This window comes from Mycobacterium sp. DBP42, assembly GCF_005924235.1.
GTDB lineage: Bacteria > Actinomycetota > Actinomycetes > Mycobacteriales > Mycobacteriaceae > Mycobacterium > Mycobacterium syngnathidarum.
This window is the reverse complement of the sequence record NZ_VCMY01000007.1, coordinates 1-110,236: the sequence shown is the minus strand read 5'-3', so window position 1 is coordinate 110,236 and position 110,236 is coordinate 1. Positions and strand designations below refer to the sequence as shown.

General features: G+C 66.3%; 122 protein-coding genes, 5 tRNA genes and 1 pseudogene (1 of these 128 cut by a window edge). 73 read left to right on the top strand and 55 right to left on the bottom strand.

The features are described 5' to 3' along the window. Positions 1 to 528, top strand: the end of a protein-coding gene (locus tag E0T84_RS10500; protein ID WP_083283953.1) for a cell wall metabolism sensor histidine kinase WalK. The gene continues 906 nt to the left of window position 1, outside the view; the window shows 528 of its 1,434 coding nt (coding positions 907-1,434); the start codon falls outside the window, past its left edge; its stop codon occupies positions 526 to 528. On the opposite strand, the gene E0T84_RS10495 is transcribed toward E0T84_RS10500, so the two are convergent. The 10 genes from E0T84_RS10495 to E0T84_RS10450 all read right to left on the bottom strand — a co-directional run bounded on the left by E0T84_RS10495 (position 497) and on the right by E0T84_RS10450 (position 8,340). Then, on the bottom strand, positions 497 to 904 hold the full coding sequence (locus tag E0T84_RS10495; RefSeq protein ID WP_070185270.1) for an HIT family protein: 408 nt from the start codon (positions 902 to 904) through the stop codon (positions 497 to 499). The genes E0T84_RS10500 and E0T84_RS10495 overlap by 32 nt on opposite strands. Positions 905 to 965: 61 nt before the next feature. Then, entirely contained in the window at positions 966 to 1,829 is an 864-nt protein-coding gene (locus E0T84_RS10490; protein WP_234998177.1) for an SDR family NAD(P)-dependent oxidoreductase, read from the bottom strand. After that, positions 1,819 to 2,247 (bottom strand): nuclear transport factor 2 family protein, encoded by a 429-nt coding sequence (locus E0T84_RS10485; protein ID WP_036447481.1) that lies wholly within the window; start codon positions 2,245 to 2,247, stop codon positions 1,819 to 1,821. The genes E0T84_RS10490 and E0T84_RS10485 overlap by 11 nt, the downstream gene beginning before the upstream one ends. Positions 2,248 to 2,326: 79 nt before the next feature. Further along, positions 2,327 to 3,460 carry an NDMA-dependent alcohol dehydrogenase gene (locus E0T84_RS10480; RefSeq protein ID WP_003879847.1) on the bottom strand — a complete coding sequence of 378 codons (1,134 nt, stop codon included), beginning with the start codon at positions 3,458 to 3,460 and terminating at the stop codon, positions 2,327 to 2,329. Between the two features lie 92 nt (positions 3,461 to 3,552). After that, a complete protein-coding gene (locus E0T84_RS10475) occupies positions 3,553 to 4,092 on the bottom strand; it encodes a nuclear transport factor 2 family protein (RefSeq protein WP_064848664.1) in 540 nt (179 codons plus the stop codon). 2 nt (positions 4,093 to 4,094) lie between these two features. Beyond that, entirely contained in the window at positions 4,095 to 4,301 is a 207-nt protein-coding gene (locus E0T84_RS10470) for a ferredoxin (RefSeq protein ID WP_065457680.1), read from the bottom strand. 4 nt (positions 4,302 to 4,305) lie between these two features. Further along, complete coding sequence (locus tag E0T84_RS10465) at positions 4,306 to 5,706, bottom strand: cytochrome P450 (protein WP_070185269.1); 1,401 nt, start codon at positions 5,704 to 5,706, stop codon at positions 4,306 to 4,308. 7 nt (positions 5,707 to 5,713) lie between these two features. After that, positions 5,714 to 6,523 (bottom strand): SDR family oxidoreductase, encoded by an 810-nt coding sequence (locus E0T84_RS10460; protein WP_070185268.1) that lies wholly within the window; start codon positions 6,521 to 6,523, stop codon positions 5,714 to 5,716. Further along, positions 6,524 to 7,726: a cytochrome P450 gene (locus tag E0T84_RS10455; RefSeq protein ID WP_070185267.1), complete on the bottom strand. Its 1,203-nt coding sequence runs from the start codon at positions 7,724 to 7,726 to the stop codon at positions 6,524 to 6,526. Further along, positions 7,723 to 8,340, bottom strand: a complete 618-nt coding sequence (locus E0T84_RS10450; RefSeq protein ID WP_070185266.1) for a TetR/AcrR family transcriptional regulator — start codon at positions 8,338 to 8,340, stop codon at positions 7,723 to 7,725. Before E0T84_RS10450 ends, E0T84_RS10455 begins: the two co-directional genes overlap by 4 nt. 188 nt (positions 8,341 to 8,528) lie before the next feature. Here E0T84_RS10450 and E0T84_RS10445 point away from each other — a divergent pair, with 188 nt between their 5' ends. From E0T84_RS10445 to E0T84_RS10420, 6 genes are all read left to right on the top strand, one after another. Continuing rightward, entirely contained in the window at positions 8,529 to 9,998 is a 1,470-nt protein-coding gene (locus E0T84_RS10445; protein WP_138744467.1) for an aldehyde dehydrogenase, read from the top strand. A gap of 82 nt (positions 9,999 to 10,080) precedes the next feature. Then, positions 10,081 to 10,833 carry an SDR family oxidoreductase gene (locus tag E0T84_RS10440; RefSeq protein WP_070185297.1) on the top strand — a complete coding sequence of 251 codons (753 nt, stop codon included), beginning with the start codon at positions 10,081 to 10,083 and terminating at the stop codon, positions 10,831 to 10,833. Beyond that, positions 10,830 to 11,675, top strand: coding sequence for an NAD(P)-dependent oxidoreductase (locus E0T84_RS10435; protein WP_070185265.1), 846 nt, complete (start codon positions 10,830 to 10,832; stop codon positions 11,673 to 11,675). Before E0T84_RS10440 ends, E0T84_RS10435 begins: the two co-directional genes overlap by 4 nt. Before the next feature lie 11 nt (positions 11,676 to 11,686). Continuing rightward, positions 11,687 to 12,130 carry a carboxymuconolactone decarboxylase family protein gene (locus E0T84_RS10430; RefSeq protein WP_070185264.1) on the top strand — a complete coding sequence of 148 codons (444 nt, stop codon included), beginning with the start codon at positions 11,687 to 11,689 and terminating at the stop codon, positions 12,128 to 12,130. Then, entirely contained in the window at positions 12,120 to 13,346 is a 1,227-nt protein-coding gene (locus E0T84_RS10425) for a hypothetical protein (protein ID WP_138744413.1), read from the top strand. The genes E0T84_RS10430 and E0T84_RS10425 overlap by 11 nt, the downstream gene beginning before the upstream one ends. A gap of 56 nt (positions 13,347 to 13,402) precedes the next feature. Beyond that, entirely contained in the window at positions 13,403 to 14,083 is a 681-nt protein-coding gene (locus E0T84_RS10420; protein WP_131823413.1) for a DUF5642 family protein, read from the top strand. Positions 14,084 to 14,093: 10 nt separating this feature from the next. Here E0T84_RS10420 and E0T84_RS32260 read toward each other — a convergent pair whose 3' ends face one another. Further along, positions 14,094 to 15,113, bottom strand: coding sequence for an EspA/EspE family type VII secretion system effector (locus E0T84_RS32260; protein ID WP_249383610.1), 1,020 nt, complete (start codon positions 15,111 to 15,113; stop codon positions 14,094 to 14,096). A gap of 35 nt (positions 15,114 to 15,148) precedes the next feature. After that, the gene (locus tag E0T84_RS10410) at positions 15,149 to 15,607 is read right to left on the bottom strand and encodes a hypothetical protein (RefSeq protein ID WP_239252268.1); all 459 of its coding nucleotides are present in this window, start codon (positions 15,605 to 15,607) and stop codon (positions 15,149 to 15,151) included. Positions 15,608 to 15,751: 144 nt separating this feature from the next. On the opposite strand from E0T84_RS10410, the gene E0T84_RS10405 reads away from it, so the two are divergent. After that, entirely contained in the window at positions 15,752 to 16,453 is a 702-nt protein-coding gene (locus E0T84_RS10405; RefSeq protein WP_138744412.1) for a M15 family metallopeptidase, read from the top strand. Between the two features lie 13 nt (positions 16,454 to 16,466). Here E0T84_RS10405 and E0T84_RS10400 read toward each other — a convergent pair whose 3' ends face one another. From E0T84_RS10400 to E0T84_RS10390, 3 genes are read right to left on the bottom strand one after another with little or no spacing between them, the layout of a single operon-like run. Further along, positions 16,467 to 16,958, bottom strand: a complete 492-nt coding sequence (locus E0T84_RS10400; protein ID WP_249383609.1) for a hypothetical protein — start codon at positions 16,956 to 16,958, stop codon at positions 16,467 to 16,469. Next, positions 16,955 to 17,599 carry a TetR/AcrR family transcriptional regulator gene (locus E0T84_RS10395; protein ID WP_138744411.1) on the bottom strand — a complete coding sequence of 215 codons (645 nt, stop codon included), beginning with the start codon at positions 17,597 to 17,599 and terminating at the stop codon, positions 16,955 to 16,957. The genes E0T84_RS10400 and E0T84_RS10395 overlap by 4 nt, the downstream gene beginning before the upstream one ends. A 38-nt stretch (positions 17,600 to 17,637) precedes the next feature. Then, complete coding sequence (locus E0T84_RS10390) at positions 17,638 to 18,864, bottom strand: cytochrome P450 (protein WP_171054980.1); 1,227 nt, start codon at positions 18,862 to 18,864, stop codon at positions 17,638 to 17,640. A 109-nt stretch (positions 18,865 to 18,973) separates the two neighbouring features. Here E0T84_RS10390 and purD point away from each other — a divergent pair, with 109 nt between their 5' ends. Next, the gene (gene purD / locus E0T84_RS10385) at positions 18,974 to 20,251 is read left to right on the top strand and encodes a phosphoribosylamine--glycine ligase (RefSeq protein WP_070946228.1); all 1,278 of its coding nucleotides are present in this window, start codon (positions 18,974 to 18,976) and stop codon (positions 20,249 to 20,251) included. Here the strand turns inward: purD and E0T84_RS10380 are convergent. Continuing rightward, the gene (locus tag E0T84_RS10380; protein WP_138744465.1) at positions 20,248 to 21,081 is read right to left on the bottom strand and encodes an alpha/beta hydrolase family protein; all 834 of its coding nucleotides are present in this window, start codon (positions 21,079 to 21,081) and stop codon (positions 20,248 to 20,250) included. The genes purD and E0T84_RS10380 overlap by 4 nt on opposite strands. A gap of 126 nt (positions 21,082 to 21,207) precedes the next feature. Between E0T84_RS10380 and E0T84_RS10375 the strand changes: the two genes are divergently transcribed. Both E0T84_RS10375 and E0T84_RS10370 read left to right on the top strand, forming a co-directional pair. Continuing rightward, on the top strand, positions 21,208 to 21,846 hold the full coding sequence (locus E0T84_RS10375; protein ID WP_070946229.1) for a TetR/AcrR family transcriptional regulator: 639 nt from the start codon (positions 21,208 to 21,210) through the stop codon (positions 21,844 to 21,846). A gap of 10 nt (positions 21,847 to 21,856) precedes the next feature. Then, positions 21,857 to 23,311 carry an APC family permease gene (locus E0T84_RS10370; protein WP_070946230.1) on the top strand — a complete coding sequence of 485 codons (1,455 nt, stop codon included), beginning with the start codon at positions 21,857 to 21,859 and terminating at the stop codon, positions 23,309 to 23,311. Here the strand turns inward: E0T84_RS10370 and relZ are convergent. Beyond that, on the bottom strand, positions 23,308 to 25,032 hold the full coding sequence (gene relZ, locus E0T84_RS10365) for a bifunctional ribonuclease/(p)ppGpp synthase (protein WP_138744409.1): 1,725 nt from the start codon (positions 25,030 to 25,032) through the stop codon (positions 23,308 to 23,310). The two genes, E0T84_RS10370 and relZ, sit on opposite strands and share 4 nt — an antisense overlap. Positions 25,033 to 25,082: 50 nt before the next feature. On the opposite strand from relZ, the gene purB reads away from it, so the two are divergent. Genes purB through E0T84_RS10350 form a run of 3 tightly spaced genes read left to right on the top strand, consistent with a single transcriptional unit; the run spans position 25,083 to position 28,321 of the window. Beyond that, positions 25,083 to 26,501, top strand: a complete 1,419-nt coding sequence (gene purB, locus E0T84_RS10360; protein WP_138744408.1) for an adenylosuccinate lyase — start codon at positions 25,083 to 25,085, stop codon at positions 26,499 to 26,501. Next, the gene (locus E0T84_RS10355) at positions 26,498 to 27,706 is read left to right on the top strand and encodes a cytochrome P450 (RefSeq protein WP_171054975.1); all 1,209 of its coding nucleotides are present in this window, start codon (positions 26,498 to 26,500) and stop codon (positions 27,704 to 27,706) included. Before purB ends, E0T84_RS10355 begins: the two co-directional genes overlap by 4 nt. 9 nt (positions 27,707 to 27,715) lie before the next feature. Next, positions 27,716 to 28,321 carry a DUF1707 domain-containing protein gene (locus E0T84_RS10350; RefSeq protein ID WP_138744407.1) on the top strand — a complete coding sequence of 202 codons (606 nt, stop codon included), beginning with the start codon at positions 27,716 to 27,718 and terminating at the stop codon, positions 28,319 to 28,321. Here E0T84_RS10350 and E0T84_RS10345 read toward each other — a convergent pair. Together E0T84_RS10345 and E0T84_RS10340 are read right to left on the bottom strand one after the other, a co-directional pair. Next, complete coding sequence (locus E0T84_RS10345; protein WP_138744406.1) at positions 28,272 to 29,165, bottom strand: DUF559 domain-containing protein; 894 nt, start codon at positions 29,163 to 29,165, stop codon at positions 28,272 to 28,274. The genes E0T84_RS10350 and E0T84_RS10345 overlap by 50 nt on opposite strands. A 102-nt stretch (positions 29,166 to 29,267) precedes the next feature. After that, the gene (locus E0T84_RS10340; RefSeq protein ID WP_138744405.1) at positions 29,268 to 29,891 is read right to left on the bottom strand and encodes a hypothetical protein; all 624 of its coding nucleotides are present in this window, start codon (positions 29,889 to 29,891) and stop codon (positions 29,268 to 29,270) included. Between the two features lie 30 nt (positions 29,892 to 29,921). Between E0T84_RS10340 and E0T84_RS10335 the strand changes: the two genes are divergently transcribed. The 6 genes from E0T84_RS10335 (at position 29,922) to E0T84_RS10310 (ending at position 36,584) form a co-directional block, all read left to right on the top strand. Then, positions 29,922 to 30,809 carry a phosphoribosylaminoimidazolesuccinocarboxamide synthase gene (locus E0T84_RS10335; protein WP_138744404.1) on the top strand — a complete coding sequence of 296 codons (888 nt, stop codon included), beginning with the start codon at positions 29,922 to 29,924 and terminating at the stop codon, positions 30,807 to 30,809. Then, positions 30,806 to 32,980, top strand: coding sequence for a S9 family peptidase (locus tag E0T84_RS10330; protein WP_138744403.1), 2,175 nt, complete (start codon positions 30,806 to 30,808; stop codon positions 32,978 to 32,980). The genes E0T84_RS10335 and E0T84_RS10330 overlap by 4 nt, the downstream gene beginning before the upstream one ends. 79 nt (positions 32,981 to 33,059) lie before the next feature. Continuing rightward, positions 33,060 to 33,605: a TetR/AcrR family transcriptional regulator gene (locus E0T84_RS10325; RefSeq protein WP_070947079.1), complete on the top strand. Its 546-nt coding sequence runs from the start codon at positions 33,060 to 33,062 to the stop codon at positions 33,603 to 33,605. A 19-nt stretch (positions 33,606 to 33,624) separates the two neighbouring features. Continuing rightward, entirely contained in the window at positions 33,625 to 34,113 is a 489-nt protein-coding gene (locus E0T84_RS10320; protein WP_138744402.1) for a glutathione peroxidase, read from the top strand. Positions 34,114 to 34,187: 74 nt separating this feature from the next. Next, positions 34,188 to 34,892, top strand: a complete 705-nt coding sequence (locus tag E0T84_RS10315) for a DUF2334 domain-containing protein (protein ID WP_138744401.1) — start codon at positions 34,188 to 34,190, stop codon at positions 34,890 to 34,892. Positions 34,893 to 34,913: 21 nt separating this feature from the next. Next, positions 34,914 to 36,584, top strand: a complete 1,671-nt coding sequence (locus tag E0T84_RS10310) for an FAD-binding dehydrogenase (protein WP_070947068.1) — start codon at positions 34,914 to 34,916, stop codon at positions 36,582 to 36,584. Positions 36,585 to 36,619: 35 nt separating this feature from the next. On the opposite strand, the gene E0T84_RS10305 is transcribed toward E0T84_RS10310, so the two are convergent. Beyond that, positions 36,620 to 37,258, bottom strand: a complete 639-nt coding sequence (locus E0T84_RS10305; protein ID WP_171054974.1) for an MBL fold metallo-hydrolase — start codon at positions 37,256 to 37,258, stop codon at positions 36,620 to 36,622. Between the two features lie 46 nt (positions 37,259 to 37,304). Between E0T84_RS10305 and E0T84_RS10300 the strand changes: the two genes are divergently transcribed. The 6 genes from E0T84_RS10300 to E0T84_RS10275 all read left to right on the top strand — a co-directional run bounded on the left by E0T84_RS10300 (position 37,305) and on the right by E0T84_RS10275 (position 41,398). Beyond that, positions 37,305 to 37,940, top strand: coding sequence for an ATPase (locus tag E0T84_RS10300; protein ID WP_070947078.1), 636 nt, complete (start codon positions 37,305 to 37,307; stop codon positions 37,938 to 37,940). A 10-nt stretch (positions 37,941 to 37,950) separates the two neighbouring features. Then, complete coding sequence (gene purS, locus E0T84_RS10295; protein ID WP_054603966.1) at positions 37,951 to 38,190, top strand: phosphoribosylformylglycinamidine synthase subunit PurS; 240 nt, start codon at positions 37,951 to 37,953, stop codon at positions 38,188 to 38,190. Next, positions 38,187 to 38,861, top strand: coding sequence for a phosphoribosylformylglycinamidine synthase subunit PurQ (gene purQ, locus E0T84_RS10290; protein ID WP_138744400.1), 675 nt, complete (start codon positions 38,187 to 38,189; stop codon positions 38,859 to 38,861). Before purS ends, purQ begins: the two co-directional genes overlap by 4 nt. Before the next feature lie 101 nt (positions 38,862 to 38,962). Further along, entirely contained in the window at positions 38,963 to 39,247 is a 285-nt protein-coding gene (locus E0T84_RS10285) for a hypothetical protein (protein WP_138744399.1), read from the top strand. Between the two features lie 133 nt (positions 39,248 to 39,380). Further along, the gene (locus E0T84_RS10280; RefSeq protein WP_138744398.1) at positions 39,381 to 40,631 is read left to right on the top strand and encodes a hypothetical protein; all 1,251 of its coding nucleotides are present in this window, start codon (positions 39,381 to 39,383) and stop codon (positions 40,629 to 40,631) included. Positions 40,632 to 40,690: 59 nt separating this feature from the next. Continuing rightward, the gene (locus E0T84_RS10275) at positions 40,691 to 41,398 is read left to right on the top strand and encodes a hypothetical protein (protein ID WP_138744397.1); all 708 of its coding nucleotides are present in this window, start codon (positions 40,691 to 40,693) and stop codon (positions 41,396 to 41,398) included. A 115-nt stretch (positions 41,399 to 41,513) separates the two neighbouring features. Here E0T84_RS10275 and E0T84_RS10270 read toward each other — a convergent pair whose 3' ends face one another. Together E0T84_RS10270 and E0T84_RS10265 are read right to left on the bottom strand one after the other, a co-directional pair. Continuing rightward, the gene (locus E0T84_RS10270) at positions 41,514 to 42,311 is read right to left on the bottom strand and encodes a family 1 encapsulin nanocompartment shell protein (RefSeq protein WP_070947065.1); all 798 of its coding nucleotides are present in this window, start codon (positions 42,309 to 42,311) and stop codon (positions 41,514 to 41,516) included. Further along, a complete protein-coding gene (locus tag E0T84_RS10265; RefSeq protein WP_138744396.1) occupies positions 42,308 to 43,336 on the bottom strand; it encodes a Dyp-type peroxidase in 1,029 nt (342 codons plus the stop codon). Before E0T84_RS10265 ends, E0T84_RS10270 begins: the two co-directional genes overlap by 4 nt. Before the next feature lie 50 nt (positions 43,337 to 43,386). Between E0T84_RS10265 and E0T84_RS10260 the strand changes: the two genes are divergently transcribed. The 5 genes from E0T84_RS10260 (at position 43,387) to E0T84_RS10240 (ending at position 49,860) form a co-directional block, all read left to right on the top strand. Then, positions 43,387 to 44,646 carry a M18 family aminopeptidase gene (locus E0T84_RS10260; RefSeq protein ID WP_138744395.1) on the top strand — a complete coding sequence of 420 codons (1,260 nt, stop codon included), beginning with the start codon at positions 43,387 to 43,389 and terminating at the stop codon, positions 44,644 to 44,646. Between the two features lie 15 nt (positions 44,647 to 44,661). Then, positions 44,662 to 45,009: a VOC family protein gene (locus tag E0T84_RS10255; RefSeq protein WP_070947062.1), complete on the top strand. Its 348-nt coding sequence runs from the start codon at positions 44,662 to 44,664 to the stop codon at positions 45,007 to 45,009. A gap of 119 nt (positions 45,010 to 45,128) precedes the next feature. Continuing rightward, complete coding sequence (gene purL, locus E0T84_RS10250; RefSeq protein ID WP_138744394.1) at positions 45,129 to 47,447, top strand: phosphoribosylformylglycinamidine synthase subunit PurL; 2,319 nt, start codon at positions 45,129 to 45,131, stop codon at positions 47,445 to 47,447. Then, complete coding sequence (locus E0T84_RS10245; RefSeq protein WP_070947060.1) at positions 47,444 to 49,171, top strand: alpha/beta-hydrolase family protein; 1,728 nt, start codon at positions 47,444 to 47,446, stop codon at positions 49,169 to 49,171. The genes purL and E0T84_RS10245 overlap by 4 nt, the downstream gene beginning before the upstream one ends. Beyond that, positions 49,171 to 49,860 carry a CPBP family intramembrane glutamic endopeptidase gene (locus E0T84_RS10240; protein WP_075909953.1) on the top strand — a complete coding sequence of 230 codons (690 nt, stop codon included), beginning with the start codon at positions 49,171 to 49,173 and terminating at the stop codon, positions 49,858 to 49,860. The genes E0T84_RS10245 and E0T84_RS10240 overlap by 1 nt, the downstream gene beginning before the upstream one ends. On the opposite strand, the gene E0T84_RS10235 is transcribed toward E0T84_RS10240, so the two are convergent. After that, positions 49,742 to 51,010 (bottom strand): APC family permease, encoded by a 1,269-nt coding sequence (locus E0T84_RS10235; RefSeq protein ID WP_070947077.1) that lies wholly within the window; start codon positions 51,008 to 51,010, stop codon positions 49,742 to 49,744. The two genes, E0T84_RS10240 and E0T84_RS10235, sit on opposite strands and share 119 nt — an antisense overlap. Positions 51,011 to 51,072: 62 nt before the next feature. Then, positions 51,073 to 52,281, bottom strand: a complete 1,209-nt coding sequence (locus E0T84_RS10230) for an MCE family protein (RefSeq protein ID WP_070947058.1) — start codon at positions 52,279 to 52,281, stop codon at positions 51,073 to 51,075. 18 nt (positions 52,282 to 52,299) lie between these two features. Here E0T84_RS10230 and E0T84_RS10225 point away from each other — a divergent pair, with 18 nt between their 5' ends. From E0T84_RS10225 to purM, 4 genes are all read left to right on the top strand, one after another. Beyond that, positions 52,300 to 52,689, top strand: a complete 390-nt coding sequence (locus E0T84_RS10225) for a sterol carrier family protein (protein ID WP_070947057.1) — start codon at positions 52,300 to 52,302, stop codon at positions 52,687 to 52,689. Between the two features lie 175 nt (positions 52,690 to 52,864). Further along, positions 52,865 to 53,386, top strand: coding sequence for a hypothetical protein (locus E0T84_RS10220; protein ID WP_138744393.1), 522 nt, complete (start codon positions 52,865 to 52,867; stop codon positions 53,384 to 53,386). A 187-nt stretch (positions 53,387 to 53,573) separates the two neighbouring features. Further along, entirely contained in the window at positions 53,574 to 55,136 is a 1,563-nt protein-coding gene (purF, locus tag E0T84_RS10215) for an amidophosphoribosyltransferase (protein ID WP_138744392.1), read from the top strand. 61 nt (positions 55,137 to 55,197) lie between these two features. Next, on the top strand, positions 55,198 to 56,289 hold the full coding sequence (gene purM, locus E0T84_RS10210) for a phosphoribosylformylglycinamidine cyclo-ligase (RefSeq protein ID WP_070947054.1): 1,092 nt from the start codon (positions 55,198 to 55,200) through the stop codon (positions 56,287 to 56,289). Between the two features lie 84 nt (positions 56,290 to 56,373). Here purM and E0T84_RS10205 read toward each other — a convergent pair whose 3' ends face one another. Both E0T84_RS10205 and E0T84_RS10200 read right to left on the bottom strand, forming a co-directional pair. Beyond that, positions 56,374 to 56,547 (bottom strand): DUF3073 domain-containing protein, encoded by a 174-nt coding sequence (locus E0T84_RS10205; protein WP_019342977.1) that lies wholly within the window; start codon positions 56,545 to 56,547, stop codon positions 56,374 to 56,376. 265 nt (positions 56,548 to 56,812) lie between these two features. Beyond that, positions 56,813 to 57,907 carry a folate-binding protein YgfZ gene (locus E0T84_RS10200; RefSeq protein WP_138744391.1) on the bottom strand — a complete coding sequence of 365 codons (1,095 nt, stop codon included), beginning with the start codon at positions 57,905 to 57,907 and terminating at the stop codon, positions 56,813 to 56,815. A 66-nt stretch (positions 57,908 to 57,973) separates the two neighbouring features. Between E0T84_RS10200 and E0T84_RS10195 the strand changes: the two genes are divergently transcribed. Then, positions 57,974 to 58,852, top strand: coding sequence for an aminodeoxychorismate lyase (locus E0T84_RS10195; RefSeq protein ID WP_171054973.1), 879 nt, complete (start codon positions 57,974 to 57,976; stop codon positions 58,850 to 58,852). A gap of 838 nt (positions 58,853 to 59,690) precedes the next feature. Here E0T84_RS10195 and E0T84_RS10185 read toward each other — a convergent pair. The 9 genes from E0T84_RS10185 to lmeA form a co-directional block, all read right to left on the bottom strand. Beyond that, the gene (locus tag E0T84_RS10185; protein ID WP_171054972.1) at positions 59,691 to 60,083 is read right to left on the bottom strand and encodes a hypothetical protein; all 393 of its coding nucleotides are present in this window, start codon (positions 60,081 to 60,083) and stop codon (positions 59,691 to 59,693) included. A 77-nt stretch (positions 60,084 to 60,160) separates the two neighbouring features. After that, positions 60,161 to 60,412, bottom strand: a complete 252-nt coding sequence (locus tag E0T84_RS10180) for a hypothetical protein (RefSeq protein ID WP_070947050.1) — start codon at positions 60,410 to 60,412, stop codon at positions 60,161 to 60,163. Then, entirely contained in the window at positions 60,412 to 61,095 is a 684-nt protein-coding gene (locus E0T84_RS10175; RefSeq protein ID WP_070947049.1) for an FABP family protein, read from the bottom strand. Before E0T84_RS10175 ends, E0T84_RS10180 begins: the two co-directional genes overlap by 1 nt. A gap of 225 nt (positions 61,096 to 61,320) precedes the next feature. Then, complete coding sequence (locus E0T84_RS10165; protein WP_029369850.1) at positions 61,321 to 61,623, bottom strand: DUF1416 domain-containing protein; 303 nt, start codon at positions 61,621 to 61,623, stop codon at positions 61,321 to 61,323. A 1-nt stretch (position 61,624) separates the two neighbouring features. Next, positions 61,625 to 62,461 (bottom strand): sulfurtransferase, encoded by an 837-nt coding sequence (locus tag E0T84_RS10160; protein ID WP_138744390.1) that lies wholly within the window; start codon positions 62,459 to 62,461, stop codon positions 61,625 to 61,627. A 47-nt stretch (positions 62,462 to 62,508) separates the two neighbouring features. Beyond that, positions 62,509 to 62,991, bottom strand: a complete 483-nt coding sequence (locus E0T84_RS10155; RefSeq protein ID WP_138744389.1) for a DUF4395 domain-containing protein — start codon at positions 62,989 to 62,991, stop codon at positions 62,509 to 62,511. A 90-nt stretch (positions 62,992 to 63,081) separates the two neighbouring features. Then, positions 63,082 to 63,171, bottom strand: coding sequence for an Ms5788A family Cys-rich leader peptide (locus tag E0T84_RS32690; protein ID WP_350222965.1), 90 nt, complete (start codon positions 63,169 to 63,171; stop codon positions 63,082 to 63,084). Between the two features lie 29 nt (positions 63,172 to 63,200). Further along, a complete protein-coding gene (locus tag E0T84_RS10150) occupies positions 63,201 to 63,623 on the bottom strand; it encodes a thioredoxin family protein (RefSeq protein WP_138744388.1) in 423 nt (140 codons plus the stop codon). After that, on the bottom strand, positions 63,620 to 64,435 hold the full coding sequence (gene lmeA / locus E0T84_RS10145; RefSeq protein ID WP_138744387.1) for a mannan chain length control protein LmeA: 816 nt from the start codon (positions 64,433 to 64,435) through the stop codon (positions 63,620 to 63,622). Before lmeA ends, E0T84_RS10150 begins: the two co-directional genes overlap by 4 nt. A gap of 160 nt (positions 64,436 to 64,595) precedes the next feature. Here lmeA and E0T84_RS10140 point away from each other — a divergent pair, with 160 nt between their 5' ends. The 6 genes from E0T84_RS10140 to pstB all read left to right on the top strand — a co-directional run bounded on the left by E0T84_RS10140 (position 64,596) and on the right by pstB (position 70,333). Continuing rightward, positions 64,596 to 65,393: a response regulator transcription factor gene (locus E0T84_RS10140; RefSeq protein ID WP_171054979.1), complete on the top strand. Its 798-nt coding sequence runs from the start codon at positions 64,596 to 64,598 to the stop codon at positions 65,391 to 65,393. Continuing rightward, a complete protein-coding gene (gene mshD / locus E0T84_RS10135; RefSeq protein WP_138744386.1) occupies positions 65,390 to 66,268 on the top strand; it encodes a mycothiol synthase in 879 nt (292 codons plus the stop codon). The genes E0T84_RS10140 and mshD overlap by 4 nt, the downstream gene beginning before the upstream one ends. 121 nt (positions 66,269 to 66,389) lie before the next feature. Beyond that, complete coding sequence (pstS, locus tag E0T84_RS10130) at positions 66,390 to 67,526, top strand: phosphate ABC transporter substrate-binding protein PstS (protein ID WP_138744385.1); 1,137 nt, start codon at positions 66,390 to 66,392, stop codon at positions 67,524 to 67,526. A gap of 54 nt (positions 67,527 to 67,580) precedes the next feature. Next, complete coding sequence (pstC, locus tag E0T84_RS10125) at positions 67,581 to 68,636, top strand: phosphate ABC transporter permease subunit PstC (protein ID WP_075910169.1); 1,056 nt, start codon at positions 67,581 to 67,583, stop codon at positions 68,634 to 68,636. Beyond that, a complete protein-coding gene (pstA, locus tag E0T84_RS10120; protein ID WP_070946905.1) occupies positions 68,633 to 69,547 on the top strand; it encodes a phosphate ABC transporter permease PstA in 915 nt (304 codons plus the stop codon). The genes pstC and pstA overlap by 4 nt, the downstream gene beginning before the upstream one ends. A 9-nt stretch (positions 69,548 to 69,556) precedes the next feature. Next, positions 69,557 to 70,333 carry a phosphate ABC transporter ATP-binding protein PstB gene (gene pstB / locus E0T84_RS10115; RefSeq protein ID WP_070946906.1) on the top strand — a complete coding sequence of 259 codons (777 nt, stop codon included), beginning with the start codon at positions 69,557 to 69,559 and terminating at the stop codon, positions 70,331 to 70,333. Between the two features lie 16 nt (positions 70,334 to 70,349). On the opposite strand, the gene E0T84_RS10110 is transcribed toward pstB, so the two are convergent. Further along, the gene (locus E0T84_RS10110; RefSeq protein WP_138744384.1) at positions 70,350 to 71,324 is read right to left on the bottom strand and encodes a zinc-binding alcohol dehydrogenase family protein; all 975 of its coding nucleotides are present in this window, start codon (positions 71,322 to 71,324) and stop codon (positions 70,350 to 70,352) included. Positions 71,325 to 71,405: 81 nt separating this feature from the next. On the opposite strand from E0T84_RS10110, the gene E0T84_RS10105 reads away from it, so the two are divergent. Then, positions 71,406 to 71,924, top strand: a complete 519-nt coding sequence (locus E0T84_RS10105) for a MarR family winged helix-turn-helix transcriptional regulator (protein WP_171054971.1) — start codon at positions 71,406 to 71,408, stop codon at positions 71,922 to 71,924. Position 71,925: 1 nt separating this feature from the next. Here the strand turns inward: E0T84_RS10105 and phoU are convergent, their stop codons facing one another. From phoU to E0T84_RS10085, 4 genes are all read right to left on the bottom strand, one after another. Next, positions 71,926 to 72,594 carry a phosphate signaling complex protein PhoU gene (phoU, locus tag E0T84_RS10100; RefSeq protein ID WP_070946908.1) on the bottom strand — a complete coding sequence of 223 codons (669 nt, stop codon included), beginning with the start codon at positions 72,592 to 72,594 and terminating at the stop codon, positions 71,926 to 71,928. An 84-nt stretch (positions 72,595 to 72,678) separates the two neighbouring features. Then, positions 72,679 to 75,063, bottom strand: coding sequence for an LCP family protein (locus E0T84_RS10095; protein ID WP_138744382.1), 2,385 nt, complete (start codon positions 75,061 to 75,063; stop codon positions 72,679 to 72,681). Between the two features lie 236 nt (positions 75,064 to 75,299). Then, complete coding sequence (gene dusB / locus E0T84_RS10090) at positions 75,300 to 76,484, bottom strand: tRNA dihydrouridine synthase DusB (protein ID WP_138744381.1); 1,185 nt, start codon at positions 76,482 to 76,484, stop codon at positions 75,300 to 75,302. Next, positions 76,481 to 77,482, bottom strand: coding sequence for an acyl-ACP desaturase (locus tag E0T84_RS10085; protein ID WP_070946910.1), 1,002 nt, complete (start codon positions 77,480 to 77,482; stop codon positions 76,481 to 76,483). The genes dusB and E0T84_RS10085 overlap by 4 nt, the downstream gene beginning before the upstream one ends. A gap of 191 nt (positions 77,483 to 77,673) precedes the next feature. Here E0T84_RS10085 and E0T84_RS10080 point away from each other — a divergent pair, with 191 nt between their 5' ends. The 3 genes from E0T84_RS10080 (at position 77,674) to E0T84_RS10070 (ending at position 79,283) form a co-directional block, all read left to right on the top strand. Then, a complete protein-coding gene (locus E0T84_RS10080) occupies positions 77,674 to 78,126 on the top strand; it encodes a hypothetical protein (protein WP_171054970.1) in 453 nt (150 codons plus the stop codon). Positions 78,127 to 78,259: 133 nt separating this feature from the next. Beyond that, the gene (locus E0T84_RS10075) at positions 78,260 to 78,688 is read left to right on the top strand and encodes a hypothetical protein (RefSeq protein ID WP_371725803.1); all 429 of its coding nucleotides are present in this window, start codon (positions 78,260 to 78,262) and stop codon (positions 78,686 to 78,688) included. Between the two features lie 154 nt (positions 78,689 to 78,842). Beyond that, on the top strand, positions 78,843 to 79,283 hold the full coding sequence (locus E0T84_RS10070) for a hypothetical protein (protein ID WP_138744378.1): 441 nt from the start codon (positions 78,843 to 78,845) through the stop codon (positions 79,281 to 79,283). 9 nt (positions 79,284 to 79,292) lie between these two features. On the opposite strand, the gene E0T84_RS10065 is transcribed toward E0T84_RS10070, so the two are convergent. Beyond that, positions 79,293 to 79,877, bottom strand: coding sequence for a TetR/AcrR family transcriptional regulator (locus tag E0T84_RS10065; protein ID WP_070946914.1), 585 nt, complete (start codon positions 79,875 to 79,877; stop codon positions 79,293 to 79,295). Between the two features lie 80 nt (positions 79,878 to 79,957). On the opposite strand from E0T84_RS10065, the gene E0T84_RS10060 reads away from it, so the two are divergent. After that, positions 79,958 to 80,965, top strand: a complete 1,008-nt coding sequence (locus E0T84_RS10060) for an oxygenase MpaB family protein (RefSeq protein ID WP_138744377.1) — start codon at positions 79,958 to 79,960, stop codon at positions 80,963 to 80,965. A gap of 30 nt (positions 80,966 to 80,995) precedes the next feature. Here the strand turns inward: E0T84_RS10060 and E0T84_RS10055 are convergent, their stop codons facing one another. Further along, entirely contained in the window at positions 80,996 to 81,298 is a 303-nt protein-coding gene (locus tag E0T84_RS10055; RefSeq protein WP_239253208.1) for a DUF732 domain-containing protein, read from the bottom strand. A gap of 253 nt (positions 81,299 to 81,551) precedes the next feature. On the opposite strand from E0T84_RS10055, the gene E0T84_RS10050 reads away from it, so the two are divergent. Further along, a complete protein-coding gene (locus tag E0T84_RS10050) occupies positions 81,552 to 81,917 on the top strand; it encodes a group 1 truncated hemoglobin (RefSeq protein WP_138744376.1) in 366 nt (121 codons plus the stop codon). 31 nt (positions 81,918 to 81,948) lie between these two features. Here the strand turns inward: E0T84_RS10050 and E0T84_RS10045 are convergent. Further along, a tRNA-Lys gene (locus tag E0T84_RS10045) sits at positions 81,949 to 82,024 on the bottom strand. A gap of 135 nt (positions 82,025 to 82,159) precedes the next feature. Here E0T84_RS10045 and E0T84_RS10040 point away from each other — a divergent pair. The 3 genes from E0T84_RS10040 (at position 82,160) to E0T84_RS10030 (ending at position 82,462) form a co-directional block, all read left to right on the top strand. Then, positions 82,160 to 82,232: transfer RNA gene (locus E0T84_RS10040), tRNA-Glu, on the top strand. Positions 82,233 to 82,267: 35 nt separating this feature from the next. Then, positions 82,268 to 82,344 (top strand) — tRNA-Asp (locus tag E0T84_RS10035). A 41-nt stretch (positions 82,345 to 82,385) separates the two neighbouring features. Beyond that, positions 82,386 to 82,462 (top strand) — tRNA-Phe (locus E0T84_RS10030). Positions 82,463 to 82,502: 40 nt separating this feature from the next. Here E0T84_RS10030 and E0T84_RS10025 read toward each other — a convergent pair. Next, positions 82,503 to 82,868: pseudogene (locus E0T84_RS10025) on the bottom strand (tyrosine-type recombinase/integrase); the annotation flags it as partial. Positions 82,869 to 83,039: 171 nt separating this feature from the next. Between E0T84_RS10025 and E0T84_RS10020 the strand changes: the two are divergent. Beyond that, positions 83,040 to 83,294 (top strand): hypothetical protein, encoded by a 255-nt coding sequence (locus E0T84_RS10020; protein WP_138744374.1) that lies wholly within the window; start codon positions 83,040 to 83,042, stop codon positions 83,292 to 83,294. A gap of 23 nt (positions 83,295 to 83,317) precedes the next feature. Continuing rightward, positions 83,318 to 83,542 (top strand): hypothetical protein, encoded by a 225-nt coding sequence (locus E0T84_RS10015; RefSeq protein ID WP_138744373.1) that lies wholly within the window; start codon positions 83,318 to 83,320, stop codon positions 83,540 to 83,542. On the opposite strand, the gene E0T84_RS10010 is transcribed toward E0T84_RS10015, so the two are convergent. Next, positions 83,531 to 83,794, bottom strand: a complete 264-nt coding sequence (locus tag E0T84_RS10010) for a hypothetical protein (protein ID WP_138744372.1) — start codon at positions 83,792 to 83,794, stop codon at positions 83,531 to 83,533. The genes E0T84_RS10015 and E0T84_RS10010 overlap by 12 nt on opposite strands. A 190-nt stretch (positions 83,795 to 83,984) precedes the next feature. On the opposite strand from E0T84_RS10010, the gene E0T84_RS10005 reads away from it, so the two are divergent. The 5 genes from E0T84_RS10005 (at position 83,985) to E0T84_RS09985 (ending at position 89,052) form a co-directional block, all read left to right on the top strand. Further along, the gene (locus tag E0T84_RS10005; RefSeq protein ID WP_138744371.1) at positions 83,985 to 85,619 is read left to right on the top strand and encodes an integrase; all 1,635 of its coding nucleotides are present in this window, start codon (positions 83,985 to 83,987) and stop codon (positions 85,617 to 85,619) included. A 68-nt stretch (positions 85,620 to 85,687) separates the two neighbouring features. Beyond that, positions 85,688 to 86,338 carry a hypothetical protein gene (locus E0T84_RS10000; RefSeq protein ID WP_138744370.1) on the top strand — a complete coding sequence of 217 codons (651 nt, stop codon included), beginning with the start codon at positions 85,688 to 85,690 and terminating at the stop codon, positions 86,336 to 86,338. A gap of 106 nt (positions 86,339 to 86,444) precedes the next feature. Beyond that, a complete protein-coding gene (locus tag E0T84_RS09995) occupies positions 86,445 to 86,708 on the top strand; it encodes a hypothetical protein (RefSeq protein ID WP_138744369.1) in 264 nt (87 codons plus the stop codon). Beyond that, positions 86,705 to 88,729: an RNase A-like domain-containing protein gene (locus E0T84_RS31805; RefSeq protein ID WP_171054969.1), complete on the top strand. Its 2,025-nt coding sequence runs from the start codon at positions 86,705 to 86,707 to the stop codon at positions 88,727 to 88,729. The genes E0T84_RS09995 and E0T84_RS31805 overlap by 4 nt, the downstream gene beginning before the upstream one ends. After that, positions 88,726 to 89,052 (top strand): contact-dependent growth inhibition system immunity protein, encoded by a 327-nt coding sequence (locus tag E0T84_RS09985; protein ID WP_138744368.1) that lies wholly within the window; start codon positions 88,726 to 88,728, stop codon positions 89,050 to 89,052. Before E0T84_RS31805 ends, E0T84_RS09985 begins: the two co-directional genes overlap by 4 nt. Here the strand turns inward: E0T84_RS09985 and E0T84_RS09980 are convergent. Further along, on the bottom strand, positions 89,049 to 90,257 hold the full coding sequence (locus tag E0T84_RS09980) for a hypothetical protein (RefSeq protein ID WP_249383608.1): 1,209 nt from the start codon (positions 90,255 to 90,257) through the stop codon (positions 89,049 to 89,051). The two genes, E0T84_RS09985 and E0T84_RS09980, sit on opposite strands and share 4 nt — an antisense overlap. 497 nt (positions 90,258 to 90,754) lie before the next feature. On the opposite strand from E0T84_RS09980, the gene E0T84_RS31800 reads away from it, so the two are divergent. Further along, positions 90,755 to 90,822 (top strand) — tRNA-Phe (locus tag E0T84_RS31800). A gap of 387 nt (positions 90,823 to 91,209) precedes the next feature. Here the strand turns inward: E0T84_RS31800 and E0T84_RS09975 are convergent. The 4 genes from E0T84_RS09975 to E0T84_RS09960 form a co-directional block, all read right to left on the bottom strand. After that, positions 91,210 to 91,971: an Ig-like domain-containing protein gene (locus E0T84_RS09975; RefSeq protein WP_249383612.1), complete on the bottom strand. Its 762-nt coding sequence runs from the start codon at positions 91,969 to 91,971 to the stop codon at positions 91,210 to 91,212. Positions 91,972 to 92,070: 99 nt separating this feature from the next. Next, entirely contained in the window at positions 92,071 to 92,253 is a 183-nt protein-coding gene (locus E0T84_RS09970; protein ID WP_249383607.1) for a hypothetical protein, read from the bottom strand. Next, positions 92,250 to 93,116 (bottom strand): DUF692 domain-containing protein, encoded by an 867-nt coding sequence (locus E0T84_RS09965; RefSeq protein ID WP_138744365.1) that lies wholly within the window; start codon positions 93,114 to 93,116, stop codon positions 92,250 to 92,252. The genes E0T84_RS09970 and E0T84_RS09965 overlap by 4 nt, the downstream gene beginning before the upstream one ends. Further along, positions 93,113 to 94,012 carry a TIGR04222 domain-containing membrane protein gene (locus tag E0T84_RS09960; protein WP_138744364.1) on the bottom strand — a complete coding sequence of 300 codons (900 nt, stop codon included), beginning with the start codon at positions 94,010 to 94,012 and terminating at the stop codon, positions 93,113 to 93,115. The genes E0T84_RS09965 and E0T84_RS09960 overlap by 4 nt, the downstream gene beginning before the upstream one ends. Before the next feature lie 269 nt (positions 94,013 to 94,281). Here E0T84_RS09960 and E0T84_RS09955 point away from each other — a divergent pair, with 269 nt between their 5' ends. The 5 genes from E0T84_RS09955 to E0T84_RS09935 all read left to right on the top strand — a co-directional run bounded on the left by E0T84_RS09955 (position 94,282) and on the right by E0T84_RS09935 (position 97,592). Continuing rightward, positions 94,282 to 94,851, top strand: a complete 570-nt coding sequence (locus E0T84_RS09955) for a YdcF family protein (protein ID WP_138744363.1) — start codon at positions 94,282 to 94,284, stop codon at positions 94,849 to 94,851. A gap of 21 nt (positions 94,852 to 94,872) precedes the next feature. Further along, complete coding sequence (locus E0T84_RS09950; protein WP_171054967.1) at positions 94,873 to 95,115, top strand: hypothetical protein; 243 nt, start codon at positions 94,873 to 94,875, stop codon at positions 95,113 to 95,115. 24 nt (positions 95,116 to 95,139) lie between these two features. Continuing rightward, the gene (locus tag E0T84_RS09945) at positions 95,140 to 95,739 is read left to right on the top strand and encodes a TetR/AcrR family transcriptional regulator (protein ID WP_138744362.1); all 600 of its coding nucleotides are present in this window, start codon (positions 95,140 to 95,142) and stop codon (positions 95,737 to 95,739) included. A gap of 84 nt (positions 95,740 to 95,823) precedes the next feature. After that, the gene (locus E0T84_RS09940; RefSeq protein ID WP_138744361.1) at positions 95,824 to 96,747 is read left to right on the top strand and encodes an alpha/beta fold hydrolase; all 924 of its coding nucleotides are present in this window, start codon (positions 95,824 to 95,826) and stop codon (positions 96,745 to 96,747) included. After that, entirely contained in the window at positions 96,744 to 97,592 is an 849-nt protein-coding gene (locus E0T84_RS09935) for an SDR family oxidoreductase (protein WP_138744360.1), read from the top strand. The genes E0T84_RS09940 and E0T84_RS09935 overlap by 4 nt, the downstream gene beginning before the upstream one ends. A gap of 5 nt (positions 97,593 to 97,597) precedes the next feature. On the opposite strand, the gene E0T84_RS09930 is transcribed toward E0T84_RS09935, so the two are convergent. Further along, positions 97,598 to 98,074 (bottom strand): DUF2834 domain-containing protein, encoded by a 477-nt coding sequence (locus E0T84_RS09930; RefSeq protein WP_138744359.1) that lies wholly within the window; start codon positions 98,072 to 98,074, stop codon positions 97,598 to 97,600. A gap of 88 nt (positions 98,075 to 98,162) precedes the next feature. On the opposite strand from E0T84_RS09930, the gene E0T84_RS09925 reads away from it, so the two are divergent. Together E0T84_RS09925 and E0T84_RS09920 are read left to right on the top strand one after the other, a co-directional pair. Then, complete coding sequence (locus E0T84_RS09925; protein ID WP_138744358.1) at positions 98,163 to 98,768, top strand: TetR/AcrR family transcriptional regulator; 606 nt, start codon at positions 98,163 to 98,165, stop codon at positions 98,766 to 98,768. 49 nt (positions 98,769 to 98,817) lie between these two features. Further along, positions 98,818 to 100,374: an NAD(P)/FAD-dependent oxidoreductase gene (locus tag E0T84_RS09920; protein ID WP_138744357.1), complete on the top strand. Its 1,557-nt coding sequence runs from the start codon at positions 98,818 to 98,820 to the stop codon at positions 100,372 to 100,374. Here E0T84_RS09920 and E0T84_RS09915 read toward each other — a convergent pair. After that, complete coding sequence (locus E0T84_RS09915) at positions 100,371 to 100,718, bottom strand: UBP-type zinc finger domain-containing protein (protein ID WP_138744356.1); 348 nt, start codon at positions 100,716 to 100,718, stop codon at positions 100,371 to 100,373. The two genes, E0T84_RS09920 and E0T84_RS09915, sit on opposite strands and share 4 nt — an antisense overlap. A gap of 33 nt (positions 100,719 to 100,751) precedes the next feature. On the opposite strand from E0T84_RS09915, the gene E0T84_RS09910 reads away from it, so the two are divergent. After that, entirely contained in the window at positions 100,752 to 101,192 is a 441-nt protein-coding gene (locus tag E0T84_RS09910) for an SRPBCC family protein (protein ID WP_138744355.1), read from the top strand. Positions 101,193 to 101,210: 18 nt separating this feature from the next. Here the strand turns inward: E0T84_RS09910 and E0T84_RS09905 are convergent, their stop codons facing one another. After that, a complete protein-coding gene (locus E0T84_RS09905) occupies positions 101,211 to 102,878 on the bottom strand; it encodes an alpha-keto acid decarboxylase family protein (RefSeq protein WP_138744354.1) in 1,668 nt (555 codons plus the stop codon). A 17-nt stretch (positions 102,879 to 102,895) separates the two neighbouring features. Between E0T84_RS09905 and E0T84_RS09900 the strand changes: the two genes are divergently transcribed. The 4 genes from E0T84_RS09900 to E0T84_RS09885 all read left to right on the top strand — a co-directional run bounded on the left by E0T84_RS09900 (position 102,896) and on the right by E0T84_RS09885 (position 106,336). After that, a complete protein-coding gene (locus E0T84_RS09900; protein ID WP_138744353.1) occupies positions 102,896 to 103,978 on the top strand; it encodes a CaiB/BaiF CoA-transferase family protein in 1,083 nt (360 codons plus the stop codon). Between the two features lie 58 nt (positions 103,979 to 104,036). Then, positions 104,037 to 104,942 (top strand): universal stress protein, encoded by a 906-nt coding sequence (locus E0T84_RS09895; RefSeq protein WP_138744352.1) that lies wholly within the window; start codon positions 104,037 to 104,039, stop codon positions 104,940 to 104,942. Next, positions 104,935 to 105,810 carry a universal stress protein gene (locus E0T84_RS09890; protein ID WP_138744351.1) on the top strand — a complete coding sequence of 292 codons (876 nt, stop codon included), beginning with the start codon at positions 104,935 to 104,937 and terminating at the stop codon, positions 105,808 to 105,810. Before E0T84_RS09895 ends, E0T84_RS09890 begins: the two co-directional genes overlap by 8 nt. Before the next feature lie 82 nt (positions 105,811 to 105,892). Continuing rightward, positions 105,893 to 106,336 carry an SRPBCC family protein gene (locus tag E0T84_RS09885; protein ID WP_138744350.1) on the top strand — a complete coding sequence of 148 codons (444 nt, stop codon included), beginning with the start codon at positions 105,893 to 105,895 and terminating at the stop codon, positions 106,334 to 106,336. Positions 106,337 to 106,389: 53 nt separating this feature from the next. On the opposite strand, the gene E0T84_RS09880 is transcribed toward E0T84_RS09885, so the two are convergent. Then, positions 106,390 to 107,949, bottom strand: coding sequence for a sensor domain-containing protein (locus E0T84_RS09880; protein WP_138744349.1), 1,560 nt, complete (start codon positions 107,947 to 107,949; stop codon positions 106,390 to 106,392). Positions 107,950 to 107,964: 15 nt separating this feature from the next. Between E0T84_RS09880 and E0T84_RS32570 the strand changes: the two genes are divergently transcribed. Both E0T84_RS32570 and E0T84_RS09875 read left to right on the top strand, forming a co-directional pair. Beyond that, positions 107,965 to 108,096: a hypothetical protein gene (locus E0T84_RS32570; protein ID WP_255740232.1), complete on the top strand. Its 132-nt coding sequence runs from the start codon at positions 107,965 to 107,967 to the stop codon at positions 108,094 to 108,096. A gap of 460 nt (positions 108,097 to 108,556) precedes the next feature. After that, positions 108,557 to 108,931 (top strand): WhiB family transcriptional regulator, encoded by a 375-nt coding sequence (locus E0T84_RS09875; protein WP_083339449.1) that lies wholly within the window; start codon positions 108,557 to 108,559, stop codon positions 108,929 to 108,931. Here the strand turns inward: E0T84_RS09875 and E0T84_RS09870 are convergent. Then, complete coding sequence (locus E0T84_RS09870; protein ID WP_138744348.1) at positions 108,928 to 110,094, bottom strand: pyridoxal phosphate-dependent aminotransferase; 1,167 nt, start codon at positions 110,092 to 110,094, stop codon at positions 108,928 to 108,930. The two genes, E0T84_RS09875 and E0T84_RS09870, sit on opposite strands and share 4 nt — an antisense overlap. Between the last annotated feature and the right edge of the window lie 142 nt (positions 110,095 to 110,236).

Here is a 110,236-nt window from a genome sequence, read left to right as displayed (position 1 = left end):
GAGGATCTGCTGCTGCTGGCCCGTCTGGATGCGCAGCGGCCGCTGGATCAGCATCGCGTCGACCTGCTGACCCTGGCGACCGACGCCGTGCACGATACGCAGTCGATCGCACCGGGCCGCCGGGTACGCATGGAGGTGTTCGACGGTCCCGGCACCCCCGAGGTGCTCGGCGACGAAGCCCGCCTGCGTCAGGTGCTGAGCAACCTGGTGGCCAACGCGGTGCAGCACACCCCGGACACCGCCGGGATCACGGTGCGGGTCGGCACCGACGACGACCACGCCATCATCGAGGTGTGCGACGAAGGTCCGGGCATGAGCCAGGACGATGCGCGGCGGGTGTTCGAGCGGTTCTACCGCGCCGACAGCTCACGCACCCGGGCCAGTGGCGGCACCGGGTTGGGCCTGTCGATCGTGCATTCGTTGGTGCTGGCTCACGGCGGCACGGTCACGGTCACCACCGCGCCCGGTCAGGGCTGCCGGTTCACCGTCAGCTTGCCTAGGATTGCAGATCTGCCAGCGCGGCCTTGATCTTGGTCTGTGCCTCGTCGAGGGACTCGGCCGACGGATTGTTGTCGACGTGCGCGAAGCCGAAGTCGGTCAGGTTGTAGGCCGGGAACACGTGCACGTGCAGGTGCGGCACCTCAAGGCCGGCGATGATCACGCCGGCCCGCTGTGCACCGAAGGCCCGGCACACAGCCTTGCCGATCAGCTGTGACACCTCCATCACCCGGCCGAAGACGGCGGGTTCGACGTCCTGCCAGTTGTCGATCTCGGCCCGGGGCACCACGAGGGTGTGGCCCTGCGTCATCGGCGCGATGGTGAGGAACGCGACGATGTCATCGTCCTCATAGACGAATCGCCCGGGCAATTCTCCGTTGATGATCTTCGTGAAGACGGACGCCATGTCGCAAGCATAGTGAGGCCGCGAAGCCGCCAAGCGCGAGCGTGAAGCCTCCCGAACCCGGTCAGGCCCCGGAGATGGCCGCGTGCAATTCCCCGACCGTCCACGGCGGCGTGCTGTGATGGTCGCGGTATCCGATGAAACCGGTTGAGGGTCGCGCGAATTCGCCGATGAACCCGCCCGCGGCGATGAAGATGCGGCCGGTCACGCCCTTGGCCTCGTCGCTGACCAGGTAGGCGTACGTCGGGGCGACGTATTCCGGTGGAGCGGCGTCCAGCGCGCCCTGCATGCTGACGTCGTCGAGCAGGCCGCGGCGGTTGAGCTCGGCGATGTGCTGCTCGTAGTCGGACCCGGTGGACAGCCGGGTGCGGGCACCCGGGCACACCACGTTGGCCCGCACCCCGTGTTCTTTGAGCTCGGCGGCGATCGCCAGGGTCAGCCCGTTGACCGCGCCTTTGCCCGCGGGGTAGCCGCTGCCTCCGTAATCGCCGAGAAAGGCGAAGGAGCTGGTGTTGACGATGGCGCCGCCGCCTTGGGCCACCATCTTCGGCGCCGCCGCGCGGCAGGTTTCGAACACTGTGCCCAGGTGCGCGTCGAGCAGCTCGTGAAATTCGGCACTGGTCACATTGAGGATGGACGATCCCGCCGGTTCGGCGGTCCCGGCACAGTTGACCAGGATGTCGACCCGGCCGAACTCGGCGACACAGGTGTCGACGAGCGCGTCGGCCACCTTGGGGTCGGCAGGTGACCCGGCATGCGCGACACCGGAAACCCGCTGTGCCGCAGCGGCTGCCGCATCGGCGTCGCGACCGTTGACCACCACACCCGCGCCCTGGGCGGCGAGCAGTTCGGCAACTGCCAGCCCGATGCCGCGGGTGCCGCCGACAACGATCGCGCCGCGGCCGGCGAGCGGGCCGCTAATCGGCATCTGCCTCGGCGAACTGCATGGCCTCCAGGTTCCAGTAGCCGCGCAGGTTGGTGATCAGACCTTCGTCGTTCACCTTGTAGGTGAAGACGCCGCGCACGGTGGCGGTGAATCCGTTCGGAAACTTGGTGCGCAGCACCAGGATGTACGCGATCTCGTTCGGCGAGCTGGACGGGAACGTCTCCTCGCACGTGACGGTCAGCTCGTTCGGCCCGATGTTGGCGTCGTAGAAAGCACCGAGGGCTTCCTTGCCGCGCACGCCGGTACCGTCGGGGTTGGTGACGGCCTCCCCGATCGGGTCCTCGACCAGGACGTCGTCGGCCATGAGCGCCAGCCAGCCCTCACGATCACCGGATTGCACGCACTTCCAGGACGACCGCGAGGCCACGACCACGGGTGTCTCGGTGTGTGTTTCGGTCACGTAATTCCCTTCCTACCCAATAAGTTGTGGAGCCGTAGCCGTATTGAGGACGGCTACGGCTCCACAAATCGCAGAGTGGTCAGCGATCGGCATCCGTGTAGCGGATGACGCCGCGGATGTTGCGACCTTCCAGCATGTCGGCGTAGCCGTCGTTGATCTGCTCGAGCTTGTACTGCCGGGTGACCATGTCGTCGAGGTTCAACCGGCCCGCCTTGTACATGCTCAGCAGCTGCGGGATGTCGTGGTGCGGGTTGCCGCCGCCGAAGATGGTGCCCTGCAGGCGCTTCTGCAGCAGCGTCAGCATCGACAGGTTGAGCTTCACGTCGTTGCTGGCCATGTTGGCGACGGCGGTGGCCACCACGGTGCCGCCCTTGGCGGTGATGTTCATGTAGTGGTCGATGTCCTCGCCCTTGAGCTCACCGACGGTGACGATCGTCTTGTGCGCCATCCGGCCCTGGGTGACCTCTGCGACGCCGGCCATCGCGGAGAAGATGTCGGGGTAGGCGTGGGTGGCGCCGAACTTCAGCGCGTTGTCCCGTTTGAACTCAACGGGATCCACCGCGAAGACGTTGCGCGCGCCTGCGGCCAGCGCGCCCTGCAGCGCGCCGGTGCCGACACCGCCGACCCCGACGATGACGACGTCGTCGCCGGGGCGGACGTCACCGCTGCGCACGGCCGAGCCGTAGCCGGTGGTGACACCGCAGCCCACGAGGCAGGCCACCTCGAACGGGATGGACGGATCGATCTTCACGACCGAGCTCTTGTGCACCACCATGTACGGGCTGAAGGTGCCCAGCAGGGTCATCGGGATGACGGGCTGGCCGTTCTTGACCGCGTGGATACGGTGGGTGCCGTCGGACACGGCGGTGCCGGCCAGCAGGCCCGCGCCCAGATCGCACAGGTTCCGCAGGCCCTCCTGGCACGCCGGACATTCACCGCAGGACGGGATGAACGACAGCACGACGTGGTCGCCGGGCTGAATGTGGTCGACACCCGGGCCGACCTCGGTGACGATGCCTGCGCCTTCGTGGCCGCCGAGCACCGGGAACCCTGCCATCGGGATGTCGCCGGTCACCAGGTGGTGGTCCGAATGGCACATACCGGAGGCTTCCATCTGGATCTTGACCTCGTCCTTGACGGGGTCACCGATCTCGATCTCCTCGATGGTCCACGGTTGGTTGAACTCCCAGATGAGAGCGCCTTTGGTCTTCATCACGTGTGCCTTCCACTAGAGCCGTTGACCACAGACTAGAGCTATTAGTTGCGTGGGTCACACCCACCCCCAAGCAACTGCTTGGCCGGGAGCTACCAGATCTTCACGGGAGCTTCGCCGAGCGGGTAGTAGCCCGGCAGTTTCTCGCCGGCCAGGCTGCGCTCGATGCGCTTCTGCATGGTGGGGGTGAGGTCGCCGGACTCGATGAGCTTCAGGAACGCCTTCTGAACGTGGCCGAAATCGAAGAAGTCCCGCTGCCACTCGATGAGCAGTTGATCGTTGAGCCGGAACCAGCTACCGCCGATGCCGTAGATCTCGTCGCGGCTGCCGTCGCTCTTGTTGGCGATCTGCTTCCAGAAGCCGACGATCTCGTTCTGCTTCTCGTCGATCAGCACCCGCTGGTATTCGTAGACCCAGTTCTCCAGGCCTTCCATCTCCAGACCCAGTGCCACGTCGCGGATTTCGTCGCGGCCGACGCACATCACGTCTTCCTTGGGGCCGATGTTCCAGCCGTAGGTGGCATCTTCGGTGTAGAAGTCGGCCAGCGGCTTCCAGTCACCGGCCTTCTCGGCTTCCTGATTGGCCTTGAGCCAGCGATCCGACCAGGCTTCCAGTTCGTTTCTCGACGCCATTGTCATTCCTTCTCTGTGATGGATAGAGCGCGGGTAGGACACATTTCGACAGCCATCTCCACGGCATCGCGGAGCTCGTCGGGTGGCTCGTGATCGAGGATTTCGACGACGCCGCGTTTGGGCACCCGGAATACGTCCGGCGCTTCGAGCTCGCACATGGCGTGGCCCTGGCACAGATCCTCGTCGACCTCAACGCGGTAGCAGCCCATGGGACTAAACCTCTTCGATTCCCCGGTCGCTGCGCTCCTGCCCGCCGGCGACTCGCTTGCGGTATCGCACCTTGGCCGGCCGTGCCAGCTGGACCACCATCTTCGAATGGTCGTTCTGGTAGCTCTCGGGCGGCTGTGCCATCTCGAATTCGTACTCGCGCAACAGGACCGAGAAGATCGCCTTGATCTGCATCTGGGCGAACGCGGCCCCGACGCAGCGATGCTTGCCGGCCCCGAAGGGGATCCAGGTCCACCGGTTGATCAGGTCTTCCTGGCGCGGCTTCTCGTACCGGTCCGGGTCGAAGGCGTCCGGGTCGGGGAAGTCCTCGGGGATCCGGTTGGAGATGGCCGGGGAAGCCGCGACCATCTGGCCCTTGTGGATCGGGAAGCCGGCCACTTCGAACTCATCCTGGGCCACCCGCATCAGGATGATCAGGGGCGGGTGCAGGCGCAGGGTTTCCTTGAGCGCATTGTCGATGTTGGGAATCTGCCGCAGCGCATGGAAACTCACCTCTTGGCCGTCGGCGTACAGGTCGTCGAGCTCCTGCTGGACCTTGGCGTAGAAGTCCGGGTGGCGCAGCAGTTCGATCAGCGTCCAGGACGACGTTCCCGAGCTGGTGTGGTGGCCGGCGAACATCAGTGAGATGAACATGCCGGTGACCTCGTTGGCGGAGAAGCGCGGATTGCCCTCCTCGTCCTTGATGGACACCAGAACGTCGAGCAGGTCACGATCGCTCTTGTCGGTGGGCGGGTTGGCGATTCGCCCGTTCATCACCTCTTGGACCAGTTCCACCAGGTTGGCCCTGGCCTCGTCGCGAACCCGGAAACTCTCGATGTCCAGGTAGGGGTCGACGTAGCAGAGCGGATCGGTGCCGCGCTCCAGCAGGTGATAGAAGTTGGCGAACCGGGAATCGAGCTGATTGCGGAACTTCGGCCCGATGAGGCAGGCCGTCGACGTGTAGATGGTGAGCTCGGAGAAGAACTCCAGCAGGTCGATTTCCCCGCTCTCACCCCAGTTCTCGATCATCCGCCGCACCTCGTGCTCGATGGTCGCGGCGTGCCCCTTCATCTGCTCACCGCGCAGCGCGGTGTTGTGCAGCATCTCGGCGCGGCGCTCGGGGTCGGCGTCGAACACCACACCCTCGCCGAAGATCGGGGTCATGAACGGGTAGGCCTCGGCCTGGTTCAGTTCGCTGTCGCTGGAGCGGAAGAAGAACTCGTTGGCCTCCGCGCCGCTCAGCAGCACCACCTGCTTGTCGGCCAGCTGGAACCAGCCCACGTCACCGCACTCGTCGCGGATGCGTTGCATCAGGCCGATCGGGTCGGTGCGGAATTCCTCGAGGTGGCCGTGCTCTTCCTCACCACCGGAAACCCGTTGAACTTCTTTGAGTTCAGAGCTCGTCATGTTCTACTCAGCCTTCCACTCTCAGCTTCTGGCGATCCTTGACGTCGGACAACGGCGCCTCGGGCTGAATCTCCAGTTCGGCGATGAAGCCGCCACGGGGGGTCTCCGCGACGAAGGTGATGGCCCGCGCGAGATCGGCCGCGCGCAGGAAGTAGTCGTGCCGGGCCTGACCCCACTTGGCCCAGTCCTCCAGCATCTCGCCTACCTTGTCCATCGGCGCGCTCCAGCCCATGGCGGTCTTGGTGGGCCCGGGGTGGACGACGGAGGCGCGCACACCGGTGCCCTCCAGTTCCATCTGCAAGGTCTTGGCCATGCCCAGCAGGCCGGCCTTGGCGGCGCCGTAGCCGCCCATGTACGGCCGCGGCCGCAGGGACACATCAGAGCCGACGAAGATGATGTCACCGCGGCGGCGCTCGACCATGCCCGGAAGCACTGCGGTGGCAAGGCGATTGGCGCCAATGAGGTGAATCTGAACTTGATTCTCGAATTCGTCGGTGCTGATCTCGTGGAGCTGGCCGAAGAAGGTGTCACCCGCGCCGGCCACGAGCAGCTCGATGTCGCCGAGCGCCTCGGTGGCGCCGTGGACGAACGACTTGACCGACTCCGCGTCGGTGACGTCGAGCGGCAAAGCGATCGCCTCGCCGCCCGCGGCCGTGATCTGGTCGACGAGCTCCTGGCACTTCTCGACGCGGCGTGCGCCGAGGGCAACCGGGAAGCCGTGTGCGGCCAGCTCGGTTGCCGTGGCGGCACCGATGCCGGACGACGCGCCGGCGACGATTGCCGGTCGACGGTCGGGATGGGGTTCGAAACGAGCCATTTAACGCGCCTTTACGGTCATTGGAAGGTGCGCGAATCCGCGGACGGAACTTGAGTGAACGCGGACGGCATTGGCCTCGTCTACCTCGTATCCGCGAATTCGCTTGAACAACTCGGTCAGTGCCACCCGGGCCTCCATGCGCGCCAGGTGCGCGCCGAGGCAGAAGTGGGCACCACTGCCGAAACTCACTAATTTCGGGCCGATCTCGCGATCGATCCGATACTCGTCGGGATTCTCGAAGACGCGTTCGTCGCGGTTCGCCGAGCCGATCAGCAACACCAGCACGTCGCCGGCGGGCACCGTGGTGTCGTAGTACGTCTGGTCTTCGGTGACCAGCCGGGCCAGGATCTGGCTGGAGGCGTCATAGCGCAGCGTCTCCTCGACCCAGGGCACCACCAAGTCGTGGTTGTCGAACACCGGCGCCAGCTGAGCGGGATTCTTGTAGCCCCAATATGCGGCGTTGGCAAGGAGTTTGGTGGTCGTCTCGTTACCCGCCACCACCATCAGGAACAGGAAGGCCATGATCTCGTCGTCGGTGAGCCGGTCTCCGTCGATCTCGGCCTCCACCAGCGCCGACGTCAGATCGTCGGTGCGGTTTTTGCGGCGCTGCTTCACCATGTCGGCGTAGTAGACCAGCAGTTCACCCGAGGCCGCGATGGCGGATTCGGGCACATCGGCGACGCCGTCTTCGCGGTGCATGACACCGTCGGCCAGCGCTCGGATGCGAACCCGGTCTTCTTCCGGCACGCCCATCAGTTCGGAGATGACATCCATGGGCAGCTTGCCGGCGAAATCGTCGACGTAGTCGAAAGTGGTGCTCTGCAGTGCCGTATCGAGGTGCTGGTGGGCGATCTCGGTGACCCGGCCCTCCAGTTCGCGGATACGCCGAGGAGTGAAGCCTTTGGATACCAGGGTGCGCAGCCGGAGGTGGCCGGGATCGTCGAGGGCCAGGAACGACATCACCCGATGTGCCTCGTCGTTACGGGAGATCGGGTCGAGGGACACGCCGTGCTTGTTGGACAGCGTGACGCTGTTGCGGAACCCGGCCACCACGTCCTTGTGCCGCGACAGGGCCCAGAACTTGAGATCGTCGTTGCGGTACAGCGGGGCCTCGTCGCGCAGCCGGCGGTAGTACGGGTACGGATCTTCGTGAAAGTCGTAGTCGTAGGGGTCGAGGATCACCCCGACTTGCTTCAAGCTCATTGGTCTTTGTCTTCTCCCAAGACGAGGCCGACAACGTAGGTCAGCCGATCGGCGATCTGGTGGTAGGTGAATGCGCCGCTGCCGGCATTGACCAGCGCGCCGAAGAACGTCATCTCCAAGGCGGACACGATGCGGGGATCGGCGTCCGGGCCGACGGCCGAGCGGATGCGTTTGTGGATCTCGGCGCCGATGCGGTCACGCACCTTGCGCACCGCCGGATCGGTGCCGCCGCCGAGCAGGGCCGTGGTGCAGGCGGCCGCCACCTCGGGCTCGTCGGCGACAACCAGGGTCAGCGCCCGCAACGCCTTGTCGACGCGGGTGGTCATGGAGTCGTTGACGTCGGTGAAATACGGGCAACGACTGACCAGGTCCAGGTACATCTCGGCGATCAGGTGGTTCTTCGACGAGAAGTATGTGTAGGCCGTGGCCGGTGCGACCCCGGCGCGTGCGGCGACCGCACGCACCGTCAGATCGGCATACGACGATTCGCGCAACATCTCGGTTCCGGCGGTCAGGACCTTGCGGAAGGTCTCCTCCTGCCTGCGGTTGCGCGGGGCCTGCCGGTCTGGCTCCGGAGCTGGTTCTGTGACTGCGGACACCGCATCGCTGGACACATGTCCAAGTTATCCGACGATGTCGTAGTTGGGCAAGTATGGATCGCTAAAGACGGCAGTGAACTGGGTATTTTGGTGTTGTATGACGTGGGCGAGGGCCCGCCCTTGCGGCTCGACATTGTCTGCGGCTATCGTTCGAGACGAGACAGCCGGACAGTTGTCCAGAATCTTCTGAAGTGGAGTTCCCGATGCCGGTACTGGCCGATCGCCAGAGTCAACTGTTGATCGACGGCAAACTCGTCGCCGGGGGCGGCGGAGTATTCGAGACCGTCAACCCCGCCACCGAGGAGGTGCTGGGCGTCGCCGCCGACGCGAACGCCGAGGACATGGGCAATGCCATCGAAGCGGCCCGTCGCGCATTCGACGACACCGACTGGTCGACGAACACCGCGCTGCGGGTGCGTTGCTTGCGTCAGCTACGTGATGCGTTGCGCGAAAACATCGAGGATCTGCGGGAACTGACGATCGCCGAGGTGGGCGCCCCACGCATGCTCACCGCCGGGGCCCAGCTGGAAGGCCCGATCGATGATCTGGCATTTTCGGCCGACACCGCAGAGAACTACGAGTGGACAACCGATCTCGGCTACGCCACCCCGCAGGGCATCCCGACCAACCGCAAGATCGCCCGTGAGGCCATCGGCGTCGTCGGCGCCATCACCCCGTGGAACTTCCCGCACCAGATCAACCTGGCCAAGGTCGGCCCGGCCCTAGCCGCGGGCAACACCCTGATCCTCAAGCCGGCCCCGGACACGCCATGGGCGGCCGCGGCCATCGGCCAGATCATCGCCGAGCAGACCGACTTCCCGGCCGGCGTGATCAACATCGTCACTTCCAACGATCACGCGGTAGGCGCCCTGCTGTCCAAAGATCCTCGGGTGGACATGGTTTCGTTCACCGGGTCCACCGCGACCGGCCGCGCCGTGATGACGGATGCGGCGCTCACCCTCAAGAAAGTGTTCCTCGAGTTGGGTGGCAAGTCGGCATTCCTGGTGCTCGATGACGCCGACCTGGCCGGGGCCTGCTCGATGGCAGCCTTCACGGTGGCCATGCACGCCGGTCAGGGGTGTGCGATCACCACCCGGCTGGTGGTCCCACGGGCCCGTTACGACGAGGCCGTCGAGGCCGCCGCGGCCACCCTCGGCGGGATCAAGCCGGGCGACCCCAACAGCAAGCGCACCGTGTGCGGTCCGCTGATCTCGGCCCGCCAGCGCGACCGGGTGCAGTCCTACTTGGACCTGGCGCTGCAGGAAGGCGGCCGGTTCGCCTGTGGCGGTGGACGTCCCGCCGATCTGGACACCGGCTTCTTCATCGAGCCGACCGTGATCGCCGGCCTGGACAACAACGCGCGGGTCTCCCGTGAGGAGATTTTCGGTCCGGTGCTGACCGTGATCGCCCACGACGGCGACGACGACGCGGTACGCATCGCCAACGATTCGCCGTACGGCCTGTCGGGCACGGTGTTCTCCGGCGACGATGCCCGCGCCCAGGCCGTGGCCGCCCGGATGCGGGTCGGCACCGTCAACGTCAACGGCGGCATCTGGTACTCGGCCGATGCCCCGTTCGGCGGCTACAAGCAGTCCGGAATCGGCCGCGAGATGGGTGTGGCCGGCTTCGAGGAATACACCGAAATCAAGTGCGTCGCGACCCTCGCGAACTAGGACGGTGCCCAGTGGCCAGTTATGACACGCCTTCTCGTGAAGGCCGTGCACTAACTGGCCATTCGGCGGGAAAGGAATGAACATGGGACAGTTCGACAACAAGGTGGCCATCGTCACCGGTGCCGGTGGCGGGATCGGCCAGGCCTACGCCGAGGCGCTGGCGCGCGAGGGTGCCGCGGTCGTGGTGGCCGACATCAACACCGAAGGTGCGACGAAGGTCGCCGACGGCATCAAGGGTGAGGGCGGCAACGCCCTGGCGGTGCGGGTCGACGTCTCCGACATCGACTCGGCCAAGGACATGGCGGCCCAGACGCTTTCGGAGTTCGGTGGCATCGACTACCTGGTGAACAACGCCGCGATCTTCGGCGGCATGAAGCTGGACTTCCTGCTCACCGTCGACTGGGACTACTACAAGAAGTTCATGAGCGTGAACCTCGATGGCGCGCTGGTGTGCACCCGCGCGGTATACCGCAAGATGGCCAAGCGTGGTGGCGGCGCGATCGTCAACCAGTCCTCCACGGCGGCGTGGCTGTACGCCAACTACTACGGCCTGGCCAAGGTCGGCATCAACGGCCTGACCCAGCAGCTGTCGCGTGAGCTCGGCGGGCAGAACATCCGCATCAACGCCATCGCGCCCGGCCCGATCGACACCGAAGCCAATCGGACCACCACGCCCAAGGAGATGGTGGACGACATCGTCAAGGGAATCCCGTTGTCGCGCATGGGGCAGCCGGAAGACCTGGTCGGCATGTGCTTGTTCCTGTTGAGCGATCAGGCCAAGTGGATCACCGGCCAGATCTTCAATGTCGACGGCGGACAGATCATCCGGTCATGAGCCTCAAGTACGGGTACATCGGCCTGGGCAACATGGGCGCCCCGATGGCCAAGCGGCTGGCCGAATGGCCGGGCGGGTTCATCGTGTACGACGTGCGGGCCGAATCCATGGCGCCGTTCGAGGAGCTCGGCGCGACCCTGGCGGACGACGTCGCCGATGTCGCCCAAGCTGACATCATCAGCATCACGGTGCTCAACGACGAGCAGGTGCGTTCGGTGATCGCCGACCTGGCGCCAAAGATCAAGCCGGACACCGTGATCGTCATCCATTCGACGATCAGCGACACCACCGCGGCCGAGCTCGCCGAGCAGTACAAGCCGCAGGGGATCCACATCGTCGACGCCCCGGTCAGCGGTGGCGGCGCGGCTGCCGAGAAGGGTGAGCTGGCCATCATGGTCGGCGCCGAGCGGCCCGTCTACGAGCGGATCAAGCCGGCGCTCAAGCAGTTCGGCTCCATGGTGATCCACGCCGGCGAGCCCGGTGCCGGCACCCGCATGAAGCTGGCGCGCAACATGCTGACCTTCACCTCTTACGCCGCCGCGTGCGAGGCGATGAAGCTGGCCGAGGCCGCCGGGCTGGACCTGGGTGCGCTGGGTCGCGTGGTGCGGCACACCGATGCGCTGACCAGTGGCCCGGGCGCGATCATCGTGCGCGAGGACATGACCGAGCTGACTCCCGGCCACTGGCTCTACGACGCCTTCACCCACACTCGTGGGCTGGGGGAGAAGGATCTGAGCCTGGCCATCGGCCTGGGCGATGTTGTGGGAGTGGACCTTCCGTTGGCTCAGGTGGCCTTGCAACGGCTCGCTGAGGGCCTCGGCGTTCCGCACGAGAACGATTAGGAGAACTTTCCATGGACGAGTTGCGCGCCAAGGGCCTGGCCAAGATGAACGAGGTCTACGGCTGGGAGATGCCGAACATCGAGGGTGATCCGTACTTCGACCTCACCGTCGACCACCTCTTCGGCACCATCTGGAGCAAGCCAGGGTTGTCGATGCGCGAGAAGCGGCTGATGACGTTGACCGCGGTGACCGCCGTCGGCTCGCAGGACCTCGCGGAGATTCAGGTCAACGCCGCGCTGCTCAACGGCGAGTTCACCGAGGAAGAACTCAAGGACATCGCCATCTTCCTCACCCAGTACCTCGGCTTCCCACTCGGTTCCGGCCTCAACGGCACGGTGTCCAAGGTGGTGGCCAAGCGCCGCAAGGCCGCCGAGAAGGGACTGGCCGAGGACCGGAAGGCGAACGTCAACGCCGCGGTCAAGATGAATACCGGGAGCGAGCTCGATGACAAGTAGGTACGCCTCGCTGACCCGCGACGAGCTGGTCAAGCTGGTGCCCGAGCTGCTGCTCATGGGGCAGATGATCGACCGCTCCGGGATGGCTTGGTGCATCAGCAATTTCGGCCGTCCCGAGATGTTGCAGATCGCGATCGAGGAGTGGGCCGCGTCCAGCCCGATCTACACCCGGCGGATGCAGAAGGCGCTCAAGTACGAGGGCGTCGACGTCATCACCATCTTCAAGGGCCTGCAGCTCGATATCGGCGCCCCGCCGCAGTTCATGGATTTCCGCTACACCGTCCATGACCGCTGGCACGGCGAGTTCCACCTCGATCACTGCGGTGCACTGCTCGACGTCGAGCCCATGGGCGAGGATTACGTGCGCGGGATGTGCCACGACATCGAAGATCCGACCTTCGACGCCACGGCCCTGGCCACCAACCGCAAATGCCAGGTGCGTCCCATCCATCGGCCGCCCCGGACTCCGAGCGACCGGCAGCCGCACTGCGCCTGGACGGTGATCATCGACGAGTCCTATCCCGAGGTCGATGACATCCCCGCTCTCGAGGTGATCGGTAAGACCCGGGCCGCCCAAACGGTTTTGGATCCCATTGACCCGTCTGATGAGGGGGCATCCGACTACTCGGGGCCGCTGCTGTCGGACTTCGACTTCGCGACGTTCTCGCACTCGGCGCTGGTCCGCATTGCCGACGAGGTGTGCCTGCAGATGCACTTGCTCAACCTGTCGTTCATTCTGGCGGTGGGGAAGCGGGCCGGGACCAACACCGCGTTGGCCACCGAGATCTGCACCAAGCAGCTCATCGGTGTGGCCGGGCTGGGTGCCGAGCGCATCCACCGGGTGCTCGAGCTGCCGGGCGGTATCGAGGGGGCGACGCGGGTCCTCGAATTGCATCCGCTGTTGAATCCTTCGGCATACGTTGATGCGGAGTTCGGTCCCGACACGGTGACGGTCCGGCGCTCACCGGCGCACGAGGACGGTTCCTGGGTGGCGCTGACCGGACCTGCCGAGACCCGACCGTTGGAGGCCGTCGTCGCTGCCGTCAACCCCCGTCTCTCTGTAGAGGTTATCGGGTCGGACGCGGAATGGACGGCCCGGGTGATCGAAACCGAAACCGCGGCAAAGGAATTCGATGAGGTCGCGGTAACGAAGTTCAGCGGGGGTGCGTCGTTCGTGTTCGAGCCGCGGAAGTCGTTGCCGCTGACCGTGGTGTGATCCCCAGACCTGAAATCCCGCATCTCGGTGCCGGGCTGCGGGCTTAGGCTGGGGCAATGCTGAAAGCGTGTGGTCACGGAGTGGTGGCGGCGTTGGTGCTCCTCGCCGGATCACTGGCCGGCTGCTCGACCTCGGAGACCTTGACGTCTGGTTCACCGGCCGCGTCCCCCGATGCCTCACCGCCTCCGGTCGACCTGGCACGGCTGGCCGACTTGAAGGATGACTTTCCGCCCGGTCTCACGCCGGAACCGGCAGCGCCGACCAAGGTGGGATCCAAGTGGGCCTACCTGGTTGGCGATATCGTCTCCTCCGGCAAACCGTTCAACGTCGACCCACCGGCATGTCGATCCCTGCTTCAACCGGTCACCGCCGATGGCGATGCCGACAAGGCAGGCATCGGCGCAGGCGGTCCGCAGCCGCCATTGCTCGGTGTTGGCGTGACTACTCCGGTCTCGGTCCCGGTCCCCCTCCCGCCGACAGATTGCGACCGGATGACATTTGAGGTGGAGGGTGCGGTTCCCGATGGGACGGTCGAGCGGCTCAGCGCACCGACTGTCGATCGTGCGACCACCTACGGTCTGAAAGTCATCTATGACGCCGGCGTCGAATATCACTACGTCGCAATCTTGGACGGCCGCACCTACGTCGAGGTGGTGGCCCGCATGGCTCCGGACTTCCAACCGGATCCTTTGCTCCCGGACCTGCTGACCAAGGCGGTGACTGCGATCAGAAGGTAGTAAAGTGCGTCTACCTGGCTGGGCCCACGCGCGGGTCGGGTATCCAGGCGCCCCCGTTGGGCACCAGTTCGGTGTATCCGAACTTGCCGTACGTGCTTGGGTCGCCGGAGACGTACGGCGGTCGGTAATCGATCTTGGTGAGATCGACTGGTGCCTCCGGAGGGTCCTTCGGCCACATCGGGCCGCCCGGGGTCGGCACCCAAGTGCCTGAGCCAGGTACGAGCTCGGTGTATCCGGACGGACCGTACGTGCTCGGGTCACCGGCAACATACGGTGGTTTGTACACGATGTCGTTGTAGTCCAGTGGCGCCTGAACGGGCGTGGGCCGGTACAACGGGCTCTTGGGATCCGGCACCCAGGTGCCTGAATTCGGTACGAGCTCACGGTATCCGGGTGGGCCGAACGTTTTCGGATCATTCGGATCATACGGAGGCAACTGTTTGATGTCGCTGATATCGAATGTCGTCTCGGGCAACGAGTTCGGCTTCTTCTCGTCGTCGCTGAGTTGCGTTGCTTCGGGTTCGGCCTTGTCCTTGCCCTCCTCGCTGATCGCCGCGTATTCGCGGCCGATGCCACGCACACGTTCACCGATCGCGCTCATTTGATCGTTGGACTGTTGGATGACATCGCTGATCTGGCCGATCCCCTTGCTGGCGAGGATCATCCGCATGGTCTCGGCGGACTTGCCGGGCGGGATCGACGCCTCCATGCTCGACACCCAACTCTGGGTTTGCTCGAGATTCTGGCGGCCAACGGTGACGGCTGTCGCGGCCCGATTGACTTCGGCGGCCATCCGCTGGTCGAGATCCGCGAGCTTGCCGTAGACGGCGGCATGTTCGGCGTTCCTTGCCGCGTAGGCCTGCGAGGCCGTACCCTGCCATCGTTCGTCGGGCGCTGCGGACTCGATCTTGGATTGCATCTCGCGAAGGTGACTGCCGTCGCCGAACTGGGAGCCGTCCCGTGGCGTGCCGGCACCGAATGTTTCCCGGGCTTGCGACCAGGTCGAGTAGAACGCATCCATCGCACCCATTGCGTTCGCCTCCTCGCTTCGACTACGTGCTCACTTTATGTAGCAGGTGCAGTCAGCATCAGGTAGCCACCGCCCCCAGGGGTGACTACCACGTCGGCCGGGAACGTCACTCGGTGGTTGTCACCGCGCAGGTAATCGGCACTCACTCCGGCTGCTTTGACGGGCTTACCGTGGTTCTCGAATATCAGCAGGCTGGCTTTGGAATCGTAGAAATCATTCTTGATCACCGGCGCGCCGACGGTTTCCTCGATGAACTCACGACCGGTCCATTCGTGGAACAGATGTACCTCGTCCCACTCCCAGCTGGTGAAGTCGCTGAGCCGGGCTGACGTGTTCTGGTGCAGCAGCAGTTGCAGGCCGTCATTCAGCTTGTGGTCGTTGTAATCGACATCCATAGACGGCCGCAGTGCCTGTCTGACCAGGTCGCAGCTGGTCAGCGAGAAACACAGCAACAACATGCAAAGTGCAACGCGTACTGCTGACGGGCCGGCCAAGTTCAATCCCTCCTGCTGATTGCTCCGCAGCCTCGGGGCTGACCGAGCTCAAGTCTAAATCCGGGCAAAGGGGCGCCCGGTCATCAATTTCTCGCCCTCGGTGCGCGCGGGAGGCCTGCCAGTTTCGCGATCTAGAGTCGCAGGGTGGGCATCGCAGCCTTCCGCGTATGTGCCCTGGTCGTGGTCCTGTTCACCGGGTGCACGACGGCGTGTGCCGGGGGTGCGTGGGTACAGGCACCGGAAAGCATCTCCGCCTCGCCGCAGAATCCGCAGCCCAGCGCGGAGCCGGAGCAACCCGCGCGGGTTCAGCCGGTGGACGCAGCGGCGCTGGGCGCGACTTGGCGGCCGGGTTGCCCGGTGCCTCCTGCCGATCTCCGCCGAATCACCCTGTCGTACATCGGTTTCGACGGGCGTTCTCATCGCGGTGAGTTGGTCGTGCACCGTGACGTGGTCGGCGAGGTGATCGAGATCTTCGGGGACCTGTACTCGACGCGATTCCCGATCGAGAAGATGCGCACCGTGGGCAACTATCCCGGCGCTGCCGATGAGCTGTCGATGCAGGACAACAACACCTCGGCGTTCAATTGCCGGCCGTTGCCGAGTGGATCGTGGTCATTCCACGCCTTCGGGCGTGCGGTCGACATCAACCCGCTGGTCAACCCCTACATCTCGGCTTCCGGTGACTTGCAGCCGATCACGGCGCGGGCGCATCTGGACCGCACCCGCACCGATCAGGGGATGATCCGCGACGGCGACGTAGTGGTGCGGGCCTTCGCCCGGCGTGGCTGGCGTTGGGGTGGCCATTGGCATGACCCCGTGGACTACCAGCATTTCGAACGACGCTGACAACCCTGGGGTGCTAGGTGGTGTTCATGTTGAGGTGGACGAAGCGAACGTTGGGCTCGCGCTCGTCGACGATGACCGTGCGGTACACCGACTTGCCCTCAGCGTTTCGATAGCGATCCTGCGCACTGACCACCGACGGAGAACTCGCGAGGTCCGGGCCCGCGATGATCGGCTCGAACGGGGGATAGACCCGGGTGAGTGGCTTGGTGAAATCCGACCCCGTCAGAAGCGTGGGCAGGTCGGAGGATGGCATCTTCAGCACGATTTGATATCTGGTGTCCATCGCACCGTCGACGCGGGCTTGCAGCACCTCGGCGCCAGGCGGTATCACGATGCCGCCGAATTCGCTTGCTTGCCTGATGAATTCGGGCCTGGTCGAATTCTCGTCGCGGGAGCCGAGGGTGCGGCCGACTGGGTCGTCATGTGACGCGCAGGCAACCGCCATGAACAACGCGACTGCGGCAAGTCCGAGCAAGGACGGACGTTTCGTCGGTAGTCGCATCATTTTTGGAGGGGGCGAAGCCGCTGACGTTGTGCATCGGATGCCACATGCCCGCTCGCCACCGCCGAACCGACCCAGCGCATCAGGTAGCTGCGCAGGGCTGCTCCGGTGCGCGGGGGCCGGCCCGGGTCGACGACGAAGGACTGGATGATCCGCAGCACGTGCTCGGCGAGCTCGTCGAGCTCAGGGTCGGTGTACCCGACGGCAGCCCAGTCGACGTCCAGCCTGCGCAACATCGTGCGGGCAAAATCGACCGCCACGTCCGAGGTCACCGACTCGGTGTGGGCGTTCGGACGTCCGGGAGCCACGAGCAGACCGATGTGTTTGTCCTTGGGCAGCCATTCCAAGGAGGTGGCAATGCACTCGGTGACGGCCTCCACCGGATCGGTCACGCCGTTGATATGGGTGGCCAGCCGGTCCAGGAAGTCGCTGGCGGCATGCACCGCGGATGCCACCAGTAGGGCGTCGGTGCTGGGGAAGTAGCGGTACACCGTCTGGCGGGTGACGCCGAGGGTGCGGGCCACGTCGGCGATGGAGAAGTCGGCGCCGCGCTCATCGATGGCGTTGCCCGCAGCGATGAGGATGCGAGCAATCGCCTCCTCGTCGCTGGCCGGCGTCGAGCCGGACCACCCGTGCGTTCGCATGGGCGAATCCTAGAACAATGGGCCGGCCAGATAGCCGATCAACCGTGGTAGGAGACCGGCAGATCCTTGACCCCGTTGATCCACCCGGACCGGAGGCGTTGCGGCTCACCCAGTTTGGTGATGTCGGGGATCTGATCGGCGATCTCGTTGAACATCAGTTTGATCTCCATCCGTGCCAGGTTGGCGCCGATGCAGAAGTGCGCGCCGTTGCCGCCGAAGGCCAGGTGCGGATTGGGGTTGCGCAGGATGTTGAAGTCGAAGGGCTTGTCGAAGACTTCTTCGTCATAGTTGGCCGAGCTGTAGAACAGGCCGACACGCTGCCCGGCTTTCACGGTGACATCGCCGATCTGGGTGTCGGCCAGCGCGGTGCGCTGGAAGCAGTGCACCGGGGTGGCCCAGCGGATGATCTCGTCGACCGCGGTGTCCGGGCGCTCGCGCTTGAAAAGCTCCCACTGGTCCGGGTTTTCGAGGAAAGCGTTCATGCCGTGCGTCATGGCGTTGCGGGTGGTCTCGTTGCCGGCCACGGCCAGCAGGATCACGAAGAACGCGAACTCCACCTCGCCGAGCGAGTCACCATCGACGTCAGCCTGCACCAACCGCGTCACGATGTCGTCGGCCGGACACTTCCGGCGCTGTTCGGCCATGTTGTAGGCGTAGCCCATGAGCTCCGCGTTGGCCATCGTCGGATCGGCGTCGAAGTCCGGATCGTCGGTGTTCATGATGGCGTTGGTCCAGTGGAAGAGCTTCTCGCGGTCTGCCTCGGGGACACCGATCAGATCGGCGATGGCCAGCAGCGGCAGGCTCATCGCGACGTCGTCAACAAAGTTGCCGCTGCCCTTCGTGGCCGCCGCGGCCACGATCTCGCGGGCCGCCACCGCGAGCTTCTCCTCCAGCGCGGCCACCGAACGAGGGGTGAACAGTCGTGACACCAGCTTGCGTAGTCGGGTGTGCTCTGGCGCGTCGTGGTTGATCAGCAGGGCCTTGGTGAGGTCGAGTTGTTCTGAGGTGACCCCTTCGGGGAGGCGCATGACGGCCCCCTTGGCGTTGGTCGACCACACTGTGCCGCCGTCGCGGGAGATGGCCTTGATGTCCTCGTGGCGGGTGATCACCCAGTAACCGCCGTCATTGAAGATCGACTCGTCCTGCTCGTTCCACCACACCGGCGCGGTCTTGCGCAGTTGGGCGAACTCGTTGACGGGAATCCCGCGGAGCAGGACGTCGGGATCGGTGAAGTCGTACCCCGCGCCGAACGGGCAGGCGCTCATGGTGGTCAAGCCGGATCATCTCCTCGTGTGACGGCGAGCACATTCGATGATTCGACCATACACCGTGGGGTCAAGTGTATGCCCGCAGGTCTCCGGTTACGCTACGACCGTGCGCGTCCTCGTTATCGGTTCCGGTGCCCGTGAACACGCCCTGCTGCTGGCCCTGCGCCGCGACCCGCAGGTGGAGGAGTTGGCGGTGGCGCCGGGTAACGCCGGCACCCAGTCCATTGCCGACCAATACGACGTCGACATCACCTCCGGCGAGGCCGTGGTGAAGCTGGCCAAGCGGCTGGAAAGCGACCTGGTGGTGATCGGTCCCGAGGTGCCTCTGGTGCTCGGCGTGGCCGACGCCGTACGGGCAGCGGGCATCGCATGCTTCGGCGCCGGCAAGGACGCCGCCCGCATCGAGGGCTCGAAGGCATTCGCGAAGGACGTCATGGCCGCGGCCGGGGTCCGCACCGCGACCAGTGAGATCGTCGACAACCCGGCTCGTCTGGACGCCGCGCTGGACCGCTTCGGTCCGCCGGCCGGCCAGGCGGCCTGGGTGGTCAAGGACGACGGCCTGGCCGCCGGTAAGGGTGTGGTGGTCAGCGCTGATCGCGACGCGGCCCGTGCGCATGCCGCCAGCCTGCTGGACTCCGGGCACCCGGTGCTGCTGGAGTCGTTCCTGGACGGGCCCGAGGTGTCACTGTTCTGTGTGGTCGACGGCGCCACCGTGGTGCCACTGCTGCCCGCCCAGGACTTCAAGCGCGTCGGCGACGGGGACACCGGGCCGAACACCGGGGGCATGGGTGCCTATGCGCCGTTGCCCTGGCTGCCGGATTCGGTGAAATCGCAGATCGTCGATGAGATCGTCAAACCCGTTGCCGCAGAACTGGTTGCACGCGGCAGCTCGTTCTCGGGTCTGCTCTACGCCGGCCTGGCCATCACCTCGAACGGTCCGGCGGTGGTCGAGTTCAACTGCCGCTTCGGCGATCCGGAGACGCAATCGGTTCTGGCCCTGCTTGATTCGCCACTCGGGCAGCTCCTCAACGCCGCGGCCACCGGCGAGCTCGCCTCGTACGGCGACCTGCAGTGGCGCGATGGTTACGCCGTCACAGTCGTGGTGGCCGCGGAGAACTATCCCGGCCGGCCGCGCGTCGGCGACGTCATCCACGGATCCGAAGCCGACGGGGTGCTGCATGCCGGCACCGCGCGCCGTGAGGACGGTGAGGTGGTGTCCTCCGGCGGCCGGGTGCTCTCGGTGGTCGGCACCGGAGCGGACCTGCCTGCCGCACGCGAGGCGGCCTACGCGCTTACCAAGTCGATCCGGTTGCCGGGCAGCCACTTCCGCAGCGACATCGGGCTGGCTGCCGCCGAGGGGCGCATCAGCATCCAAGGCGCCTAGGCGACGAGCAGCGGGGCCATCCAGGCGATCTCGGCGGGCAGCTGCGAACTCCAGAAGCTTCCGTCATGGCCGCCGGGGGAGAAGCCGCCGGCAGGCGGGTTGGGCAGCTCGGCGATGAACTGCTTGGTGGCCGCATAGAACGGATCACTGTTGCCGCAATCGATCCGGATCGGGATCGACCCGAGGGCGGGCTGGCCCCAGACACTGTTGGCCGCGTAGTCCGATGCGCTGTCGAAGGCCCCGGGCGCGGCGGCCCCCGATGACGTCCACAATGCCGGGCTGACTGCGCAGATCGCCGCGGTGCGGGCCGGCCCGAGCCGCGAACCCAGCAGCAGCGCGCCGTAGCCGCCCATCGACCAGCCCAGGAACCCGACCCTCGAGGTGTCCAGGCCCTGATCGCCGAGCATCGGGATCAACTCGTCGAGCACCATCGCGCCCGAGTCCTCGCCAGATGCGCGTTTGTGCCAATAGCTTCCGCCGCCGTCGACGGCCACCACGGCGAACGGCGGCAGCCCGGCCGCCACCGCCTCGGCCAGACCCTGTTCCACGCCGCCGGCCATCACGCCGGCGGCATCCTGTCCTTTGCCGTGCAGCGCGATCACCGGACGGAGTTTGCCGGTTTGTCCCGGCGGGCGGGCGATCGCCCAGTTGGTGTTCGTCCCACCTCGCGCGGCCGACACGAACGACCCGGTGGTGAAAGTGGGCGCGGCCCCGGGGCTGGCGGGTGCGACGGGCGCGGCGGCGAGGGATAGGGCACCGGCGGCGCCGGCGGCCGCACCGACGCCGAGGCGCAGGACCGCGCGACGGGTCAACTTCGGCATGCGGGCCATCTTGCCATCGCCCGAGAATCGCATCGGTCGGTGGCATTCTCGGCCCGGCGCCGAGACGGCGGAAAAACCTGAGTAGAGCCTGATGATTGGCCGAAACCCCGATGCTGGAGGGGCCCGGCTGGCAGCATGTGGAAGGTGACGGCAGCGGTCACCCCTAAAGGGGAGCGTCGGCGGTACGCCCTCGTCAGGGCGGCCGCTGAATTGCTCTGCGAAGGCGGATTCGACGCCGTTCGGCACCGCGCTGTGGCCCGTCGTGCCGGCCTCCCGCTGGCGTCGACGACGTACTACTTCTCCTCACTCGACGACCTCATCGCGAAGGCGGTCGAGTACATCGGAACCCGAGAAGCCGAACATCTCAGCGCCGGTGTGGCCGCCCTCTCGCGACGGCGCCGCGGTGCCGAATCGACCGCTGACGTCCTCGTCGACTTGTTGCTCGGAGGATCGCCGGAGCGTCGCGGAATCGAAGAACTGATCTCGCGGTACGAGCGCTACATCGCGTGTGCGCGGCAGCCGGGCCTGCGCGATATTCAGCGCCGCATCCTGCAACAGCGCACCGACGCTGTGGTGGAGGTGGTGGAGCGCTCGGGACGCTCCGTGCGGGCCGAGCTGGTCACCGCTCTGGTGTGCGCCGTAGATGGCGCGGTTGTGGCATCGTTGGTCGACGAAGGCGAGGGGCCCAGGGCCAGTGCTCGCGCCACGCTGATCGACGTCATCGACGTGCTGGCGCCCGTCGACGAGCGGGCAGGTACGCGGCTGACCGGCTGAAGGAGGGGGAATGTCGCAACCTGCAACCGCGGAGGCGCCACAGCTCAAGCGGGTGATGGGGCCCGGACTCTTACTACTGTTCGTCGTCGGCGACATCCTCGGCACGGGTGTCTACGCGTTGACCGGGCAGGTCGCCAAGGAGGTGGGCGGCGCCGCGTGGCTGCCGTTCCTGGCCGCGTTCCTGATCGCCACCATCACCGCCTTCAGCTATCTGGAACTGGTCACCAAATATCCACAGGCCGCCGGCGCAGCCCTATACGCGCACAAGGCTTTTGGCATACACTTCGTCACCTTCCTGGTGGCGTTCATCGTGATGTGCTCCGGAATCACCTCGGCCTCAACGGCTTCGCGGTTCTTCGCGATCAGCTTCTTCGACGCGATAGAGATCAACTTCGGGCAGTTCTTCACCGATCACGTCGCTCAACTGAAAGTCGTCGGCGTCATCCTCCTTGCGCTGTTGTTCATGGCCTTGATCGCCGCGGTGAACCTGCGCGGCGTCAGCGAAAGCGTCAAACTGAACGTGATCCTGACATTCATCGAGATCACCGGTCTGGTACTCGTTGTCGCGGTGGGGGTGTGGGCCATCATCAGCGGGGTGGATGTCGACTTCTCCCGCGTCGTCGCATTCGACACCTCCGGAGAGAAGAACGCCTTCATCGCGGTCACCGCGGCGACGTCGCTGGCCTTCTTCGCGATGGTCGGGTTCGAGGATTCGGTCAATATGGCCGAGGAGACCAAGGATCCGGTGCGGATCTTCCCGAAGGTTCTGCTGACCGGCCTGGGAATCGCGGGCCTGGTCTACGTCGTCGTCGCCATCATCGCGGTGGCGCTCGTGCCGGTCGGGGCACTTGCCGAGTCTGACTCCTCACCGCTGGTCAAGGTGATGGAGGCAGCCGCACCCGGGCTTCCTTTCTCGAACATTCTCCCTGTCATCTCGATGTTCGCGGTATCGAACACCGCATTGATCAACATGCTGATGGCCAGTCGTCTGATCTACGGCATGGCCCGCCAGCACGTGTTGCCCCCAGTGCTCGGCGTCGTGCACCCGAAGCGGCACACACCTTGGGTGGCAATCATTTTCACCACCGTGATCGCGTTCGGGCTGATCTTCTACGTATCGGCGTTCGCGAGCGGCGACACGGTCGCGATTCTCGGCGGTACCACTTCACTGCTGCTGCTCGCGGTCTTCTCTGTGGTCAACATCGCGGTGCTGGTACTGCGCCGCGACGTGCGAAAAGAAGGCGGGCACTTCAAGACTCCGACGGTGCTGCCCGTCATCGGCTTCATCGCCTCGATGTATCTGGTGCTGCCGACGTCGGGACGGCCGGCCGTGCAGTATGTGCTGGCACTCGCATTGGTCGCCACCGGCGTGGTGTTGTTCCTGATCACCAAGCTGATCAACAAGCAACTCGGTATCACCGGGCCCGGTATTACCGACCCGACCCATCTCGCCGACGCGCCCTAGGGTTCGGCGAGTAACTTCTCAATCCGGTTCTGCAGCAACGGGATCCGGTGCGCATTGCCGTCCAGACCGATGTAGCGGTCGTCGAACACGGCCAGGAGGGCATCGTCGAGGCGACGCACCGCGCCTGGCGGGAACCGGTAGTCCATCAGCCGGTTGATCTCGTCGGTGTCCACCGAGTCCAGCACGCCCGTGAGCGCTTCCAGCGAGGTGATGCCGAGCTCGAGCAGTAGCCCCGAGATCCAGCTGTAGTGGTCCGTGCGTGACCAGCCGGCGTCGGGGAAGCGGTTGCCCAGATAGGTGGCCAGTACCGGGGTCGGAATGCGCGCGTCCCTCAAGAACCCAGGGGGCACGTCATCCTCCTCGTCGGTCATGGTCTGCCGCAGCCGTTCCCGGATCTCGGTGAATTCACGGTCGGCGAGCTCCAACAGACCGGCGGCCAGCGTGAACCGGCGATCCAGTTCGCTGACGTGCTCGGCCGGTATCGACCCCTTGTACCGCACGTCATGCTCGAACTCGGCCCACGCGTGCTGGAGCACGGTACGTACCTGGATGGACGCCGGATACTGTTCGCCTTCGACCCCGAACAGCAGATGCCGACTCGCATACCCCCAGCGGCCCTGACGGGCGGTCTGCAGACCCATGTCCTGGTCGTCGAGCAGCCGCATCTCCTCGGCCAGCAGGTTGGCCACCGCGTCGACGTCCTCGCGCAGGTAGGTGATGACGCGCAGCCCGACCTGGTCGGTGATCTCCACCAGCGGATCGCTGTACATCGGCGTCCCGTCGGGCGCGCGCCGGTTGGCCTTCATCGCGAACGAATCGACGCTCTTGGTCCGTGCCGCGATGCTCAGATAGTTGATGCCCGCCTCATCGAGCAGTCCGGTGACCAGCTTGAGGTACTGCTCGGTGGCCGCCACCAGATCCGGGCGCCGGGCAGCATATTCGGCCACTGCCTTGGACGGGGCTGCCCCGCGGCCCGGTGCGGGCCGCGGCCCAGGGCGCCGATCGGAAGGCAGGGACGGGGTGACGATGTAACCCGAGGCGAAGTCGCCGTAGATCGTGACGTCCTCGGGCCGGTGATACCAGTACAGCGCGATGTACGCGCACAGCAGCGCATCCACCGGATCCTCGTCACGGTCGAGCTGACCCGGCCGGGTGGCAGCCTCGATCCGCTTACGCAGTTCCACCCAGCTGACGTTCCGGTTGGCGCGCAATCGAGGCGTCGCCCCGTCGAGTTCGTCGATGAACGTCATCAACCTCAGCAGTTCGCGCTGCCGGTCGCCGAACGCGCCCCGCTTGTACTTCAAGGTCTTGTCGAGCCCGAACAGCGCGACGCTCGCCGGGTGCGGATAAACCTCGATCGCGCGCCGGTTCGACGACGACGACGGATCCATGTCGAGGCCCAGCGAGGCGGCGAGACGCGCGGCACGCGGATGCTTGAACTCCGGTCGTTCGGTGAATGCCGGGCGTGCTCCGGCGTCGAACCGCTGGAAGTCGCGGTTGAGATCCCGCTCGCACGGGCGGTGGCCCGTCGGGTTCTTGACGATCAGCGGAGCGTCGATGGCGACCAGGCAATCGCCGCTGACGTAGGGCTCGATGGCCGCCGCGATGTCGTCGTCGTCCTGGGCCACACCGACGTGAAGAACCCGCCCACCGGCGTCGATGACCGCCACACCCGTCTGGTTCTTCTCGCCCCATGCGAGGTCGAGTCCGACGAAGTACATCCGTCCACTGTCTCATTGGTCCGGGTGCCGGGGCCGTAAGCTGTGTGTTCGTGACGATCCCGAATGTTCTGGCCAACCGCTACGCCAGCGACGAAATGGTCGCGATCTGGTCACCGGAGGCCAAGATCGTCGCCGAACGCCGACTGTGGCTCGCTGTCCTGCGTGCGCAGTCCGAGCTGGGCGTCTCGGTGCCCGACGGCGTGATCGACGACTACGAGCGTGTTCTGGAGAACGTCGACCTCGTCTCGATCGCCGCCCGTGAGCGTGTCACCCGCCACGACGTCAAGGCCCGCATCGAGGAGTTCAACGCGCTGGCCGGGCACGAACACGTGCACAAGGGCATGACCAGCCGTGACCTCACCGAGAACGTCGAGCAACTGCAGATCCGCAACTCCCTAGAGTTGGTTTTCGCCCACGGCGTGGCCGTCGTCGCGCGGCTGGCCGAACGCTCCGTGGTCTACCGCGACGTGGTGATGGCCGGCCGGTCGCACAACGTGGCCGCGCAGGCGACCACGCTGGGCAAGCGGTTCGCCTCGGCCGCCGAGGAGACGCTGCTGGCGCTGACCCGGCTGCGTGAGCTGATCGACCGCTACCCGCTGCGCGGCATCAAGGGCCCCATGGGCACCGCCCAGGACATGCTCGACCTGTTCGACGGCGACACCGAGAAACTCGCCGAGCTGGAACGGCGTGTCGCCCAGTTCCTCGGCTTCACTGAGGTTTTCACCAGCGTCGGGCAGGTATACCCGCGCTCGCTGGACCACGACGTACTCTCCGCGCTGGTGCAGGTGGGGGCAGGCCCGTCCTCGCTGGCACACACGATCCGGCTGATGGCCGGCCATGAGCTGGTCACCGAGGGCTTCGCGCCCGGCCAGGTCGGCTCGTCGGCCATGCCGCACAAGATGAACACCCGGTCCTGCGAGCGGGTCAACGGCCTGCAGGTGGTACTGCGCGGCTACGCCTCGATGGCCGCCGAACTGTCCGGTGCGCAGTGGAACGAGGGCGACGTTTTCTGCTCGGTGGTGCGCCGCGTCGCGTTGCCCGACGGTTTCTTCGCCATCGACGGGCAGACCGAGACCTTCCTGACCGTGCTCGACGAGTTCGGTGCCTACCCGGCGGTGATCCAGCGAGAGTTGGATCGGTACCTCCCGTTCCTGGCCACCACGCGAATTTTGATCGCCGCGGTGCGTGCGGGTGTGGGCCGCGAAACCGCGCACGAGGTGATCAAGGAACACGCCGTCGCCGTCGCCTTGGCGATGCGCGAGCAGGGGCGTGAGCCCGATCTGCTGGACCGGCTGGCCGCCGATCCACGGCTGCCGCTGGACCGGGCCGCTTTGGAGGCCGCGCTCGCCGACAAACAGGCCTTCACCGGAGCGGCAGGCGCCCAGGTCGACGGTGTTGTCGCCGCCGTCGACGACCTGGTCAGCCGCTACCCGGAAGCCGCCAAGTACACCTCGGGTGCCATCTTGTGAGTTTGGCGGCCGACCTCACCGACCTCGACAACTTCGCTGCCGGATTCCCGCACGAGTTGTTCGCCGCACACCGCCGTGACGCACCGGTGTACTGGCACGAGCCCACCGAGCACACGCCGGACGGCGAAGGCTTCTGGTCGGTGGCCACCCACGCCGAAACCCTTGCGGTGCTGCGCGATGCGGACACCTACTCCTCGGTGACCGGTGGCACCCGGCCCTACGGCGGCACGCTGCTTCAGGACCTGTCGATCGCCGGGCAGGTGCTCAACATGATGGACGACCCGCGCCACGCCGAGATCCGCCGACTCGTCAGCTCTGGACTGACCCCGCGGATGATCCGGCGCGTCGAAGACGATCTGCGGGCTCGAACCCGCCGGTTGCTCGACGACGTTGAGCCAGGTGTGCCATTTGACTTCCTGGTCGACGTGGCCGCTGAGCTGCCCATGCAGATGATCTGCATTCTGCTGGGAGTGCCTGAATCCGAACGGCATTGGCTGTTTCATGCGATCGAACCGCAGTTTGATTTCGGTGGTTCTCGTTCGGCGGCCATGGCCCAGATGTCGGCCGAGGAGGCCGGCTCACGGATGTACACCTACGGGCAGGAACTCATCGCCGCCAAACGTGCCGAGCCGACCGACGACATGCTGTCGGTGGTGGCCAACGCAACGGATGCCTGCCTTTCCGACTTGGAGCTGTATCTGTTCTTTTCCCTGCTGTTCAGCGCCGGGGCAGAGACCACCCGCAACTCGGTGGCGGGTGGGCTACTGGCCCTGATCGAAAACCCTTCGCAGATGGCGTTGTTGCGTGCGGATCTCGGAGAGCTGTCCACCGCGGTCGAAGAGATGGTGCGCTGGACCTCGCCGTCACCGTCGAAACGCCGCACCGCGACCCGAGCCGTGACATTGGGCGGCTGCGACATCGAGCCCGGGCAGAAGGTACAGGTCTGGGAAGGCTCGGCGAACCGGGACTCGCTGGTCTTCGACCAGCCGGATGTTTTTGACATCACGCGTAAGCCAAACCCGCACTTGGGTTTCGGCTACGGCATTCACTACTGCCTGGGTGCCAACCTGGCCCGGCTGGAACTTCGCGTGCTGTTCGAGGAATTGCTGACCCGGTTCTCGTCGGCGCGCCTGGTCAAACCCGTGGAGTGGACCCGCAGCAACCGGCACACCGGCATCCGGCATCTGGTGGTCGAGCTCGCCTAACCTCGGGGCATGGACTCCGGCCCGAATGACCACCTCCGAGTCTCAGACGCCGAGCGCGCGAAGGTGGGGCAACTCCTCGAACGTGCGGTCGCCGAGGGCATGATCACGCTCGACGAATTCAGCGACCGCTACGACGCCGCCCTGGCCGCCCGCACGCGTGGCGAGTTGGGCGCAGTCGTGGCGGACCTGCCGATGGCCCTGCCCCCGACGGCCGCCGCACCGCACCTGCCCGCGGCGGCGCTCGACCAGGCCCCAGAGGAACTGCGCGGCTGGATGTCCTCGATCGTGCGGCGCGGACAGTGGAGGGTGGCGCCGTCCCTGCGCCTCAACACTCGGCTGTGCAGCACAACCCTCGACTTCACCTCTGCGGTGCTGTCCCGGCCTGTGGTCGAGATCGTCATCGACGATTACTGCAGCAGCACCGAGCTCATCGTTCCCGCCGCGGCCACCGCCGATCTCAACAGCGTCGACGCGATCGCAGGCAGTTCCACGGTCAAGGTACGCACCAGCCCGCCGTCGGATCAGCTGCATCTCATCGTGCGCGGCCGCGTGCGGATGGGGTCGGTCACCGTGCGGCAACCGTTCGGAAGCTGGCTGCGGCGCTTGACTGGATAGCCAGGCGAATCTCGGCGATCACCCGCTGCGGATACTCGGTCAGGTCCAACCAGGTGAATCGCAGTACCTGCCAGCCCATCAGGGCGATCTCATTTTGCTTGACGCGGTCCTTGTGAAAGTCGTCGTGGTCGTGGTGAAAAGCCCAGCCATCGGTCTCGACAGCGACCTTGTGACCGGGAAAAGCCACGTCGATCACATAGCGGCCCAGGCGGTAGTTGGCCTTCCATCCTGTGATGCGGGCTTCTCTGAGCAGCTTGATCAGCAGCCGTTCGGCTTCTGACCGTGCTCCGTCGGCCGCTGCGATGAGCAACCTGCGCGCAGCGGGCGAGCCGTGCCTGCCTTTGTTGCGAAGATGTGCCCGCCACAGGTCACGCAGTTCGGTATGGCGCTGCAGCGCGGTGTCCATCAGCTTGGTGCCGCCACCACGGCGGGCTGCGGCTTCGACGACAGTGAGCGGCAACGTGGTCACTTGTAGTCCGCGGCGTTCGACGACGTCATGCGGGTCGAGGTCCCGCCGGCGCAGTTTCGTACCAGGGTGTGCCCGAAGCCGACTGGCCCGCGGAACAGTCGCTTCGATGATCTGCGGTGGGTACTTGGTAATCCCGTGCCACCATGCGGCAACCAGCCCGCTTGCGACCGCGTGCGGGCCATACGACCACACGCCGACCCGAGCACGGGCACTGTCGGTGAACGGCCTGTCATCAACGAAGTACACGCCGCGGGCGCAGCGGATCCAGCGCCCGGCCTTCACCCGGCAGTCAACCATGTCCTGGCTGAGTCCTGACTGCTTGGCCTGAGCCAGGGTGATGACGCCGTCGTGGTCCCGCAGATAGTCGTCCAGCACATGCGATTGGACGTGGTTGGGTCGTCAAACGGTTCCCACCCTGCGATTTGTGGAGTTCTAACCGTGCTCGTGACGGCTAAAACTCCACAAATCACTGGGAAATCACTCGATGCGGCGCAGACGCATGCCGGCCGACCGCAGCTCCAGGGCGGCCAGGCCGCGAATGGCCTGCCGGTCTTGGCTGCGCCACGCCCCGACCGGGTCATCGGACACGGATGTCAGCTTGGCCAGCGGCCGGTTGGCCAGTGCCCGCAGGGCGAGCAACTGTTCCCCGGCCGCGGTCGAGGCCAGGGTGATCGCGGTCCACTTGCGCCGGAAGAACCGCACCCGGAGATAGAGCCAGGGCATGGCGACGAACAGGATCGGTGCGGCGGCCACCGCCAGGGCCAACACCCAGGCCAGCCAGCTCGCGGTGCTGTCCAGGTTGGCGCCCGCACCGGCGATGTCGAGGGCCGCGTCACTGGCGGCGCGCAGCGGTTTGCTCAAGGTGTCACCGATCAGCGGAACGTTGTCGGTGCTGTCGCCGGCGGAGCCGAGGTTGTCGGCAACGCCGTTGGCGCCGCTCTGGACCTGCCTGCCGACCTCGGCGATGGTCGACACCGCCGAATAGACCGCCACCCCGACCAATATCCACACCGCGGTCCAGGTGATGACGGCCACGTCGCTGAACAACTGGGCCAACAAGCGGCCGGGTCTGCTGGCATAGGGCAGGTACCGCGATCTCATGAAACAGATCCCAACACATAGGCTGGCCCAATGCGCCCCGCTCTGTCCGACTATCAGCACCTGGCCAGCGGCAAAGTCCGCGAGTTGTACCGCATCGACGACGAGCACCTGCTGTTCGTGGCGACCGACCGGATCTCGGCCTACGACTACGTCCTCGACTCGCAGATCCCGGATAAGGGCCGGATCCTGACGGCGATGAGCGTGTTCTTCTTCGACCTGATCAGCGCTCCCAATCATCTGGCCGGCCCACCGGACGACAAGCGCATTCCCGCCGACGTGCTGGGCCGCGCGCTGGTGGTCAAGCAACTGAAGATGCTGCCCGTGGAGTGTGTAGCCCGGGGCTACCTGACCGGCTCGGGGCTGCTCGACTATCAAGCCTCGGGATCGGTGTGCGGGATCCCGCTGCCACCCGGGCTCGGTGAGGCGAGCAAGTTCGACGAGCCGCTGTTCACCCCGGCCACCAAGGCGGACATCGGCGAGCATGACGAGAACATCTCGTTCGACCACGTGATCGATCTGGTTGGCCCGGCGCTGGCCAATCAGCTCAAGGAACGCACGCTGCAGACCTACATCCAAGGTGCGGATCATGCGCTCACCAAGGGCATCATCATCGCCGACACCAAGTTCGAGTTCGGCGTCGACCAGGACGGCACGGTGGTTCTGGCCGATGAGGTCTTCACCCCGGACTCTTCCCGGTATTGGCGCGCCGAGACCTATCGGCAGGGTGTGGTGCAGGACAGCTTCGACAAACAGTTCGTCCGCAACTGGCTGACCGGGCCGGACTCTGGCTGGGATCGGCACGGCGGCACCCCGCCGCCACCATTGCCCGAGGAGATCGTGGCCGCCACCAGGGGCCGGTACATCGAGGCCTACGAACGGATTTCGGGCTTGCGCTTCGACGATTGGATCGGTGCATGAGCCAGTCGGTGCAGCCCCCGGTGGCCAAGCGCGGCAATCACCGCCGCGAACATCACGGTGACGTGTTCATCGATCCTTATGAATGGTTGCGCGACAAGGACAATCCCGAGGTGATCGCGCACCTGGAGGCCGAGAACGCCTACACCGAGGTCGCCACCGCCCATCTGGAACCATTGCGGCAGAAGATCTTCGACGAGATCAAGGCCCGCACCAAGGAAACCGATCTTTCGGTGCCGATGCGCCGCAACGGCTGGTGGTATTACGCACGTAGCTTCGAGGGCAAGCAGTACGCGGTGCACTGCCGGTGCCCGATCGGCGATCCCGACGACTGGACCCCACCCGAGCTCGGCGAGGGGGCCGAGCTCCCCGGCGAGCAGGTCCTGCTCGACGAGAATATCGAGGCCGACGGCCACGAGTATTTCTCGCTCGGTGCGGCCACGGTGAGCCTGGACGGCAACATCCTGGCCTACTCGGTGGACGTCAAGGGTGACGAGCGATATACCTTGAAGTTCAAGGATTTACGTACCGGCGAGCTCTACGACGACACGATCACGGGGATCGGCGCGGGCGGCACCTGGGCCGCCGACAGCCGCACCCTGTACTACACCACGGTGGATGACGCGTGGCGGCCGGACACCGTATGGCGGCATCGGCTGGCCTCCGGTCTGCCTTCTGAGAAGGTCTACCACGAACCCGACGAACGGTTCTGGGTCGCGATCGGGCGCAGCCGCAGTGACAAGTACCTGTTCGTCGCCTCGGGCAGCGCGGTCACCACCGAGGTCCGTTATGTGGACGCGAATGACCCGACCGCCGAACTCACCACGGTGTGGGAGCGTCGCGATCTGGTGGAGTACTCCGTCGAGCACGCTGTGGTCGGCGGTGAGGACCGGTTCCTGATCCTGCACAACGACGGTGCCGAGAACTTCATGTTGGTCGACGCTCCGGTCAGTGACCCGAGTGATTTCCGCACCGTGATCGAACACCGGACCGATGTGCGTCTGGACGGTGTCGACGCGTTCGACGGCTTCCTGGTGATCAGCTATCGCAGTGAGGCATTGCCGAAGATGGCGCTGTGGCCGCTCACGGCCGATGGCTACGGCACGCGCGAGGAGCTGACCTTCGACTCCGAGCTGACGGCCGCAGGAATGGGCGGCAACCCGAACTGGTCCACTCCCAAGCTGCGGATCGGGGCGACGTCGTTCATCACGCCGGCCCGGATCTACGATCTGGACCTGGCTAAGCCCGAAGGTGCTCCTCACGTGCGCGCTGGCGAGCGCACCCTGCTGCGGGAGCAACCTGTGCTGGGCGGCTACCGGCCCGAAGACTATGTGGAGCGCCGGGATTGGGCGATCGCATCCGACGGGGCGCGGATCCCGATCTCCATCATCCATCGGGCCGGACTGCAGTTCCCGGCGCCGGCGTTGCTCTACGGCTATGGCGCTTACGAGTCGTGTGAGGATCCGCGGTTCTCGATCGCAAGGTTGTCGCTTTTGGACCGCGGCATGGTGTTCGTGATCGCTCACGTGCGCGGGGGCGGAGAGTTGGGGCGGCCGTGGTATGAGCACGGCAAGCTTCTGGAGAAGGCCAACACCTTCACCGACTTCATCGCGGCCGCACGGCATCTCGTGGACACCGGAGTGACCCGACCGCAGAACCTGGTGGCTCTCGGGGGCAGCGCCGGTGGCTTGTTGATGGGCGCGGTGGCCAACATGGCTCCGGAGCTGTTCGCCGGAATTCTGGCCCAGGTGCCGTTCGTCGATGCGTTGACCACGATCCTGGACCCGTCCTTGCCGCTGACCGTGACCGAGTGGGACGAGTGGGGAAATCCGTTGGAGGACCCCGAGGTTTACCGCTACATGAAGTCATACACGCCCTACGAGAATGTGGCGGCGCAGGACTATCCGGCCATCCTGGCGATGACCTCGCTCAACGACACCCGGGTGTACTACGTCGAACCGGCCAAATGGGTTGCGGCCCTGCGGCACGCGAAGACCGATGGTCATCCGGTACTGCTGAAGACGGAGATGGTGGCCGGCCACGGTGGTCTGTCCGGACGCTACGAGCGGTGGAAGGAAGCCGCGTTCCAGTACGCCTGGCTGCTGGCTGCCGCCGATCCCGACAATTACGGCAGCGGCCAGGTGGGCAGCCTCTTCGGCGGTCCGAACGCCTGACTGCGGGATCGTCGGTATCGATCGACGCACGCGGGCACTGATCTAGTCGTTGTCAAGATTCGGGGCTAGGATGGCCGGCATGGGCTATCACCACGGCGACCTGCGGGCCGTGATCCTCGCTCAGGCCGCCGACCTGGTGGCCGAGCGTGGCGCCGACGGCATTTCGCTACGCGAGCTAGCCCGCGCCGCGGGCGTCTCCCACGCCGCTCCCGCGCACCACTTCACGGACCGGCGCGGCTTGTTCACCGCGCTGGCCACCGAAGGGTTTCAGCTTCTGGCCGCGGCGTTGACTGACGCCCGGCCGCAATTCATCGATGCCGCCAAGGCCTATGTGCGGTTCGCCCTCGACCACCCCGGCCACTACCAGGTGATGTTCGATAAATCGCTCTACGACGACGCCGACGCCCAGCTGGTTGCCGCCTCGGCGGCCGCCGGCGCCGAGCTGAACCGCGGCGTCGGTACCCTGGCCGATCCGAAGGCCGCTGCCGATCCGAACGGTGCAGCTCTGGCGGCTTGGTCTCTGGTGCATGGTTTTTCGATGTTGTGGCTCAACGACGCGATCGACACCGCGGGTGATCCGATCGCGAAGGTGGAGGGTCTGGCCGCGATCTTGTTCGACGGGTAGGTCCGGTAGCGTCGCAAGCATGAGCCTCAAGGACATCCCGCTGACCACCCTCGACGGCAAATCCACCACATTGGCCGAGTTGGCCGACGGCGCTGCACTGGTGGTCAACGTGGCCTCGAAATGCGGATTGACGCCGCAGTACAGCGCGCTGGAGAAGCTCGCGCAGGAATACGCGGCTCGCGGGCTGACCGTCGTCGGGGTCCCGTGCAACCAGTTCATGGGTCAGGAGCCGGGCTCCGCCGAGGAGATCCAGACGTTCTGCTCGACCACGTACGGCGTGACGTTCCCGTTGCTGGCCAAGGCCGACGTCAACGGCGCCGACCGTCACCCGCTCTACGCCGAGCTGGCCCAAGCCGCCGACGTCGCCGGAGAGGCCGGCGATATCCAGTGGAACTTCGAGAAGTTCCTGCTGACCCCCGGCGGTGAGGTGGCCAACCGGTTCCGTCCCCGCACCGAGCCGGACGCACCCGAGGTGATCGCGGCCATCGAGGCGGTCCTGCCGGCCTGATCTCTGGCCCAATGGACACTCTGTGTCAGAGTGTTCGACACCGTCCCGACATGTGACGTTGCCACACTGGCAGCGTGACCGGACAACTCATCGTCTCGATATCGCAGCTCAGCGATCGCACGCTGGGTGATGTCGCGTCCTTCTCCGCCGAACTCGATGCCCGTGGCGTGCCCGCCTCATTGTTGGTGGCACCCCGGCTCAAAGGTGGCTACCGGTTGGATCGCGACGCCGACACCGTCGAGTGGGTGGCCCGACGTCGCAGTGGCGGCGACGCCGTCGTGTTGCACGGCTACGACGAGGCGGCCACCAAGAAGCGTCGCGGCGAGTTTGCCTCGCTGCCTGCCCACGAGGCCAACCTGAGGTTGATGGGCGCCGACCGGGTGCTCGAGCATGTCGGCTTGCGTACCAGGCTGTTCGCCGCTCCCGGCTGGACCGTCTCGCCCGGCACGGTGAGAGCCTTGCCGCGCAACGGCTTTCGTTTGCTGGCCGATCTGAACGGGGTCACCGACCTGGTCCGCCAGACCACGACACGAGCCCGCGTGGTGGGCATCGGAGAGGGATTTCTGTCGGAGCCGTGGTGGTGCCGCACCGTCGTGCTCTCGGCGGAACGCACGGCGCGCCGCGCAGGCACGGTCCGCGTCGCGGTTGCCGCACGGCACCTGCGCCGGCCCGGCCCCCGGCAGGCCATGCTCGATGCGATCGACCTGGCTTTGCTGCACCAGTGCGTGCCCGCCGTCTACCAGTGGCGAGGATTTTCGGTACTGACCGACGCGGCCTGACAACGGCTAGTCTTGCGTCTCATGGCAGACGCCGATGTCATTGTCGTGGGGGCGGGTCTCGCCGGGCTGGTGGCAGCGTGCGAACTGGTCGAGCACCCCGGCGGAGCCGGGAATTCGGGCCGGAGCCTCCGAGTCCTCGTCCTCGATCAGGAGAACGCTGCCAACCTGGGCGGCCAGGCATTCTGGTCTTTCGGTGGACTCTTTTTCGTCGACAGCCCCGAACAGCGCAGGCTCGGTATCCGCGACAGCCAGGAACTGGCGTTGCAGGACTGGCTGGGCACCGCGGGGTTCGACCGTCCCGAGGACCATTGGCCCCGGGAGTGGGCGCACGCTTATGTCGATTTCGCGGCCGGGGAGAAACGCAGCTGGTTGCGCGCCCGGGGCCTGCAGACCTTCCCGTTGGTCGGGTGGGCCGAACGGGGCGGTTACGGCGCGCTGGGTCACGGCAATTCGGTGCCGCGGTTCCACATCACCTGGGGGACCGGGCCGGCGATCGTCGACGTCTTCGCCCGCCGGTTGGCGGGGGAGCCCCGGGTGCGGTTCGCGCACCGGCACCGCGTTGACGAGCTCATCGTCTCTGAGGGGGCCGTGACGGGGGTGCGTGGTGCGGTGCTGGAGCCGTCCGACGCCCCACGCGGGGCAGCGTCGTCACGGAACGTCGTCGGGGAGTTCGAGTTCCGCGCTTCCGCGGTGATCGTGGCCAGCGGCGGGATCGGCGGCAACCACGATCTGGTGCGTAAGAACTGGCCGGCTCGCATGGGCCGGGTGCCCGAGCAATTGCTCAGCGGTGTCCCCGCGCACGTCGACGGCCGGATGATCGGCATCTCCGAGGCTGCCGGCGCAAACGTCATCAACAGCGACCGGATGTGGCACTACACCGAAGGCATCACCAACTACGACCCCATCTGGCCCGACCACGGTATCCGCATCCTGCCCGGCCCCTCGTCATTGTGGTTGGACGCCAACGGAAAACGGTTGCCCGGCCCGCTGTATCCCGGCTTCGACACCCTGGGCACGCTCGAGCACATCTGCCGCACCGGGCAGGATTACACCTGGTTCATCCTCAACGCGCGGATCATCGCCAAGGAGTTCGCGTTGTCGGGTCAGGAGCAGAACCCCGACCTCACCTCGCGCAGCGTGCGCGAGGTGCTGTCACGGGTACGTCCCGGCGCACCGGCGCCGGTACAGGCATTCGTCGACCGCGGAGTCGACTTCGTCAGCGCCCGCACGCTGCGCGAACTCGTCGCCGCCATGAACGATGTGCCGGATGTGGTCGAACTCGACTACGCCACAGTGGCCGCCGAAGTCACCGCGCGGGATCGTGAGGTGGTCAACAAGTTCACCAAGGACGGGCAGGTCACCGCGATCCGGGCGGCCCGCGGCTACCTCGGTGACCGGTTCAGTCGCGTCGTGGCCCCGCATCGGCTCACCGATCCGAAGGCCGGACCGATGATCGCCGTAAAACTGCATATTCTGACCCGAAAGTCCTTGGGCGGGTTGGAAACCGATCTGGACTCGCGCGTACTCAAGGAGGACGGCACCGCGTTCGCCGGCCTCTATGCCGCGGGCGAGGCCGCCGGATTCGGCGGCGGTGGGGTGCATGGCTACCGGTCCCTGGAGGGCACGTTCCTGGGCGGCTGCATCTTCTCCGGCCGCGCGGCCGGTCGTGGCGCGGCCGGAGACATTGCGTAGGCCCCCGGCCCCTTGGCTCGCTGTCGCACTCGCGGTCAGAACTGAGTGCCGTTTTCCTCGGTGAGCACCTGGAATTCGGTGTTCGTCATCTCGGCCAGCCGACCGTAGTAGATCCCCCGCGCGTTCGGCTCGATGATGCCCTGATGGATCGGCACCGCCCTGCTCGGTGCGACCGCGCGCAGGTAGTCCACGGCCTCCGAAATTTTCATCCAGGGGGCGGCCGCGGGCGTGGCAAGCACGTCCACCGGTTCGCCCGGCACGAACAGCGCATCACCGGGGTGCATGAGCCGCGCCGGGTGCTCGTCGTCGCCCAACAAATACGAAATGTTGTCGATCACAGGGATTTCCGGGTGGATCACGGCATGCCGACCGCCGGTCCCCCGTACGTTGAGCGAGCCGATCCGGAACTCGTCGCCCGGATGTACCGCCTTCCAGGGGGCGCCCAGTTGAGCCGCGGTCTGGGGGTCGGCGTACAGCGCCGCTTGCGGGTTGGCCTCGATCAGCGCGGGCAACCGGGCGGTGTCGGCGTGATCCGGGTGCTGGTGGGTGATCAGGATGGCCGACAGACCGGTGATGCCTTCGAAACCGTGTGAGAAGGTGCCCGGGTCGAACAGCACAGTGGTGTCCGAAATACCGGCCAGTAGGCACGAATGTCCGAAATGCGTGAGTTGCATACCTATATTGTGGCGCTCGGTGGGGATATGGCGGGTGATCGTGGCGATGTCGATCGTGCTCTGCGGGCTGGCCGTGGGGCCGCCTTCGGCGCGGTCGGAGCCCAGCGCCGACTGTCCGCCACTGTGCGACCGCATCCCGGATTCGGCGTGGGTCGCCCCCTCTGAACTCCCGTTGAACCGCCAGTACCGCTGGCCCGGCCTGGCCGGCTTGGCCGTGACATCGGTGGCACCGCGCTTCCGCTTCGAGGAGGAGTGCGCGTCACCGCCGATACCCGGTGACCCGCGCGGTTACGCCGTCGCGGCGCGGGCCGAGGTCTCCCAGCCCGCCGGGCACTGGCAACTGAGGGTCCAGGTGATCCACTGGCGTGGCGACACCTGGCAGGGTGGTCAGACCGCGCTCGCTGTCGTGCAGGGCGCGGCCGGGGCGCTGCGCAGCTGTCCGGAGGCGGGAACGTCGATCACCACCGATCGGCCCGGCCGGCTGGTGGCCGCGATGAACCTCGGCAACACCCGGGTGCTGCACCAGTACCTGCTCGCCGACCCGAACAACAGCACCATCGTGGAACTGGCCATGTGGTCGAGCACGCCGCCCCAGGTTCCATGGTCGGCGCAGGCGGACAACCAGGTGCTCGATGCGCTGGCCGACCCACTGTGCACGGCTTACATAGCGTCGTGCCGGTAGAGTGTGCGCCGTGGCAAAGGTGGTTGTGCACGTCATGCCCAAGGCAGAGATCCTCGACCCGCAGGGTCAGGCGATTGTCGGGGCACTTGGTCGGCTCGGACACGGCGGTATCGCGGACGTCCGTCAAGGCAAGCGTTTCGAGCTCGAAGTCGACGACTCCGTAGCCGACGAAACCCTGGCCGAGATCGCTGAATCTCTGCTGGCCAACACCGTTATCGAGGACTTCTCGGTGAGCCGGGAGGACTCTTGAGCACCCGTGTCGGGGTGATCACCTTCCCCGGCACGCTCGATGACATCGACGCGGCCCGCGCAGTTCGTCTGGCCGGGGCGGAGGCGGTGAGCCTCTGGCATGCCGACGCCGACCTGAAGGGCGTCGACGCGGTCGTCGTCCCCGGCGGCTTCTCCTACGGCGACTACCTGCGCTGCGGGGCGATCGCGAAGTTCGCGCCCGTCATGGGCTCGGTCATCGAGGCGGCCGGCAAGGGCATGCCCGTGCTCGGCATCTGCAACGGCTTCCAGGTGCTGTGCGAGGCCGGGCTGCTGCCCGGTGCGCTCACCCGCAACGCGGGCCTGCACTTCATCTGCCGCGACGTGTGGCTGGAGGTGGCCTCCAACACCACGGCCTGGACGACCCGGTATGACGCCGGTGCCGACCTGCTGATCCCGCTCAAGTCCGGCGAGGGCCGCTACGTCGCCTCCGAGACGGTGCTCGACGAACTCGAGGGCGAGGACCGCGTGGTGTTCCGCTACCGCGAGAACCTCAACGGATCGATGCGCGGCATCGCCGGCGTGTGCTCGGAAAACCGCCGCGTCGTCGGCCTGATGCCACACCCCGAACACGCCACCGAGGCGTTGACCGGTCCGTCTGATGACGGGCTCGGGTTGTTCTACTCCGCGCTGGACGCGGTTCTGGCGGTTTAGCAACCGGATTTGTGTCCTGAGACCGGTTTTGTCCGTGTTAGTTTCACATGGGCGGCCGTGTTGCACGGGCAGTGCTCGCCGCGTGGAGTTGGGGGAGGTCGGTGTTAGTTGATCCAGAAGTGTTGCGTGCTTTCGCCGGTCAGGTGGACATAGCCTCGTCAGTTATTCATGAGGCGGACGTCGGCGGCAAAGTATCCGCTGCTGCTGACAATCTGCCAGGATCCACCACACAGTGGGTAGCACGGCTAGTTGGCACGCATGCCACCGAGCGTGTCGACGGGATCGCTGCCAACGTCGCTGATATGGGCCAGGCCGTGCGCGGTGCGGGTAACACCTACGAGGTGACCGACGCGAACCTTGAGCGAAACTTCAAAGGGATCTTCTAAATCCGTGCTCCCATCACGTTCCCGGCTTGAGGGATGGAATCCCGACGCACTCAGATTCACGAGTCGGGCGGTCGACTCCGCCGGTCAGGTTGTCGTAGATGCCGTCGACAGGATCGACTACAACGTCAAGACCATGCCTGAGACCAAGGTGTGGGCCGGGCCTGCTCATGAGGCCGCTTCTGCGATGTTTGGGCGAGCGCACACTGCGGCCACCGCGTTCAATCACTACGCGGGCGCCATCGCCAAAGCCCTCAACGAGGGTGCCGCCACCATCGGAGCCGCCCGAAAAGCCCTGTTGGACAAAGCTGATGAGATTGACGGCGGCCCGCTCAACGTCTCGGAAGGTTGGGTGGTGCTAATCGATCCCGGAACGCAGTCGGCCGAGCAAATCAATGAGCTGAAGAAGCAGGTTGTGACCGAGCAGGCTGCCATCAATCAGCTCTTGGGTGCGGTCGGTGACGCCGACAATAACACCGCTGATCAGGTGATGACGGCTGCAAAGCAGCTCGGGTTCGTTCCCCCCAGCGTCCCTGGTGATCTGCCCGGCATGATGGTTCCCGGTGCGCAGCGACCAGGCGATGATGTCCCTGATCCCCGGAATCCCGTCGGTTTGATGCAACAGGCGACGGTTCGTGGTGAGGAGATGGCGACAACGGTTCGTGAGACGAGTTCGCGACTCAATAAGGACGGTCACTTAGAAAAAACCCTCGTTATGCAGGACGGAAGCAAGCACGTCATAACCGAAATTGCGCCAAACCCGCACAACAGAATAACTCAGACGATGATTACCGAAAATCACTACGCCGCCAACGGTGAATTGATTTCGTGGACCACTTCCACGAGCAAGCCCGGCGGCAGTAAACAGACCATCATGAATTGGGCAGACGGAACGCAATATGTCGTCAGTGAAACTCCCGAGGGTATACGCAGCGGCGGATTCACGTTGCCGGACGGCAGGCATGGCGTCCTACCGCCAGACAGCACGCTACTCGTGAAAACTGTGCCTGAACGTATCGGGGATGTACTCACTGGCTTGGAAACACACATCGATGGCGGTGGCAAGATCCCGATGCTGTCGATGGACGCAGTCGAAAAAGTGGGGGCTGGTGCGAAGTACGGCGGACCCGCGTTAGGTGTCATGTCGTCGATGTACGACTTCCTCGCTGCATCGACACCCGCCGATAAATGCGTCTCTGTATTCGCTGGTGCGTTCGCGCTGACAGGGAATGCCCTCGGTGCGACAGGGGGAGGCGCGGTCGGTGGGGCGATACCCTTCGCCGCTCCGGTTACCGGCCCGGCCTTCGCTGTCGGAGGCGGATACATGGCCGGCGAATGGATGAAGTCTGTCGGCACTAAAGTTGGCGAAGTGCTGTGCGGCGCATAGGCACGTTGCCACCGCCACATAATTGGGATAGCAAACTATCCCTGTTGGGGCGGTTAGGTGTGTTGCTTCTCTTGGGCGGCGCCGTTTACAGTTTGGCGCAAACGTTCGTTGCCCTCCTCCGTGGTTCCATCTTCGCCGCTCTGACCGCGGGTGGAATGACCCTGTTCATGGCAGGGGCCGTCGCTACGTTCGCTGTCACCTGGTTCACATCGTCGGCACGGTATGCCGATTCAGGCGACACCGGCACTACGCTGCGCATTAATCCTTCGATAGTCTGGTGTCTCGCCGTCACTTTGTTCGGCGGTGCACTCGGCTCGGCATCCTACGTTGCGTTCATTTCTCGCGGCGTTGATCAGTTGCCATTGGCGACTCCGGGGGGAGAATCTGTCAACAGATACTTGATGATATGTCTGTTGATCATCTCGCTGATCGGATTGTCCGCGCTGCTGAAGCGTCGGGATTCTGGTTACCTTAGGCTCAGCCCTAACGGCATTGAAAGTGCCGATATTTTCCAAACACGTACTGCACGATGGCGGGATATTGTCGATGTCACCGACAGCCCCGACAAGCGGTCTCGAAACCCGATCGGTTTCATCTTGAAGGACGACAAACCGATAGTTGTAGCCAACGCCGACCGTTACGAACCCAATTTCGGCGCACTGTATTGGATGGTGCGCCATTATTGGAAACATCCGGAACTGCGTGAAGAGCTCACCGACGGTCGCGCACTGGAGAGGTTGCATAGCGAGCAATTCGACGCGGAGTAGCAACGTTGTTGGTTTGGGTGAGTTCGCACCCGCTCCCATGCGCGGCGAGCGACCACAAACGGTCGCCGATTCGCGGCGTGCCGGGCAGCAGACACGCCGCTCGCGGGGCTGACAGCTAGGCAGTGAGGGCGACGGACGCCTCGGCGGTGTAGGCCAGGAACGTCATCGTCTCCTGTAGATACAGCTGCACGCTCTCGGCGTCGTGTGACAGGTAGCCGATCGACACGTCGGTGCCCAGTTGTAGATCGAAATCCCCGCCGCGAGTGGACAATACGAACGCGCCATCGATCGCGGGTGCCCAGATGATCTCACCGTCGACCAGCCGGCTCAGGTGCTCACGGATCGGGTAACCGTGTGCGGTGGTCTCGCTGACCTTGGTGTAGGTGGCTGCCGAGAGCAGCACCGAGTACGGCCCGTCGACACCGGCCAGGCGCAACTCCGAAAGGGCCTGGGCGATCACATCGGGAATCTCGCGGGCATCGTCGGGCAGGGCCAGCGCCGGATTGGAGCTCGAGCTGCGGATGCCTTCGATCGAGGCCGCCGGATAGCCCTCGAAGATCGCCCGGTCCTCGACGAACGCCAGCTTCTTGGCGGCGTCCTTCACCGGATCCCAGTCGGAATCCTGCGCGCCGCGCTCGACGTCGTCAATCGCGGTGCGCGACACCGTGAACGGAACCCGCAGCCGCACCAGCGGTTTGGCGTCGCGCAGGTGCGCCACGACACCGTCACCGGGAGAGCCGACGTCGAGCAGATGACCCGTGCTGACCGCCGCGGTGACCGGTCCGCCCGGCTCGCTGACATCGACCACGCGCCGTCCGGCGATGTGCCGCTTGAAGGTTCGGCTGGCCTCCAGTTCGATCTCGGCCCAGGCGGACTCGGTGATCGGGGCAAGCTCGCGGTACAGGTTGTTCATTGCGGGATTCCTTTCAGACTGCCGATGCCGAGCGAGCCGTCGCGGTGGCCCTGAGCCGGTGGTGCTTCCGCCGTTGCCGACTCGTCCGACGACGGCAGCGGCGGTGGATCATCCAGAAAATCGATCGTGGGGGTGAAGAACAGCCCTCCGGTGAGAGCGGTGGAGAAATCCAGGATCCGGTCGGTGTTCCCAGGAGGGTCGCCGATGAACATGTTGTCCAGCATCCGCTCGGTCACCGCCGGGGTGCGCGAATAGCCGATGTAGTACGTACCGAACTCGCCCTTGCCGATCTCGCCGAACGGCATGTTGTGCCGAATGATCTTCAGCTCGTTGCCCTCGTCGTCTTCGATCACGTTGAGTGCAACATGCGAATTGGCCGGCTTGACCGCATCGTCGAGTTCGATGTCGTCGAGCTTGGTGCGGCCGATCACCCGCTCCTGCTCCTCTGTCGACAGGGAGTTCCACGAACTCATGTCGTGCACGTACTTCTGCACGTGGACATAACACCCGCCGGTGAAATCCGGGTCCTCGTCGCCGATCTGGCTGGCATTGACCGCCACCGGGCCATCCGGATTCTCGGTGCCGTCGACGAAACCCATCAAATCGCGGTTGTCGAAGAACTTGAACCCATGCACCTCGTCGACGATCGTCACGGCGCCGGCCAGGGCATCGGCGAACTTCGTGGCGAGCTCGAAACACACGTCCATCGACTCGGCGCGCAGGTGGAACAGCAGGTCACCCGGAGTCGACGGGGCCCGGTGCCGCGGACCCTCCAGTGGGACGAACGGGTGCAGCTCGGCGGGGCGCGGGCCGGAGAACAACCGGTCCCAGGCGTCGGACCCGATCGACACGATCGCCGACAGGTGCTTGGTGGGATCGCGGAAGCCGATGGCACGCACCAGACCTGAAACATCGGTCAGGGTGTCGTGCACCACCGCCTCGCCGCCATCGTCGATGGTCGCGACCATGAACACGGCGGCCGGTGTCAGCGGCGCCAGGACCGGCTGGGGCTGTGGTGCGGGCACAACGTCGACCCTAACGCGGCGCGCGTTGAAATCCCGGTCAAGATAGAGAGATGCCAGCTAGCGCCCAGGGCCTGTGTGAGTTCATCGATGCCTCGCCATCTCCGTTCCATGTCTGCGCCACCGCGGCGCAACGCCTGGCCGACGCGGGTTTCACCGAACTCGCCGAAACCGACAGCTGGCCTGGTACGGGCAAGTTCTTCACGGTACGGGCGGGCTCGCTGGTGGCCTGGAATACCGAGGGGGCCGACCCGGCGGCGCCGTTCCGGGTGGTCGGCGGCCACACCGACAGTCCCAATCTGCGGGTCAAGCAGCACCCCGATCGCGTCGTGGCCGGCTGGCAGGTGGTCGCGCTGCAGCCCTACGGCGGGGCCTGGCTGAATTCGTGGCTGGACCGCGACCTCGGGATCAGCGGCCGGCTCTCGGTCCGCGCCGGCAACCAGATCGAACACCGGCTGGTCCGCATCGACGATCCGATCCTGCGGGTGCCCCAACTCGCGATCCATTTGTCCGAGGACCGCAAAGGCGTCAGCCCTGATCCGCAGCGTCACCTCAACGCGGTGTGGGGGCTCGGGGAGCGGCCCCGCTTCTTCCTCGGATTCGTCGCCGAGCGGGCCGGCGCCGCCGAGGCGGACGTGCTGGGCTTCGACCTGATGACCCACGACCTGACTCCCTCGGCGATCACCGGAGCCGGCGGCGAGTTCGTCAGCGCACCCAGGCTGGACAACCAGGCCACCTGCTATGCGGGGCTGGAGGGCCTTCTGTCGGCGACCGCGGGCACGCAGGTGCCGGTACTGGCACTGTTCGACCACGAGGAGGTCGGCTCGACCTCCGATCACGGCGCCCAGTCCGAGCTGTTGCCGACGGTGCTGGAGCGCATCGTGCTCGCCGCGGGCGGTTCGCGGGAGGATTTCCTGCGCCGGGCGGCCGGATCGATGGTGGCCTCCGGGGACATGGCCCACGCGACCCATCCGAACTACCCCGACCGACACGAGCCCGGCCACCTGATCGAGGTGAACGCCGGGCCGGTGCTCAAGGTGCAGCCCAACCTGCGTTACGCCACCGACGGTCGTACCGCGGCGGCGTTCGCGCTGGCTTGTGATCAGGCCGGGGTGCCGCTGCAGCGCTACGAGCACCGCGCCGATCTGCCGTGCGGCTCCACCATCGGGCCCATGACCTCGGCTCGCACCGGGATCCCGACCGTCGACGTCGGCGCGGCTCAACTTGCCATGCATTCCGCCAGGGAGCTCATGGGCGCCCGGGACGTGGCGGCCTACTCGGCGGCATTGCGCGCGTTCTTGTCACCGGCCTGATCTAGGGTCGGCGCCATGGCACTCTCGGTGGAAATGATCACGTTCGACTGCGCGGACCCGGACACGCTCGCCGATTGGTGGGCGCAGGCGGTCAGCGGGTCGGTAAACGCCTATGCACCAGGCGAATTCGTCCTGGTGCAACGGGACGGCGGTCCCAACCTGGGCTTTCAGCGAGTGCCCGATCCGACTCCCGGGAAGAACCGCGTACACCTCGACTTCCACGCCGCGGACATGGAGGCCGAGGTGGCCCGGGTCGTGGGGCTCGGGGCCACCGAGACCGGGCGGCACAGTTTCGGTCCGGAATTCAACTGGGTCGTCCTTGCCGACCCGGAGGGCAACGCGTTCTGCATCGCGGGCGGATAGTCGTCGGCAGTCCCGTGAGGGGCGCCGGCGTTGTGGCAGAGCCCACAGCGGTGCCCGCACGGAGTGAGCGCATCAGCGGCGGCACGCGCCTCCGCGCGAGCAGCTACTAAACTGGGTCCGTGACGTCTGAGCTCACCCACGGCCGTACATCGACCCAGGACACTGTGGAGCGGGCAGCCGCCACCCCCGATCAGCCGCAGCCCTACCGCGAACTCGGTCTCAAGGACGACGAGTACCAGCGGATTCGCGAGATCCTGGGCCGTCGCCCCACCGATGCCGAGCTGGCCATGTACTCGGTGATGTGGAGCGAACACTGCTCCTACAAGTCCTCGAAGGTGCACCTGCGCTACTTCGGCGAGACCACCACCGACGAGATGCGCGCCGGCATGCTGGCCGGCATCGGTGAGAACGCCGGCGTGGTCGACATCGGCGACGGCTGGGCGGTCACCTTCAAGGTCGAGTCCCACAACCACCCGTCCTACGTCGAGCCCTACCAGGGTGCGGCCACCGGTGTGGGCGGCATCGTCCGCGACATCATGGCGATGGGTGCCCGCCCGGTGGCGGTGATGGACCAGCTGCGCTTCGGTGCGGCCGACGCCCCCGACACCCGCCGCGTGCTCGACGGCGTGGTGCGCGGCGTCGGCGGCTACGGCAACTCGCTGGGCCTGCCCAACATCGGCGGCGAGACGATCTTCGACCCGTCCTACGCGGGCAACCCGTTGGTCAACGCGCTGTGCGTGGGCGCCCTGCGCAAGGAAGACCTGCACCTGGCCTTCGCCTCGGGCACCGGCAACAAGATCATCCTGTTCGGTGCGCGCACCGGCCTGGACGGTATCGGCGGTGTCTCGGTGCTGGCGTCGGACACCTTCAGCGGCGACGAGAGTGGCGCGGGCCGCAAGAAGCTGCCGAGCGTTCAGGTGGGCGACCCGTTCACCGAGAAGGTGCTGATCGAGTGCTGTCTCGAGCTGTACTCGGCCGGGCTCGTGGTCGGCATCCAGGATCTCGGTGGCGCCGGATTGTCCTGTGCCACCTCTGAACTCGCGTCCGCCGGCGACGGCGGGATGCGCATCGAGCTGGATCAGGTGCCGCTGCGCGCCAAGGACATGACCCCGGCCGAGGTGCTCTCCAGTGAGTCCCAGGAACGCATGTGCGCCGTGGTGACGCCCGACAACGTCGAGGCGTTCATGGCCGTCTGCCGCAAGTGGGAGGTGCTGGCCACGGTGATCGGCGAGGTCACCGACGGGGACCGGCTGCAGATCACCTGGCACGGCGAGACCGTGGTCGACGTGCCGCCGCGCACCGTGGCCCACGAGGGCCCGGTCTACCAGCGCCCGGTGGCCCGTCCGGACAGCCAGGACGCCCTGGTCGCCGACACCTCGGCGAAGCTGCCGCGGCCCAAGACCGGCGACGAGCTCAAGGCCACCCTGCTGGCCCTGATCGGCAGCCCGCACCTGTGCAGCCGGGCCTTCATCACCGAGCAGTACGACCGCTACGTGCGCGGCAACACCGTGCTGGCCGAGCACGCCGACGGCGGCGTGCTGCGCATCGACGAGACCACCGGCCGCGGCATCGCCGTTTCCACCGATGCGTCGGGCCGCTACACCCAGCTGGACCCGTACACCGGTGCACAGCTGGCGTTGGCCGAGGCCTACCGCAACGTCGCGGTCACCGGGGCCACCCCCGTCGCCGTGACCAACTGCCTCAACTTCGGGTCGCCCGAAGACCCGGGCGTGATGTGGCAGTTCAGCCAGGCTGTCCGCGGGTTGGCCGATGGCTGTGCCACTCTGGGCATTCCGGTCACCGGCGGCAACGTCAGTTTCTACAACCAGACCGGTTCCACGGCGATTTTGCCGACTCCGGTGGTGGGCGTGCTCGGGGTGATCGACGACGTGAAGCGACGCATCCCCACGGGCCTCGGCACCGAGCCGGGTGAGACGCTACTGCTGCTCGGCGACACCCACGACGAGTTCGACGGATCGGTCTGGGCCCAGGTCACCGCCGATCACCTCGGTGGTGTCCCGCCCAAGGTGGACCTGGCCCGCGAGAAGCTGCTGGCCGAGGTGCTGACCGCAGCGTCACGCGACGGCCTGATCTCGGCGGCACACGACCTGTCCGAAGGTGGCCTGATCCAGGCCGTGGTGGAGGCCGCACTGGCCGGTGAAACCGGTTGCCGGGTGATCCTTCCGGAGAATGTCGATCCGTTCGTCTTCCTGTTCTCCGAATCCGCCGGCCGGGCGCTGGTGGCTGTGCCGCGCACCGAGGAGAGCCGGTTCCGGGCGATGTGTGAGGCCAGGGACCTGCCGGTGACACGGGTCGGCGTCGTCGACCAGGGGCCCGAAGGCGGAGAACCGTTGATCGAAGTCCAAGGCCAGTTCAGCATCACCCTCGCGGAGCTACGGAGCACGTCGGAGGGCGTGCTGCCCGGGCTGTTCGGGTGACGGCAAAAGCCCTCGACGAACGTCATCCCCTGCTGCGCTGGGCCTGGAGCCTGGTGCGATTGGACTTCGCCGGCATCGCCGTCGGAGCCCTGTTCTTCTGTCTCTCGCTGACCCCGTCGCTGCTGCCCCGCGACTGGCTGTTCGCCGGGCTGATCGGCGGCATCAACGCTGCCATCGGCTACGGCATCGGGCTGCTGCTGGGTAAAGCGCTGTACCGCTTCGGTTTACGCAACCGTGCCTGGTGGCCGCCGTCGAAGCGGACGGCCTACTGGCTCAAGGCGTTCGTGGTGACCGGCGCCATCGCGGCGTGCGTGCTGATGCTTATTCCCGCGGCGGCCTGGCAGCGGCAGGTTTCGGCATTGATGGGCATGGAAGGCCCGGCCACGCTGGGCTATCTGCGCACCATGATCATCGCGGTCGCGGTGGGTGGCGCGCTGATAGCCACGGCACGGCTGTTGCGTGACATCGTGCGGCTGCTGGCCAGGATGTTCATCCGGCGCTGGCATCTGCACCGGGAGGTGGCCCAGTTCGTCGGCACCGCGATCGTGGTGGTGCTGGTGGTCAGCCTGGTCAACGGCGTGCTCTACCGCGGGTTCCTGGCCGGCGCCAGCCGGGTGTTCCAGCCGCAGAACACCACCACCCGTGAGGGCATCAGTCAACCCGTCGAGCCTGAAAGATCCGGTAGCCCAGAATCATTCGCAGCGTGGGATTCTCTTGGCTTTCAGGGCCGCAACTTCGTGGCGGCCGGACCACGTGCCCCAGAGTTGGAAAACGTCAACGGTGCGCCGGCCAAAGAACCCATCCGGGTATACGCCGGCCTGAACACCGCCGAGACCGACGAGCAGCGAATTGCCGTGCTGCTCAGCGAGCTTGAGCGAACCCATGCCTTCGACCGCAAGCTCCTGGTCATCGTCCCGACCACCGGCACCGGTTGGGTCAACCCGGTGGCCGCCCGCGCGCTGGAGCTGATGTACAACGGCGATACCGCGATGGTGGGCATGCAGTATTCCTATCTGCCGAGCTGGATTTCGTTCATGGGTGACCGGGAGAAGTCCATGGACATCGGCCGGATGATGATCGACGCGATCCAGGCGCGCTGGGCGCAGCGGCCCCCCGACCACCGGCCCAAGCTGGTGCTGTACGGCGAGAGCTTGGGATCGATGGGTGGCCAGGGTGCATTCAGCTGGTTGCCCGATATCGCCAGGATGGGTTTCTCTTCGGTGTTGTGGGTCGGCCCGCCCAACGCCAGCCCGTTGTGGAGCGGCCTGACCGCGCGCCGCGACCCGGGGACCCCACAGGTGCGGCCCCGTTACGACAACGGCCGCACGGTGCGGTTCTCCGAGGCTGCCAACGCTGCCGAGATCGCCGAAGACGCCGCGGCCCCGTGGGAAGGCACCCGCGTCCTGTTCCTGCAGCACCCGTCGGACCCGATCGTCTGGTGGTCGACGGATCTGCTGTTCTCCGAACCTGACTGGCTGGTCGAACCGCCGGGCACGGACCGCACCGCCTCGATGCGCTGGTATCCGATCATCACGTTCTGGCAAGTGGCCGCCGACATCACCAACGCGTCGAGCGTGCCGGCCGGGCACGGGCACAACTACGGCGAATCGGTACTCGACGGCTGGGTGGCAGTGGCTCCGCCGCCGGGCTGGACGCCCGAGGACACCGAGCGCATCCGGACGGCCCTGGAGAAGATCGAGGCCAACGACGGGCCCGAATACTGATGCCGGCCAGCAGGCTTCACGCGGTGGCGCTGGCCGCGGGAGTGGTCGGGTGGAACGGTCTGGTCGATCCTCGGCTGCCGGCTCGTTGGCAGCCGCTGGTGCGCGTGGCGCTCGGCAGTGTGCTCATGCTCGCAACCGGCGCCCGGCCGGGGTTACGGCCTCCGGCGGTGTGGTCGGGCCTGCGATTGGGGGCCGCTGCCGCAACCGCGGTGAGTGCCGGTGTGGCGGCAACGTCGACGGTGCCGCCGGTGCGCGCCGGAATGCGCCGCAAAGCGCTGCCCGACGAACCGCACCGATGGTTGGCGCTGCGAATCCCGCTCGGGACCGTCTGGCCGGAGGAGGCCGCCTTCCGCGGCGCGCTGGGCAAGGTCGGTACCGACGCATTCGGCCCGGCCGGTGGTCAGGTGCTGCAGGCCACCGCCTTCGGGCTCTCGCACATCGCCGACGCGCGCGCCGCAGGACAACCCGTGCTCCCGACGGTCCTGGCCACCGGTGTCGCCGGATGGGTTTTCGGCCGGCTTGCGCAGCGATCGGCCAGCCTGGCCGCACCGATGCTGGCCCACCTGGCGATCAATGAGGCGGGAGCGCTGGCTGCACTGGCCTACCAAGCCGGGCCAGCAGCGCGGCCAGCGCCAGGATCGCAGCTGCGACGGTCAGCGGCCACAACGTGGACACCGCGAAATCGGTGACCCGCAGCGGGATCAACACCACACATACCACCACCACGACCAGGATCAGCCGGGGCGCCTGCTGCGCCGCCGCGGTGCCGGCCACTCGCGAATTTGCTTCGGTGACAAGGGTATACACGGCCAGCAGGAGAAGAGCGGCGACGGTGCTCTGCAATCCGCCGATATGGTTCTGGAAGCGGCAGAACCCCACGGCCAGCACGCACATCGCCGCGGGAACCAGGATCGCCACCTCTGGACCGGAACCGAACAGCCGTGCCGCCACCCGCGTCGCCGCCCACATCAGGCCCAGCAACGCGGCCGACCCAAGGCACAACGCGCCGGTGACGAACCAGTAGAAGCCGGCGTCGGCGTAGAACTCGGACACGATCAACGAGAGGTTCTGCGCAGAGGGAGTGAACCCGCCGGTCGCGCCGATGTTGGCGGCCAGCAGCAGCACGACGGTGGTCAGCGCGGTGACCCCCACCGCAGCCCCCACCGGACGCGCCACGGACTCCAGGCGGCCGTTGACCACGGTGGCCGCCTCGAATCCCACCAGCCCCAGGCCGAGGGGGATGGCTGCCGCCGTCACCAGCAGGACCGAATCGGCGGGCGCGGGCCCGCCGAACTGCATCGGCGGGGTCCCGGCCGCCACGCGGGCCATGATCGCCACAGACAGGTAGAGGAAAATCAGCAGGCCCGTGCCGGCCAGGGCGGCAGCCGTCGCACCCACCGCCCGGGTGGGCAGGTAGGCCACCACCGCCCCGGCGATGACCACCACGGCCACCGACCAGCCCGGCCACCACCATCCGGCCAGGGCGGTCTCCAGGTCAGGAGCCCCGCTCAACGGTTGCAGCGCGAGGGTGAGCGCGACCCCCACACCCAGCAGCACGTACGCCGCCATTTGCACGAGGCTGGTGAACCGCCCGGCGGCCGGCCCCACGGTGGAGGCCACCAGATCGCCTGTCGACACCGCCTGCGGCGCATACCGATGCAGCCGGGCGAAGGCGAAGATCAACACGGCGGCGATGACCGCCGCGCACAGGCCCGCTACGCCGTTGAAGGCCGCCGCTGCGATCGGTGCCAGGGACAGGCCGACCGCACGCCAGGCCGGAAGCCCCGGGGGCCAGGCCACAGGCCGCTCGGGGCTCGCCGGTATCGCACGTTTAGGCATCAGCACTACCGTTCACGAAGTCCCCTCTCACCCGATTCCCCCGGATCAAGATCGTAGAGCGGTCACGGATTGATCGTGGGCTCACCGATCTGCCGCCCCCAGACGTAGTCGACGAAGATCGGCGAGCCCAGTTCGACATGGTTGTACGGTGCGATCGACAGTCCGGTGTCCATCACCAGATACGGTGCCGGCCACAGCTCGGCGGTGATCGGCTTCCAGCAGCCGGGCTTGCCCTCGGGCCCGCCCTTGGCGTTCACCCGCGGCAGGTTGTCCGGATAAACATAGGTATTGCCCACCCCGATGCTCGACAACGTCCCGGTGCTTTCGAAGGAATATCCGTTGTCGCCCCCGAACGTCGCATAGAACGCCGGCGCGACGTCGTGATAGTTGCGGATGGTGCAGAACAACTGCCCCTGGTACTTGTCGAACAGCTTCGACGTCGGGAGCAGATCCTGCGCACCGCGCTGAAGATAGGGACCGCCACGCTCGAGGATGTCGGAACCGGTTCCGGCGAAACCGATCGCCGCGACCAGTGCGGCGTCGAGGTTTCCGCGCTGGGAGTTGAAGGTGGCCGCGCTGCGCGCGGCGTCGCCCAGGCCGTCGAACAGGTCGGGCCCGGCCTCGGCATAGCGCTCGCCGAGGTCGGCCAGCGCGGCGATGTCGTGGCGAAGCGCAGGCATCCGCGGGTTCACATCGTCGAGGATGGTGTTGCCGTCGGCCAGCGACTGCCCGAACGCATCACCCAGCCCGGTCAGCGCCTCGGCGGTGGCAGACAGGGTCTGGTTCAGCTTGATCGGGTCTACCTGTTCGGTGATCGCGGTGATGGTTTCGAACAACGAGTTGAACTCGGTGGTGACGGCCGTGACGTCGATCGGTTTCGAGGTCGAAACTCGTTGTGTGCTTGGGTGTTCCGGTGAAGTGAAGGCCACGTACTTGTTTCCGAACACCGTGGTTGCCTGGATCGAGGTCGATACGTTGGCCGGAAGCAGGTCCAGGTACTTCGGATTGATGTCGAGGCGCACCCGAGCCCGAATCGGATCACCGCCGTCGGTGCTCACCGCGCCCACCCGGCCGATGGGAACGCCGTTGTAGGTCACCTTCGAACCCGGATCCAGAACCAGGCCCGCCCGCGAGGCCAGCAGCGTCAACGGTGCCTTCGCCTCGAAAGCGCCCCGGAACTGCGCGACGATCAACCCGAAGGTCACCGCGAGAATCACCAAGAGCACTGCACCGGCCGGGCGGTACGGCGGATTACGGTGATCGGCAAACACTTTGCGAGACTCTATGACATGGCCGCGCGAGGCAGTGTCGATCCGCAAAAGACCGTGGCGGCGGTCACCGCCGTGGCCGACTGGCTACGCGAACCCACCAGGACCGAGCCCACGCGTGCCGAACTGGCCGAGGCGGTCCGCCTGACCGCGCGCACCCTGGCCGCGCTGGCACCGGGAGCCAGCGTCGAGTTGAGGGTGCCGCCCTTCGTCGCGGTGCAATGCATCGAAGGCCCACGTCACACCCGCGGCAACCCACCCAACGTCGTGGAAACCGATCCCCGCACCTGGTTGCTGCTGGCCACCGGGTTGCTCGATCTCGACGCGGCCGGAGCGGCCGTGCAAATGTCGGGATCGCGGGCGTCCGAGGTGGCCCGGTGGCTGCCCTTGGCGCGCATCGATGCCGAATGAACGGTGGATAGCCCTGCACCCCAGTGTAAGTGGAATCGGCGGTTGCGCCGTGTAGAGCAGCGGATCCCGATACTCCGACGAGGACACTGCCACCCCAGCGGCGCCGCGCATCGTCGGACGCCTCTACCGGGTCGAAACCGCGGCGGGCCAGACGGTCGGGCGGGTCCAGGACGGGTTGGCCGACGCGACGGTGACCGAGCAGGTCTCGCGGGGCGGCAAGCCTGTCGAACTTCGACCCGACCTCGAATTGGCCGCCGGTGACCACGTCCTCGTCGTGGGCCTGCGCGACAACCTCGTCCACGTCGGTGAACGCATCGGCGAGGAGCTCGGCGGAGACGACGCCACGCTGGACATCGACATCGTCGCCGGCTTCCTCCTCGGCGGCCTGGTCCGGCAGGTCGCCGACATCCCGCTCACTCTCGGCACCGGCGGAGGCTGCCTGCTCACGGGCCTGCTGTTCGGTTGGGTCCGCTCCAAGCGGCCCACCTTCGGCCAGTACGACCCGGGCACGGCCGACGTGATCAAGCGATCGTCTACGCCTTCTCCAACGTGGCGCTGCCGCTGCTCGGTCCCGTCGTGGTGGCCATGGCCCACGCCCTGGGTGGCTGACGGCATCCGTCGGGAACCCGTTCTGTGTGGGGCACATCCGCCGGCGACGCCGAAATGCGATATTTATCACGATCTGTCGCCACTGTGAGCTGCACGCGTCGTTCGCCTACCGGTGCGCGGAAGTTCGCCTGGGCCTTTCGGATTCGACACCCGGTCCATTGCCGGCCGGGCAGGCGAATTCCGCTTCGGACACGGCGATGGATTCCGCTGTACACCCGAGTTGACCGTAGACTCGGTTACGTCACCAAACCGCCCGCCCCGGGAGCAGCCCTATCGTGACTGGTCAGCAACTCGACGACGAGAACGAACCGCGCGAGGAATGCGGCGTATTCGGGGTCTGGGCCCCAGGCGAAGACGTCGCCAAGCTCACCTACTACGGCCTGTACGCCCTGCAGCATCGCGGCCAGGAGGCGGCGGGCATCGCCGTGTCCGACGGTTCGCAGATTCTGGTGTTCAAAGATCTCGGCCTGGTCAGTCAGGTGTTCGACGAGCAGACACTGGCAGCCATGCCGGGCCACGTCGCCGTCGGCCATTGCCGCTACTCCACGACCGGTTCCACCACCTGGGAAAACGCCCAGCCGGTATTCCGCAACACCGCTGCCGGAACCGGTGTCGCACTCGGCCACAACGGCAACCTCGTCAACACCGCCGAACTGGCTGCCCGGGCCCGCGAAGCCGGACTGATCGAGATGAAGGGCGCCCCGGCCGCCACGACTGACTCCGACATCCTGGGCGCGCTGCTGGCCCACGGCGCCGCCGACGCGACCCTGGAGCAGGCCGCCCTGGAGCTGCTGCCCACCGTGCGCGGCGCCTTCTGTCTGACCTTCATGGACGAGAACACCCTCTACGCCGCGCGTGACCCGCACGGGGTGCGCCCGCTGGCGCTCGGCCGGCTCGACCGGGGCTGGGTGGTGGCCTCGGAAACCGCCGCGCTCGACATCGTCGGCGCCTCGTTCGTCCGCGACATCGAACCCGGCGAACTGCTGGCCATCGATGCCGACGGCGTGCGATCCACCCGGTTCGCCAACCCCGAACCCAAGGGCTGCGTGTTCGAGTACGTCTACCTGGCCCGTCCCGACAGCACGCTGGTGGGCCGCTCGGTGCACGCCACCCGCGTCGACATCGGCCGCAGGCTGGCCCGCGAGCACCCGGTCGACGCCGACCTGGTGATCGGCGTCCCGGAATCAGGAACCCCGGCCGCGGTCGGTTACGCACAGGAATCGGGCATCCCGTTCGGGCAGGGCCTGATGAAGAACGCCTACGTGGGCCGCACCTTCATCCAGCCGTCCCAGACCATCCGGCAGCTCGGTATCCGGCTCAAGCTCAACCCGCTGCGCGAGGTGATCCGAGGCAAGCGCCTGATCGTCGTCGACGACTCGATCGTGCGCGGCAACACCCAACGGGCGCTGGTTCGGATGCTGCGTGAGGCCGGGGCGCTGGAGGTCCACGTCCGGATCGCCTCGCCGCCGGTGAAGTGGCCGTGCTTCTACGGCATCGATTTCGCCACCCCGGCCGAATTGATCGCCAATGCGGCCTCCGCCGAACACCCCGGCGAGATGCTGGAGGCCGTGCGGCACGCCATCGGCGCCGACAGCCTGGGCTACATCTCCCAGCAGGGAATGATCGCGGCCACCGAGCAGCCGCCGACCCGACTGTGCTCGGCCTGTTTCGACGGGGTCTACCCGATCGAGCTGCCGGGGGAGACCGCGCTGGGCAAGAACGTCGTCGAGCACATGCTGGCGTCTGCGCACGCGAGGAGCGAAATGGCCCCAGCGGCCCGCACCGGCACCCCGCGGCAGGCCGACAACGACAACGCCTCGGCCCTGCGCAGGCCTTGAGGGGCTCTTAACGCCTCCTGCGCTGTACCCCCGCAAGAGCGGGGCGGTAGCCTTGCTTGCGATGACTAAGGGCGCCGAACAGCACGGCATCGCCGAACACAACAGCATTTCGTACGCGTCAGCCGGGGTCGATATCGAAGCCGGAGACCGCGCTGTTGAACTCTTCAAACCCCTCGCCGCCAAGGCGACCCGCCCGGAGGTCCGGGGCGGCCTGGGTGGCTTTGCCGGTCTGTTCGCGTTACGCGGCGGCTACCGCGAGCCGGTGCTGGCGTCCTCGACCGACGGAGTGGGCACCAAGCTGGCGGTCGCGCAGGCCATGGACAAGCATGACACCGTCGGGGTGGACCTGGTCGCCATGGTGGTCGACGACCTCGTGGTGTGCGGTGCCGAGCCCCTTTTCCTGCAGGACTACATCGCCGTCGGCCGGACCGTCCCGGAGCGGGTCGCCGCGATCGTGTCCGGCATCGCCGAGGGCTGTGTCCAGGCCGGCTGCGCCCTGCTGGGGGGAGAGACGGCCGAACACCCCGGTCTGATGGAACCCGACCACTACGACATCTCCGCGACCGGTGTGGGCATCGTCGAGGCCGACAACGTGCTCGGGCCCGACCGGGTCCGGCCCGGCGACGTGATCATCGCCATGAAATCCAGTGGACTGCACTCCAACGGCTACTCCCTGGCCCGCAAGGTGCTGCTGGAGATCGACCGGATGAACCTGGCCGGCCACGTCGAGGAGTTCGGCCGCACGCTCGGTGAGGAGCTCCTGGAACCGACCCGCATCTATGCCAAGGACTGCCTGGCGCTGGCCGCTGAGACCCAGGTGCGCACGTTCTGCCACGTCACCGGCGGCGGCCTGGCGGGCAACCTGGAGCGCGTGGTGCCCCACGGGCTGACCGCAGAACTGGATCGCGGTACGTGGACACCGGCGCCGGTGTTCCAGATGATCGCCCAGCGCGGACGCATCGAGCGTGCCGAGATGGAGAAGACGTTCAACATGGGCGTCGGGATGGTCGCGGTGGTGGCGCCCGAGGACACCGACCGCGCGCTGGCCATCCTGACCGCACGGCACCTGGACTGCTGGACGCTGGGAACCGTCAAGAAGGGCGGGAAGGACAGTGTGCGCGCCCAGCTGGTCGGACAGCATCCGCGGTTCTGAAGCAGTTAGACAAGGTCGCGCCGGTAAGCGTCATGCGCAACCAGCGCGACCCGTGTCTAAGTTCTGGGACGGAATGCAGGCGGCTCAGCGCCGCCAGTCATCCTCACCCGACCATTCGTCGGCGTCGTCATTGACGTCACCGGAATCGGGAGATCCCGACAGCTCACGTTGGAGCTGACTGAAGTCGGTGTTGGGTGAGCTGTACTTCAACTCACGTGCCACCTTGGTCTGCTTTGCCTTCGCCCGGCCGCGGCCCATGGGGGGACCCCCTCGCGCAATAACGGAGCGGCCCAATTGCTAGGCGGCTCCGATCTGTGTGTCTTTATTGTCCTGCCAACACTTTACCGTGCCTGCCCGCGAAGTGCTGTCAGGCCCTGCCTCACGGTGCGCGGCTGGGACCCGGGCTGCGGTGCGTCGTTGCACAGCAACACGACCATCTCCAGGATCGCGGCATCCGCGCAGAGACGGTCGTCACGTCGTCGGTGACCGAGTGAGTTTACGTGCTCCTGTGCAGTTCCACGGCCTAACGCCCGCGGAGACGGTCGACCGCCGCGCGCCCGGCTCCGGCCGTGGCATCGGCTCCCGGCATGGAATCCGGGTCGATCACGGCCGGTGCCTGTGCCTGCGCCCCGGCGATCAGCGCGGTGTCGGCCGGCAAACCCCGTTTGAGCAGCGCCAACGCGATCGGGCCTTCGTCGGCGTGCTCGACAACTGTGCCGATTCGGCCGACATTGCGTCCGCCGGCGGTCACCGTGTCGCCGGTCACCGGCCGGTCGGCGGAGCCGTCGAGTTGCAGGATCACCAGCATCCGGGGCGGTTTGCCCAGGTTGTGCACCCGCGCGACGGTCTCCTGGCCGCGGTAGCAGCCCTTGTCGAGATGGACCGCCCCGACCCCGGGGCCACCGATCCAGCCGACCTCATGCGGAATGGTCCGCTCATCGGTGTCCACACCCAAGCGAGGCCGACCGGACGCCACGCGGTGCGCCTCGTAGGCCCAGATGCCGGCCGGCCGCACACCGGCGGCGGTGAGCCGCCCGGTGTATTCGGCCGTCGCCGCGCGCGGCACCACCAGGTCCAATTCCATGCCGGGGGCGGGCAGTCGGCGCAGGAACCCACCGCCGGGCAGCGCCACCGCCGTCGCTTCCTGCGGCAACTCCTCGATGCCCAGGGCCTTGAGGACCTGCTCATCGGCGAGCCCGGGCCCCAGAAGTGAGAGCACCGCCAGATCCGCGGGCTCGATCTGCACGTCGGACCAGAACACCATCTTGCGCAGATAAGCCAGCAGCGGTTCGCCCCGCCACGGTTCGGTGTCCACGTAGGTGGTGCCGTCCAGGTCGGTCTGGATCCAGTGATCTTCGACACGGCCCTGCAAATCCAGGCTCAGGTTCTCGGTGACGGCGCCGTCCGGCAGTGCGCTGACGTGCTGGCTGGAGATGCTGTGCAACCAGGTCTGACGGTCCTTGCCGGTCAACGTCAGCACCGCCCGGTGCGATCGGTCCACCAAGACCGCGTCTCGCGCTGCGGCCCGCTGTTCACCAAGTGGATCTCCGTAATGCCAGACGGCGCCGGAGTCGGGACCGGCCTCAGGAGCCGGAACTGCTGACGGTAGTGCAGTCATAGGCCAACTGTACGTTTGTCGCTCTTCGCCCAAGCCGGCCGCGGGCGCAAACTACGCTGTGGCCCCATGGCAAGCCAACCAGCCGTGCTGATCACCCTGGACGGGCAGATCCACGACCCTGACACCCCGCTGCTGCATGCCGACGACCTGGCTGCCGTGCGTGGAGATGGAGTTTTCGAGACGCTGCTGGTGCGTGACGGCAGACCCTGCCTGTTGGAAGCCCACCTGGGCCGGTTGCGCCAGTCCGCCAAGATGTTGGACCTGCCCGAGCCTGACCTGCCGGCTTGGCGCGCGGCGGTGGCGCTGGGGGCCGAGCGCTGGGCCGAGGACAACGACGGCGACGGGGTGCTGCGCCTGGTGTACAGCCGTGGGCGGGAGAGCGGCGGATCACCGACCGCATTCGCCACCATCGGTGCCCTGGCCGAGCGGGTGGCCAGGGTGCGGCGCGAGGGGCTGGCGGCGATCACCCTGGACCGGGGGCTCCCCTTGAATGCCAGTGACATGCCGTGGCTGGCAGCCGGCGCCAAGACCCTGTCCTATGCGGTCAACATGGCTGCGCTACGGCATGCCGAGCGCCACGGGGCGGGTGACGTGATCTTCGTCAGCTCCGATGGTTACCTCCTGGAGGGGCCGCGTTCCACCGTGGTGATCGCGGCCGAAGGCGACGACGGGCAGCCGCTGCTGCTCACCCCGCCGCCGTGGTATCCGATCCTGCGCGGCACCACTCAGCAGGCTCTGTTCGAGGTGGCTCGCAACAAGGGCTACGACTGCGACTTCCGGGCTCTCAGGCCATCGGATCTTCTTACCGCACAAGGGGTTTGGCTGGTGTCCAGCATCACCCTCGCGGCCCGCGTGCATACGTTGGACGGGCAGCCGCTGACCGATGCGCCGCTGGCCGCCGACGTAGCCGGCCTGGTCGATGCGGCGATTGTCAGCGATCGCTGACCGTTGTTCGCTCGGCCGACCGGGGGTCCACCTTGCCTGGGCTTTTATGGTCCAGAGATCAAATGTGAGTAGTCGGCACACCCGTCGCCGGCAAAGCGTAGGGTCCTTCATGTCGGCGCCGGCGGCGTTTTCCCTCGAATATGAACGGCCGGCGTCCTGAAGGAAGTGTGACGCCATGGCGATACCGCATATTCAGAAATCGCAATTCTTGATTGCCGGCGGGTTTTCACTCGTGATCGCCGCCGTACCCGCGCTTGCCGTCTCCCCGGCGATGCCCGGTTCGAACCCGGTGCAGTCGGTCGCGAGCTGTGAACCCGGGGAGGACCTGCGCGGCGGAGTCTGTGTGCCGGTGGGTCCAGATGGCCCACAAGCCGGTATACCGGGTAACCCCGATCTGCCGGCTGTGGACATACCCGGTGGCTCCATCCCGTGCACGGGCGCCAACACCGGTGAGTGCATCGGCCTCACCGAGAGTGGTGAAGGGCGGGAACCCGCGACGCGGCCGACTTCGAAGTTCGGGGATACCCCCGTCGCGCCGTAGTCCGGCCGGTCGGACACGTCCGGCGAACGTCCTTCGCAAAGGCGCTCGCACTGACCGTAAAAATCACTGGCAGCCCCTTCTGGGACGGTGGTAGCTTCGCGGTACACAGGGAAGGAGGTGGTCCGTCAAATTGAGTGACTTATGGACATGTGAGGTGGCTGCCCGCTAGCAGCGCCGGGGTATTGCCTGCGCGCGCTGGCGAATTCCCCGCAGCCACCCGGCCCCCGAGCCTCTCGGTCTGTCCAACCAGGTACCACGGCTCGGGGGCCGCCCCATGTCTGGGGTAGGCCGACTCTGTTACTGCCCTGGCGGTTGTGGCGCCAGTGACTGGCAGGCCTGCATGGCGTCTTCCCACTGGGCCTGGTCCACGCCGGGCGGCGGGGGAGGCGTGGCATCACCACCAGGGCGCGGTCCGTCCGGTCGGTGTCCGGGCCCGCCGGGATGCTCTGGCCCGCCGGGATGCTCCGGTCCGCCGGGTGCGCCAGGTGTGCCTTCGGGCGGCGCCGGAATTCCGTGCTCCTGCATGCACTCTCCGAAGGCATCCGGGGTGACTGACCTCGTCGAAGGCACCGATACTGCCGAGGATGCGGGGGACGGGTCCGGCGACTCGGTCGAGGAACATGCGGCCACTGAACCGACCACGGCGAAGGCGGCCAGGCCGCAAAAGGCGGTTCGCAGAATGTGTTTCACGGCATCGACCGTATGAGTCCCCGCTGAGCGCGGGTTATTCGTCGGCTATGCGTCCGCTGTGGGGCGAGTTGTCGTGACTAGCCGCTGGGGCCGGGCGCCAGACTCGAACATGCCTTGGTGGCTTCCTGCCACGTTCGGTCGTCGACTCCGGACGGCGGGCCCGCGATCGGCCCTGGCGCCATCGGCACACCGTGCTCGGACAGGCAGTGCGCATAAGTGCCGTGCTCGGCCGGCGGTGAGACAGGTGCCGGTTGCGGACCCTCGGACGAACATGCACCGAGCAAAGCCGCCGCGGCAAGCAGACCAGCCGCCAACAATGGCCGGCGCATCAGCCGACAATCCGTGACAGTCGGGCCGACAGGTGCGGGACCAGCCCGCCGTCGGCGTCCACCCGCTCCTCCACGTACCCCAGGTCGCCGCCTTCGACGATGCCGTAGAGCCGCTTGGCGCCGCCGACGAGCAACCCGGACTTGCTGCGGGCCAGCGCATCGGTGACCAGCTCCCAGGACGCCTGCGTGAGGGGCTTGCCGTAGAACAATTCGACATAGCCGGCCGAATGGGCCAGCAGCAGTTCGATGGCCTGTGACTCGTCACGGCCGGTCGGATCTTCCGGATCGGTCACGAATCGCCAGTAGCCGGTTTCACGCAGGCCGGGGGAGTCGTATTCACCCGTCTCGGTCAGCCGCCAGGACCGCGAATCCCAGATCAGGTAATCGCCGCCGTCGTGGGAGACCACGATCTGCTGGCCGAACCGGTAGTCGCCATGGGTGTCGCGCCCTTCGCCCTCGCCGCGCCAGACGCCGACCAGCGGCAACAACGCCAGCAACGCATCGTTGAGTTCGACGCCGTCGCGCAAGTTGGCGGTATCGGCGGGCACCGGGAGGTCGTCGAAGACCGGAATGTTACGGGTGGCCGTAGCCTTGGCCCGTTCCGCGGCGGCCGCTATGGCTCTGTCGCCGGAGCCCGGTTCGGGGACAGGGGCCTCGGCTGGAATGTCTCGGTCGGAGGTCACGACTCGTCGGTGACGAGGCGGTACAGCGCGTACAACGCGAACCACGTGATGACCACGACGGCCGCGACGAGCATTATCTCGAAGAAGAGCACCACGGCAGTGAGTCTAGTTCCTTGTCGAAGATGCGGGCGCCCCGGGTCGGGACGCCCCAATACACGCCGAACGTGAGCTTGTGTGTCAGATTCGTGCGAATCCTCGTACACAAGCTCACGTTCGGTAGCGAGATCAAGCAACCTTGACGTCGACCTCGTGGATACCCGCACCGGTCGGGGCCACGCTGGCATCGCCGTTGCCCGCCGGGGACAGTGCGCGCAGGGTCCAGGTGCCCGGAGCGGCGAAGAAGCGGAAATCACCGGTGGCCGAGGCCACGACCTCAGCGGTGAACTCGTCGCTGGAATCCAGCAGCCGCACGAAGGCGCCGCCGACCGCCTGGCCGGAGCCGTCCACCACGCGGCCGGTGATCACGGTTTCCTTCTCCAGGTCGACGCCGGCCGGCAACGTCTGTCCTTGCTTGGGTGCAGAGCACATATCAATTTCCCAACTCGATAGGGGCGCCCACCAGGGAGCCGTATTCGGTCCAACTGCCGTCGTAGTTCTTCACGTTCTTGTGTCCCAGCAGCTCCTGCAGCACGAACCAGGTGTGCGAGGAACGCTCACCGATCCGGCAGTAGGCGATGGTCTCCTTCTCGCCGTCGAGGCCGGCCGCGGCGTACAGCTTGGCCAGCTCCTCGTCGGACTTGAAGGTGCCGTCCTCGTTGGCTGCCTTGCTCCACGGAACGTTGATGGCGCCCGGGATATGCCCGGGGCGCTGGCTCTGCTCCTGCGGCAGGTGCGCAGGCGCCAGGATCTTCCCGGAGAACTCGTCAGGTGAACGCACGTCGACCAGGTTCTTCGTGCCGATCGCGGCGATGACCTCGTCGCGGTAGGCCCGGACGTTGCTGTCCAGAGGCTGGGCGGCGTAGGAGGTGGCGGTTCGGTTGACGGCGTCCTTGACCAGCGGACGTGCGTCGAGTTCCCAGCGCTTGCGGCCGCCGTCGAGCAGCTTGACGTCGGCGTGGCCGTACAGCTTGAAGTACCAGTAGGCGTAGGCAGCGAACCAGTTGTTGTTGCCGCCATACAGGACCACGGTGTCGTCGTTGCTGATGCCCTTGTCGGACAACAACTTCGAGAACTGCTGCTGATCGACGAAGTCACGCTTGACGGCGTCCTGCAGATCGTCTTTCCAGTCCAGTTTTACGGCGCCGGGGATGTGCCCCTCGTCGTCGTAGGCGCTGGTGTTCTCGTCGACCTCGACGAACACCACGCCAGGGGTATCGAGGTTGTTCCCGGCCCATTCGGTCGAGACCAGGACGTCGGAACGTGCCATGTACGAATTCCTTTCGGTTCCTTGCTGTTTCAGATGTCTATCGGTAATCATGCAGGACTTGGAACGCGGCGCAACCGCGCCACCAGCGGGTAGACCTGGCAACCCAGGCAGATGCCGAAGGCGGCGTTGAGGAAGGCTGCCACCAACGCCAAGGCGGTGGCGGTCAGGCCGAGCGCGGAGATGCCGAAGGCGAACCCCGCGGTGCCCACGGCCGCGAACACGAAGCCCACCAGTTGGGCGAATCTCAGCGGCGGCACCGGCTCGCGCTCGGTGGTGGGGGCGAGGCGCGGCGCGACGAGGCCGGCGAACAACCGACCGTAGGGATGCTTGCGGGGGCCGGCGAGGGCACCGATGGCAAACACCACGGCCTGAATACCCAACAGCACCCCAGCTGCCGGCGCACTCACGCCTGCGACCAGCAGCGTCGCGATCAGTGCCGCGGTGGTGACCCAGGCGGCGAACCGTGGCCCCCGCACGTCGACCTGGGTGGGCCGACCGTCAGCGATGGGTTGGGTAGATGTGGGTGACATGAAAACGCACTCCCGTTGTTGTAGAAGGTCTGATGGTGTGCAGGCCCAGGCCCAAGGCCTGAGCGGGCGCGCAAAAGCGCGCGGCTGCCCTCAACAGCAACAACAACAGCAGCAACCCGCGACGCGGCACAGATCCACTGCGCGGCGCTTGGTGAGCACGAGCTCAAGGCGGGCTGACACGAGCGACAGCTTACCCAATAACCGCGCGGTCAGGCCAACAGTGGTTCCAGCGCCGAGCGCAGGTCAGCGGCCTTGGGGACCCCGCTGGTGCGGTATCGGGGCCGCCCGTCGCGGTCGAAGATGATGGTCGTGGGCAACGACAGAACCGAAAGCCGCCTGGCGGCTTCGGGATTGGCGTCCATGTCGATCTCCACGTGAGCGACTTCGGGTAGTTCGTCACAGACTTGGTCGACTACGCGGCGCACTCCTGCGCAGGGGCCGCACCATTGGGCGGAGAAATGCAGGACCGTCGGGCCGGTGGGTGACAACCCGAGGTCACTGGTGTCGACGTTGGCGGCCTCCTCGCCCGCCCTGATCATGCCCGCGCGCAGCGTGATCAAACGGCCGATCACATAGGCGACGCCCAGCGCGGCGATCAGCACCACGATGACCAGCACCATCGAAGAGCTCATGATTGTCTGAACCCCGCCAGGTCGATCGTTACTCCCTCGGCGATGCCCTCGATGATCACGTCGGAGCCGCGGGCGCCCGCGGTGGTCGGGGCGATGCCGAACGGCAACTTCTGGCCGGTGATCGTGTCACTGAACTCCGACAGGACCGCGGCGGTCTTCTCCTCGGGCACCGGCTCGTCGGCGGTACCCGGGCCGGTGAGGATGCCGGTCGCGGTCAGCACCAGGGTGGTGTCGTCGCCGTCGGCGAACGACAGGTCGACCGCGACACTGACCCGTTTGTCCAGGCCGGATTCCTTGGGCGTGCCGGTGAAGACCAGCCCCTGACTGCTGGAAATCCCCGACTCCGTGGTGCCCCCGGTGGCGTCGTTGGTTTCCCGGGACGGAGCTTCCACCAGCAGGTCGTCGATGCCCATGAACCTGCCGATGTGGGTGGAGTCGATGATGATGCGGCTCTCGGCCTTGTTGACCGGCAGTTTCGCGTCCGGGCGGATCAGCCATGACGAGTCGGTGAGGTCGATTCCGTGCAGCGTGGCCTCCAGCGAGGCCCTGCCCACCACCGGATGGTCGACGCCGGCCGCCCGAATCTCGATCTCCCGGTAGCGATGGTTGCGGACCTGGTTCAGGAACGGGAACCCCAGGATGGCCACCCAGGGGTCCCACTGCAGGCCGGCCGCGGTACGTACGTTGCGGGCGAGGCGGTATTCGGCGTAGATCGCCGAACCGAAATCGGTGCCGACCACCCCGACGACGAGTGCGGTCACGGTCGCGGTGAGCCCGATCAGCAGTTTGCGCACCGGCACATTGTCGCCCACAGCGGTTGGATCAAGGCGCTCGGCGCGGCTAATCAGCAGGTGAGGCGTTATCGTTAGTTCACTAAAGGCCGGTAACGGCTACATGTCAGTCACGAATCCGACCGTGTGGACATCGGGGTCCGGGCGATCGTGGGAAGTGATTGCCGGCGCGCCGGAGGACCTGTTGGATCTACTGCTACTGACCGTCGACCCGCATCCCGAGGCAGTCCTGCCCTCGTTGAGTCTGCTGGCCCACACCGTGCGCACGGCACCGACAGAAGTGTCCTCTCTGCTGGAAGCGGGCAGTGCCGACGTGGCAATCGTCGATGCCCGCACTGACCTGGCGGCCGCTCGTGGCCTGTGTCGTCTGCTGGGGACGACGGGTACCTCTGTTCCGGTTGTGGCAGTCGTCAACGAGGGTGGATTGGTCGCGGTCAACCACGAATGGGGTCTCGACGAGATCCTGCTGCCCGGTACCGGCCCGGCCGAGATCGACGCCCGGCTGCGCCTACTGGTCGGCCGGCGCGGAGGCGGCGCCAACCAGGAGAACGTCGGCAAGATCACACTCGGCGAACTCGCGATCGACGAAGGCACCTACACCGCCCGCCTGCGCGGACGCCCCCTCGACCTCACCTACAAGGAATTCGAGCTGCTCAAATACCTCGCCCAGCACGCCGGCCGGGTCTTCACCCGGGCACAGCTGCTGCAGGAGGTATGGGGTTATGACTTCTTCGGCGGTACCCGCACGGTGGACGTACACGTCCGTCGTCTGCGCGCCAAACTCGGCCCCGAATACGAATCGCTGATCGGCACCGTTCGCAACGTCGGATACAAGGCCGTGCGCCCCTCCCGCGGCCGCCCGCCGGCGGGCGACACGGCCACCGCCGAGGCGGCGCCCGACGACGGTGACGAGGACTACGACGACCCGGCAACCGACGACGCAGACGAGCCGTTGGCGGGGCGGTTGTCCGGCCAGTGACCGAACTCGACTGGCGCACCGGGCTGTCAGAAGCCGACCAGACCGCGATCCGCTCCCTCATCGCCGCTGCCGCCGCGGCCGACGGCGTCGCCCCGGTGGGTGATCAGGTTCTGCGCGAACTCGCCCACGACCGCACCCGCCACCTCCTGGCCTTCAGCGATGCAGATCTCGTCGGGTACCTGAACCTGGCCCCGGCCGGCGACGAGGACCCGGCGATGGCCGAACTGGTCGTGCACCCGCAGGCCAGGCGGTGCGGTGTCGGCGCAGCGCTGGCCCGTGCCGGGCTGGCCGAGGGGCCGGAGGGCACGCGAATCTGGGCGCACGGCAACCTCGAGCCGGCCCGGGCGCTGGCGGCCGCCCTCGAGCTCAAGCCGGTCCGCGAGCTGCTGCAGATGCGCCGCCCATTGGCCGATTTGCCGCCGCTGCGGACCGCGGACGGCGTGCGGATCGGCACCTACGCCGGCCCCGGCGACGATGCCGAGATCCTGCGGGTCAACAACGCCGCCTTCGCCTGGCACCCGGAACAGGGCGGCTGGACCGAACAGGACATCGAAGAGCGGCGTGGTGAGCCGTGGTTCGACCCCGAGGGGCTTTTCGAGGCATTCGACGAGCGCACCGGGGCGTTGCTGGGGTTTCACTGGACGAAAACCCACGAGGGCGGTCTCGGGGAGGTCTACGTCGTCGGCGTCGACCCGTCCGCACAGGGCCGCGGTCTGGGTTCGGTGCTCACGCTCGTGGGCCTGCACCACCTCGCCGAGCGGTCGCTACCGACCGTGCTGCTCTACGTCGAGGCCGATAACTCGGCGGCCGTGGCGACGTACCGAAACTTGGGTTTTGAGGTGTTCACCGTCGACGTGGCGTACGCCGCCGGTTAACCCGTTTAGCTGTGAACTTGCTGAACCTATTCACTGCTGATTTACCTGCTGTCCGCGCGCTGTCCACTGCGGCCTAATACGTTGCCGGAGAGTTCGAAGCCGTCAACCGAAAGTGGGACAAGTGAAGCTCATCAGCATTGGCAAGGGTGTAGGCAAGCCGTTCGGCGTCGCGCTGTCCGCGACCGCCATTGCGGCGCTCACCCTGACCGCGTGCGGCAGCGACAACAACGCCACCGGTACGAGCTCAGCGGCCGCGGGCGCCGGCTCCGCGTCGGCCGAGTGCGGCGGTAAGTCCTCGCTGACCGCCGAGGGCTCCACGGCCCAGCAGAACGCCATTGCCGAGTTCAACAAGGTGTGGGGCCAGGTGTGCCCCGGGAAGAACCTGTCCTACAACCCGACCGGTTCGGGCGCGGGCGTGGACCAGTTCATCGCCAAGCAGGTCGCCTTCGCCGGCTCCGATTCGGCGCTCAAGGAAGACCAGGTCGCCAAGGCCGCCGAGCGGTGTGGCGGCAATGAGGCGTGGAACCTGCCGCTGGTGTTCGGCCCCGTCGCGCTGGCCTACAACGTCGAGGGCGTCGACAAGCTCGTCGTGAGCCCGGATGTGCTCGCCAAGATCTTCCAGGGCCAGATCAACAAGTGGAACGATCCGGCGATCGCTGCGCTCAACGCCGGCACCGACCTGCCTGACGTGGACATCAAGCCGATCTACCGGTCGGATTCCTCGGGTACCACCGACAACTTCCAGAAGTACCTGGCCGCGGCCGCGCCGCAGACCTGGACCAAGGGAGCGGGCAAGGAGTTCAACGGTGGTGCCGGCGAGGGCGCGCAGAAGTCCTCCGGTGTGGTGCAGGCCGTGCAGGCCACCCCCGGCTCGATCGGCTACGTCGAGAAGAGCCCGGCCGCCGCGGCCGGCCTGCCCTACGCCCAGATCGACAGCGGAGCCGGCGCCGTCCCGCTCGACGACGCGTCCGCCACCAAGGCCGTCGGTGCCGCCAAGTTCGAGGGCGAGGGCAAGGACCTGGTCCTCGACCTGAACGCGCTGTACGCCACGAAGGAAGCCGGCGCGTACCCGCTGGTGCTGGCCACCTACGAGATTGTTTGCTCGAAGGGGTACGACGCCGAAACCGCCGCGGCCGTCAAGTCCTTCCTGACCGTGGCCGCCAACGAGGGCCAGGCCAGTCTGTCGCAGGCCGGATACATCGCCCTGCCCGACGAGTTCAAGCAGCGCCTGATGACCTCGGTCGAGGCCATCGCCTAGTAGCCGAACTGGCATCAGAGGACGGATTTGGGCGAGGATGGATTTACCGACCATATGACGACCAGGGGCCCCGACGGGACGACAGTGACAACGCCGAATCCAGCTGATTCGGGGTCGGGGGAGGCGCTCGCGTCCCCTCACCCCGAACCGGCACCCATTTCCACCGATCCGTCCAAGGGAGCCAAGGTCCGCCTCGGCGACCGAATCTTCCACGGGCTTGCCGAAGGCTCGGGCATCCTGATCGTCGCGCTCATAGCGGCGATCGGGGTGTTCCTGCTCTGGCGCGCAGTCCCGGCATTGACCCGCAACGAGGAGAACTTCTTCCTCTACGGCGGCAACTGGATCACCACCGACACCTCGGCGATGCACTTCGGCATCTTCGAGCTGCTTCAGGTGACCGTGTTCGTCTCCGTGTTCGCGCTCGTCCTGGCGATGCCGGTGGCGCTGGGCATCGCGATCTACCTCACGCAGTATTCATCGCGACGGTTGGCCGGTCCGCTGGCCTACCTGGTGGACCTGCTGGCAGCGGTGCCCTCGATCGTCTACGGCGTGTGGGGCCTGTATGTCCTGGCGCCGGCGATCAAACCCTTTGCGGTGTGGCTCAATACACACTTGGACTGGTTGTTCCTGTTCAAGACCGGCAACGCTTCGGTGGCCGGCGGCGGCACGATCTTCACCGCGGGCATCGTGCTGGCGGTGATGATCCTGCCGATCATCACCGCGGTCACCCGCGAGGTGTTCACCCAGACCCCGCGCGGCCAGATCGAGGCCGCGCTGGCGCTGGGCGCCACCCGCTGGGAAGTGGTGCGCACGACGGTGCTTCCGTTCGGATTGTCCGGATACATCAGCGGCGCCATGCTGGGACTCGGCCGCGCGCTCGGTGAGACCATTGCGCTGCTGATCATCCTGCGCGGCACCCAGACCGCGTTCGGTTGGACGCTGTTCGACGGCGGTTACACCTTCGCCAGCAAGATCGCCGCCACCGCAAGCGAATTCAACGACCAATACAAGGCGGGCGCCTACATTGCCGCCGGCCTGGTGCTGTTCATCCTCACCTTCGTGGTGAACTCGCTGGCTCGTGCCGCGGTGGCAGGAAGGGGACGGTCATGACTTCCACGCTTGAGCGGCCGGTCAAGGCGCCCGCGTTTCAGGGCGTGAGCCTGCGCCGCAAGCTGACCAACCACTTCGCCACGGTGCTGGTGACCCTTTCGTTGTTGGTCGCTCTGATTCCGCTGGCGTGGGTGCTGTATTCGGTGATCACCCGGGGGTGGGCCGCATTGACCTCACCCACGTGGTTCACCAACTCTCAGGCCGGGATGACGACGTTTACCGCCGGCGGCGGCGCCTATCACGCGATCGTCGGCACCCTGCTGCAGGGCATCGTGTGCTCGCTGATCTCCATTCCGATCGGCGTGATGGTGGGCGTGTACCTGGTCGAGTACGGCAGCGGAACCCGATTGGGCAAGGTCACCACGTTCATGGTGGACATCCTCACCGGCGTGCCCTCGATCGTGGCGGCGCTTTTCATCTACGCGTTGTGGGTGGCCACGCTCGGGTTCGGCCGGTCCGGGTTCGCTGTGTCACTGTCGTTGGTGCTGTTGATGATTCCGGTGATCGTGCGGGCCACCGAGGAGATGCTGCGCATCGTGCCGATGGATCTGCGCGAAGCAAGTTACGCACTGGGCGTACCCAAATGGAAGACCATCGTCAGGATCGTGATCCCGACGGCGCTGTCGGGCATCGTCACCGGCATCATGCTGGCGCTGGCCCGCGTGATGGGTGAGACCGCACCGTTGCTGATCCTGGTCGGCTACGCCCAGGCGATGAACTTCGACATGTTCGGCGGTTTCATGGGATCTCTGCCGGGCATGATGTACGACCAGATCTCAGCAGGTGCAGGCGCCAACCCAGTGCCCACCGACCGGCTCTGGGGTGCGGCGCTGACGCTGATCCTGCTGGTCGCCCTGCTCAATGTCGGAGCGCGCACGGTCGCCAAATTCTTTTCCCCCAAGAAGGTGTAGGAGCTATCCATGGCCAAGCGGCTGGACCTCAAGGACGTCAACATCTATTACGGCGCATTCCACGCCGTCTCCGACGTTTCGCTGTCGGTGCACCCGCGCAGCGTGATGGCTTTCATCGGTCCGTCGGGCTGCGGTAAGTCGACCGTGCTGCGCACGCTCAACCGCATGCACGAGGTGATCCCCGGGGCCCGCGTGGAGGGCTCGGTGCTGCTCGACGGTGAGGACATCTACGGCGCCGGGGTGGATCCGGTGGGCGTGCGCAAGACCATCGGCATGGTGTTCCAGCGGCCGAATCCGTTCCCCACCATGTCGATTCGCGACAACGTGGTGGCCGGTCTGAAGTTGCAGGGCGTCCGCAACAAGAAGACCCTCGACGAGGTCGCGGAGCGTTCGCTGCGGGGCGCCAACCTCTGGAACGAGGTCAAGGATCGTCTGGACAAGCCCGGTGGCGGCCTGTCGGGTGGTCAGCAGCAACGCTTGTGTATCGCCCGCGCCATCGCGGTGCAGCCCGACGTGCTGTTGATGGATGAGCCCTGCTCGGCGCTCGACCCGATCTCGACGCTGGCCATCGAAGATCTGATCTCGACGCTCAAGCAGGATTTCACGATCGTCATCGTCACGCACAACATGCAGCAGGCCGCCCGGGTGAGCGATCAGACAGCGTTCTTCAATCTCGAGGCCACCGGTAAGCCCGGCAAGCTGATCGAGATCGATGACACCGAGAAGATTTTCTCCAACCCCACCCAGAAGGCGACCGAGGACTACATTTCGGGCCGCTTCGGCTGAGTTTCTCCTGCTCGCGCTACGGCGTCAGCACCACTCGGGTGCCCGACGGTTCGCCACCCGCCCAAACCTCGGCGACATCGGCCAATGCCCTTGGCTGGGTGTGTAATTCGAGTTGGCCGTCGGCGACCATGGTGAACAACCTCGGCAATGCCTCGCTACGGGCGCGGCCCAGCACCTCGGGTGGAACGCTGCCGATGCCGACTCCGCGCAGCGTGATCCCGGTGCCGCGCAAGACTCCCGCATCCAGTGCCAGCGTCGGCCCGGCCATCGACCCGATCTGAACGAATCGGGTCGGGTGGTAGTGCGCGGCGGGGTGACTGGCGGCCAAGGCAGTGAGCACCTCGGCGGCCGGGTCGCCCCACAGGTAGTCGAGCACCGCGTCAAACGGTCGTTGGGCGTGCATCTCGGCGACCCGAGCGCCGAGGTCCTGCTGCCCGAGGGTGATCGTGTTCTGAGCGCCGGCCGACCGTAACCACTCCAGCCGTTCGGTGTTGCGCCCGGCGGCCACCACCGTCTCGGCGCCGAACATGGTGCCGGCCAATTGCGCTGCCATGGAACCGGTTACGCCGGTGGCGCCCAAGATCAGCACATGGTCGCCGGGCTTGACGGCCGCGGCGTGCGACAGCGCGGTCCACGCCGAGATGCCGGGATTGGGCAGGGCGGCGGCGGTCACCGAGTCGACGTGCTCCGGGATCTCGACGCCGCCGCGGGGCTCGACCAGGGCGCGTTCTGCCATCATGCCGGAGGATCCGAGGGCGCCGGTGTAGATGCGACGGCCGTCGGCGAGCCGTGCCACACCGTCGACGCCCGGAATGGCCGGCAGGGCAATCTCCTTGCTGGCGTAGTGCTTTCCGGACACCAGTGCCCGGGTGAGGTTGGTCAGAGCCGATGCTTCGACGGCGGCCACCTCGGCGCCGTCGCTCGGCTGGGGCTCGGGCACGTCGGTGTACACGGGGTTGTTGCCCCATGCGGTGACCAGTGCGGCCTTCATGGCAGCTCCTTTGGTTTCCAAGGATATGGTTTCTATGGAAACAATCTACTCAGGCGTTCCGCGGGTGGCAAGATGGTTTCCGTGAAAACCAAACTTGAGCTGATCGACGCCATCGCCGGGCTGTTGGCCGCGGTGGGGGACCGGCTCGGGAATGACGGCGAGGATGACGCGGAACGCGACTTCATGGCGGCCCGAATCCCGCCGCGATTACAACCGCTGGTGCGGACGTTACCGACCTCGTCGATGCACCTGCTGGCCGAGATCACCGAAGGCCCGGTCAGCGTGGTGGGGCTGGCGGCGCGCTCCGGCCGGCTCAAGGGCACGGTGTCCAAGCACGTGCAGCGGCTGGTCGAGGCCGGCCTCGTGGAGCGCACGGCGGTACCCGGCAACCGCAAGGAGATCGAGCTCGGCCTGACCGCGGACGGACAACTCGTCGCCGACGTGCACCGCACGATGCACGAGGAAATGGACCGTGGAACGCGTGACTTCCTGCTGCGCTACAGCGGGGCTGACCTGCAGGTACTGGTCAAAGTACTCGGGGACCTGGCCGGGGCGCACAAGGACGGCGTCCGGCTGGTGCCGCCGGCCGACCGGCCCTGAATCACTGGTTGGAAGAAACCGATTCCCCGTCCGGGTAGGTGCCTGTGACCTGGAAGATGACCCGCCGTGCCACCTCGACGGCATGGTCGGCGAAGCGCTCGTAGAAGCGGCTCAGCAATGTCACGTCGACAGCAGCTGTCACCCCGTGCTTCCACTCCCGGTCCATCAGAACCGAGAACAGGTGACGATGCAGATCATCCATCGCATCGTCTTCCTCCTGGATCCTGGCGGCCTTCTCCGGATCCTGGGTCAGCAGCACCTCGCGCGCGGCATGGCCCAACTCGACGGCCACCCGCCCCATCTCGGCGAAATAGCCGTTCACTTCCTCGGGCAGAACGTGCTGGGGATGGCGCCGACGCGCAATCTTGGCCACATGCAGCGCCAGCGCACCCATGCGGTCCACATCGGCGACGATCTGGATCGAGCCCACCACAGCCCGCAGGTCACCGGCAACGGGCGCCTGCAGCGCGAGCAACACGAACGCAGACTCCTCGGCCTGGGTGCTCAGCGTGGTCATCTTGTCGTGGTCGCTGATCACCTGCTCGGCGAGCGCGAGATCGGCCTGCAAGAGGGCCTGGGTGGCCAGCTCCATTGCGGTACCCGCCAACTCACACATCTGCCCGAGTTGGTCCGTCAGCGAGTGCAGTTGCTCATGGTATTGGGTACGCATGCTTGCAAGATTATGCGGTCAGCAGGCCTGTAGTCACGATGCAACGATGAACGAACGGTGAATGCCGCGCGCCCGGTTCAGAAGCTATTCGCAGGTGGTGTCGGCCGCGTTGGTGACGTTCAGGTCCTCCGGGAGGTGCGTCGGGCTGCTGCTGGTGCCCTTCAGCACATGTACCTGCACCTCCGACCCGCTCGGTGACGGAGCATTCACCGTGTTGAAATCGGAGCCCAGAACCACCTGCACCACGTCGCCCATGCCTGACACCCGCTCGATGGTGGGGTTGGCGAAGGAACTGGCCACGGTCGCGGCCGCCTCCTCGTTACCGGGGGAGAAGAACACCGTCGTCGCCGGGAGCGTGCTCGGGTAGTCGTCAGGAGTGTTGACGTTGAAACCGTGTTCCTGCAGCTCGGTGGCCGCGGTCGAGGCCAGACCGCTCTGGCCGGTGGAGTTCGACACCTGCACCGTGACCTGCTGCGGTTCGGTGGTGACGGCATTGACCATCTCACCACTGTCCGTCGTGTCCGGTGCGGGTGCCGGCGCGGTCGACTGAGGAGTCTCGGATGGAGCGGCCGCCTGCACCGTGGACGACTCCGGGGTGCCGGGCACCGGGGTGTTGTCCGGGTTCTTCTCCCCGGGCAGCGGATCATCGTTGATGATCGCGTCGAAGAGTGCCCGCATGTCCTCGAGACGCGGGACCTCGTTGCCGTACTCGTCGGCGTATCCGACGGTCGGCACGGTGACGAAGGTGATCCGTCCGGCGTTCACGCCTTGTACGGACTGCCCGAGGTCAACCAGGTCCTTGGTCCTGATGTTGTCGACGAAGCTGTCGCTGATGAACATGTTGACCACGTTGTTCAGCTTGTTCAGCGAGAAGAACGTGTCTCGGGAGATCAGCGCTCGCAGCAGCGAGGACAAGAACAGCTGCTGGCGTTTGATGCGCCCGTAGTCCCCGTTGTATTCGGTGGTCACCTGACGGGCCCGCACATAGTTCAAGGCGGTGTGCCCGTCGATCATCTGGCGTCCGGCGTTCGGTAGGACGGTGCCGAGCTCGTAGTCCTCGAGGGGGGTGGTGCTGCACACCTCGACCCCGCCCAGCGCGTCGACCATCTTGGAGAAACCCGAGAAGTCGACGGCCATGAACCGGTTGATGGACAACCCGGACAGCTTCTGGATCACCTTCACCAGGCACTTCGGGCCGCCGAAGGCAAAGGCCGAGTTCAGCTTGGTCTCGGTGTAGACCTCGTCCGGGCCGTAGGTCTCGGTCTCCGCGTCGTACAGCGGACCGTAGGCCGTCGTTTCCGGGTTCCATGGTTCGCACTTCATCGGATCGATCGACAGGTCACGCGGGAATGACACGGCGACGACACGTTCCCGGTTGGCCGGGATGTTGACCAGCATGATGGTGTCGGATCGCGCACCGCCGGCATCTTCGGTATCGCCGGCGCCCATGCCCCCGTTCTCGCCGAACCGACTGTCGGTCCCGATGATCAGAAAGTTCTCGTCGCCGAACTGGGCGTTCGGGTCGAGGATGTCGCGCGAGTTGAGATCCAGCGCGGCGACCTTGTTGAGGCTGTCATTCTTCGAGGACTGCCACTGCCAGGCCCCTCCGGTCAGCACCAGGGTGAGGACAGCGAGCATCGCGGCAGCGGCCCGTCCGGCCAGCATCACCCGGCGATTGATCGGCGGCCGCACCGCCTCGATCACAGTGGTTTCGTCGGGATCGTGCTCGTCTGGCGGTATCGGGCGGACGCGCCACGTGGGGCGCTCCGGGGGAGCGTCATAGTCGTAGACCGCCAACGCCGGCAGGACGTCGGTGTTGGTGTTGTCGGTCTCGATCTCAGGGGCCGACGGGTCTTCGAGCGGTTCTTCGAACGGTGCCGGGAAATCCTCGGCGTGCTCCGATCCGTGGGGATCGTCGGCCTCCGGGTCGATTCGGACCGCGGCGATGACGTCGGTCGGATCGGGCACGTGCGGGCGGGCATAGGCCGGTGCATAGTCCGGCTCCAGCTCCAGTTCGGGCTCCGTTTCGGCCTCGGCTTCGGGCTCGAACTCTGGCTCGGGCTCGGTCTCCAGCTCGAACTCGGGTTCCCAGAAGTACGCGGGTCCAGCTTCCGGTTCGGGGTCGGGTTCCTGGAAGTAGGCCGGTTCCGGCTCGGGTGCAGGTTCAGGTTCGGGTTCAGCGTCGAGTTCTGGCTCTGCCTGATAGGCCTCGTCGGGCTCCAGCCGGTGGCGGCTCGGGGTGAAACCGGTACCGGCGACCTTGGCGATCAGATCGGCGACAGTTACCCCGTCGGCGTGGCTGCCGGTGGGCTCGTCGACGGATAAATCTTCGGGTGACGAGGCATCCTGGCGTTCCCACGGCGCGGCGCCTGGCAAAGGCTGCCGGGATCGGGTAATCCATTGGTTGTCCGACGAATCCTCCGGCGAGCGGTGCCGACGGCCGGGAGTGGCGTTATGAGCGTCACTCATGTCCTTACCGGCCTCCGACTCTTCGAACTCGCGCGTGCGCGTCGGTGCGCATCGTTCCCGCAGTGTGATCTGGGTGCTGCTGAGGTTTTCTCCTCATCTCTTCTAGCAGCACAGTGCCGGACTGGCTACCTGAGCCGGCCGCGACAGGGTTTTCATCGTACTGACGCATCCTGAGACTGAGCTAGACCCAACCCGGTGACAGAGCTGTCTCGATGTCATCTCGGCGCGAGCGCAGGTCAGCCTCCGGAATGCATCACATCGGCCCCGGCCGGGACCGCGCAGTCGTCGGGGTCGTCGAGCCACCCCTCGGGCAGGGACACCGAGGCGGCCGACCCCTGCCTACCGCGCGGGCCGGTGGCCGCGGGCGGGAACGGTGCGTGGGCGTCCAGTTGGTCGAGCAGGCCGTCGAGCTCGGCACGGGTCTTTACCAAGGCCAGCCCGCGGCGCAGATCAGCGCCGGCCGGGAACCCGTGCAGGTACCACGCCACGTGCTTGCGGATGTCGCGCATGCCCTTGTCCTCGCCGAAATGCTCGCTGAGCAGCTCGCCGTGGCGGCGCACGATGTCGGCCACTTCGCCCAGGGTCGGCGGAGTGGCGGGCCGCCGGCCGGTGAAGGCCGCGGACAGCTCGGCGAACAGCCATGGCCGGCCCAGGCAGCCGCGGCCGATCACCACGCCGTCGCATCCTGTCGCGGCCATCATCGCCAGCGCGTCCTCGGCCTCGAAGATGTCGCCGTTACCGAGCACCGGGATGGTGGTGACATGGGCTTTGAGCGCCGCGATCTGGTCCCAGTCGGCGGTGCCCGAGTAGCGCTGAGCCGCGGTGCGGGCATGCAGGGCCACGGCTGCCGCGCCTTCCTCAGCGGCAATCCGTCCGGCGTCCAGATGTGTGTGATGCGCGTCGTCGATGCCGATCCGGAATTTCACCGTCACCGGAATGTCGGTGCCCTCGACACCGCGCACCGCGGCGGCCACGATCTGGCCGAACAAGCGCCGCTTATAGGGCAGTGCCGATCCGCCGCCACGCTTGGTGACCTTGGGCACCGGGCAGCCGAAGTTCATGTCGATGTGGTCGGCCATGCCCTCGTCGGCGATCATCTTCGCCGCCAGGTAGGTGGTATGCGGGTCGACGGTGTAGAGCTGCAGCGACCGCGGCGATTCGTCGGGGCCGAAGGTCGTCATGTGCATGGTGACGGGATGGCGCTCGACCAGGGCCCGCGCGGTGACCATTTCACACACATAGAGGCCGCTGACGGTGCCGGCGCGGGCGATTTCGAGCTCGCGGCACAGCGTCCGGAAAGCCACGTTGGTCACCCCGGCCATCGGGGCGAGGACGACGGGACTGGGCAACGCGAACGGCCCGATCCGCAGTTGGGATCGGGCCGACGCTGTCGTCGCAGGCGGCGATGCGGTCAGGGTCATGAAGACGAGGACGACACCAGCAGGTTCTTCATCGCCTTCTTCTCGGCCACCTTGCGCTCGCGCTCCATGCGGCGCTCCTTGGCGACCTCGAACTTGTCGCAGGCGTCTTCGAGTTCTTCGACGATGCGGCCGAGGTCGTCGCGCAGTCGTGCGCCCTCGCCCGTGAAGTCCTCACGCTCGAAGATGCGCCACTTGCGCAGGACCGGCATCACCACGTCGTCCAGGTGGATGCGCGGGTCGTAGACACCGCCGACGGCGATGACGACAGCCTTGCGGCGGAAGTCGGGCACGGTGTATCCGGGCATCTTGAAGTTGTCGAGTACGCGGTGCAACGACGCCATGCCCTGGTTGGGGGCGATGTCGAGGCCGGCGGCCGAAACATCCCGGTAGAAGATCATGTGCAGGTTCTCGTCGGCGGAGATGCGCTGCAACAGCTGGTCTGCGATCGGGTCGTCACAGGCCTTGCCGGTGTTGCGGTGGCTGACGCGGGTGGCGAGTTCCTGGAACGACACGTACATGACGGAGTCGAACAGGCTCTCGGCAAACAGGTCGCCCTGCTGGTTCTGGCCGGGGGAGAAGCCGCGGGTGACCTGCTCGACGCGCAGCTCTTCCAGCTCGACCGGATCGACGGCGCGGGTCACCACGAGGTAGTCGCGCAGGGCGATGCCGTGGCGGTTCTCCTCGGCGGTCCAGCGGTTGACCCACTGGCCCCAGGCGCCGTCCATGCCCATGTTCATCGCGATCTCGCGGTGGTAGGAGGGCAGGTTGTCCTCGGTGAGCAGGTTCTGCACCATCGCGGTCTTGGCGACCTCGGACAGCTTGGACTGCTCGGGGTCCCAATCCTGGCCGCCGAGCGCGTAGTAGTTCTTGCCGTCCGACCACGGGATGAAGTCGTGCGGATTCCAGTCCTTACGCATCCGCATGTGGCGGTTGATGCTGGTTTCAACGACAGGCTCGAGTTCGTGTAGGAGCTGCAGGTCGGTGTATTCCTGCGACATATGCCCTCACCCTCTCGCGTCCGGAGACGCTTCAGTTATCTGTACCTGTTGGTTGCAGTCAATATATCTGTGTAACCCGGTGACATCAAGTTGCCCCGCGGGCGCGTTCACGAGTCCTGCGGAGCAACCGCGCCGACGGTAGGATCCGCACGAACACCTGTCGGATACCCACGCTCGGAGGTTGGGCACACGTGAAAAAGCTTGTCGTTGGTGCCGGAGCCGTGGTTGGCGCTGGTGCGGCCGTGTCCCTGCTGTTCGGCGCGGGAGTTGCGGCTGCCGCCCCTGACGTGGTCGGCCAAACCTACTCGGATGCTTCGAGCGCGATCGAGGATAGCGGTTCCAGTGCCAAGGTGGCGGTCACCGTCGGCAGCAAGCTGTCCCAGGGCGATTGCATCGTCACCAACGCCTGGGATGCGCCCTTCGTGCGGGACGGCAATCACGCCTCCGGCGAGGTGATGGTGGCCCTGAACTGTGAGGGTGGCCATGCCACCGCCAACCACCCGGGCGCCTCGGTGGCCAGCCCGGCCGGCCGTCAGGACAAGGCTGCCGAGGACCTGGAAGAGGCGCGGCAGGCGTACGCCGAACAGCAGGCCCAACTCGCTGAGCAGGCCGAGCTTGCCGAGGTCAGCACCCCCGACGAGTAGGCTGATGCGTTCGGCTGCGTGACGCATAGCGTTCACTCGCAATTCGCTTCTGCGCCATCGGTTTTCGTAATTCTCTCGGTAACTTCCCGGCTGAAATATGCAGTCGGGGTTGCCGTGAGGAGTCGGGCCAGTGATCAAGAGAATTGCCGTTTCCGCAGCTGGGGTAGCGATCGGGGTAGGTGCCTGCGGCCTGTTCGGGGGCGCAGTGGCGGCTGCCGCGCCCGACGTGGTCGGTGAGACGTACGAGGATGCCGCATCGGCGATAGAGGACGGCGGCGGCAAGGCCAAGGTGGCGGTCACCGTCGGCAGCAAGTTGTCCAAGGACGACTGCGTCGTAACCCAGGTCTGGGACGCCCCGTTCGTGCGCGACGCCGGCGACGAGTACACCCATGCCGAGGACGAGGTGATGCTCTCCCTCAACTGCGACGGCGGGTATGCCTCCTCGACGCACTCGGGTGCGTCGGTGGCCAGCCCGGCCGGGCGCGAGGCGAAGAAGGCCGCTGATGAGGCTGCCGCTGCTGAGCAGGAAGAACTCGCCGAGGCCAGTACTCCGGACGAGTAAAAAGTTACGGTCGGCCGACCTTTCCGAGGCTAGAATTTCAATTAGCTCCCAGAACTCGTGACGCGTCGCGAGCTGTGGGGCGTCACACGGCACTACACAAGGCGCTGCCGCCCCACTTCCGGGAGAGATCACCGGACGGGGAAGGTCGGCCTAGATGAAAATCGCGATCGGGTTCGGAAGTGTCATCGGTGTGTCCGCTGCGGGTTTCGCGCTGGCCGTGGCGGGCGCGGGGGCGGCTCAGGCCGCACCGGATGTGGTTGGGCAGACATACGGCGACGCGGCCAGTGCCATCGAGGACAGCGGCGGCAGCGTGCACGTTGCCGTCACCGTGGGTAGCCGGTTATCGCGCGACGAGTGCATCGTCACCAGCGCCTGGACGGTCCGGCAGTTGGTGCCGCAGACATCCGACACCTACTACGAATACAAGGAAGACGTCACCCAGGTGGCGCTTAACTGCGATGGCGACCACGCCACCGAGACGCATCCGGGCGCGTCGGTCGGCAGCCCAGCGGGCCGTGAGGCCAAGGCTGCCGAAGATGAGGCTGCCGCGGCCGAACAAGAACCGATCGCCGAGGCGAGTACCCCGGACGAGTAAGTACCTCGCTCAGAAACTGCCGACCCGTCCCAGCAGCAGGTCGACGCAGTAGTCGATGAATTGTTCGCGGCTGGCAGGCAGTCGCTCGTCGAGATATGCCGTGAACAATGCGGTCAGGGCGCCGATCAGGCTGGTGGCGGCCATGGCTTGACGTACCGGGTCGGCAATGCGGGTGAGTTTGCGCTGCAGCAGGCCGATGAAGTCTGGCATCCACTCGGCGCCCGAGCGGGTCAACACCGGCTCCGACTCCGGGGCGAGTAGCAGCACCCGACCCCGGGTGGGGTCGTCGACCATGAGCGCGACGAATTGTTCGACGGCCTCGCGGGGTGTGACAGCAGTCGTCAGGGCAGACATGGCTCGGGCGCAGACATCGTCGTAGACCGCCCGGACGAACGTGTCGCGGTCGTCGAAGCTCTCGTAGAAGTACCGCTCGGTGAGCTGGGCCGCTCGGCATACGGCCCGAACAGTCAGTGCCGGACCGTCGGCTTTGCCCAGCAAGGTGACGCCTGCGGCGATCAGATCGTCGCGTCGACGTGCCGCGCGTTCCTGGAGCGGAACGCCCGACCATCGGCCGCGTCGTTGACCGGATGGCACATCTACTCCTAAGCTCCGATGACAACATATGTAGTCACATTTGAAAACAGGACACCGTCTTGCCGGCAGAAAGCGCACCTGTGACACAAGATACTTCTGAGACATGCCCCGTGACCAGCGGATCCGCTGCGGCGGCCGGTTGCCCGGCCGCCCCGGGCGGATACGAGGCGCCGCCGATCCCACTCGGACCGGATTCGCTGACGTGGAAGTACTTCGGCGATTGGCGGGGGATGCTCCAGGGACCGTGGGCCGGGTCGATGCAGAACATGCATCCGCAACTCGGCGCAGCGGTGATGGAGCACTCGATCTTCTTCCAGGAACGCTGGCCCCGCCTGCTGCGCTCGCTGTATCCCATCGGTGGCGTGGTGTTCGACGGCCACCGCGCACCGCAGACCGGTGCCGAGGTGCGCGACTACCACGTCAACATCAAAGGGGTCGACGCGCAGGGGCGTCGCTATCACGCGTTGAACCCGGAAGTCTTCTACTGGGCGCACTCGACGTTCTTCGTCGGCACGATCATCGTGGCGGACCGGCTCGCGGGCGGGATCTCCGAAGCCGACAAGCGGCAACTCTTCGAAGAACACAAGCAGTGGTACTCGATGTACGGGATGAGTATGCGCCCGGTGCCCGAAACCTGGGAAGACTTCCAGGTCTATTGGGAACACATGTGCCGCAACGTGTTAGAGAACAACCAGGCCGCCCGCGACGTATTGGATCTGAGTGAGCTGCCGAAGCCGCCGTTTGCCTCGAAGTTGCCCGATTGGATGTGGGCATTGCAGCGCAAGCATCTGGTGCATCCGCTGTTCGTATGGTTCACCGTCGGGCTGTACCACCCGGCGGTGCGCGAGCTGATGGGATACACCTGGTCGGACCGTGACGAGCAGCGGCATCGCCTGCTGGGCAAGGTGATTGGCCACATTTTCAAGCTGGTACCCCGGCGCCGCCGCATGCATCCGCGGGCGCGCACTGCGTGGGACCGGGCCACGGGGCGGCTTCCGGCCGATGCGCCACTGGTGCACACCCCGGCCCGCAACCTCCCTCCGGTCGGGCACCGCGACAACGGGATGCATTACTGCCCAAAGGTGTAGCGGCTTGAGCAAGGCCCCGATTGCGCGGCCTCAGCGCCCGACGAACGGGGCGTTCTGCGGGCAGTAGACCTTGACTGCCCCCCGGACCAGGTTCGCCGCTTGGTGCTTGTCGATGCCGGCCTGGCTCATCAACTGACTGATGACTCCCCGGACGGTGCGAGCGGGTTCGATCTTGCCCTTCGTGAGGGCATCACAGACGCCGCGGCCAACCTGGCCGGCCTCCTCGGCCGAGTTGGTCGGGATGTTCAGCTCTTTGACGAAGGTGAAGAACTGGTCGTCCTGGGTGTCCGCGTGGGCCGGTGCGGCCCCGAATGCGACGCTGGCAGTCAGCATGGCGGCACCTACCGCGGTGGCCATGGCTCGAGTGCGCGGACGCCGGGAGAACATTCTGCTGACTCCTTCATTCGAACTGTCGGCATTCGGCCGTGAAGACTTCACGCCGAACGTCCCTTCCGACCCCCGGCCATAACGATAAACGGGTCTGGCCAATGGTGCTCACGGATACCCCCGTGCCTGTGAGGCCGCTGTAGCGGAGCGGCTACGCCTCGGTAATTGCGGGGCAACGACGTTGATCGATGCTGACGCCATGACGACCATCTATGACCAGATCGGCGGGGCCGAGGCACTCGAGACCGTCGTCGAGGACTTCTACCGGCGGGTGCTGGCCGACGGCGAGTTGGCCGGCTTCTTCAGCGGCACCAACATGGCCAGGCTCAAGGGCAAGCAGGTCGAGTTCTTCGCCGCGGCGCTGGGCGGGCCAGTGCCGTACCGCGGCGCACCGATGCGCCAGGTCCATCAGGGCCGCGGTATCACCGTGCACCATTTCAACCTGGTGGCCGACCACCTTTCGGACAGCCTGGCCGGCGCAGGCGTGCCGGAGCTGATCGTCGGACAGATCATTTCCGCGATCGCGCCGCTGGCCGACGAGATTGCGACCGCGCGGAGCGCGTGAACCGCACCTGACCCACCTTGCGGCGGGCGTGTGGTGCCCCCACCAGGGCTCGAACCTGGGACCTGCGGATTAAAAGTCCGTAGCTCTACCAACTGAGCTATAGGGGCGCGAGAAGACAGGGTACAAGATGACTCAAATTGGTGTTGCGACCATACGGTTTGAGGATTTGGGCATCTGTACCCTAAGCTATCGAAGCTCCCAACGAACGAGGTTGATGAGTACCCCGGAGAGATTCGGATCAGGCCCCCATCGTCTAGTGGCCTAGGACGCCGCCCTTTCACGGCGGTAGCACGGGTTCGAATCCCGTTGGGGGTACGCAACGCGGCAACGCGGAGCATGCTGGAAAGTAAGGCCCTGTGGCGCAGTTGGTTAGCGCGCCGCCCTGTCACGGCGGAGGTCGCGGGTTCGAGTCCCGTCAGGGTCGCCATCACGGCGAGGCAGTTCGGTTTGCAAGAGCCGGTGCCTTCCGGCCAGGTAGCTCAGTTGGTACGAGCGTCCGCCTGAAAAGCGGAAGGTCGCCGGTTCGATCCCGGCCCTGGCCACCAAGAGGCGGTTTCCATCTTCGATGGGTACCGCTTTCGTCTTTTATTCGTCGTTTATACCGACCGCTCTGTCGAGGACATCAGCCACCTCGGTGTGCACCTGACCGCGGCTCATGTAGACGTCCTGCGTCATCGACGGCCGCGCGTGCCCGAGCTGGTCGGCCCCGATCCGAGCCGACATGCCCGCATCATCGATCAGCGTGGCCACCGTCTTGCGGAACGAGTGAGAAGACACATCGGGTAGCACCAGGTCCTGACGGACTTCACGCCACTGCTTGCCGAAGTTGTCCGGATCCCGGAGTGTGCCCGTAGACGACGGGAAGATCACCCCAGCCGTGTCTGGACCACTCCACTCGGACTTGCGCCGACGCAACATGTCGACGGCGAACTGGGGGAGCGCGATCGACCTCGCGAAGGCGTCACATGCCGCGAACGCGCGCTGGAGCATGAATGCCTAGGTTCGCCGACGACGACGAGTACGACGACGAGAGTCTCGGTGTTCAAACTGCCGTGGGGCAAGGACGTGAGAATTGTGCAGATCACTGCTGACGACCGGGTGACACAGGCCTAGCATCAATCTATGGACTACATCGACCTCGCTGAGCGGGTCGGAGCTGCAGCCGATCTCGATGATCAGCCCCGCGGCCGGTTCGACATGGAGATGGAGTTCGGAGACGCGGAGTACGCGCTGATCATCGCGGTCGTTGAGACCCGAAAGTCGCTGCCGGCTGATCTCCTGACAGAGGTTCGACGTGCCGCCAACGTGGGGTACAGCGATAGCAGTCGGGATCTCTTGCTCGCTGCGGTCGATCGGCAAAATGCTGGCCACCGCTGAGATTCCTGGCTCACACTGATGTCGTGAGGTATTGGATGCGGCAGTTCGGGCAGGGTGCCCTGCTGATTCGTGCTGCCTCCGATCCGCTCGACGACTTCGACATCGCCCCCCAGGTCTGGGACTGGAATCGACAGCAGTGGGTCGACGATGACGATGTCGTAGACGAATTGCAGTGGGATCCGAACATCCGATCGGCCCCCGAGTCGGAGGTCCTTCGAATGCAACGAGGCGTCGGCTCAGTCCGATGACGACTGGTCGCCCTCTAATCGCCGTTTTGCCGCGTCCACTTGGCGGTCCCAGCGCTCCTGAGCGATGCGGTATCTCAGGCCTCGACGCGGTGAGTACACCTTGAATCCTCGACTGAGGAGTGTCTCAATGGCGGCGCTGAATGCCTTGAGGCCGGCCACCCCGTCGTCGACGATGCGCTGCAGACGCTCGCGGTGAGCTTCGGCAGTCTGGCCTTCGGCAGGCGGGTCCAGCGATTCCAGGAGTGCGTACATCTGGCTCGGAGAGTTTGTCTGAGCGAGCAGGGGCGAACTGCGCGGCGTCGCCGCCGGTCAGCTGGGTGCCAGCTAACCGTTACCTCGGCATCTGCACCAAAAAAAGCCGGGAACGGCCTCCTGAGAGGCGGTTCCCGGGCTTAAGGGTGTCCGCTGTATGCGTAGACCCAAGGTACGTCAAAATGTCGCCATGAGCAATCAGTCGGGTGGTCAGCTCGCGAACTCGCTGGTCAACGATCCGTATCCGCAGCATATCCTCGCTAGGCTCCGCGACTTCTTCGGCGAGACGACCCCCTGGCAGCGCCGACTCTGGGACACAGGGACCGTGCTTGCCTTGCGGGAACTGGCGGAAGCGGCAGATTGGTGCTCAAAGGGAGTGCTGTCTACCTCGGCGGTGACGTGGCTTGCTCGGGACATTGACAGGCTCGCCGGGCGTGACCGGGGTGTTGGCGAACGAGATCTACGCGTCCAACTGGGCAGCACCCTCCGGTCGAACGTTCCATGCGGAAGTCGCCACCATCGTCGACTGATCGAGCTGACTGAATTCGTCAACAGGGACTATCTCGGCGGGTGGGCGCAGTCCGCGGATGCCGCAACCCCCGCCTCGCCGGAGCGGTGTTCCCGTGCAATCGCTTCCCACCTCCTCGACTGCGGATACAGCGTGCGATTCTTGCGCCAGTGGGCTGGCCGGCTGTCGAACAGCGACGGCACGCTGGCCGATCTGTTCGAATCCGCCAAAGAACTGGCCGCTGGTTTCGACAGGGATTTTGATGTGGTGATTCCGTTCGTCTCCTTGCCTCAGTACAAACAGTTGGCCATGCCATTGCCCAACTGGATGAGCACAACTCAAATGCGGAATTGGTTGTCTCCAAGGGAATTTCCCAGTGGGCTTCGTCTGCACGGTGGTTTTCAGTACACGGTGAAGGCACGCGATCCCTTCGCGGCCGCGGAGCTGGTGGTGGGCATTGTGGATCGGCTCAAAGCGCGTAGCAGCCACGGCCGTGGCTTTTCCAGCGCTGGCCCTGAAGCGGCTGGTTTTGTTTGGGTACGAGATGGCCAGGAAACGTACGAGATTCGGCTAAAGAAGGAGGCGCGCTCGGCGTACGTGCTGTCACTTGAAGCTGAGGGAAAAGTTTACGACGTCGACTCACCGACGGCGGTGGACGACGCACTCGAACTGGCTGCACCGCTGAACTACGGACCTCCAGGCCCCGCAGTTTCAGGTGGGTGGGCCGCCATCGAAGCGCTGCTAACGACGCCCTCTGACGCTGACGATGCCCGAGAAGGTCGCGGCGCTGTGGCGGCAGATCGAATGGCGATCCTCGTGACGGCATCGTGGCCACGCGGCGAGCTGACTACGTTGTCATACCGACACGCACCTGGAACGCCGGATCGCCTCAGCGCTGAACTTGACCAAGTATCAATCAATAGCGAGCGTGCACGGTTGGTCGCGACTGCGCTTGAGTCGGGCCGGGCGCTGACCCTTAATGGCCCGTCAGATCGAGCGGCAGCGAGTCGTATGCAGGCACTGGTTGGACAGCCCAAACGCACCCTCGGGGATGTGAACAACCACATGAGAACAGCATTCAGGCGCCTTTACCGGCAGCGAAACATCTTGATGCACGGCGGGACGACAGGATCGATTGCGTTACCCACAGCGCTCAGGGCGGCTGCGCCGCTTATCGGGGCAGGGCTTGACCGCATGACGCATGCAGCACTCGCAGAAGGAGTCGGTGCCCTTCAGTTGGCGGCGAGGGCGCAGCTCAATATCGATCTCCTCGGCGGTGACGACGCGCGGCACCTGGTTGATTTGCTGGAGCCGTAGCGGTCCTTTGGGGTTAGGCAGGTAAACGCGATAGCGTCGGCTACCGCCATGCGGTCAAACTTATGTGCGTGGGCTATCACGACGATCCGGTCGGTTATGAGCAGCGGCTCCGCGCGAAGCTGAAGCCAAACATCATTCGAGGGACGTTGGCATTCGCTGGCCTCTATCAGATCACGCACGAAATGATCAAACACGCAGTCCTCGACAAGGTCCGCGAATTCTTTTGTCTGGACCTGAACTTGGACGGAACCTGGTCGATGGCGCCTGACGAACAAGAACAGTATCGGCTACGTGTCCTATCGTTGGCGCCTAACAAGTTTCGTGCATCGCTGCTGTGGCTCGTGAACAACGGTGCGATCACGCAAGTTCAGGCGGATCGACTTGAGGTGATCCGCGACCATCGCGATGACCTCGTTCATGAGTTGGTCAAATACGTCATCGACCCGGATGAAAACCCTGACGTTGACCTACTGGTCGATGCGCTGAACACGCTGAAAGATCTGCACCGTTTCTGGATCGACATAGAGCTCAGTACGGGAGGCTTCTTCCTGCCGGACGGGTCTGACGTCGGCGATGTTGACGCTGAAGAGGTAATGCCGCTTTCGTTAATGATCTTGCAGCAGTGCCTGGACGCCTACCTCGAAGACACCACGTCCAGGACTCCACAAGCAGAGGGTCAAGAGCCACATACGAAAGGCGATGGCGTGGAAAGCCCTTGAGCACTCCGATGCCGTCGGCTAATCCCGCCACCTGCCGCGACATATGCCGCGATAGTGCCCCTGAGGTAGCCTCATTTCCGGTGGGAAGTCCAGTTGGGGGATTGGCATGGCAAACGACCTGAACGTAAACGCTGACGGTCTGCGTATCGCAGCAGCCGACAGCGAAACCGCCACGGCGGCACTGACCGGAGGCGGCGATGGGTTGTCCACCAACGTCGGCATTGCCGCCATGGACGCGGCGCTGGCAGCGCTGCGCCGACGGCAGTCCCAGCGCATCACCGGACAGGCCGGCGACCTGTCGACCGGCAGCGCCCGCTACGACACGACGGACTCCGGTGGCGCCGACGCCATCACCTCGGTGAGCGTGTGAGCGCTGCTCCGTCCGGTCGGTTCACCACGCGTTCGGCGATCGAGGATCTCACCACGTCCGACTTCGCCGACGCCGCGGCACGGTGGCGCACCGCCGCAGACCAGTCGGACGAGGTGTTTGACCGGCACCGGCAGAACATCGCGGCTCCTGGCGGAACCACCTGGGAGGGCGGCGCGAAGGACGTAGCGCTGGAGCGGGTGACCGCTGACGGTGTGGTCGCTCGTGACCAGAACGGAGTCGTCCGCAAAGCCGCCGGTATCGCCGAGACTGCTGTCACCGACATCAACGCCGCCCAGCGAGAGGTGCTCGCCGCGATCACCGAGGCCGAGGACGACGGGTTCACGGTCGCCGAAGACCTCAAGGTGACCGACGCGCGCCGCTACGACATCAACACGGTCCTCGAACGGAACAAGGCCGCCAAGGAATACGCCGAAGACATCCGGTGGTACGCCGAGCGGCTCGGCCAAACCGTCGCCTTCGCGGAGGGGCGGCTGCAGGAGAAGGCCGGCGAGCTGGACGCGATCCGGTTCGGAAGCGAGGGCGAAAGCCGTGACGGCGAGCCCACCGTGCGACTCGTCGACAACAAGGTGGTCCAGGACAAGCCGGACGAGGACCGCAAAGACGAGCCCGGCGACAAACCCGCGGAGCAGGCGACGGGCCAGGTCGGCCCGTTCGCGGTGCCCAAGGCCGTCGAGGACGCGGCGAAGAAACCCGAGGACAAGCCCGCTACTACCGGTGACGCCGGTGGCGATCTCGGAGACCTGCTGGGCGCCAACGACACTCTGGAGGGCAAGCCGGAGGACGGCCAGGCGGCCAAGCTTGGCGATGAGAAGCCCGCTGGCTTGCCGCCGGTGCTCAGTCAGGTACCGCCGCCCCCTGACAAGGCGACGATCGATCGGCAGGCCGCGAAGGTGGAAGCGGCCCGCCAAGCCCTCGACGCCGCGCAGACCAAGGCGAACGACGCCGCCGTAGACAACGTCACGCAAGGCGCCGGGGCTGGTCCCAGCCGCGACACCGCTCATGATTTGGGTCAGGCGGTGTTCGATGCCCGTGCGGAGCTGACCGAGCAGACCCGCATCCTCAACGAGCTCACCTACGCCTCGGCCGCCGCCGGTGGCCCAACGGCACCGGTCGCACCGCTTCCGGAGAACGCCGACGTACAAGCCTTTCCGAAGGAGCCGCCGGTCTTGGAGCGAGCGGCCGGGGCGTTTGGCGAGGGTATGAAGGACGCCTCGAAGACTGTCTGGGACGCAACGATGCCCGACGTGGGCAACATGCACCACGTCGCGACTGACTGGGAAGGAGCAACCCCGACCGAGCGGACCCAAGCCATCGCCGACGCCGCCGGAATGGTCCCTCTACCTGGCGCCAAGATCCTTGGAGAAGGGGTCGAACACGGCCTCGACGCTCTCGGCGGAGTAGCCCGTCATGTCGACGACGCCCCCACGCCGCACGTAGACGTCGATCCGCCCCCTACACCGCACACTCAGGTCGATGACGTCCCGCCAACTCACACCCATGTCGATGACGTTCCGAGTGGTGGTCACGGGCCAGTTCACACAGACACTGGCGACGTGTCGCACCACAGCGCAGACACCCCAAGCGCCGACCACACTGCAGACGCTGGGCATGGCGCACCGTATGGGGTCGAGGACACCGGCGCACTTTTGACCGCGAGCGAGAACGCCGGCGGACACCTCATTGAACGCCATGTCGGCCAGACCTTCGACGACCTTTCCGCTCGCCTGGATTCCACCCGATTGCCGGTGGTGTCGTCGTTTGACACCGCCGATCAAGCGGCCTCGGCCGTCAGTAGCGCGCTTCAACACAATCAACAGACGCTTGACGAATGGATATCGAATGGAGCTGTCGGGAAGCTTGAACTCGACGCACCATTCAGCGGTGGGGAGGTACTCCGCCGTGGGGCTGATGAAGCGATGGAGGGAAACGGCGTTAGGGTGGTGCTCAAAGGTGACGGAACAGGCGGTTGGCACGTGTTGACAGGATTTCCCACGCCATGAACGACGGTTCGATCTCGGCGGACTTGCACCGATTCTTTGCGGCATATTTTCACCAGGACTGGGATCTGGAAGCGGACGATTGGGAGGGAATCGTCGATACCTATGCCACGGATCACCCCAGCGCAGAACTCTTGCGGAAGTTGGCCGACGAGATTGACGGCTTGTGCGAGGTCCGCCCAGAAGCCGACTTGGAACAGTTTTTGGTGTACACCGTCGGTGTTTACTACGTTCCCGAGCCGCTGACCTACAAAGCATGGCTAGGACAGGTCGCTAACCGACTGCGCGAACGGGCCGCGGCGATCGACAATCGCAGCACGGCCTAGTTCGAGCGCTGGCAGACTCTGAGCGCTTGGGCAAGTTTGCTGGCGAATGCCGGTGCGTCGTTCGCTAGGACAAATCCGCCGCAAAGTCCGCCTTGGTTGCATAATTCGCGGCGTCGGCGAACGCGACGGTACTGGATTCTGCCGGTTTGTCGGTCGGACCGAGGTACTTGGACACAGGCGGTGCGGGGAACGACCACGGTGGGATAGCGACTCTGGGGGTTGCCGTAAGCGGCTTGGGTCCGTGACCACCGCCGCACGATTCGACGCGCAGTCAGGTACGCGGCTTGCGCGACTTCGACGACGGCGATGGCCTTCTTCAGGCCGTACACGCCCCAGAACCGGCCTGGGCCGTGGCCGGGCTGCTGCCATAGTTCGGGAACGATGTGCTGATATTCCTTGTCGCCGTGAATATTTGGTGATGAATGCTTGGTGAAGTAGATGGCCAGCCGTTTTGGGTCGCAGGCCCGCAGCCCGTTGTGCACGTCGATGGCGGTGCCGGCCAGCAGGTGCCGCGCCTTCTGCTCGGCGTCAGGATGGTCGACAATCTGAGCCCACGTCTCGGACAACCACTGCGCGAAGCCGCGACCCGAGCGCCCAGGTGCAATCGGCGGCGCCATCCACAGGTGAATGTGCGGGGCGCCGCGGCGCTGGAACTCCAGCTTCCAGATGTAGCGTGCAGGCTCGCCGTATTCGCGTTGAAAGCGTTTGCGCCACAACACCATGTGCCGCTTCACGCTCACCCCGTCAGGGGCGACAGCTTCCCAATCGCCTGGGTAAGTGAGTGTCACCATCGCAGGGACACGACCGGATTCCACCAGCGGGCTGTAGTCGAGTTCGGCGAAGGTGCGGCACATCGCCGACCGTGATTTGCGGGACCACTCGGTGATGACACCGCCACTGCCAGGCTGGTCGTTTTCCGTAGGACTCCGTCGGGTCGCAGACCCGACGGCCTGATCACCGTGCCCGGCATCGTCTTCGAGGTCATTTCTGACATGAAACTTCGCGTCGTCAACGTCACGTTGGTGATGACCGACAGCTCGTTCGGTGGTCTTCTCGGCCCGGACAGGATTGGTCCAACCGAGCCGCACGACGCCGGGACCAACGGTGATACGGAACCGCCCGGATTCCGGTTCGACTCCCCGACGCCCAGGACCACAGGCCCACGGCGCCGTGGGCTCGAACAACGCCGCTGCCGCCGTGACCATCTTGGGACTCGGGAACCTCAGCCCCAATGCGTCGATCGCCCGCAACTCGTCCGTCGCGGCACCGTCGCCAACCGACTCGCGGACATTTTCGGCACATATAACAAGCCCGCCGGCGGGGGCCGGGTTGAGGCTCGGCGCCTCGGTTGACGTCCGGCCGACTACTGTCGCTCTCGCGCCCTGCGGCCTGACGGCCTCGGGCGCTCGCGACCTCCCGTCAACCGAGGCGCCGGCAGAACCGTGCCCAAACGGCGGCTGTTTGGATGCTGATGTCGAGCCGTCCAGCGACGGTGTCGAGACGGTGGCTGATGGTGCGATGCTGGGCATCGGGGTGCCTGCTCCCCGGAGCCCCGAGGCTGCTCACAACACAAGCGGCAGCGCGAAAGCTCCTGGACGGGAGTGCGAGCACCGTGTCCGGTTTATGTCCGTTCGCCGGACGGACTGAATACGTCAGCGCAGCTCAATGCGGCGCATACGACGCGCAGACGCAGATAAACCGCAGTTCAGTGGCTATCTCGTCCGCCTGAAAAGCGGAAGGTCGCCGGTTCGATCCCGGCCCTGGCCACCAAGAGAACCACCTGGTGACGGGTGGTTTTTCTCGTTTCTGGAGGCTCCGGTGAGAAGGTCCCGATGACCCAGAGTGACCCATTCCGGATTTAATCGTCTGCGCGGTGACCCCGTTGACCCCGAGGTCAAAGACACCCCGAGGGCAAGGACCACCACGGTGAGCCCTTGAGGGTCTCAAGGGCTCACCGCGTCGGAACTAGCCGGGGGAAAGCTGATCTCGGCGCCGGACGACTGGCCCGCTGAGCAGGTGGTCGCGGCCATGGTGGAGACGCTCGCCGCGAACGGTCTGGACGAAGTCCCGCACTAGGCCAGCTGCGGTGACCAGGTATATCGAGTGCATCCCCCACGCCGGCGCGTGCCCGTACGTGATCGTCCTGTCCGAACAGACTCAGATCTGCCAGTCGTTCGAGCCGTCATACCGCGAGTAGGTGCCGCCGCCGGCGTTCTGCACGACGATGGGATCGCCGGCGTTGAAGTTGTCGAAGAACCACCTGGCGTTGGCGGGACTGATGTTGATGCAGCCATGGCTGACGTTGCGCTTGCCCTGATCGGCGACCGACCACGGTGCGCTGTGGACGAAGTCGCCGCTGTCGTCGAACCGGACGGCCAGATCGACGTTCAGCTTGTATCCGTTCGGCGAGTTGACCGGGACGCCGTAGGTCGACGAATCCATCACCACCGAGGGCATCTTCTCTTGAACGTAGAAGGTGCCGTTCGGGGTCTGGCGGCCGCCGGACGCCATCCCCATCGACATCGGGATGGTTTTTTCCACCGCCCCGTTGCGCGTGACGGTCAGTTGGTGGGTGGTGTCGTTTGCGGTGGCCACCAGCGCGTCTCCAACGTTGAAGTTGGACACCGCGCCGCCGGCATCGACGGTGACGGCGGTGTGGGCGGGCCAGAAGCTCAGCGGACGCCAGCGCAGCTGCGTGGGCGTGATCCAGTAGAACTTGCCGGGAACCTCCGGGACCGACGAGACGTGGATGGCGTTCTCGGTGGCGCCGGCATCGTCGACCGGGCCCGGGAAGTTGATGATGATCGGCTGACCGACTCCAACGGTTGAGCCGTCGGCGGGGAAGAGCCGTGGCGGCTCGAACGGTGCCGGATCTGCCTGCGCGGCACCGGCACCCAGCATGAACGCACAGCCCACCATCGAAGCTGCCGCGGCCGCCTTCAATGCGCGCAGAAGCCCTGTCCTTGTCCAGTCACCCATCGCACCATCGTGTCATGCCGGTCGGACCTGCCGGGTAGTTCACCGGCCGACGCGGTACCACCGACGTCGCCGAGTGACACTGCCCGAGTGTGCGTCCCGTTTGTGCCGGCATACCTCGCCGGCCGCGGCCACTGCCGCAGGATCGAATCCCGGCGGCACCGGTCCGCCTACCACCAACGCCCGGACCAGAGCCTGCTGGCGTTGCGCCAAGGTGTCGGTCATACCCATACCTCCCGCGCCCCGGTGGTGATCGGTTCCGCGCCCGCTGCCGCGGCGATGGCGTCCAGCTCGTCGAAAAGCTCTGCGGCAGGCGGGAACCGGCCGTCGCGCTCCAGCATGAACGGAGTGTCGACCCGTTCCCGCAGTGCTGTGACCAGGTCCAGCACCTCCGGAGGGGTCTGAGCGGTGTGGGTGTCGTGGTAGAAGTCCGCACCCTCCCGTCCGCCCGCGACGTGGCTGTAGGCCACCTGCTCCACCGGTAGACGTGCCAGCTCCCGCAGCGGATCACGGCCACGATTGCGCGCGTTGGCGTAGACGTTCGCCACGTCGAGGACCAGGAGCACCTCGGTGCGTTCCACCAGCTCGGTGAGGAACTCCGACTCGGTGAGATCTGACTCCGGCCATTCCACGAAGGAGGCGATGTTCTCCAGGGCGAGTGGCGCCGGCAGCTCCCGCCGGGTGCGGTCGATGTTGGCCGCCAGCACGTCGATGGCCTCCCGGGTGCGCGGCACCGGCAGCAGGTGCCCGGCCTCGATCCCGCCCGCGCGGACGAAGGCGATGTGTTCGCTGACCACCGGAGCGCCGAGCACCTGCGCGCAGGCCGCCAGCCGGCGTACTCGCTTGGGCTGCACGGGTTCCGTGCCGCCCAGCGACAGCGCGACGCCGTGCGGTATCACGGGAACATTGCGGGCCACCAGATCGGCCAGTGCCGGCTCGGGTCGGGCCCGACGGCGACGGACCGGGATCGACTCGGCGATCACCTCGCAGAACCCGGGTCGCAGATCGTCGATCACCCCGGCGATCTCCCGCCGCCAGCCGATGCCCACGTCGCCCAGGGCGGGCACGGTACGGCCTGCCGTGTTCATCCGCCGCACCCGCCACAGCCACCGCAGCCACCGCAACCCCCACCGCCGTCGCCCCCGCAGGAGGCGCCGCAGCCGCCGCCGTCGGCGCCGCCCGACGAGCTCCCGGCCAGCTGCACCGACGTCGAGTAGTCGGAGTCGATGGCCCACAGCGCGCCGGTACCGAACAGGGCCACCGACAGCGCCACCGCCGTCGGACCATAGGTGTCGAAGGCGGGCTGCTTCGCGGGCTCCAGATAGGCCAGTTCCTTCTGCTGGGCGGCGAGCAGCTGACGGCCGGCGTGGGTCAGGCGATTCACGCCCAACAGGTGCGGGAGCACCACCGTCCCGTACAAGACGGTCGCGATCACCATCACTACCAGTGACACCGCGTAGACGTGGCGTTCGGACAACTGGGTCGCCAGGTACACGCCATAGCCGACACCGAGTACCAGCACCACGATCGACGGCGCGGTGCCCCAGCGCATGCGGGCTCGTTCGGCGCTGGTCCGCACGAGGCCGCGTCGGCCCAGTTCCTCTTCGAGTGCCGAGAGCCCTTCGCCGGCTTCGGCATAGAGGCCCGGCACGGTGTGTTCAGGGTCGGCGGCGACCCGTTCCAGCACCTGCCCGATGAACCGGTCTGTCTCCGGGAACAGCGCGGCGCGGTCGATGCGCCCGGTCGCGGTCACCCGCCCACTGGCGCGCAGGCTTGCGAGCGAGGTCACGACCGGGGCAATGTCCGATCGCAGGAACGCCAGCTCCGTCGCGCTGATCGGTTCGGTGACAGCGGGACGGCGCGGAGTGGTGGCGATTCGCCATACCACCGCGAAGACCACTGTCGTGGCCAGTGCGGCCAGATATCCGTACGTCACAGCGGTTATCGCCTCGGCGTACCGATCAAGCAGGTTCTCGATCGACATCACATCACCTCCTGGTATTCGGTTCTGATCACCTTGCTTGCGTCAAAGCCCCTTACCGGTCCCAACTTTCAGGCGAAACCTCAGCCGCGCGGCCCCGCTGAACCAGCCAGCGTGCACGCCGGGGGACAGGAGGTGGTGAGGACTTGGTGGCGGTTGTCTGAGGAAGTGCGGGTGCCGATCTGTTGACGGCCAAACGCCACATCCGCCAGATCTGTAACATCAATCCCATTGGCAACGACATTCACAAGGGTCGCGGCGGTGGGGGTGAGATGCGTAAGTACCTGCGGATTCTGGCCGTGGCAGTGGTGTGCGCCCTGGCCCTGACCGCCGGTCCGGCGATGGCGCAGGCCGCGCCGCGGGTGGCAGGCAAGGACTTCACCAAACCCGCCACCGTCATCCTCGGCTACGGCCTGAAGCCCGACGGTTCGATGCGTGCCATCCTCTATCACCGCACTCTCACCGGCCTCGCGATCGCGCAGGCGTTTCCGCAGGCTCCCGTGATCGTCACGGGTGGCAACCCGCAGAACGGTCAGACCGAGGCCGCGCAGATGCGCAATCTGCTTCTCATGCTTGGGCTTCCGGCCAACCGGATCATCGTGGAGGACCGGGCCGACAGCACCGTGCAGAATGCGCAGTTCTCGGTTCCGCTGGCGAAGAAGGCGGGCGCCACCGGCATCATCGTGGTGACCTCCTCGACGCATCAGGGCCGTGCTGACCAGAACTTCGCCGATGCCGGCGGCAATGTGCTGGCCACGGTGAGCTTCCCAGACGGCAATCCGTCGGTGAACATCGTCCAGTTCGTGCGTGATGTGCTGAGCCCTTTGACGCCTATCGGATGAGTACGGGGCTACGCTGCAGGAATGGGCAGGATCGTGATCGGTATCTGCGGGTTGGCCGTGTTGCTGGCACCGGCTGCCACTGCTGAGCCGGCGGCCCTTGATCCAACCGGTAACCGGTCCGGTGGGCCGGTGCCCACGGTCAACGGGGTTCCGTGCGTGGGCGGCAATCTGGGTGTCTGTCTGAGTTTCCGGCAGAACCGTCCACCGGCCGCCAATCCGGGCGCACGATCCAGTGTTGGCCACAGCCCCACCGTGCGGCGCTGATCGGCATTACCATGACAGCCCGATATGAACAGTCCCACGACGTCGGTCGATGCCGACAAGAGCGCGTTCCGGTCACGTCTGCTCGACGCCATGATCCAGTCGATCGTCGAGGACGGCTATCAGAACACGACGGTCGCCGATATCGTCCGGCGGGCGAAGACCTCGCGCCGCACCTTCTACGAACACTTCGCCAGCCGTGAGGAGTGTTTCGTCGCGCTGTTGACCAGTGTCAACTCCAGGCATGTACGCGAGATCGCCGGCGCAGTCGACCAGCAGGTGCCGTGGCGGACCCAGGTCCGGCAGGCAGTCGAGGCCTGGATCGCCTCCTACCAGGCCCACCCCGAGTTGATGTTGGCCTGGATCCGCGACATGCCGACGCTGGGTACGGCGGCGCGGGCGCTGCAGCGCGAGTCGATGGAGAAGTTCATCGCCATGGTTCAGGCGATGACCAACACCGAGGTGTTCCGCTCGGCCGGGGTGGCGATCTCCCGGCGCCGCATCATCATGATGCTGGGCGGGCTGCGTGAGCTCACCGCGATCACCGTGGAAAGCGGTGGCCAGGTCGGCGAGATCACCGAGGACGCGGTGATCGCCTGCACCGCGTTGCTGGAACCCCGGACCTGACGGCGGGAGACCTCCCTCTTGCCCCGACTGGTACCGAGCAGTACCGTACGTTGGTACAGCGCGGTACCAGTAAGGGGTTTGGATATGGCACAGGCCGGCGAACAGACCGTCGTCGACGTCGGACGCGGAGTCCAGTTGTGCTACCAGCAGTTCGGTGATCCCGGCGATCCGCCGGTCCTGCTGATCGCCGGTCTCGGGCAGCAGTTGCACTCCTGGCCGGACGGATTCGTCACCGGTCTCGCCGATCGTGGCTACCGCGTCACCCGGTTCGACAACCGCGATGTGGGGCGATCCAGCCACATGCAGTTCCCGGCGCCGGGCCCGCTCGGGATACTTCGTGGCGGCAGCCACCCGGACCAGTACCACCTCGGCGACATGGCCCGCGATACCGTCGGCCTACTCGATGCCCTCGGCTACCACCGGGCGCACCTGGTCGGGGTGTCGATGGGGGGCATGATCGCCCAGACCGTCACCGCCCACTATCCGGGTCGCGTCGCGACGCTGACGTCGATCATGTCGAACACGGGCGCGCCGCGCATCGGCAGGCCGGCTCCCTCGACATGGTGGCGGCTGGCGACTGCGAAACCGCCGAGGTCGCGTGCCGAGGCGATGGAAGCGGACGTGAAGATGTTCCGCCACATCGGCTCTCACGGGTATCCGTTCGACGAGGCCTGGGTGCGGGAGAAGGCCGGCATCGACTGGGACCGCGACCCCAGGCCCGCCGGGGTGGCACGGCAGCTGGCCGGAATCTTCGCCTCGGGGGATCGCACGGCCGAACTGCGTCAGATCGACGTGCCCACCCTGGTGATCCACGGCGACCGTGACCGCATGGTGCACCCCACCGGGGGTGCCGCCACTGCGCGGGCAATCCCCGGTGCCCGGCTGGAAACCATCGTCGGTATGGGTCACGACCTGCCTGCCGGAGCGTGGGGCGGACTACTCGACCTCGTCGGTGACCACATCGCGAGTGCCATCGCCGGTCACACCGAACCGAAGGACCAGCAGTGAGCAAGCGCCGCACCATCAGCGGTCGCACCGTGGTGATCACCGGCGCGGCATCGGGCATCGGACGTGCGTTGGCTCAGCGGCTGTCGTCGCATTCGTGCCCGGTGGCCATCGCCGACGTCGACGAGGCTGGCTTGAAGGACACCGCGGCCGGCCTACCCGGCCCGGTGCTGACCAGGACGCTCGATGTGCGGGATGCCGAAGCCCAGCGCGAGTTCGCCGGTGAGGTGCGGGCGTGGGCTCCGCAGCCGATCGGCGCCGTGTTCAACAACGCCGGCGTCGCGGTGTCCTCCAGTGTGCTGGAGTCGGTGCCCGAGGACGACAACTGGTTGTGGGACATCAACTTTCACGGCGTTGTCAACGGCACCAGAGCGTTCCTGCCGATCCTGGTCGAGCAGGACGCAGGCGTCATCGTGAACACCTCAAGCGTGTTCGGGTTGGTCGGGATGCCGAATCAAAGTGCCTACTGTTCGGCCAAGTTCGCCGTGCGCGGGTTCACCGACTCCCTGCGCCAGGAGCTCCGCGGCACGGGAGTGACGGCGATCAACGTTCACCCCGGGGGTATCAACACCAACATCGTCCGCAACGCCCGGTTCCGCAGGGATCCCGAAGGCCGCGGCCGCGATCACGACCAGATGGTCGAGGAGTTCGCCGCGATCACCATGACCCAACCCGACAAGGCTGCCGAGGTCATCCACCGTGGCGTTGAGGCGGGTAAGGCCCGGATTCTGATCGGGCCGGACGCGTACGCATTCGACATCCTGGCCCGCGTCGCGCCCACCCGCTACTACGACGTGCTGGGGTGGGCCCAGTCCCGGCTGCGGGCGAGGGCACAGGCGGCGCGGTAGCGCGGTTAGCCGACGGCGACGTCGGCCAACTGGTGGCGGCGTTGCCGCTCGATCGTGGCGAAGTAGAAGGCGAACGCGAAAGCGAAGCTGGTGAACAGGCTGGACACGAAGAACAGCCAGGGGTGGCGGATGTCGCGCCGTAGCCCGTCGATGATCGTAAACAGCGGCAGCAGAATGACATTGGCGATCGTGTAGTCGGCACTGGCTGAGCCGGCGGCCGGGTTGGTGTACCCGAGCGCGATGAACTCTTGCCAACTTCCCGGCCCCCAGATCGGGTTGCCGCCCGGCTGGGCGTAATCCGCGACGAACCGCATGTTGAAGTACCAGCAGATCGGGATCGAGGCGAGGCCGACGAGGTAGAAGGCCAGCTCGACACCGGACAGCGCCGGTCCGGGCGGGCGCGAGAAGACCTGTGGGTTGAGCCGGATGACGAGCGCGACGACGGCCACGCCCAGCACTGCATGAACGATGAGCGACACCATGCCGTGAGCACACTCTTGATCCGATGTTTTGTCAATATTGACATTTTGTGCACCGCCGGAGCGGCGGCGGTGCGGTACTTTCACTGCCATGGCCAGGCCCGCGCAGACCGCCCGCAGTGAGCGCACGCGCGAGGCGCTGCGGCAGGCCGCGTTGGTGCGGTTTCTCGCCCAGGGTGTCGAGGACACCTCGGCCGAACAGATCGCCGCCGACGCCGGGGTGTCGCTGCGCACCTTCTATCGGCATTTCACGTCCAAGCACGACCTGCTGTTCGCCGATTACGACGCGGGCCTGCATTGGTTTCGCGCCGCGCTGGCCGAGCGACCGGCGACCGAATCGATCCTCGACTCGGTGCAGTCGGCGGTCCTTGCCTTCCCATATGACGTCGACGCGGTGACGAAGATCGCCGGCATGCGCGCGGTCGAACTCGACCCCGACCGGATCGTGCGGCACATCCGCCAGGTGGAATCCGACTTCGCCGATGCGGTGGCCGAACTACTGGTGGCCCGCAGCGGTGAGGTGCCGCTCGGGGATGACCGGCTGCGGATCGTCGTGACGGCCAGGTGCGTTGCGGCCGCGGTGTTCGGCGCCATGGAGCTGTGGATGGTCGGCGACCAGGCGGGAGAGCGGTCGTTGCCCGAGCTGGCGCGGATGTGCCGGACCGCGCTGGAAGAGCTCCGCACCGGGATCGCCTGATGTTTTGTCATTATTGACAAAACATTGGGCTGGGTGTCAGCCTCAGTCGATGGCGGACTACGACGCGATCGTGATCGGGGCCGGGCACAACGGGCTGGCCGCTGCGGCCCTGCTGGCGCGGGCGGGAATGCGCACCCTGTGTCTGGAGGCCGGACGGTACGCCGGTGGCATGGCCTCGACCGTCGAGTTGTTCGACGGCTACCGGTTCGAGATCGCCGGGTCGCTGCAGTTCCCCACCTCGGCGGTGGTCAGTACCGAGCTCGGGCTGGACACCTTGCAGACCGTGGACCTGGAGGTCATGTCGGTGTCCCTGCGGGGAATCGGTGACGCGCCGGTCGTCTATTACGCCGACCCGGTGCAGATGCTCGCCCATCTGGGCGAGGTCCACGGTGCCGACGCGGTGGCCGGGATGGCCGGGCTGATGGCTTGGAGCGTGGCGCCCACCCGGGCGCTGGGCCGATTCGACGCGGGACGCCCACCACGCACGCTCGATGAGATGTATGCCTGCGCGGCAACGGAATCCGAGCGCGCGGCGATCGACGACCTGCTGTTCGGATCGGTCAGCGACGTCCTGGACCGGTATCTGCCGGACCGGGACAAGCACGGCGCGTTGCGCGGCATGCTGGCCTTCCTGGCGGTCAACACCACCTACCGCGGACCTGAGACACCGGGCAGTGCGGCAGCGCTCGCCTACGGACTCGCGGTGCCCGACGAGAACGCCATGCTGATGAAGAAGCTGGCGGGCGGAATCGGCGCACTGACCGAACACCTGCACGCCCAGCTCACCGCCGCCGGTGGCGAGCTGCGGTTGCGCAGCAGCGTCGAGCGGATATCGGTCGATGCCGGCCGGATCACCGGAGTGCGACTGGCCGACGGCACGACGATCACCGCGCCCGTCGTGGTGTCGGCGATCGCCCCGGACACCACTGTCACCAAGCTGATCGACCCCGAGGCGCTGCCGGCCGACGTGCGTGAGCGGTTCACCCACATTGATCACCGTGGCAGCTACCTGCAGATGCACTTCGCACTCGACGGCGCCCCCACTTTCGAGGCTCCCTACGAGATGCTCAACGACCCTGAGATGCAGGCCGCCATCGGGCTTTTCAGTACCCCGGAAGAACTGCAGCAGCAGTGGCAGGATGCCCGCCGCGGGATCGTGCCCGCCGATCCCGCGATCGCCTTCCAGATTCCGTCGGCGCACGATCCGACGCTGGCGCCGGCAGGCAAGCACGCGGCATCGGCGTTCGCGCTGTGGTTCCCGGTCGAGGAGTCCACCTCGGGCTACGGCGACACGAAAGCCGAGATGGGTCAACGGGTCATCGAGAAGATCACCAGGTTGGCGCCGGATTTCGAGCGCCGGATCATCCGGCACACCACCTTCACCCCGCGGCACATGGGCACCATGTTCGGCGCGCCGGGCGGCGACTACTGCCACGGGCTGATTCATCCAGAACAGATGGGGCCCAACCGGCCTGGACCCAAAGGGTATGTCGGCCAACCGATTCCCATCGACGGCCTGTATCTGGCCAGTGCCGGGTGCCACGGTGGGCCGGGAATCACCTTCATCCCCGGCTACAACGCAGCCAAGGCAGTGCTGGGCAATTAGCGGTTGCGCAGCTGCTCGGCCCAGTCCTTGGGTACGCGTCCTTTCGGGCCCGGTACCGGCTGATCGGTCGGATGATGCTGCGGCGGTGCGAGCTCGGGTCCGGTGGCGTAGTCGTTGGTCTCGAAGTTCCAGAACCAACTCTCGCCCGGCTCGAACGAGCGGATGACCGGATGCCCCGACTCTCGCCAGTGCGCCGACGCGTGCCGGGCCAGCGAATCGTCACAGCAACCGATATGCCCGCACGCGGCACAACGCCGCAGGTGCACCCACCAGCCACCATCGGCGACGCACTCCGCACATCCGGGTCCGCTGGGGCGAGCGGTCGGATCGACGGCATTGCTCATATTCGTGAGCCTAGCGCCGAGTAATCTCGCCGCATGGCAACCAGCGATTCCCGTGAAGTAGTCATCGAGGCGACCCCGCAGGAGATCCTCGACGTTGTGGCCGATGTGGAGGCGACGCCGAGCTGGTCGCCGCAATACCAGCGCGCCGAGGTCCTCGAGCGCTACGACGATGGCCGGCCCAAGCAGGTCAAGATGACCGTCAAGGCCGCAGGGCTGACCGACGAGCAGGTGATCGAATACACCTGGAGTGAGAACAAGGTCAGCTGGACCCTCGTGCGCGCCGGCCAGCTCAAGGCTCAGGACGCCGGCTACACCCTGACGCCCCAGGGCGACAAGACCAAGGTCCGATTCGACATCACGATCGACCTGTCGGTGCCGCTGCCGGGCTTCATCCTCAAGCGGACCATGAAGGGCGGCGTGGAAACCGCCACCGACGGACTGCGCAAGCAGGTGCTCAAGGTCAAGAAGGGCTGACGCCCCGGGCCGTCCGGACTAGCTTGAGTTGGCGTCCGAGGCGGACTGGGCCAACTCGGTCAGCAGGGGCGGAATGTCCATGCGGCCCAGCATCACCTCGACGAGCACCATGCGATCGGGCGTGGCCGCCGCGGTGGTGAGCGCGTCATCGAGTTCGCCGTAGGTGCTGGCCCGGAAGGTCAGCGCATCGGGTACGCCGAGTGCGGCGGGCAGCTCGGTCCAGCGCCAGCCGGTGATGTCGTTGTATTCGGCTGTGACGCCGTGGATCGCGCGTTCGACGGTGTAGCCGTCGTTGTTGACCAACACCACGACGGGGGCCAGCCCCTCGCGGCCGAACGTGCCCAACTCCTGGATGGTCAACTGGGCCGCGCCGTCACCGATCAGCAGCACCGTGCGGCGGTCCCGGTCGGCGAGTCCGGCGCCCAGCGCGGCGGGCAGGGTGTAGCCGATCGATCCCCACAGCGGCTGGCCGATGAACGTCACCCCGGAGGCCAGCCGGTGTCCGGCCATTCCGTAGAACGACGTGCCCTGATCGGCGAGTACCACGTTGCCCGGGGTCAATGCCTCAGAGAGCCTGTCCCACAGGGTTTCCTGAGTCAGCGCCACGTCCGGGGCAGGTGGCTCGGTCGTGGTTCGGGCGGGCAAGGGCGGCAAGGCCGGTGAGGTTATGCCGCGTCCGGTGAGGATCGCGGTGATGGCCTCGAGCGCGGCCGCCATGTCCAGCGGCGCGTACACCTGCCCGGCCACCACGCTCTGGTTGACGCCGATGTCGATGGTGCGGGCCGGGTCGATGCGTTGGCTGAAGAACCCGCTGACCATGTCGGTGAACAACACCCCCGCGGTCACCAGGACCGGGGCTTCCTCGATCGCCTCGCGCACCGAAACCTCGCTGGCCGCACCGGCATAGATGCCCAGATAGTTGGGCGAACTCTCATCGACCAGGCTCTTGCCCCACATCAAGGTGGCGTGCCCTACGGTGTCGGCCCCCAGCAGTGCACCGAGTTCGTCGACGCAGCCCATCCGGTGCACCAGGAAATCGGCGAGCACCGTCAGTCGGTGATCACCGATCAGTTCGGCGGCAGCCGCGGTGAACATCGACAGGGCGCGCGGACTCGTCCCGCCGGTGTAGCGGGGCAGCGGTGCGGCGGGAGGTTCGGTGGGGAAGCGGGCTACGTCGGTGGCGATCAACAGGTAGCCGGGACGCTTCTGCTCGCGCACTTCCGAGAGCACGCGGTCGATCTCCCGGGTCGCCGTGGCGGGCGCCAGATTGGCTTGCGCACAGGTGATCTCGCGGCTGATCCGCAGGAAGTGCTCGAAGTCGCCGTCGCCGAGCGTGTGGTGCACGATGCGCCGGGCACCTTGGGAATCCTTGGACGGCGCGCCGACGATGTGGACCACCGGCACGTGCTCGGCGTAGCTGCCCGCGACTGCGTTCGCCGCCGACAGCTCGCCGACCCCAAATGTGGTGACCAACGCGGCCATACCGCGCAGCCGGCCGTAGCCGTCGGCCGCATAGCCGGCGTTGAGCTCGTTGGCGCCGCCCACCCAGCGAAGCGTCGGGTGAGCCAGGATGTGGTCGAGGAATTCCAGCTGATAATCGCCGGGCACGCCGAAGACCTCCGTCACGCCGAGTTCGGCGAGGCGGTCCAGCAGATAGTCACCGACGGTGTAGAGGTTTTCAGCCATCCTTTAGTGTGCCTCGCATGACCAACACCGGACCGCTCGCCGGAGTGCGAGTTATCGAACTCGGGGGCATCGGCCCCGGGCCACACGCCGCGATGATGCTGTCGGACCTGGGCGCCGACGTGGTGCGGGTGCGCCGGCCGGGTGGCCTGACCATGCCCGCCGAGAATGTCGACCTGCTGCACCGCGGCAAGCGCATCGTCGACCTCGATGTGAAGAGCGAACCGGGCAAGCTGCTGGACCTGGTCGCCAAAGCCGATGTGCTGCTGGACTGTTTCCGGCCGGGAACCTGTGAGCGACTCGGCATCGGTCCGGCCGATTGCGAAGCCGTCAACCCGCGGCTGATCTTTGCCCGGATCACCGGCTGGGGGCAGGACGGACCGCTGGCCACCACGGCCGGCCACGACATCAACTACCTGTCGCAGACGGGTGCGCTCTCGGCGATCGGTTACCGTGACCGCCCGCCGGTGGCCCCGCTGAACCTGGTCGCCGATTTCGGCGGTGGGTCGATGCTCGTCGTCATAGGCATTGTCACTGCGCTCTACGAGCGGGAGCGCTCCGGCAAGGGCCAGGTCGTCGATGCCGCGATGGTCGACGGGGTCAGCATGCTGTCGCAGATGATGTGGACCATGCGGGCCACCGGTTCGTTGCGTGACGAACGTGAATCCTTCTTGCTCGACGGGGGCGCCCCCTATTACCGGACGTATGAGACTGCCGACGGCGGCCATATGGCGGTCGGGTCGATCGAGCCGCAGTTCTTCGCGCAGTTGGTGGCCGGTCTGGGCCTGGATGCCGACGAAATCCCCGGCCAGTTCGAGCTGACCCGGTACGACGAGATGCGGGCCATCTTCACCGAGCGGTTCGCCACCAAGACCCGCGACGAGTGGACCGCGATCTTCGCGGGCACCGACGCCTGCGTGACACCGGTGCTCACCTGGGGTGAGGCCGCCGAGAGCGAGCATCTGCTGGACCGGTCGACGCTGATCACCGTCGACGGTGTCGCACAGGCCGCCCCGGCGCCGCGGTTCTCCCGAACCTCGGCGGGCATGCCCGGCCAGCCCCCGCAGTCGAGCACCGATATCGCCGACATCGGCTGGACCTGACCGCACCAGGGGTCTTTGGTCCCTGGCCATCGGGGCGCGCAGCGGCCACGATGAAGGTGTGACTTCTTCGAACGCACCCGTAGTAGTCGGGACCGACGGCAGTGACGGCGCGCTGGACGCGGCTCGGTGGGCCGGCGCGGTCGCGGCGCGCTTCGGCGCACCGCTGCGCATCGTGCACGCACTGCCCGCTGTCGGTCGCAATCTGACTCAGACGGCGGCCGCATTCACCGCAGCGATGATGTCCTATCAGCGCGATATGGCCGAGGCGTTCCTCAAGGCCGCGGACGAGGCTGTGCGGGCCGAGAATCCCGAGCTCTCGGTGTCCACCGTCTCGTTCAACGAACCGGCCGACCAGGTGTTGATCGACGCCGGCGCCGACGCGCGTCTGGTCGTCCTCGGGGGAAAGAAGGTCAGCCCGGCCGCGGCATTGCTGCTCGGGTCGACGGCGCTGTCGGTGGCCACCCGGGCGGCGTGCCCGGTGGTTGCCTTCCGCGGAGACAAGGTGGCGCCGGGCGACGGCCGTGTCGTCGTCGGGGTGGACGACAGTCCGGCCGCGCAGGCCGCATTGGAGTCGGCATTCGAATTCGCCGATCGGTTCGGGCTCGCCGTCAACGCCGTGCGCTCGTTGTCGCTGGCCGCACCGGCCGAGACCGGTGTCACCATCCCACTGCTGATCGACTGGGACGGCGTCGAGTCCGCGGAGCTGGCCGGCCTCACCGAGACCGTCGACGTCCACCACAAACGGCACCCGGGCGTCGACGCCAAATGTTTCGTCGAGCCGGACTCGCCCGGCAAGGCGCTGCTGAAGCATGTCGCCGGCTCGGGGCTCGTGGTGGTCGGATCCAGGGGCCGCAACGCGTTGGCCGGCGTCCTGCTGGGTTCGACCAGCCTGAACCTGCTGCACCACAGTCCGGTGCCGGTGATGATCTGCCGGGCCGCGCGAGAAGGAGATTCGCATGAGTGAACGTGACGTCCGGCACGGCATCGTGGTCGGCGTTGACGGGTCACCATCCTCGGACGCCGCGGTGGCCTGGGCGGCTCACACCGCGGTATTGCGGGGTGTCGGGCTCACACTGGTGTACGCATTGCCGGGCGCCGCATCACCGGTCTGGTTGGATGTCGCACTGCCCCAAGACTATTGGGATTATCAGGAACAGCACGGTCAGGAGATTCTCGATGCCGCGCGCGGTGTCGCGGTCAAGGCCATTGCCGGCCAGCAGGAACCACGGATCATCGCGAAAGCAGTACCCGGGCACGCGGTGGGCACCCTGATCGAGTACTCCAGGCAGGCCGACCTGGTCGTCGTCGGCTCTCGCGGCCTGAGCAAGTGGAGTCGCCGGCTGCTCGGATCGGTGAGCTCGAGCCTGGCCGCTCATGCCCACGGCCCTGTCGCGGTGATCCCCGAAACCGAACCGCCGAACGGGCCCGTGGTGGTCGGGGTCGATGGGTCGCGTGCCTCCGAACTCGCCACGGAGATCGCCTTCGACGAGGCGTCGCGTCGCGGAGTGGAACTCGTGGTGGTGCACACCTGGACAGATCTGAACTTCGAATTCCCCGACGTGCGGTGGGAGGACCTGAGCGCTGAGGCCGAGCGCGCGCTTGCCGAGCAGTTGGCCGGCTGGTGCGAGCGGTATCCCGACGTTGCGGTCCGCCGCGTGGTCATGCCTGACAAGCCCGCGCGGCAGCTGCTGGCGCAGGCTGAGACCGCGCAGCTGGTGGTGGTCGGCAATCGCGGACGCGGGGGGTTCACCGGGTTGCTGCTCGGATCGGTCAGCTCGGCAGTGGTCAATTCGTCCACCGCACCGGTGATCGTGGCCAGGCAAACCAGCTGATCATCGGGGTCTGGTTGCTGCCGGACCGGCTCGCATCGCAGAATCACCGCCTCGGGCGGCGCGCTTCGCTAGATTCGGAGGTGTGGCCGTGCAGGCATCACGTGAGGCGGTTTTCGACGCCTCGCCGGAGGCGATCATGGAGGTGCTCGCCGACGTCGACGCGCTGCCGTCCTGGTCGGCGTTGCATCGGCGGGTCAAGGTCATCGACCGCTATCCCGACGGCAAGCCCCACCACGTCAAGGCGACGATGCGTCTGCTCGGAATCACGGACAAGGAAATACTCGAATTTCACTGGGGCGACCATTGGATGGTCTGGGACGCCGAGCCCAACCTGCAGCAGCGCGGTCAGCATGTTGAATACAACCTGACACCTGAGGTGGACAAGACGCGCGTGCGGTTCGACGTCATCGTCGACCTCGCGATGCCGATCCCGGAGTTCCTGATCCGGCGCGCGAGGGCGCTGGTCCTCGACGTCGCCATCGATCGCTTGCGGCGGCGTGTCATGAGTCATTCACGACGCCGGTGAGCGTTGCCAGGACGTAGCCGGTGGCTGTCCAGCAATTCGACGGCCACAGTGCGCTAGTAGTCGGTGGGAATCCGGTTGCGCACGTCGTGGGCGACTGCAGCGGCCTGAGCTGGATCCTTTACGCCGCACAAGTCGACGGTGACGACGATATTGGCCTTGGCGGTCAGGGCCTGGGCGCAGTCCGGCACTGAGCTCGACGGCGCGGAATCAGTCACCGACACAATGCCTTCCTGCACTGTCCGTGCGCCGAGGGTGCGCAGCTGAGCCTCACCGTCGCGGTTCACCGCGGCTGTCCTATCCGTGCAGTAACCCCAGTGCTCCTGTACCGCGGCCATGAAGTTCTGGGCCGCTGCGGGGTCGGGGAAGATCATGGCCCGTTGCCCTAACCGCACCCGGCCGGACGGCCCGTCGCCGGTGATCTCGCGTTCCCGGGTCGCCGCGACACCTGTGGGGTAGGGCGGCAGCGCCGACGGAGGGGCGGATGGATCTGCTTCGGATACACAACCTTTCGACGAAGTGGGGTTGTCGTCGGCGGGTGCGGTGTCGCTGGTGGTGTCGGGTCCGGTGGTGCTGAGCTGGCCCGCGCCCACAAGGGACTGGGCCGTCTCGGGACCGATGAGGATCGGTTCGAGGTCAGACTTCTGGTAGGTGCGCACCACCTCGGGGCATTGCCAGAAGTCATCGACTGTGGTCCCTGGCGCCACGGGCGTCGAATCCACCACCGCGGTGACGCGGTGTGTCGAATCGGGAGTCACGGTGATGGCGTATCCCTGCTCTCGTGACCACCTGGCCGGCACCAGCACGTAGCGGCCTGCGTGCGCCTCCAAGACGCGAAGACATTGGTAACGGTAAACGGGTGCGGCCGGCGGCCCCTGGCTGGGCAGCACTGTCATCTTCACCAGATTGTCTGGAATGTTCAGCGCCTCAGTGGTATCGAGTTGCACCGCCGTGTACTCACCGTCGGCAGGCCAAAGCTTGCTTGCGGCATCCTGCCCGCTGCGCTTGCCTTGGGCGACGGCGTACAGATCGGTGACCCAGAACAACGCCACCACCAGGCCCGCAGCCGCCAGTGCGAGCAGGACCCGCTCGGCCGCCTTCGGTAACCGGCCCACGCCGGTGGCAGTCAGCGCCCAGTAGCCGACGGCCAGCAGGGCGATTCCGGCGGCGACCGTCACCGCCATGTACATGTCGGTGGGATTGTGGATTACCGATTGGATCAGGCTGTGATCGGATACCAGCCACACCACGGCGACGGTCAAACCCACCGCGCCCAGGCCGACCACCGCCCATGCGATGCTGCGCAGCAATGTGATTCGTCGCCTGGTGGTGGCCGCGTGTCGAAAAGCCACGGCCAACACCACCAGGATGGCGAGAACGATCAGCACCCGCAACGATGCGAAGAAGAACGTTCCGATGGTGGTGACGACATAGTCGGCCGACGTGTAGCCCACGGTTGCCGGATCGACGCCGAAATAGTGCAACCGGTTGCGGATCGCGAGGAGGCCGAAGAAGTAGCACAGGCCGGTGATCAGCGATGTCGGTGCGACCACCAGGGCCGCCAGGCTCAGCCACCGCTCGGCCGATTGGGTGAGTGACTTCGTCTCGTCGGTCACGCCGGGGGTGCCTGCGTGGTGGGCGGATCCGATGTCACCGGAACGTTATCCGTCGTCGTGGTGGGCAACGTCGTGGTGGGCAACGGAAGCGTCGTGGTCGGCAACGGAAGCGTTGTCGTGGGCAACGGAAGCGTCGTGCTGGTGTAGCCGCCTGAGTTCTGGGTGGTCGTCGGGGCCTTGTACGTGGTCAGCGGTCCTGAGGTCGTCGTGGTGGATGGCAGGGTCAAGGTCCCACTCGACGGCGGCGGCGGTGGCGGCGGATCATTGTGGGTCTCCGCACTGCACGCCACCACCAGCACCGCAGACGTGGCGACCGCCGTGAGTCCCCCAGCGCGCCCAAGCGTTCTAACTCCGAGGTTCATTACCCCTCCCACCAGTGTCTTTACGATGGTGGCAAATTTGGTGGGGTTCCGCGCGAGTATCGGACTACTCGAATTGGGGCCGGCTATGGCAGGGACGCGGCATACCACTTGATCGCCCGCGGTGTGCCGGAACGGGGCAGCAAAGTGTCGCGATCTGCCGTCGATCCTTTACAAGATGACAACGTGGGCACGCAGGCTTGGCTGGCAGCATGGCAGGCCACACGCCACTTCCGCCAAAGGGGTGAATGCCTTTGTCCCGCACGCTTTTCGACAACCACCCGCCGCTGGAAGTCGTTGAACCACAGGCGATACGCAATATCGCCGCCCGCCCGGCCATCCCGGTCTATCGCTCCCCGCGCAACCTGCCGCCGCCGGCCCTAGATGAGTGGAGTTGGCAGCTGCGCGGGCTGTGTCGGGACCATCCGGCAGAGGTGTTCTTCCCGGAGGAGGTTCGGGGGCGCCCGCTGCGCAGCCGGGAGAACGCGGCCAAAGCGATCTGCCTGGCATGCCCGGTGCTGGACCGGTGTCGCGCGCATGCCCTCTCCGCTCCCGAGCCCTACGGCATCTGGGGAGCGATGACGGCCAGGGAGCGCGCCATCGCGATGAGCGACGAAAGCTAGGCCCGCAGCGCACGAAGGCGGCGGATCGCCTCCTCCATGGTGTCGTCTCGCTTACAGAAAGCGAAGCGCACCAAGTGGTTCCACAGATCGGCGTGCGGGGCTTCCGGATCGCAGAACGCTGACATCGGGATCGCGGCCACCCCGGCCTTCTGCGGCAGCTCGGCGCAGAACTGCGTGCTGTCCGAATAGCCCAGCGGCCGTGGGTCGGCGCACAGGAAGTACGTGCCGCGGCTGTCATGCACCTCGAATCCGATGTCGGTCAATGCGTTGCCCAAACGATCGCGCCTGGCCTGGAAAGACTGGCGCAGTTGCGCCACCCAGCCGTCCTCGTGATCGAGCGCATGGGCGACCGCGGGTTGGAACGGGCTGCCGCCCACGTAAGTCAGGTATTGCTTGGCGGCACGCACCCCTGCGATCAGATCAGCAGGGCCACAGGCCCAGCCGATTTTCCAGCCGGTGACGTTGAACATCTTGGCTGCGCTGGAGATGGTCACGGTGCGTTCGGCCATGCCGGGGTATCCGGCCAGCGGCAAGTGCTCGACGTCGAACACCAGCTGCTCGTACACCTCGTCGGTGATCACCAACAGGTCGTGCTCGATGGCCAGTGCCGCGATGGCGCGTAACTCTGCATCGGAGGCCACCGCACCCGTCGGATTGTGCGGCGAGTTGAGGATCAGCGCGCGGGTCTTCGGGGTGACCGCCCGGCGCAAGCCCTCGACGTCGATCCCGAATCCGGCGCCGTCGGCGACCAGCGGCACGGCGGTACGTACGCAGCCGGCCATGGCGATCACGGGGGAGTACGAGTCGTAGAACGGCTCGATCACCAGAACCTCCGAGCCGGGCTCGACCAGGCCGAGCACCGACGCGGCGATGGCCTCGGTGGCGCCGACGGTCACCAGCACCTCGGTGTCGGGGTCGTAGTCGATGCCGTAGTGGCGTTCGCGCTGCCCGGCGATGGCGTGACGCAGCTCGGCGATTCCGAGTCCGGGCGGGTACTGGTTGTGGCCGCTGGAGATCGAGTCGATGGCGATTTTGAGCATTTCGGCCGGGCCGTCCTCATCGGGAAAGCCCTGGCCGAGGTTGACCGCGCCCAGGCGGCTGGCCAGCGCCGACATCTCCGCGAAGATGGTGACGGCGAAGGGTTGCAGTCTCTGCACGGTCATGGTGCATCAGGCTAGCCCGGATTTTGCGTGGAAATGGGCGTGGGCTTGGTCTGATGTCGAGTTGTGTTGCTGGGGAGTAGTTTTCGGGTGTAGGCGTGGGTGGATTGTCCTGTTTCGCCAGGTGGTGCGGGCTTTCCCGGGG

Bases quoted from the DNA above. Each gene is read 5' to 3' on its own strand.
- E0T84_RS09875 (WP_083339449.1), top strand. From the start codon at position 108,557: ATGCCTTTGTCCCGCACGCTTTTCGACAACCACCCGCCGCTGGAAGTC.
- E0T84_RS10425 (WP_138744413.1), top strand. From the start codon at position 12,120: ATGACAAGTAGGTACGCCTCGCTGACCCGCGACGAGCTGGTCAAGCTG.
- E0T84_RS09980 (WP_249383608.1), bottom strand. From the start codon at position 90,257: ATGGTCACGGCGGCAGCGGCGTTGTTCGAGCCCACGGCGCCGTGGGCC.
- E0T84_RS10390 (WP_171054980.1), bottom strand. From the start codon at position 18,864: ATGAGCGCCTGCCCGTTCGGCGCGGGGTACGACTTCACCGATCCCGAC.
- purM (WP_070947054.1), top strand. From the start codon at position 55,198: ATGACTAAGGGCGCCGAACAGCACGGCATCGCCGAACACAACAGCATT.
- E0T84_RS10460 (WP_070185268.1), bottom strand. From the start codon at position 6,523: ATGGCTCGTTTCGAACCCCATCCCGACCGTCGACCGGCAATCGTCGCC.
- E0T84_RS10200 (WP_138744391.1), bottom strand. From the start codon at position 57,907: ATGACTGCACTACCGTCAGCAGTTCCGGCTCCTGAGGCCGGTCCCGAC.
- E0T84_RS10455 (WP_070185267.1), bottom strand. From the start codon at position 7,726: ATGAGCTTGAAGCAAGTCGGGGTGATCCTCGACCCCTACGACTACGAC.
- E0T84_RS10380 (WP_138744465.1), bottom strand. From the start codon at position 21,081: ATGGCCCGCATGCCGAAGTTGACCCGTCGCGCGGTCCTGCGCCTCGGC.
- E0T84_RS09910 (WP_138744355.1), top strand. From the start codon at position 100,752: ATGGCAACCAGCGATTCCCGTGAAGTAGTCATCGAGGCGACCCCGCAG.
- E0T84_RS10270 (WP_070947065.1), bottom strand. From the start codon at position 42,311: ATGAACAACCTGTACCGCGAGCTTGCCCCGATCACCGAGTCCGCCTGG.
- E0T84_RS10050 (WP_138744376.1), top strand. From the start codon at position 81,552: ATGACGACCATCTATGACCAGATCGGCGGGGCCGAGGCACTCGAGACC.
- E0T84_RS09915 (WP_138744356.1), bottom strand. From the start codon at position 100,718: ATGAGCAATGCCGTCGATCCGACCGCTCGCCCCAGCGGACCCGGATGT.
- E0T84_RS09985 (WP_138744368.1), top strand. From the start codon at position 88,726: ATGAACGACGGTTCGATCTCGGCGGACTTGCACCGATTCTTTGCGGCA.
- E0T84_RS09930 (WP_138744359.1), bottom strand. From the start codon at position 98,074: ATGGTGTCGCTCATCGTTCATGCAGTGCTGGGCGTGGCCGTCGTCGCG.
- E0T84_RS09870 (WP_138744348.1), bottom strand. From the start codon at position 110,094: ATGACCGTGCAGAGACTGCAACCCTTCGCCGTCACCATCTTCGCGGAG.
- E0T84_RS10205 (WP_019342977.1), bottom strand. From the start codon at position 56,547: ATGGGCCGCGGCCGGGCGAAGGCAAAGCAGACCAAGGTGGCACGTGAG.
- E0T84_RS10010 (WP_138744372.1), bottom strand. From the start codon at position 83,794: ATGTACGCACTCCTGGAATCGCTGGACCCGCCTGCCGAAGGCCAGACT.
- E0T84_RS10350 (WP_138744407.1), top strand. From the start codon at position 27,716: ATGGACTCCGGCCCGAATGACCACCTCCGAGTCTCAGACGCCGAGCGC.
- E0T84_RS09900 (WP_138744353.1), top strand. From the start codon at position 102,896: ATGACCAACACCGGACCGCTCGCCGGAGTGCGAGTTATCGAACTCGGG.
- E0T84_RS10420 (WP_131823413.1), top strand. From the start codon at position 13,403: ATGCTGAAAGCGTGTGGTCACGGAGTGGTGGCGGCGTTGGTGCTCCTC.
- E0T84_RS10435 (WP_070185265.1), top strand. From the start codon at position 10,830: ATGAGCCTCAAGTACGGGTACATCGGCCTGGGCAACATGGGCGCCCCG.
- E0T84_RS10330 (WP_138744403.1), top strand. From the start codon at position 30,806: ATGAGCCAGTCGGTGCAGCCCCCGGTGGCCAAGCGCGGCAATCACCGC.
- E0T84_RS10235 (WP_070947077.1), bottom strand. From the start codon at position 51,010: ATGCCTAAACGTGCGATACCGGCGAGCCCCGAGCGGCCTGTGGCCTGG.
- E0T84_RS09970 (WP_249383607.1), bottom strand. From the start codon at position 92,253: ATGACCGACACCTTGGCGCAACGCCAGCAGGCTCTGGTCCGGGCGTTG.
- pstB (WP_070946906.1), top strand. From the start codon at position 69,557: ATGGCCAAGCGGCTGGACCTCAAGGACGTCAACATCTATTACGGCGCA.
- E0T84_RS32260 (WP_249383610.1), bottom strand. From the start codon at position 15,113: ATGGGTGCGATGGATGCGTTCTACTCGACCTGGTCGCAAGCCCGGGAA.
- E0T84_RS10255 (WP_070947062.1), top strand. From the start codon at position 44,662: ATGGCACTCTCGGTGGAAATGATCACGTTCGACTGCGCGGACCCGGAC.
- relZ (WP_138744409.1), bottom strand. From the start codon at position 25,032: ATGTACTTCGTCGGACTCGACCTCGCATGGGGCGAGAAGAACCAGACG.
- E0T84_RS10305 (WP_171054974.1), bottom strand. From the start codon at position 37,258: ATGCAACTCACGCATTTCGGACATTCGTGCCTACTGGCCGGTATTTCG.
- E0T84_RS10490 (WP_234998177.1), bottom strand. From the start codon at position 1,829: ATGCCGATTAGCGGCCCGCTCGCCGGCCGCGGCGCGATCGTTGTCGGC.
- E0T84_RS10340 (WP_138744405.1), bottom strand. From the start codon at position 29,891: ATGAGATCGCGGTACCTGCCCTATGCCAGCAGACCCGGCCGCTTGTTG.
- E0T84_RS10465 (WP_070185269.1), bottom strand. From the start codon at position 5,706: ATGACGAGCTCTGAACTCAAAGAAGTTCAACGGGTTTCCGGTGGTGAG.
- E0T84_RS10325 (WP_070947079.1), top strand. From the start codon at position 33,060: ATGGGCTATCACCACGGCGACCTGCGGGCCGTGATCCTCGCTCAGGCC.
- E0T84_RS09975 (WP_249383612.1), bottom strand. From the start codon at position 91,971: ATGGTGGGCTGTGCGTTCATGCTGGGTGCCGGTGCCGCGCAGGCAGAT.
- E0T84_RS09940 (WP_138744361.1), top strand. From the start codon at position 95,824: ATGGCACAGGCCGGCGAACAGACCGTCGTCGACGTCGGACGCGGAGTC.
- E0T84_RS10470 (WP_065457680.1), bottom strand. From the start codon at position 4,301: ATGGGCTGCTACCGCGTTGAGGTCGACGAGGATCTGTGCCAGGGCCAC.
- E0T84_RS10475 (WP_064848664.1), bottom strand. From the start codon at position 4,092: ATGGCGTCGAGAAACGAACTGGAAGCCTGGTCGGATCGCTGGCTCAAG.
- E0T84_RS09905 (WP_138744354.1), bottom strand. From the start codon at position 102,878: ATGGCTGAAAACCTCTACACCGTCGGTGACTATCTGCTGGACCGCCTC.
- E0T84_RS10240 (WP_075909953.1), top strand. From the start codon at position 49,171: ATGCCGGCCAGCAGGCTTCACGCGGTGGCGCTGGCCGCGGGAGTGGTC.
- E0T84_RS10430 (WP_070185264.1), top strand. From the start codon at position 11,687: ATGGACGAGTTGCGCGCCAAGGGCCTGGCCAAGATGAACGAGGTCTAC.
- E0T84_RS10335 (WP_138744404.1), top strand. From the start codon at position 29,922: ATGCGCCCCGCTCTGTCCGACTATCAGCACCTGGCCAGCGGCAAAGTC.
- E0T84_RS10055 (WP_239253208.1), bottom strand. From the start codon at position 81,298: ATGCTGACTGCCAGCGTCGCATTCGGGGCCGCACCGGCCCACGCGGAC.
- E0T84_RS09925 (WP_138744358.1), top strand. From the start codon at position 98,163: ATGGCCAGGCCCGCGCAGACCGCCCGCAGTGAGCGCACGCGCGAGGCG.
- E0T84_RS10070 (WP_138744378.1), top strand. From the start codon at position 78,843: ATGAAAATCGCGATCGGGTTCGGAAGTGTCATCGGTGTGTCCGCTGCG.
- E0T84_RS09995 (WP_138744369.1), top strand. From the start codon at position 86,445: ATGGCAAACGACCTGAACGTAAACGCTGACGGTCTGCGTATCGCAGCA.
- E0T84_RS10150 (WP_138744388.1), bottom strand. From the start codon at position 63,623: ATGAGCTCTTCGATGGTGCTGGTCATCGTGGTGCTGATCGCCGCGCTG.
- E0T84_RS10280 (WP_138744398.1), top strand. From the start codon at position 39,381: ATGCCTGAGACCAAGGTGTGGGCCGGGCCTGCTCATGAGGCCGCTTCT.
- E0T84_RS10160 (WP_138744390.1), bottom strand. From the start codon at position 62,461: ATGGCACGTTCCGACGTCCTGGTCTCGACCGAATGGGCCGGGAACAAC.
- E0T84_RS10180 (WP_070947050.1), bottom strand. From the start codon at position 60,412: ATGCGCCGGCCATTGTTGGCGGCTGGTCTGCTTGCCGCGGCGGCTTTG.
- E0T84_RS09890 (WP_138744351.1), top strand. From the start codon at position 104,935: ATGAGTGAACGTGACGTCCGGCACGGCATCGTGGTCGGCGTTGACGGG.
- E0T84_RS10310 (WP_070947068.1), top strand. From the start codon at position 34,914: ATGGCAGACGCCGATGTCATTGTCGTGGGGGCGGGTCTCGCCGGGCTG.
- E0T84_RS10095 (WP_138744382.1), bottom strand. From the start codon at position 75,063: ATGAGTGACGCTCATAACGCCACTCCCGGCCGTCGGCACCGCTCGCCG.
- E0T84_RS10195 (WP_171054973.1), top strand. From the start codon at position 57,974: ATGGCAAGCCAACCAGCCGTGCTGATCACCCTGGACGGGCAGATCCAC.
- E0T84_RS10260 (WP_138744395.1), top strand. From the start codon at position 43,387: ATGCCAGCTAGCGCCCAGGGCCTGTGTGAGTTCATCGATGCCTCGCCA.
- E0T84_RS10400 (WP_249383609.1), bottom strand. From the start codon at position 16,958: ATGATGCGACTACCGACGAAACGTCCGTCCTTGCTCGGACTTGCCGCA.
- E0T84_RS10375 (WP_070946229.1), top strand. From the start codon at position 21,208: ATGTGGAAGGTGACGGCAGCGGTCACCCCTAAAGGGGAGCGTCGGCGG.
- E0T84_RS10445 (WP_138744467.1), top strand. From the start codon at position 8,529: ATGCCGGTACTGGCCGATCGCCAGAGTCAACTGTTGATCGACGGCAAA.
- E0T84_RS10320 (WP_138744402.1), top strand. From the start codon at position 33,625: ATGAGCCTCAAGGACATCCCGCTGACCACCCTCGACGGCAAATCCACC.
- E0T84_RS10495 (WP_070185270.1), bottom strand. From the start codon at position 904: ATGGCGTCCGTCTTCACGAAGATCATCAACGGAGAATTGCCCGGGCGA.
- E0T84_RS10165 (WP_029369850.1), bottom strand. From the start codon at position 61,623: ATGTGCTCTGCACCCAAGCAAGGACAGACGTTGCCGGCCGGCGTCGAC.
- E0T84_RS10395 (WP_138744411.1), bottom strand. From the start codon at position 17,599: ATGCGAACGCACGGGTGGTCCGGCTCGACGCCGGCCAGCGACGAGGAG.
- E0T84_RS09960 (WP_138744364.1), bottom strand. From the start codon at position 94,012: ATGTCGATCGAGAACCTGCTTGATCGGTACGCCGAGGCGATAACCGCT.
- E0T84_RS09920 (WP_138744357.1), top strand. From the start codon at position 98,818: ATGGCGGACTACGACGCGATCGTGATCGGGGCCGGGCACAACGGGCTG.
- pstA (WP_070946905.1), top strand. From the start codon at position 68,633: ATGACTTCCACGCTTGAGCGGCCGGTCAAGGCGCCCGCGTTTCAGGGC.
- pstC (WP_075910169.1), top strand. From the start codon at position 67,581: ATGACGACCAGGGGCCCCGACGGGACGACAGTGACAACGCCGAATCCA.
- E0T84_RS09965 (WP_138744365.1), bottom strand. From the start codon at position 93,116: ATGAACACGGCAGGCCGTACCGTGCCCGCCCTGGGCGACGTGGGCATC.
- E0T84_RS10440 (WP_070185297.1), top strand. From the start codon at position 10,081: ATGGGACAGTTCGACAACAAGGTGGCCATCGTCACCGGTGCCGGTGGC.
- dusB (WP_138744381.1), bottom strand. From the start codon at position 76,484: ATGACCCTGACCGCATCGCCGCCTGCGACGACAGCGTCGGCCCGATCC.
- E0T84_RS09945 (WP_138744362.1), top strand. From the start codon at position 95,140: ATGAACAGTCCCACGACGTCGGTCGATGCCGACAAGAGCGCGTTCCGG.
- E0T84_RS10110 (WP_138744384.1), bottom strand. From the start codon at position 71,324: ATGAAGGCCGCACTGGTCACCGCATGGGGCAACAACCCCGTGTACACC.
- E0T84_RS10005 (WP_138744371.1), top strand. From the start codon at position 83,985: ATGAGCAATCAGTCGGGTGGTCAGCTCGCGAACTCGCTGGTCAACGAT.
- E0T84_RS09950 (WP_171054967.1), top strand. From the start codon at position 94,873: ATGGGCAGGATCGTGATCGGTATCTGCGGGTTGGCCGTGTTGCTGGCA.
- E0T84_RS10480 (WP_003879847.1), bottom strand. From the start codon at position 3,460: ATGAAGACCAAAGGCGCTCTCATCTGGGAGTTCAACCAACCGTGGACC.
- E0T84_RS10225 (WP_070947057.1), top strand. From the start codon at position 52,300: ATGGCCGCGCGAGGCAGTGTCGATCCGCAAAAGACCGTGGCGGCGGTC.
- E0T84_RS10155 (WP_138744389.1), bottom strand. From the start codon at position 62,991: ATGTCACCCACATCTACCCAACCCATCGCTGACGGTCGGCCCACCCAG.
- E0T84_RS09955 (WP_138744363.1), top strand. From the start codon at position 94,282: ATGCGTAAGTACCTGCGGATTCTGGCCGTGGCAGTGGTGTGCGCCCTG.
- E0T84_RS10020 (WP_138744374.1), top strand. From the start codon at position 83,040: ATGGACTACATCGACCTCGCTGAGCGGGTCGGAGCTGCAGCCGATCTC.
- E0T84_RS10085 (WP_070946910.1), bottom strand. From the start codon at position 77,482: ATGTCGCAGGAATACACCGACCTGCAGCTCCTACACGAACTCGAGCCT.
- E0T84_RS10370 (WP_070946230.1), top strand. From the start codon at position 21,857: ATGTCGCAACCTGCAACCGCGGAGGCGCCACAGCTCAAGCGGGTGATG.
- phoU (WP_070946908.1), bottom strand. From the start codon at position 72,594: ATGCGTACCCAATACCATGAGCAACTGCACTCGCTGACGGACCAACTC.
- E0T84_RS10300 (WP_070947078.1), top strand. From the start codon at position 37,305: ATGTCGATCGTGCTCTGCGGGCTGGCCGTGGGGCCGCCTTCGGCGCGG.